The sequence below is a fragment of the Hymenobacter baengnokdamensis genome (assembly GCF_008728635.1).
Classification (GTDB): Bacteria; Bacteroidota; Bacteroidia; order Cytophagales; family Hymenobacteraceae; genus Hymenobacter; species Hymenobacter baengnokdamensis.
In genome coordinates this window covers 3,094,191-3,209,533 of sequence record NZ_CP044285.1, presented here as the reverse complement: position 1 = coordinate 3,209,533, position 115,343 = coordinate 3,094,191, and the positions used below count along the sequence as shown (strand labels likewise).

Here is a 115,343-nt window from a genome sequence, read left to right as displayed (position 1 = left end):
GCCTGGCGGGCTACAACTTCTTTATCAAGCTGGCCGCCGAGCACCTGCCGCCGGCCGTGGGCGCAGTCGTGCTGCAGCTGGTGGCGGCCGGGCTGGGCGCGGCGTGGCTCGTGCGCCTCAAGCTGCAAGGGCAGCCGCTGGCGGTTTCGGGCAAGGGGCTCGGCCTGGCGGCGCTGGCGGGCCTGAGCGTGGGCCTGGCCGAGGTGCTGACCTTCGTGGTATTTAAGCGCGGGGTGCCGGCCTCGGTGGGCACGCCCGTCATTGTGGGCGGCTCGGTGCTGCTGGCAGCCGTGCTGGGACTGGTAGTGCTGCGCGAAACCTTGACGCCGGGGCAGGCCGGGGGCCTGGGGCTGATTGTGGCGGGCATTGCGCTGCTGGCCCGTGGGTAATATAAAATAAATTATATATTATTCAAGAACAAACACCTCCAGAAAGGAATTTTGAAAGGCTGGTGGCCCGGCTACGCGCAGCCTACCCGCATCGGGTGCCGCGCCGGTCTGGCGCACCAGGTAACGGTACCGAACACCCGGGCGCGGGCGGTCGTCAATCTGCCAGGCACGAGCAGGCTGCCCGCTATAGGCATAGAAGCGCACCAGAAACAGGTGGAGCAGTTCGGGAGCCAGCACCGGACCAGGCGGCTGGGTCAGCAGCCAGCTAACGACCGGGGCCGTGCGCTGCCAGCCCAGGCCAGTGCGCAGCACTGCTTCCTGGTGGTAAACCTGCCAGGTCTGGCTCAGGGCAAAGACCAGGGTAAGGACCGCCAATACTACCCGCAGCCGGGCCGCCGGCCAGCGGACGAACTGCGCCGCCCAATCGGCCAGCAGCGCCGCCAGGATAAAGAAATACTGGGCTTTATACAGGAACGTGCGCTCGGGCGGCTGCACCCGCAGGGCCAGGGCCAGCGCATACGGCAGCAGGGCAAACCACAGCGCCGGCAGCCCCAGCCGGTCCACCAGCCAGGCCTGCCGGGCCGGCAACCGGTGCTGCCGCGCCAGGTACCACAACCGGCCAAAGCCCAGCAGCACGGCCAGCACCAGCGGCAGCGCCAGCAGGTGATGGGCCATGTGCAGGCCTTCGAGCAGGTCGCGCCGGTATTCGGGGGCCGAAAGGGCCCTGACAAAGCGGTTGTGCAGCAGCAGTCCGGGGCCCGACACCAGCAGCAGCGGCGCGTAGAGCAGGGCAGCCCCCGCCACCGTGAGGCTGCCCATGGCAGCCAGCCGCCCCAGGCGGGCCCAGGCCCGGCGCCGCAGGGCCTGCAAACCCAGCCAGCCATAGGCCGAGAGCAGGAAAAACGAGTGGACAGGTACCGTGTACAACCCCAGGACGCCGCTTAGCACGAGCCCGGCCCAGGCGGCCTGCCGGCGGCCGGGGGCTGCCCGGCCACCGGCTCCAGCAGCGTGAGCATGGACCCAAAGCCAATTCCCCCCAACCCTATCAGCTGCCAGTAGCCCCGGCCCGTAGCGGCGTAGTAGAGCCCCGTACTCAGCAGCCCAAACCAGCCAACGGCCAGCAGCGCCACGCCAAAGCTGCTGCGCCGCAGCAGGGCCAGAAACCACCCGACCGTAGCGGCCGTGCTCACCAGCAGCACCGGCAGGCGCATCGACCACCAGAACCCCGGCTGCACCTGGTAGAAAACCCAGGAAAGCAGGTTGCTCAGCACGTGGTTGTTCGGGTACGGATACACGCTGCTCACTACCAGCAGGTGCTCGCGCACAAACAGCTCGTAGGAAGTTGCATCATCGAAGGGCTGAATGACGAAGCTGTAGTAGAGCCGCAGGGCCGTGAGGCCGAGCAAAGCCAGGCCCGCCGCGCGGCGCTGGCCGGGCGTCAGGGCCTGCCACCCGGCCCTCAGGCCCCGGCCCGCGCCGGCCACCCCGCGCCGCAGGGCGGCCAGCTGCTGCCGCCCCCGGCCGACCAGGCCAGCGCGATGGCCAGCAGCCCCGCCCCCCGGCCAGGCCGAGCAGGGCCGCGCGCAGGCTTCCGAATTCGGCTTCGGTATAAGCCCGGGGCTGCCACTCATTGGTAGTCGGGGCGCCGGGGTGCCAGTCGTAGCTGTAGAAGCCCCGCAACGCGGCCACCTCGGGCCAGGTGGCCGAATAAAGCACCAGCGCCGCGAAGCCGGCACAGCCCGCCAGCACCACCAGGGTCAGCAAGCAAAAAAAACGCGGAGTAGCAGCCGGCATCATATACAAAAAAGCGGTAGCGCGGCTTACTGAGTGAGCCGACCAACCTGGAAGGCAGCCAGGGCCGGCCACACCCGGTGGGTGGGCAGGCCCATGACAGTAAAATAAGAGCCTTCGAGCCGGTCGATACCCACCAGGCCCAGCCAGTCCTGCGCCCCATACGCCCCGGCTTTGTCGAGCGGCTGGTACGTGGCTACGTAAAAGGCAATTTCGGCCGGACTCAGCGCCCGAAAGTGCACTGTCGTTTCGTCGGAGAAAACCACCGGGGGGCGGCCGTCGCCGGGCAGCAGACACACGCCGGTATACACCTGATGGGTCTGGCCCTGCAAGCGCCCCAGCATGGCGCGGGCCTCGGCCGCATCGGCCGGCTTGTTGAGCACGTCATCGCCCAGGCACACGATGGTATCGGCCGTGAGCAGCAGCTCATCGGAGGCCAGGTCGGCGCGGTAGGCCCCGGCCTTATGGCGGGCCAGGTATTCGGCAATTTCGGCGCGCCGCAGCTGGGGCGGAAAGCTTTCCTCCACCTCGCGCAGGCGCAGCTCATAAGTCAGGCCCAGGTCGGTGAGCAGTTGGCGGCGACGCGGCGAGCCGGAGGCGAGAATAAGGCGCATTTTATATTAATTTTTTACTATATTTAAAATTCATTTTTTAGCCAAAGGAGCCGAGTACGTACACACCAGCACCTGGTCATTGGCATACAGCACGCGGCCGGTGCCGGGCGGGCGCGGGTCGGCCTGGCCCAGCACCACGTAGGTATAGCGCACGCCCGGCCGGCCCACGTTATCAGCCAGCCAGGGCCGGGTGGGATGCGCCACGTGGGCGGCCAGCCGCAGCCAGAACCACAGGGGCTGACTCGGAATCAGCAGCGCCGCGCCGGCCGGCTGCCGGGCCAGCCAGGCATAGAGCGCCCGCTTCTGCGGCTGCTGGTGCCGGCCAAGGTAGCTTAGCTGCACGGCCGTGCCCACCTGGTAGAGCCCGAACAGCCCGACGGCCACCCCGACGGCCCAGCGGTAGCGGGCCCGCGGCCAGCGACTGTTTTCAACTACCAGAGCCAGCAGCAGAAAGAAAAACCAGGCTTTGTAGAGTACCGTGCGCTCGGGGGGCAGCACGCGCTGCCCCCCAAACAAGACGTAGGGCACCACTACAAACCAGAGCGCCGGCAGCCCCAGCTGCCATACCTGCCGGGACCGGGCCGCGGCCAGCTGCCCGGTGGCCGCCCGGTACAGCAGCCGGCCAAACAAGGCCAGGACCACCAGCGTGAGCAAGGCTCCCACGCTGCGCTGCCCGGCCAGAAAGCCTTCGGTGTACCAGGTGTAGGCGGGCAGGGCCCGCCAGAACGCCGGCCCGGACAAGGGCAGCACGTAGGGATTGGCAAACAGCGCGGCCGGCCCCGACACCAGGAGCAGCGGCGCGTACAGCAGGGCCGCGCCCCCGGCCACCAGCGCCCCTACCGCCACGGCCCGGCCCAGCAGGCCGGGTGCCCGCCGCCACACCGCTACCGCGCCCAGCCAGCCAAAGGCCGAAACCAGGACGTAGGCAAAAGTGGGCACCGTGTAGCACCCCAGCACCCCGGCCACCAGCAGCCCCAGCCAGGCCAGCCGGGGCCGGGCGGGCTCGTCGTCGAACAGGTGCAGCAACCCGAAAACTACCACGCCCGCCAGCAGGCTTACCAGCCAGTACCCCCGCCCCGCCCCGGCGTAGTACAGGCTGAGCTGCAGGTAGCTGAACGCCCCGGCCGCCAGCAGGGCCGGGCGAAAGCCGGCCCGCCCCAGCAGCCCGGCAAACAGCAGCCCCGTGCCGACCGTACTGGTGAGCAGCACCGGCAGCCGCACGGCCCACCAGAAGCCTGGCTGCAGCTGGTAAAATGCCCAGCTGATAGTGTTGGCCAGCGGGTGGTTATTCGGCAGCGGGTAGTAGGCACTCACGGCCAGCAGGCGCTGCCGCACAAAAAACTCGTACGAAATCACGTCATCGCCCCAGGGCACAGTAGCCGAGCTGAGGTAGCCGCGCACCAGCGTGAGAGCCAGCAGCAGGCTGGCGGCCAGCCACCGCTGCGGACCGGTGAGCGCCCGCAAGCGCTGCCCCAGCTGCTGCCGGCACCCACGCAGCTCTTTCCCCAGGGCCCGCAGCTGCTGCCGACCGGCCCGCGTGGCAGCGCCCAGCGCGAGCGCCAGGCCGGTGAGCCCCAGCGCCGCCCCGGCCAGGCTTTGCTGGAGCCCGTGCAGGCTGGCCGCCGTGAAAGGCCGGATGTGCCAGCCACTCTCCGGGAAAATACCATCCACGGCCCGCGCCTCGGCCCAGGTGGCAGTGCTGAGCACGAGCGCGGCGTAGCCCGCGCAGCCGGCCAGCACCACCAGGCCCAGCAGCCCGATGAACGGCCAGGGGGCGCCGCGGGCGGCGGGGGCATGGGGGTCTGCGGGCTTCATGGCTTACCCAACGAACGGGCGGCCGCTCGCCGCCGGGGTAGCCGGCTGCTCGTCGGCACCCGCTTGAAAATACGCCTCAAACACCGATTCTGCCCGCTCATGCAGGTCGGTAAAGAGCAGGCCGGCCAGGGTCTTGGGGTAGAAAAAGGTGGATTTGGCCGGCATCACTGCCCCCGAGTGGCACACGGCCGCCACCTGGGCCATCGTCACTTCGCTGGTCAGAAAGGCCGCCCGGGCTTCGCCCCGGTCCACCCGCTGCAGGCACTCGGCCAGGCCGCGCACGTAGGCCACGCCCGGCCAGCTGCGCTGCGCCTCGGAGCCCACAATACCCAGCACCTTTTCGAGCACGAAAAAGTGCAGCACCGTCAGGTCGAGGTCTTTTACTTCGGGCGTGGTCGGCCAGTCGAGCTGGGCGTGCACCTCGGGGCGCAGGCGCAGCTTGTAGGCCCCGCCGGGCAGGTACAGCCCAAACGCCCAGCGCTTGCCGGCAATCAGCTCGGGCAGGTCCTGGGCCTCGGGCTGGGGCAGCACGGTAAAATAAACCGCCAGCCGGGCCAGCAGCTGGTCGTCGGACAGCCCCCCGGGCAGCTCCAGCAGCAGGCGGTGCGTGGGCAGGATGCGCAGGTCGTCGCTGGCCGCGTTGGTGAGGTACATCAGGTGGTAGTTCCAGGGCTCGCGGCCGGTGCTGCCGCCCGGCCCCGCGGCCAGCTCCCGGGCCTGCCGGTAAGCCAGCGAGCCTTCGTAGCGGTGGTGGCCATCGGCCAGAATTACCTGCCGCCCGGCCAGCACCTGCTGAAAGCGCCGGATAACAGCCGCGTCCTGAATCACGGCCAGCACGTCGCGCGCGCCCTGGTAGTCTTCCTCCGTCTGGCAGAGCGGGTCGGCAATGGCCTCATCCAGCCATTTTTCCAGCTCAAAGTCTTCGTCGCGGTACAGCCCGTGGGTGGCGCTGGTCTGAAACTGCAGCTCGGCCAGCAGCTCGGCGCGGTCGTTGACGGCGGCGGGCAGCGTGTTTTCGTGACGCAGCACCACGCCCTCGGCCCAGTCGTAGGCCCGGATGTGGCACATAAAGCCCTTGCGGCAGCGCTCGCGCGCTTCGCCCGGCAGCCGAAAGTACTGGTAGTACACGTAAATGCCGGGCAGCCCGTCCTGGCGCAGCACCCCTTCGGCCTGCCACCGGGCCAGGCGGCGGGCGGCGGCCGCCACAGGGGCCAGCGGGCCCTCGGCGCGGGGCACCGAGAGGTGAATGGAGTTGAGCGGGTGCTGGTACAGGGCCTCGCGCTGGCGCGGGCTCACCACATCAAAGAGCGGCGACACCACCGCGTCAATCTCAGCGCTCAGGGCCGCGTTGTAGCGCCAGCCGCGAACTGGTTGAATTTCAGCCAAAATCAATGAATTACGTTACGCGTGTTTTCCATCTTCCCAAATCAGCCGCTTATCAATATCCGGTATGCCTAATGCTTCTGCCTCATTCAGCACTCTAAGCCGTTGCGCGAACAGCTCAAGCTCCAAGTTAGAGCAAACTTCAGGTTTGTGTACAGGCTATAACGTACATTCCGTTCATGAAAGCTTATTCTACTGACTTGCGCGAACGCGTGGCGGCCGCTTGCCAGCAAGGTAGCCGCACGATTGGCGAAGTGGCCGCGCAGTTCAGCGTGTCGGATTCGTTTGTGCGCAAGTTGCGCCGACGCCAGCGCACGAGCGGTTCCGTGGCTGCTTTGCCGCAACGCAGTGGGCCAGCGCCGTTTCTGAACGCGGCGGCCCAAGCGCAGCTGGCGGCCTGTTTGCGCCAGGAGCCCGATGCCACGTTGGCGGAATTGTGTATTTGGCTGGCCGCCATCGGCGGTCCGGCAGTGAGCCAGACCACACTCTGGCGGGCGGTGCAGGCACTGGATTGGCGGCGAAAAAAAAGAGCGTCCATGCCGCCGAACGCGACACGCAACGGGTGAAGGAGCTGCGCCGAGCTTTTGTAGAGGCGCTGCAAGCCGAGGATTTTACCTGTTTTAAGTTCGTGGACGAGACCAGCACTAACCTGACGTATTGCCGCCGCTACGCCCGGGCCGAAGGCGGGCAGCGCGCCCGCCAGGCCACGCCCCTGCACGGCGGGCCCAACGTGACGCTGGTGGCGGCGCTGACGCCGAACGGGTTGCAAGCGGTCATGACCCTGAGCGGGGCCGTCAACGGGGACGTGTTTGCCGCCTACCTCGACCAGGTGCTCGGCCCCACGTTGCGGCCCGGCGACGTGGTCGTGCTCGACAACCTGCCGGCCCACAAAGTGGCCGGGCTGACCGAGCTCGTCGAAGCCCGCGGGGCCCGCCTGCTGTATTTGCCGCCCTACTCGCCCGATTTCAATCCCATCGAACTCGCCTTCAGCAAGCTCAAAACCTGGCTGCGCACCGCCCAGGCCCGCACCCGCGAGGCCCTGGAAAGCGTCATTCACGACGCCACCAATTGGATAACTGAGCTCGACGCGAAAAACTGGTTTGACCACTGTGGTTATCATGTACACTAACCTGAAATCTGCTCTAGCTTGCTTGATTGCCAGCTGCAAAGCAGGCCGGCTTATTTCTACGCTTAGCCTAGGTGGCGGCGGCTGGAAGGACTCGTCAAACTCACTTTCTAAAAAGTCAAGCTGCACCGTGTCGGCTGTAAAGCTAAGGACCGGCGCCGGGTGTCCTTCATAAGTAGCCGCCACCCCAGCCGCCAGCCTCTGCCAATAAGCTATATCGCTTAGCTGCCCGCAGCACTGCGGAAAAAAGACGTCTTCGTTGTCTATTCGCAGGACGTAGCCCCCAAAGAGCGCGCAGGCTTTCTCCCGGGCGTAGGTACCCGCCCGCAGCTCAGCCGTGTGGTCCTTGGTCAGCTTAGTTAAGTTACGAGCAGTAATAGCCGATAATTGATAAAAGGAAGACCCCGGTAGATAAGGGCAAAACTCGTCCTTAAAGCCTGCTGCCGCATAACATGCGGCGTGGTACGCATCCCAAAGTGCGCTGTTTTCCCAATATGGGTATTCAGTCGGCGCTTTAATACCGTGGTTATTATAGCCTATCTCAATGACCGGCAGCAGTGCTATCACCATCACCCTAAGGAGCCAGCCGGCTGATTCTCCACCCCCCGCTGCTCGCCTCGCGCTCATAAACCAAGCGGTCATGCAGGCGGCTGGGGCGGCCCTGCCAGAACTCCACCCGCTGCGGGCGCAGCACGTAGCCGCCCCAGTGCGGGGGGCGCGGCAAAGGATTTTGGTCGGCAAATTCGGCTTCGATTTCGTGCTCTCGGGCTTCAAGCTCCTGGCGGCTACCGATAACCTGGCTCTGGGGCGAGGCCCAGGCCCCCACCTGGCTGCCGCGCGGGCGGCTCTGAAAGTAGGCGGTCGATGTATCGGCCGGCGCTTTCTCAACCAGGCCCTCAACCCGCACCTGGCGCTCGAGGCCGGGCCAGAAAAAATTGAGGGCCGCCCGGGGCTGGCTGGCCAGCTCGTGGCCCTTGCGGGAGTCGTAGTTGGTATAGAACAAAAAACCTGCGTCGTCGGGCAGTCCCTTTAGCAACACCACGCGCTGGCTGGGCTGGCCGGTAGCGGCATCCACGGTAGCCAGCGTAAGCGCGGCGGGCTCGGGCAGCTGGGCGGCAACCGCCTCGTCGAGCCACTGCCGGAACTGGCGCACGGCATCGGGCAGCACGTCGGTTTCGAGCAGCGTTCGCTGGGCGTAGGTCTGGCGCAGGGCAGCCAGTTCGGCATCGGTCATCATCAGGAAGCTAGCGAATAGATATGTATAAATCTTTAAATAACCCAGGGTCAGAACTTACGCGGTGGCCAGGGTAGCCCGACCACTGGCCCTGGTGGCGCAGGCCCGGCTCCCGGATAAAACCGTGCACAGGGGGAACAGAGTCAGGCATTCGGGCCGGTCTTTAAGCCCGTTACGGGGTTGCCGGTGAGAAGCGGCAGGGAGAGCAGTAGCGGGCATCCGGAGCAGCACAGCGGCGATGGTATAAACTATTGGCCTGGCAGGCACGGGCAAAGGTAGGACCGTGCCGGCGGTTGCCGCCGGGCGGCGCCCCGCGGAACGTTTCGCCGGCTAAACGCTTTACTTTGCTAACGGCCCGCAAGCGGGCCGCCTGCTTTTCCTTTCCTGCTCTGCCTTATGAAGCCCGGCACCCTTCTCCTCTCGCAGCCCTTCCTGGGTGACCCCAATTTTGAGCGCAGCGTTATCCTGCTTTGCCGGCACAGCCCGGCCGAGGGGGCGTTTGGCCTCGTGCTCACGCAACCTACCAGCCTCACGCTGGGCGATGTCATGGACCTGCCGCCGGGTCCGGCCGCCGCCCTGCCGCTCTACACCGGCGGCCCGGTGCAGCCCGATACCCTGCACTTTGTGCACCGGCATGCCGGGCTGCCCGGCGCCACCGACCTGGGCCAGGGAGTGTATTGGGGAGGCGACTTCGACCTGCTGCTGGCGGGGCTGACGAGCGGCGGCTTTGGCCCCGACACCGTGCGGCTTTTTATTGGCTATTCGGGCTGGTCGGCCGGGCAGCTGGAACAGGAAATTGAGCGGGGCTCGTGGATAAAGCAGCCCGCCTCTGCCGGGAAAGTGTTTACTTTGGAGTCTGATGCGTTCTGGCGCACGATTCTGCGCGAAAAAGGCGGTCGCTACCGTGCCCTGTCCAACTATCCGCTCGACCCGCGCCTGAACTGATTTTTTTTCTGACCTCCGTTCCGGCGGCTATTTTCATTACAACCTGCTGGCCCGGCCGCCGGCTTTTTGCATCGCCTTATGTTGCCCGAAGAAACCCCTACCCCCGCCCCCACCACGCCCGCCGACCAGGGTGCTACGCCCGCCGACCGCCTGAGCATCATCGAAGCCCGCCTGGCCGAAATTCGCGCCAAGCAGGCCGCTGCCCCGGCCGAGTCGGCCACGCCGGCCGCTCCCGCCCTAAGCGATACGCCGCCCGCGGCGGCCGTGCCCCCCGGTGGCGGGGCCACCCAAACCGAAGCTGACCCGCTCCTGTCGGAGCCCGGCCTGGCCCAGGAGCTGGGTGCAACGACGGTGCCAACGCCCCTCCCCGCTACGCCCGAGGCTGCCGCCGCTGCCAAGACGGCACACCACGTGCCGGCCGAAGCCGCCGAAGAGCTGTCGGCCCCGCAGGCACGGGCCGTTGCCCACTATGGCGAGGCCATGAGCCCGGCGGCCCTCAGCGAAACCGCGGAGCCGGCCCCCGCTCAGGAAATGGCCCCGACAGCCTCGCTGGCTTCGGCCGAAGCGCTCGACGCGGCCCCCCAGGCGGTGGCCACGCTGCCCACCTCAGCCACCGAAAGCGCGGCCGAAGCCCACCAGGCCGAGGTAGCTCACCTCAGCGCCGAAAGCGAGGCCGACGACTACGTACCCGAAACCCCGGCTCCCGACTTCAGTACCCTCGACCTTGAAAGCCAGGCGGCCCACCTGGTGGGGCTGCTGCGCCGCCCCGACGCCCGCCGCAACCGCCAGCAGATTCTGGAGCTCAACCGGCAGTACGAAACCAACGTGGCCACCGCCCGCGCCGCTTCGCGTCAGAAGCTGGCCGAAGATGCCAACGCCCCGCAGGAGTTCAGCTTTCAGCCCCCGGCCAGCCAGGGCGAGCTAAACCAGGCCCTGCAGGAGTTCCGCGAAGGCCGCGCCCGCGATGCCAAGGCCGAAGACCAGAGCCGCGCCCAGAACCTGGCCCGCAAGCAGGAGCTGCTGGCCCAGCTGCGTCAGCTGGTGGAAAGCGCCGAAACCAAGGACAGCTCACAGAAGCTCAAGCAGCTGCAGGCCGACTGGAAAGCGACCGGCCCCGTGCCCCAGACCGACAGCCAGGAAACCTGGAATACCTACCACGGCCTGCTCGACCGCTACTACGCCAACCAGGGCCGCTTCTATGAGCTGAAGGAGCTGGACCGCCGCCGCAACCAGGAAGCCAAGGAAGCCCTTATCGTGCGCGCCGAAGCCCTCAAGGATGCCCCCGGCATCAACAAGGCCCTCGACGAGCTCAAAAAGCTGCACGACGACTGGAAACACATCGGCCCGGTACCCGGCGAGCAGCGCGAGCCCCTGTGGCAGCGCTTCCTGGCCGCCTCCGAGGCCGTGCACCTGCGCCGCAAGGAATTTGTGGACGTACGCTCGGCCCAGGAAAAGGAAAACCTGGCTGCCAAGCAGGCCCTGCTGGCACGGGTACTTCCTTTTGCCGAGTTTACCACCGAGCGCGTGAACGAGTGGCGCTCGCGCACCGACGAGCTGCAGGAAATCAAGAAGGAGTGGGAAGCTACCGGGCCGGTGCCCCGCGCCCAGGCTGACCAGCTCAACAAGCAGTACTGGAATGCCTACAAGGCCTTCTTCAACCGCAAGAATGAGTTCTTCAAGAGCCTCGACTCGGAGAAAAACACCAACTTGCAAGCCAAGTATGCGCTCATCGAGCAGGCCGAAGCGGCCCAGCAGAACCCCGACTTCGACGAAGCCCGCAACATCATCATTCGGGTGCAGAAAGAATGGAAAGACGTGGGCCGGGTGCCCGAGAAGCAGGCCGATAAAATCTGGAAGCGCTTCCGCGCCGCCTGCGACAGCGTATTTGAGCGGCCCAAGCAGGAAACCCGGCAGCGGGAAGAACGCCAATCGGCCGCCAGCAGCGAGCAGGTTACCCGTTTGGATAAAATTGCGCAGCAAGTGGCGGCGCTGTCGCCCGAGCAGCCCGGTACGCTCGAAGGCTTCCGCGCGCTTATCACGGAGTGGCAGGAGCTCGATGCCGCGGCCGACCAACCCGGCGGGGGCACTACCGACCGGGGCGAAGAGCAGTTTCATACCCTAATGGGTAAGTACCTGGACCAAACCGCCGGCATTACTCCTACTGACAAAGAGGACTTGCTTTTCCAATTGGATATAGCCCGCCTCAAGGCCCGCCCGCAGGCCCAGCAGGCCTTTACCCGCAAGGAAACCGGCCTGCGCCGTGAAATTCAGGAGCTGGAAAACGACGTAGCTACCCTGCAAACCAACCTCGACTTCTTCGCCCGCTCGAAGAACGCCGACCAGCTGCGCCAGGAGTACCAGGGCCGCATGCAGGAAGCCCGCGTGCGCATCGACAAGCTCAAAAAGCAGCTGAAGCAGCTGCGCAGCTAAGGTAGTAGGTGCCAGTTGTAAAAGGGAGAGCCTGGCGGCTCTCCCTTTTTTATTCGGGCCTATTGTTGTCTGGCGGCATTTTCCGCCTTACTTTTGCCCCACCTTTAAGCCTCCTTAGCTCAGTTGGTAGAGCTTCTGACTTGTAATCAGAGGGTCGTTGGTTCGAGTCCGACAGGAGGCTCCCGGCTTCATTTACATCCCAAAGCCCTTCCTAACCGGAGGGCTTTGTTTTTTTAAGGGCTAGGGAAATTCGGGAAGAAGCAGGGTAGCTCTTGCGTACGCTCACCCTTATTTTTGCGGCGCTGGCAGGAGCAACCCACCGTCGGCACGGGGCCGGCCGGGGCCACCCTCCTGCATCGGGTTAGCTGAACACAATGGCACGCGCACTTGACAATCCATTGCTGCACGGGGTAAGCGGGAAAATCGGGAATCTGGTTGTCCGCCAGGTGGCTGGCCAGACGATTGTGTCACTGGCTGAGGCTAAAGGTGCGCGAGCGCCCCGCTCGCCCCGGCAGCAAGCCCAGCTAGACCGTATGTACCGCGCGCAGCAGTATGCCAAGGCGCAGCTGCGTGACCCGGCAGCCAAAGCCCACTACGCTACTGGCATTGACCGGCGACGCACCAGCGCCTATACTGTGGCCATTGCCGATTACCTGAATGCCCCCGTCATTATCAGCCTCACGAGTAGCAAGTACTTTAGCCAAGCTGGTGCCTGGGTACAAGTGGTAGCGACCGATGACTTTGGCGTCGAGGCGGTGCTGGTGCGTCTGCGGGGCGTTGCGGGCACCTTGTTGGAGGAAGGCCCCGCCAGCTGCCAGGCTGACGGCAGCTGGCGGTACGAAGTGCAGGCAACCTACCCTGCCGGCCAGATTATCAGCTTCGAGGCGGAGGCCCACGACCGGCCCGGCAATATAGCGCAGGCGACTAGCCTGCTACCGTAGCCAGCTGGTTTTTATCCTATTGGTGAGGTAGACCGGACGAGAAGCTGACACGAACAAAGTCTAGAGGAAGTATAGAAGCAGTATAGCGGCGGGGTACTTTAGCCTGCCCGGACCTGTCCTATTGCTACGGGCAAGCTGCGGAGCTCTCTGCGGGGCCAGAATATCGGGCGGCATGGCAATAGACAGCTACTCGCATCAGGTGCCGGAGGGCGTACATGGACTGGAGCGCTAGGCTGGCCCCAGCAGCCAGCCCCTTCGTTTTTTCACTACCTACCAAAGGCTAAATGATTGATAACAAGTATATAATAAAAATAAAATGTTATTAGCGCAACTATTAACCGCTACGGCATAGTGCTGACTAGATAATTCTGGCTTACTTGCGCAACTATCGGCCCCAGTGGGGGCCCTACGAATTTCGATAGTATGCGCCTGCACGTTTATCTGGAAACGGACCGCCTGGTTCCTTTTGACTACCTACCTGCGCTGGTGGGGGCTTTCAACCGCTGGGCGGGGCACGATGCAGCCCGCCACGATGGACTTTCGCTCTACTCGCTAAGCTGGCTGCACGGGGGCCGGGCCGGGCAGGGCGGCGTGCGATTTGCTGAGGGAGCACACTGGTTTATATCGGCCCCCGGCCAGGAGCTGGTGCATCGGCTCGTGAGCAGCATCGTGCGGGAGCCGGACCTGGATTTTGCCGGCCTGCGGGTGCGCGACGTGCGGCTTCAGGCTACGCCCGAGTTTGCCGCTGGCGAGCAGCCATTTCGGGTGGGCAGCCCGGTCTTTATCAAGCACCTGCCGCCCGAGGCCAAGCTCGGCGCGCCCGCCGACCATCTCCTCCCCGGCCACCCGCTGGCCGATGAGTTGCTTACGGCCACCCTGCGCCGCAAGCTCCGCCAGGCCGGCCTCGACGACGCGGGAACCGCCGTGCGCTTCGACCCGGCCCTCATTGCCACCGCCAAAACCAAGCTTTTCCGCTATAAGCAGGTGCAGTGCCGCGGCAGCATCTGCCCGGTGCTGGTGAGCGGGTCTGGGGAGCAAATTGCGTTCGCCTGGGAAGTGGGCGTAGGTGATTCTACCGGGATTGGGTGCGGAGCGTTGGTATAAGGGCATTTTGAAAAAGCCGCGCTGGGAGGCTTTTTCAAAATGCTTATTTGCTAGCTTGGCGCCAGGTCTATTCGCGAACCCATCGCATTGCTCGCAACTGACTCTGCCTTGGCTGGTTCGGCTTGCAAACACTGCCAGGCACCTGCTCCTCTGACTCCTGAAAAGATTGAATGCACTAGGTGTGGCAAAAGTAGCAGCATAGTTCGGAAAGGTCGGTAGCAGTTTAATCTCTTGGTGAAGCAGGTTTTTCGGTATTGTCATCATATATCAAAGCTACGCAAGCCCTTTTTCGCTGTATTTCAATTACCTAAAATACGTGTCGTCTCATGCTACAAGAATTGACTTACTACACCAGCATTATTCGCGAATCCATCGCGCTGGAAGACTATGTACTGCCAGTGGAGGGGCTGCACCTGCTGGTAGAGCTACCCGAAAACCAGGCGGTAGTTATCAAAATCGACGTGTTCCGCAGCCCCAAAAAGAAGGGGCAGCTGCCGGACTTGTCACCGCTACTGCAACAGGAGATACTCCCGCGGGCCATGCACATCGAGTACGTGGACTCCAACAAAGCCATTGCCGACAAGAAAATCCATTCGGCTTCGCCTTACGCATTCAAGCTCAAAAAGCAGGTGCTGCTGGACAAGGCCTGGATGGCGGATTTTCCGGCGCACGTGGCCCGCTATTTTCGCGAAGCCCTGAAAAAGTGCCGCGCTGACCACACACCGCAGCAACGGGCGCAGGTGGCCGCCTTCGAGCAGTTTTGCCAGCACCTGCCGGAGTATCTAGCCGAGCTGCCCGACTATGAAAAGCTGAAACCGGCCGATTACGTGGTCGTTTACGCAACAGCGTTTTCGGCGGCGGAATTTCAGGCGCTCAACCAGAATTATCAGGCCGACAGTCTGTTTAATAAGAACGACTATAACGTGAAGGGGGCTGACCAGCAGACATATGGCTTGAGCAATTTTTACAACGGCGACAATAGCAAGAAGCCCTACCTCCAGCACCAGACGGCTTCCTTCAGCATCGGCAGCCGGATTTCGCAGGCCGATGCCCAGGCACTGCACCTCTTCAACCAACTACGGCGCAACGGAGCTTTTAGTACCAACCCGCTGCCGGTTTTTATCGACCAGCAGGAGCTGAACCTGTTGCAGGTCAGCACGGTGCGGCAGGAAGGAGCCCGGCCGGCGGGCTTTCACGAGCTGATGCGGACCCTGTGCGAGCAGCGCCCGCAGGACGTGGGCAACTACTACCTGTTTTACATTCTGGGCGGCGACATTCGGGACGTGGACTACGTGTCGGCGTTTCGCTACGAGCTGGCGGCCACCATTCAGCCGCTCTTCGTGGAGGAGAAGGTGCAGCGGCTAACCAACATCTTTGCCTTGGAAAAGGCACTGCTGCAACCGCTGTTCAGTAACCAGCTAGTCAAAAAAGTAGGTAGCAAAGGAAATGAACAGTATTTCTACCAATACTTTGAAGATTTCAAACAGAAGAAAAAGCCTGGTAAAATTGATATAAAGAAGCAAGATGAGCCCATTAGTCCCGTCTTAATGGATGCCATTATGCGCTACCGGGGTGCCTGGTACGACTACATCTATAAATCGCGGCGGCAGGCCGTGACCTCGGAGATGTTTCACCGGCTGGTGCGCGAGTTGCTGCTTGACGACCTGCGCCATGATGAATGGGACGCCAGCCAGCGCCGCCACACCCAAGAACTCAATATCCGGCAGAAGCTGAACCGATGGTTCAGCCTGTGGGATTTTTTCAGCCCTTCCACCCAAATCCCCACCGATATGCCCAACCAGATTGAGGGGCTGCGTGAGCGAATCCGCACCGTGGCCAATGCCCCCACCGCGCCCTACGTAGCTACCGACCCCGAGTTTGGCTTTGCGGCGGGGCAAGTTATTTATTTTCTGTTTTCCAAGAGCCAGGCCGACAACCCTAGCCACGGCCTGCTGGAGCCGTTTTTGCAAAAAAGCGACGTGAATGAGTTTCGCAAGGCCATTGCCAACGCATTCAACGCCTACAAGCATGAAATCGGCTTTGGGCAGGGACGCTTCGAAAAGCTGTGCGCCGACGTGATGGAGTACGACTACGCCGGTAATATAAAAGATTTGATGCCGCACATTCTGGCAGGCTATTTTTCGAAGTCACTGATTTATGAGAAGAAAGAAAAGGATGCTGCCGCTGACTCTACTATTGAACCAAACGCCTAATTTTCAATCATGTCCGTTTCCTTTACCGCCCGCGTGTATGGCTGCGCCGTTATTAAAGCCATCAACTCCAATTTCAACGCCGACTTTGCGCACCAGCCGCGTACCCTACCCGACGGCCGCGTGTACGCCACCGACAAGGCCCTGAAGCACACCGTGCGGCGCTACCTCAAGAATACCTATCCGCAGGACGGTATTCTGTATTTCAAGCGCATCAACGACAACATGAACCCGCTGACGCTGGCCGACACATACTCGTACCTGACCAAGGCGGAGGGTAAGGGCTTCGAGGCCGACTCGACCGATAAAAAGCTGGTGCTGCGCAATCTGCTGGGGATGCAGGACGTGCGGCTGTTTGGCAGCACGTTTGCCGCCAAGAAGGGGAAGTTTACGGTGAACCTATCGATTCACGGGCCGGTGCAGTTCACCCACGGGCTGAACCAGTTTTTCGTTGGTGAGCAGCCCACCGGCGACATTTATTCCGAGCAAATCAGCGCCCCGTTCAGCACTGATTCGGGCGAGGAAAAAGAGGCCGCGCAAAGCACGCTGGGCCGGCAAAGCAAGCTGCGCGAGGGCCACTATGTGTACCATTTTTCGGTGAACCCGAAAAATCTGGCCGACCTAACCTCCGTGCTGGCCACCGATTCGGCCGAGGCGGCGGGCCTCACGCAGCAGGATGCCGACCGCCTGAAGGAGGCTCTGCGCGTGGGCGTCACATACCTGGATTCGGCCTCGAAGGCTGGCTCGGAAAACGAGTTGCTGCTGTGGGTGCGCCTCAAAGATGAGTCGAAGCTGGTGCTACCCTCCTTCGTGGAGATGGTGCGCGTGAGCCGGCCCATCGGCGGCAAGGCCCGCGTGGATATGGGCCCCATGCGCGACCTGCTGGCCCACGTAGCCAGCGAGGTAGCGGCCATCGAGCTCTACTACCTGCCCGAGCAAACCGAACTCGTGGACGCCCCCGAGGGTGCCCAGCACGGCCACCTGCTCACGGGCAACCAGCTGTAAGCGGATGCAGCGCCTCATTTCCGTGGACTGGCGGGCCACCTTCGGCTTCCTGAAAAAACCGGATGTCAACGAAGGTATCTACCTGACCTACAATATCTTGCACAAGCCCGCTTTGCTAGGTATTTTGGGGGCGGTGGCGGGGCTAGGTGGTTACGGCCGCCCCGACTACATGCGCCCCGAACGCATCCTCGAATACCGGCGTAAGCTCGCCGGGATGCGCGTGGCTATTGCCCCGCTTGAAGCCATCGCGCTGCCTGTGGCCGGCCCGGCCGCCAGCCAGCACGGTAGTGAACGGGGCAGTTTTCGCAAGGCCGTCATCAAGTACACCAACACCGTGGGCTACGCCAATGATGGCTCGACGCTGATTGTGAGCGAGCAAACCCTGCTCGGCCCGGCCTACCGCACCTGGCTGCTGCTCGACGATGCCAACGACACGCAGGCCGACCTACTGCGGCGCCTGCAAACGCAGCAGGCCGAGTTTGTGCCCTACCTCGGCAAAAACGAGTTCCCGCTGTGGTGGGAAAACGTGCGGGAGTGGGACTTTCAGCCATTTGGTGGCGAGCAAAATTTTGTCATGCATTCCATCTTTCGGAAGCCCTCAGACCAGAAGCTTGCCCGTAATGTAACAGCAGGGCCTGCCGCAGCTTTATTTGGATTTTCCAGCGCAGCCGGGTCATTCCTTTATTTCGAGCGGCTGCCCGTAGGCTTTCAGAAAATGGGAAAGGAAGAGCAGTATGAATTAGCTGAATTTGTGCTGACAGACTTCGAGTTACTGCCAACCAACCAATTAGCGAACCTATATAAAGCAAGCTACTTTAATGAGCGCGTCCACCTTCAGTTCGTTTGAATCATTGCTTCCTCAAATTCCGACGCTAACAGGAACAGTGCCCAATCTGGATGCTTATCTTGGACATCTACCGGCACAGGGTTCAGCTCCCAACACGCCAAAAGAACAGCTAGCCGAACACATTACTCGCGTCAACTCTAATGCTACCCGCTTAATCCAAGCGCATGGCCTGGAGCCAGTTATAGAAAATCTAATAACTGACGTTTGTACGCAGACTGGCATTCGAACCTGGCATTTTAGTGGTTGGCTCAAAGAGTTATTCCTGGCGGCTATTGCCTTCCATGATTTTGGCAAGCTCAATGAGAACTTTCAACGTGAGCGAATGCAACAGGCGCAATTTGTAGCCGTCGCTAACGGCATCCAGCATCACCACGCGGGGCTAGGAGCGTACATATTTTTTCACTACTACTTCCTAAAAGCCTTTGCCTTACAGCCATTATCTTCCGAAGTAAACCCAGTAATGGGTTTGCTTCTAGATTTTGCCGACCTTATTGCCTTGCATCACTCTCCCAGGCTGCATGAAAGCCGCTGGAATGAGGATATCGCCTTGTTGCGGCGTTATCTGGTGCTATCAGGTTTGGAACAGGTGCCGGACCTAAACGGTGTATTGGAAGCGAAAAGCAAACAAAACATCCGTGCCCTGGTATTCTCAGCTAATGGCCAAGCAGAGGGCTTTTCTCGCTTCGCCCTGCTCAAGCTCTGCTTTTCGCTGCTGACGGCCAGCGACTACCTGGCCACGCTGGGCTACATGCAAACCGGCGGCGACTACACCCGCCTCGACGCGCTCACGCTGGGCATTTTATCGGCGGCGGACAAGGCGGCGTTCAGCGCCCGCTTTCGCAGCTTCGACTACAACCGAGCTGCCCTATCTACCCCCGACCAGTGCGCCGACATGACCTGGGAACAAGTGCAGGAGCGCAGCAAGGACAACCTGAATGCTCTGCGGCAAAAGCTGCTGGCCGAAGTGGTGCGCGCCGTGCGTCGGCAGCCCGAGAAGCCCCTCTACTACCTGGAAGCCCCGACCGGGGCGGGCAAAACCAACCTCTCGCTGGCCGTGGCGCTGGAACTGCTCAACCACGATGAGCGATTAGGCAAGGTATTCTACGTTTTTCCGTTCACCACGCTCATCACCCAGACCTATGACGACATCAAGTGTAAGCTGGGGCTCACTGATGCGCAACTTGTGCAGCTGCATAGCAAGGCTGAATACGCTACCCGGCCCGTGCCCGGCGGCGAAGGCAGCTATGGCCCGGCTTGGCATAACCACGTCGATAACCTGTTTGTGCAGTACCCCATTACGCTGCTCTCGCACGTTCGCTTTTTCGACTTACTGAAAAGCAACCGCAAGGAAGCCAACTACTTGCTACACCGACTGGCCAATTCAGTCGTTATTTTAGATGAGATTCAAAGTTACAGCCCCACGTGCTGGGACCATGTAAATTACTTTCTGTTGCACTACGCCCGGCAGTTTAATATTCGGGTAGTCGTAATGTCGGCCACGTTGCCCAAGCTCCACGCCCTCACCCGCGAGGCCACCGCGCCGGAGGTAGTGCCGCTAGTGGCCGAGGCGAGCCGCTATTTTCAGAACGCCAATTTTGCCGGGCGCATTCGCTTTAATTTTGAACTACTTGGCAAAGATTGGCGCACCCGCTACGCCGCCAAGCCAGTAGATGAGGCTGAACGCCGGGCCGTCCTGCAAGAGTTGGCCGATACCGTTGCAGCCCGCTGCGAAGAATTTGCTACGGGCAACGAAAACCGGGTAGCCGGCATTATTGAGTTTATCACCAAGAAGTCGGCGGCGGGCTTTGCCGAGGCCGCGCAGGAACACCCGATACTAATGGGCTACCAAGTGCGGATACTCAGCGGCACCATTCTGGAACCCCGGCGGCGGGAGGTGGTGAAGTGGCTAAAAGCCGCCGACACCCGTCTGGCCAACCCCCGCATCCTGCTGATATGCACGCAAGTAGTAGAAGCCGGCGTGGACATTGACATGGACGTGGGCTTCAAAGACCGGTCGCTGCTCGATTCGGATGAGCAGTTGGCTGGCCGCGTCAACCGCAATGCCACTCGCCCACCTGCGCCGGTTTACTTGTTCGATTTAGATTCGGAAGCAGGCATTTACGGGCCCGACCTGCGGCTCAAAGTCGCCCGCAAGCTCGCTGCCATAGACTATGAGCGCATTTTGCGCGAAAAGGACTTTAACTACCTCTACGGTCAGGTAATCGACTTACTCAACAGCAAGGAAGGCAAGCTAACCGACAGCTTCGGCCGCTACCAGGAACTGGTACGGCTGCTGGAATACGAAGCCATTGACCGCCAGTTTCAACTTATTGATAATGACACGGAATCCGCATTTATCCCACTTCGCCTTGATAAGGAATGCTTCACTAATAAAGAGTGTGAACTGCTACAAGCTGCCGGGGTATTCGCTGGACCGGATACAAGTCAAACCATTGACGGCCAGCGCGTTTTTGAATGGTATTTGGCAACGCTCAAAAACAAGTCCGGCGACTTTATCCGCGACCGGGAAGCCCGGCAGCGCTTGCAGTCGATTATGAGCAAGTTTACAATTTCGGTCTATCCACAACTAGCCGCCCAACTGCGAGGTGCCACGCCCGGGCAAGACTGGCACAATTACGGATTCGTATACCTAAACGAGCCGGCCAAATATTACAGCTACGAAGAAGGCCTGTTGCCGACCGCCACTTTCTCCTCCGACATCTGGTAAGGCTCTTGTTTTTATGCGCCCCATCACCGCTACGCTTATCAACCTCTACCACATTTGCCACCGTGAGTTGTGGCTGCATGCCCACGAAGTACGCATGGAGTTTTTCTCCGATGCCGTGCAGGACGGCAAGCAGCTGCACGAAACGGCCTATCCCCAGCGGGCCGACCGCAACCGCGAAATCATGCTGGGCGGCAGTAAAATCGACTTTTATGACCCTAAAACCAAGGTGGTCCACGAAATAAAGAGAGGAAACAAAGCTGAGCAGGCGCACGTGGCCCAGGTAAAGTATTACCTCTGGCTGCTGGAGCAGCATGGCGCGCCTGGCGCCACCGGCCTGCTGGAATACCCGCGCCTGCGTCAGACCCAGAAGGTAGAGCTGCTGCCCGAAGACTACGCAGCCATCGCGGCCTGGGAAGCCGACATCCGTTGCATCGTGGAAAGCGAGCAGTGCCCACCTGTCATCAACAAGCCCTTTTGCAAGCAGTGCAGCTACTACGAGTTGTGCTACGTGGACGAATAACTCTTCTATATTCCCTCATCAACCCTACCCCACCGCTAGCCGATGAAAAAAAGCTTGTATATATTTAATCCCGGCCGCATGAGCCGGCAGGATAATACCCTCAAGTACACGGCCTACGATGAGGAAGGAGCAGAAGGGCAAACTAAGTTTTTACCCATCGAGAATGTTGCTGACCTTTACGTATTTGGGTCGCTTGATGCCAATTCGGCGCTGTATAACTTCTTGGGCAAGAATGGTGTGTCGGTACATTTCTTTGATTATTACGAGCATTATACCGGCTCGTTTATGGCTAAGGAATATCTATTAGCCGGCCGCCTGCAGGTAGCCCAGACCGGCCATTATACCAGCCTAAAAAAGCGCCTCGTTGTGGCTCGCAAGCTGGTAGAGGGCGCGGCCTTCAACCTGCTCAAGAACCTGCGCTACTACCAGGGCCGGGGCCGCCAGGTGGCCGAGGAAATCGCCCAGATTGAGCTTTATGTATCGGGCCTGCCCTACGCCACTACAATTGCTGAGCTTATGGGCTACGAGGGCAATATTCGGCAAACGTATTACCGCTGTTTCGAGCAGCTGGTGAACGTGCCGGGCTTCACCTTTAGCTCGCGCAGCACCCAGCCGCCGCAGAACGAGCTGAATGCCCTGCTCAGCTTCGGTAACATGCTCTGCTACGCGGCCTGCCTCTCGCAGATTTATCATACGCAGCTCAACCCTACTATCTCGTTTTTGCACGAGCCCGGCAGCCGGCGCTTTTCGCTGGCGCTGGACCTGGCCGAAATTTTCAAGCCCTTGCTCGTGGACCGCACCATCTTCCGGCTGCTTAATAAAAAGGAGATTCAACCCCGCGACTTTGTGCGGGAGCTTGATGGCTGCCTGCTCAAGGAAGCCGGCCGGAAGACGTTCGTACGCGTGTTTGAGGAGCGTCTGAAAGAAACTATCCAGCACCGCCGCCTCAACCGCTCGGTGAGCTATCAGCACCTTATCAAGCTGGAATGCTATAAGCTAACCAAACACCTGCTAAACATGGAAGAGTATCAACCCTTTAAAGCCTGGTGGTAAAATCATGTATGTTATTCTAGTATATGATATAAAGCAGCAGCGAGTCAGCCGGATGCTGAAGCTCTGTCGCCGCTACCTACACTGGATTCAGAATTCGGTCTTCGAGGGTGAAATCAGCGAAGTCAAGCTAAACGAGCTGCTATCGAAAGCACGCGCTATCCTGGATGAGGATGAGGACAGCGTTATCCTTTTCAAAAGTCGCACGCAGCAATGGTTGGAGAAGCAGGTAGTCGGGCGCGAACGCAGCTCACTGGATACCATTCTATAGGTCTTGCCCTCGTCGCATACACCCCACGGCTATGTAGATTGAGCGGCATTAAAGCCTTTTACTTATAACTACTTGATTCATAAGGTCGTCTGTCCCCTAGGGAAATCTTATTATTACCTATCGACGACTTTACCGTTTTTTTTAGACCTATTTATGTGCTTTTTTACACACTCAGGGCCTATAATTGCGCCATAATTTGCGGGCTTCAATCGGACTGTGTGGAATTGAAATGAAATTGTTGTAGCTTCACAACGTTAGAGCCGCTGCGCTTCAATCGGACTGTGTGGAATTGAAATTGCGTACCTTCCTGATTCCCACGGGCGAAGACCCCGGCTTCAATCGGACTGTGTGGAATTGAAATATGGTAGCATATTAGATAAAACGTAGCAAATGCGTCGCTTCAATCGGACTGTGTGGAATTGAAATCTAAGAAATAAGTTGTTACTTAGGCCGGGTTACGCTGCTTCAATCGGACTGTGTGGAATTGAAATATTATATTTCCCCCATTGTTTGCAAACGGGCCAGTAGCTTCAATCGGACTGTGTGGAATTGAAATGGCTGATATGGGCTATGATGGCCTGGTCGATTTTGCGCTTCAATCGGACTGTGTGGAATTGAAATAAATGAGCCTGCCCTACTTTACGGCCAGCGGCACTTGCTTCAATCGGACTGTGTGGAATTGAAATACTGTAATTTTTACTAATTCGGCATTTAAGACTTTGCTTCAATCGGACTGTGTGGAATTGAAATCGAGGACGTAAGCCTATTCGGCCAGCTGCTGGAACTGCTTCAATCGGACTGTGTGGAATTGAAATACGTGGTAAATGATGCGGTGCTACGCTGGACTACCGGCTTCAATCGGACTGTGTGGAATTGAAATGGTAATCTGGGGGCAGGATGGCCTGCAGCTATCCGAGCTTCAATCGGACTGTGTGGAATTGAAATCCAGTGGCGAGGTAAGCGCCGCCGCCCAGGGCATTGCTTCAATCGGACTGTGTGGAATTGAAATCGTCCTTAGTTGCGGCAATCGTTACGTATTACGTAAGCTTCAATCGGACTGTGTGGAATTGAAATGGCTAACAACGGCACACCTACCGAAGATAAAACCGGGCTTCAATCGGACTGTGTGGAATTGAAATACTACAATCCAATGGCAGCCAAGAAAAAACAACCCGGCTTCAATCGGACTGTGTGGAATTGAAATACACTCACGCCTACCCACTCGCCCAGCTCATCGCTGGCTTCAATCGGACTGTGTGGAATTGAAATAAGATGGCGAGCTCTCCCAGTTGCCCGAGCTGGCCGGCTTCAATCGGACTGTGTGGAATTGAAATAAATAATAATGCCTGATTACGTTGCCTACTACCGCGGCTTCAATCGGACTGTGTGGAATTGAAATACTTAAGCTGCTATGAGGAAGCCAATTATAGCTGATGCTTCAATCGGACTGTGTGGAATTGAAATTTAGTCGCTTCGAAAGCGCAGCGCTTAGCAGCTTTTGCTTCAATCGGACTGTGTGGAATTGAAATATGAGTACCAGTACGAGGCCTTGGATATGCTTACGGCTTCAATCGGACTGTGTGGAATTGAAATGCTAGTGATGAAGCTGGCAAGTCCTGCTTAACCAGTGCTTCAATCGGACTGTGTGGAATTGAAATCCCTTACCCATAGTGAAGTAATCGGCCAAGCCTACGCTTCAATCGGACTGTGTGGAATTGAAATATTCCCCAAGCCCAGCGCCGCAACCAGAATATAAACGCTTCAATCGGACTGTGTGGAATTGAAATAAAGCTACCGCCTGCTGGCAATGATTTTCTTCGATGGCTTCAATCGGACTGTGTGGAATTGAAATCCGCGAGAGCCAAGCCGACCGGTGGCAAATTGCCAAGCTTCAATCGGACTGTGTGGAATTGAAATGCCGCAACGCCGGTTTCATCTTCGCGCTGCGTGACTGCTTCAATCGGACTGTGTGGAATTGAAATAAGATTATCACCACTAGCATGGGCCTGGCATCTACTGCTTCAATCGGACTGTGTGGAATTGAAATACTTGTACTCGCGGCGCGCATAGTTGGCCACGAGGGCTTCAATCGGACTGTGTGGAATTGAAATTCTTTCACGACATTGTAAGCAATGTCATTGGCGTTGCTTCAATCGGACTGTGTGGAATTGAAATAAACCATTACCTATACCGTAGGCGAGGAAGACCCCGGCTTCAATCGGACTGTGTGGAATTGAAATGCTTATTGACGAAATGGTAAAAGCCGATACTTTGCGCTTCAATCGGACTGTGTGGAATTGAAATAAGGTGACTTTAAAGGGCGCACCGCCCCCAAGCTGGGCTTCAATCGGACTGTGTGGAATTGAAATTTGCTTCGCGCAGTGGGCTGACCTGGATGGGCAGCAGCTTCAATCGGACTGTGTGGAATTGAAATACTGACGTTCCCAGCGAGCTGCGAGGCTTTTTCAAGGCTTCAATCGGACTGTGTGGAATTGAAATTGGAGTGAAACAGGGTGTAGGTGAGCGAAACGGTTGAGCTTCAATCGGACTGTGTGGAATTGAAATAGCAGAAACAGGTAGGGCGCGGGCCGGGGGCCGGTCGCTTCAATCGGACTGTGTGGAATTGAAATTTGCCAAAGCCCCGCACCTGTTTGCCGGCGAGCTGGCTTCAATCGGACTGTGTGGAATTGAAATCCCACCCGGCCCCCACCTGCTGGGCCAAGACGCGCGCTTCAATCGGACTGTGTGGAATTGAAATGAAACTGGCGGCGCAGGCCCGCATCGCGCTCGGCAAGCTTCAATCGGACTGTGTGGAATTGAAATTCAACCGCTATACCCCCAGCGCGGCCGTGTATGAGGGCTTCAATCGGACTGTGTGGAATTGAAATATGTCTTTGACGCTAGGCTTAATGCTGCCAGCTAATGCTTCAATCGGACTGTGTGGAATTGAAATTTTCAAGCTCCACGAACTCCGTGCGACTGAGCTCGTGCTTCAATCGGACTGTGTGGAATTGAAATTTGAAATAGGGCGTGTATTGCGCCCATCCAAACGATGCTTCAATCGGACTGTGTGGAATTGAAATAACTGAGCTCTACATTGGTAAGGGCGCTTACATGACGCTTCAATCGGACTGTGTGGAATTGAAATGGTAATAGTTGACGGACGACGTCGCCGATTCCGTCTGCTTCAATCGGACTGTGTGGAATTGAAATCGTATATTCTCAACGGGGGCCAGTCGGCCCCGTAACGCTTCAATCGGACTGTGTGGAATTGAAATGATATGACGCTCGCAGTCAGGAGATATTCATCCAGGGCTTCAATCGGACTGTGTGGAATTGAAATGAGTTGTAGAAGTCGTTGCCCACCGGAATCAACACCGCTTCAATCGGACTGTGTGGAATTGAAATAGCGAAGTGGCTGAAAATCTTTACCATTCCGGCTGAGCTTCAATCGGACTGTGTGGAATTGAAATACAAGTGGGACACCCACGCCGTTATCGATAAGCAGCGCTTCAATCGGACTGTGTGGAATTGAAATGGAAGTAAAGCAGGACCGTCTGCAGCTGGTGCTGAAGCTTCAATCGGACTGTGTGGAATTGAAATGGAACGCTTGCGAGAAGTGAGGGGCCTGACTACCCAGCTTCAATCGGACTGTGTGGAATTGAAATAGAATGAGTTACAGCCGCAGTTTGCGAGCCAATACCGCTTCAATCGGACTGTGTGGAATTGAAATAAAAGCAGGAACAGATTACTGAATTAGAGGGCAAGAAGCTTCAATCGGACTGTGTGGAATTGAAATCGGTAGACTTTGCCGAGCCAGTGTGCCATATCCTGGCTTCAATCGGACTGTGTGGAATTGAAATTGCTACTTGTTGGCTAGGAAAGGTGAAGTATTGGTCGCTTCAATCGGACTGTGTGGAATTGAAATTTGGAGCAGCCAGTAGGCAGCTCACTAGCCTCGATGGCTTCAATCGGACTGTGTGGAATTGAAATGTGGATTGGCGGGGCCGTGGGCATGGACTCGCGCAAGCTTCAATCGGACTGTGTGGAATTGAAATTGGATTGGAAAAGGCACGCTTAAAGGGATGAGTTTGGCTTCAATCGGACTGTGTGGAATTGAAATACGGCCAATCGACGCTTACGCAGGTGCCGGAAGCCAGCTTCAATCGGACTGTGTGGAATTGAAATAGCCGCCTTAAACCCACTACCCGCGCCACCGCCACCGCTTCAATCGGACTGTGTGGAATTGAAATTTAAGCACAATAGTATGCACAAAATAATGATTAGGTGCTTCAATCGGACTGTGTGGAATTGAAATACGACGTTAACCGACACCGGCAACCCGCACCGGCAAGCTTCAATCGGACTGTGTGGAATTGAAATAAACCTGTACGGGTGAAAGAGGGCAATTGGCTAAGGGCTTCAATCGGACTGTGTGGAATTGAAATATCTTGGGCAATTCCCCATTGAATGCAAAGAGGCCGCTTCAATCGGACTGTGTGGAATTGAAATCTACATAACGGCGTTTCTGGGCTGTTCTGAGTGCTTGCTTCAATCGGACTGTGTGGAATTGAAATCGGTGGACGTAACCCTGGCCGAAGCCAAGCGCAAGGGCTTCAATCGGACTGTGTGGAATTGAAATCGTTCAAGGATAGCCGCAGCACGTTTGCCCAGCGCTGCTTCAATCGGACTGTGTGGAATTGAAATTTGAAGCCCCACAGGTCGCGAGGGTCGGCTGGGAAGCTTCAATCGGACTGTGTGGAATTGAAATGGCAGCAGGTGACAGGCCCTGAGCGCGGGCCACGTCGGTTTGCCGGGCCCCAGCGGCCACTTGACGCACGCACTCGGCTTTGAAAGCCGGCGTATATTTCTTGCGAGTCAGCGGCGAGCCGCTCGGATTACGGTTGTCGGGCACGGACAGTGAAAGGTAAGACTTCTCACTGTCTGTTTTTACTCGACTACCTCAGTTCGTCCCCTTCTTTTTCTTTGCCTTAGCTTTTTTATTCTTTTCCATGAAACATTTTTTCTCTTTATTGCGCCGGCTGCTGCCGCTCACCCTCTTGCTGAGCCTGCGTGCGGGCACTGCCCTGGCCGCCCCTGGCCCGGGTGCCACGACCGGCCAGGCCGCTACGCCACTGGCTGCTGCTCTCACCCCGGATGGTACTCTGCGGCCCGGGGCCTACGGCTCGTTCGATGCGGCGGGCTTCGCCATGACCACGGCCCCCGACGGCCACCCGGTGTTCCGGCCCGCCCAGGTGCAGCGCCCCACCGGCGCTGGCGATGCCAACTGGGCCGATGGCTTTACGCTGCGGGGCACCAACGGCATCGTATATGCGTTGGCAGTAGACGGCAGCGGCAACGTGTACGCTGGGGGGCTGTTCACCACGGCGGGCGGGGTAGCGGCCAACAATATTGCCAAGTGGAATGGCACCAGTTGGACGCCGCTCAGAACGGGCACCAACGGCAGCGTGTATGCGTTGGCGGTGGATGGCAGCGGCAACGTGTACATGGGCGGCCAGTTCACCACGGTGGGCGGGGTAACGGCCAGCAACATTGCCAAGTGGGACGGCAGCGCCTGGACGCCGCTCGGAACGGGCACCAACAGCGCCGTGCGAGCGCTGGCGGTGGATGGCAGCGGCAACGTGTACGCAGGAGGCGACTTCACCACGGCGGGCGGGGTAGCGGCCAGCTACATTGCTAAGTGGAACGGCACCAGCTGGACGGTAATGGGTGCGGGCATGGAAATCTACAGCGGCGGCGTGCGAGCGCTGGCGGTGGATGGCAGCGGCAACGTGTACATGGGCGGCCAGTTCACCACGGTGGGCGGGGTAGCGGCCGTCAACATTGCCAAGTGGAACGGCACTACCTGGACAGCCCTCGGAACGGGCATATCGGGCGTCATCTACAACACCTACGTGTATGCGCTGGCGGTGGACGGCAGCGGCAATGTGTACGCGGGGGGGCTGTTCTCCACGGCAGGCGGGGTAACGGCCAGCAACATTGCCAAGTGGAACGGCACTACCTGGAGTGTGCTCGGCACCGGAACTAACGCTCAAGTGCAGGTGCTGGCAGCGCAGGGAGGGTATCTCTATGCGGGGGGCGACTTTTCGGCCGTGGGCGATGGCAGCAAGGTTATGAACTTCTTTGGGCGCTACACCCTAACCCCTACGCTGACTTTGCTCAGCCCCACGAGCGGCCCGGTGGGCACGAGTCTCACCATCACGGGCACCAACCTGACGGCAGCCACCAGCGTTAGCTTCACCGGCACGACAGTAGCCAGCGCGAGCTTCACCAGCAGTTCGGCCACCAGCATTGTGTTGAACGTGCCCACGGGGGCCACCACAGGCCTAGTCACCGTGACCACGCCCGGCGGCACCAGCAACGGGCTGCTCTTCACCGTGACGACGGTCACGGCTACGCTAGCCGGGGCTGCGCCAGCGGTTCTGCGGCTCTACCCCAACCCAGCCCACGGCACGGCCACCGTGCAGCTACCGGCCGGCACCCCGGCCACTACCCTCGTGCTCTGCGATGCCCTGGGCTGCACACGGCGCCGTTACCCCGTAGCCGCTGGGGCCACCGAAGCCACCCTGGACGTGCGCGGCCTAGCACCGGGCGTGTACGTGCTGCGCGGCGCAGGCAGCACCGGTCAGAAGCTGCTGGTAGAGTAAAAGTGGGGATTAGGCAGCCGCCAACGGCTGGTACAAGGCCGTAACGGAGACGGTCTTCAGGGGATTAGGAGTTGCGAAATCCATAGGTAAGGAGCAGGGGCTCTCGTTACAACGGCACGTTCAAATTTACGATGCTCTGGCAGCAAAAAGGGGGAGTATGGCGTGTTGCACGGGTAGTGAGCTGGACATTAGCTGCCCCGGTACGCCACTCACTTGAATCGGACGGTGCGGGCGAGTTCTGAGCGCTACTATTTACGCCTGGCACAGACAGCAGGAGTCAGCAGGGCCTCGTCGGGGCGGCTTGTAAGGTTGGTGCCGGCGGCCGTGAGCCAGGTCACCAGGCTGAGCTCGTTTGGCTTCGTCGACCTCACTTTTTCAGAATGCCTATTTCCCGTAGCCAGAGCCTTACCTGACGGGGCCAGTCAGCCACGGCGGCTTCATTGGTGCTGCGCAGGCCAAAGCCGTGGCCGACCCCGGCATAAATATGCAGCTCGGCGGGCACCTGCAGCTGCTGGTACTTCAGGTAAAGCTGGGCCATGCCCTGGGCAATGTCGGGGCGGTCGTGAAAGCCCCCCGCAATAAAGACCGGCGGCGAATGGCGGGTAACCTCCAGGCGGCCACTGTTGCCGGGGTAAAGCAGCACCTGAAAAGCGGGCCGGTCGCTTTGCTGGTCCACCGGGTCGGGCGCGTGCGGGTTGGCGGGGGTAAAGCGCATAGCTGCCAGACCCGCCAGCTCGCCGCCCGCTGAAAAACCCAGCACTCCAACCCTGGCCGTGTCGAGCTGCCAGTCGGCGGCGTGGCTTTTTACCAGCCGCAACGCCCGCTGCACGTCGGCCAGCTCATCCTGGTCCACGGTGTAGGGCGAATTAGGCTCACGCGCCAGGCGGTACTTCAACACGAAGGCGGCGATGCCCTGCGAGGCGAACCACGCGGCCGGGTTGTAGCCTTCGTGGCTCATCCAGAGCTCGCTGTGGCCCCCGCCGGGGATGACGACAACAGCAATCCTGGTGTTGTTTGTCCCCGCTGGCAGGAAGGGTGTGATTGACGGCTGTTGAATATGGGTCAGAACCCGGTCGCCCTGGTCAGTCAGGCGCACTACTTCCGGCGTGGCGAGGGGCTTGGGGCCGGGGGCTCCGTGGGGCCAGAGCAGTATTTCCGGCGGGATGGCCACGCGCTTAGCAGCTGGGGTCATGGCCCCGAGTACTCCTACCAGCAACCCGGCGGGCAACCAACGGACTTGTTTCATCAGAGCTTGTGCTTTAATTTGAAATATACTGACATTTAGTTGGAGCCGTTTCGCACTCCGCGTAGCGGCCGGGGCCAGTAGCGCAGACTAAGTAAGCCCGCGAAAGCGGCTCGGCGTTGGATAGGCTAAACGACTAAACGCAGGCGCTCACGCTTCCTCGGCTTGGGTCAATGGACTGAAAGCCTATAAAAATGCCCATTAAACCTGGTTTAATGGGCATTTTTTGCTTTAAAACGGGCGGCTGTTCAGGCAAGCCGCAAGGACTTCCTGAACAGCTTCTGAGAAAACCGGGCTAGATGATTTTCGCTACTAAAGCCTCAGCCTTGGCAATGGCGGTGCCTAAGCCAGCCAGGTTTTTGCCGCCGGCGGTAGCGAAGAAAGGCTGGCCGCCGCCGCCGCCCTGAATTTCCCTGGCCAGCTCGCGCACCAGGGTGGTAGCGTTGAGCCGACCGGCTTTGGCGATGTCGTCGTCGAGCATCACGGCCAGCTGGGGCTTGCCATCGATTTCGGCCCCGAGCACCAGCACCAGGTTGGGGGTAGTCTGGCGCAGGTCGTAGGCCAGCTTCTTGAGGTCGTCGGCGCTGGTAGCCTGCACCTGGGCGGCCAGGAATTTGAGGCCGTTGAGGTCTTTAAGCTGGGCGGCGAGCTGGGTTTTCTGCTGGTTGAGGCTTTGCTGGGCGAAGCCTTCGAGCTGCTTGCGCAGAGCCGCTATTTCCTCGGTTTGCTTGTCGAGGCTGGTGAGCAGGTGCTGGGGGTTGCCCAGCGCTTCGCGTACCTGCTGAAGCAGGTCGAGCTGCTGGTCGACGTAGGCCTCGGCCGCGGCGGCCGTTACGGCCTCAATGCGGCGCACGCCGGCCCCTACCGCGCTCTCGGCGGTGATTTTAAAGTAGCCGATGCTACCCGTATTGGCGACGTGCAGGCCGCCGCAGAGCTCCACCGAGTAGTCTTTATCGAAGGTAATGACGCGCACGAAGTCGCCGTACTTCTCCCCAAACAAGGCCATGGCCCCCAGGTTTTTGGCCTCGGCAATGGGCACGTGGCGGCGCTCGACCAGCGGAATCTGCTGACGGATTCGCTCGTTCACCAGCTGCTCAATTTCGCGCAGCTGGGCATCGGTCACTTTGGTGAAGTGCGAGAAATCGAAGCGCAGCAGCTTGTCATTTACCAACGAGCCTTTCTGCTGCACGTGCGCGCCCAGCACCTGGCGTAGCGCCGCTTGCAGCAGGTGAGTAGCCGTGTGGTTGTTGCGGATGAGCGTGCGCCGCGCCGCGTCGGGCCGGGCGATAAACTCGGCGCTCAGCTCCTGCGGCAGCTCCAGAGTGGTATGGATGAGCAGGTCGTTTTCCTTTTTGGTGTCGATGACGCGCACCTTTTCCAGGTCACTTTCCAGGTAGCCGGTATCGCCAATCTGGCCCCCGCTCTCAGCGTAGAAGGGCGTCTGGTCGAACACCAGCTGGTACTCGGTTTTGCCCTTTTTGTCAATCCTGCGGTAGCGCAGCAGGCGGGCGGTGGCCTCGTCCTGGTCGTAACCCACGAATACGTTGGGCGTGTCGGTGTCGCGTACCGTTACCCAGTCGCTCTGCTCGGTTTCCTGGGCGTTGCGCGAGCCGGCTTTCTGCTTTTCTAGAAAGAAATTAAACTGCTCTTCCCAATTTTCCGCGAGCATAGCCCGATTAGAATCTTCTCTAATTATTAACTGAGTCAAATCTTTGGGGAAGCCATATCTATCGGAGAGAGTAAACACTTTCTCACCATCTATAATAATCCGTACTCCTTCAGGGTCTTGACCATTATTTAGGGCCGTTTTCCTTGCAGGCTCATAATAAGTAGAAATCCAGTGTTCTATGATATTCAGTCCTGATTCCAGCGTTTTCAGAAAGGCAATCTCCTCTTCCTCAATTACCCGCGTCACGAACGCCTGCTGGGCTTTTAGCTCGGGGAAGATGCCGGCCATCTGGTCGGCCAGCACCGGCACGAGCTTGTAGAGGAAGGGCTGCTTCTGATTCAGCGACGAAAACGCGTAGCGCACGGCCCGGCGCAGAATGCGCCGAATCACGTAGCCGGCCTTCACGTTAGAGGGCAATTGGCCATCGGCAATGGTGAAGGCAATGGCCCGGATGTGGTCGGCCAGCACCCGGATGGCGATGTCGGTTTTCTCATTTTCGGTGGCCGGCAGGTCGGTTACCGTGGCCGGCGAGGTGCCGTGGTACTCCACGCCGGCCTCCTGGGCGATGAATCGGATAAGCGGCTGAAAGACATCGGTATCGTAGTTCGATTTCACGCCCGACACGGCCATCATCAGGCGCTCGAAGCCCATACCGGTGTCCACACTCTGGGCGGGCAGCTTGCTGAGCGACTTGTCGGCCAGGCGCTGAAACTCCATGAACACGTTATTCCAGATTTCGACTACCTGCGGGTGGTCGGCGTTGACCAGTTCGCGGCCGGGCTTGGCGGCGCGCTCCTCGTCCGAGCGCAGGTCGATGTGAATTTCAGTGCACGGGCCGCAGGGGCCGGTATCGCCCATCTCCCAGAAATTGTCCTTTTTATTGCCCGGCAGAATGCGGTCGTCGGTGGTGTACTGCCGCCACAGGGTCTGCGTTTCGGTATCCGGGCCGGTATTATCGCCGGCGTCGCCCTCAAAATACGTCACGTAGAGCCGGTCCTTTTCCAGCTTATATACCTCCGTGAGCAGCTCCCAGGCCCAGTTGATGGCGTCCTTCTTGAAGTAGTCGCCAAAGCTCCAGTTGCCCAGCATCTCAAACATGGTGTGGTGGTAGGTATCGTAGCCTACCTCCTCCAAATCGTTGTGCTTGCCGCTCACACGCAGGCACTTCTGGGTATCGGCAATGCGCTTGTAGGGCGCGGGCTTATTACCCAGGAAATAATCCTTGAACGGGGCCATGCCGCTGTTGATAAACAGCAGCGTGGGGTCATCTTTTACCACGAGCGGGGCCGAGGACACGATGTGGTGCCCCTTGCTGGCAAAAAAATCAAGAAACTGCTGACGGACGTGCGAAGCGGTGGGGAGCGACATAACTTTAAAAAAAACGGCCCACATTTGCGGGGCCGGCGGCGCTGCAAAGGTAGCTTTCTAAAACAGTAGCGCGAAACGGCTGGTTCAGGCTGGTTAAGCCGGGGCTTTATATAGGTTTTATTTAATATTTTACTTTCTGCCTTTCGGCCATGCGTATGCTGCCCAATCGCTTCTCTACTTTATGCCTGCTGACTGGCCTGGCAGGCGCGGCGCTGGCGCAGCCAGCGCACGCGCAGGCTGCTAAGCAGTCCCGAGCCAGCACGGCCCGGCCGCACCTGGGGAAAGTGCTGGGGGCCGATATTTCCTTTCTGCCCCAGCTGGAGGCCCGGGGAATGAAGTTTTCGGATAAAGGGGTGGAAAAAGATGCCATCCAGATTCTGAAAGACCACCATATCAACTACATTCGGCTGCGGATTTTCAATAATCCGGCGGCCGACAGCGGCTATTCACCGCACAAGGGCTTTTGCGACCTGCCGCACACCCTGGCCATGGCCAAGCGCGTGAAGCAGGCCGGGCTGAAGCTGCTGCTCGACTTCCACTACAGCTATACCTGGGCCGACCCGCAGAAGCAGTTTAAGCCCCTGGCCTGGCGCGAGCTGCACGGCCCGGCCCTGGCGCAGGCGGTGCACGACTATACCAAAGAAGTGCTGCTGGCCCTGCAAGCCCAGGGCACGCTGCCCGACATGGTGCAGGTGGGCAACGAAATCAACCACGGCATGCTCTGGCCCGATGCCCAGGTGCAGCTTTCCGATAGCCTGGCGCGCTACGACACCCTGGCCCGGCTGGCCCAGGCCGGGGCCAGCGCCGTGCGCGAAGTAAACCCAAAAACGCTGGTGATGCTGCACATCGCGCTCGGCGGCCAGGCGGCCCTTTCCAATGCCTGGCTCGACCGCATGCAGGCGCACAAGGTTGATTTTGACGTCATTGGTGAGTCGTATTACCCCAAATGGCACGGCACCATCCCCGACCTCACCGCCAACCTCAACCAACTGGCCCGGCGCTATCCGCAAGACATAGTGGTAGTTGAATATTCTGAGCGCAAGCGCGAAGTCAACGCCGCCGTATTTTCGGTGCCGGGCGGTCGGGGCAAGGGCAGCTTTATCTGGGAGCCGCTCAACACCTGGGAGGCCGTGTTTGACAAGCAGGGCAAGGCCAACGACTTGCTGCCGCTTTATGACGAGATTAGCCAGCAGTACCAGATACATTAATTTCGCCGGGCGGCCCCTTTAGCTGCCCCTCCCCGACTCCCATGCCCTACAAAGAGCGCGACATTACCAAGCAATATTTCACCATCGGCGAGGTAGCCGAGCAGTTTGGCGTGGCTACCTCGCTCATTCGCTTCTGGGAAACCGAGTTTGAGGAGCTGAACCCGCGCAAAAGCAAGAAGGGCAACCGCCTCTTCACCCAGGCCGACGTGGATACGTTTCGCACTATTTACCATTTGGTAAAGGAGCGCGGCTACACCATTGCCGGCGCCCGCGAGATGCTGAAGCAGAAAGGCGGCCAGCTCAAGGATAAGATTGACGTGATTCAGTCATTGGAAAAAGTGCGCGGCTTTCTGGTGAGCCTCAAAAAGGAGATTGACGCGGCGCAGAAGGCGGAATAGCCTCTATTTAAATCCATTAATTCACTATCGCAAACGTCATACTGAGCTTGTCGAAGCATCTCATCCGTGCCGCTAGGGATATAAACTTCAACGGCGTGGGCAAGATGCTTCGGCAAGCTCAGCCTGAGGTTCGACTATTCTTCGGATAGGTATCCCGATGCTCCACACGACCGACGACCTCTACCACGAGCTGGCCCTGACGCTGCTGCCCGGCATTGGCCCGCAGCTGACGCGGCAGCTGATGAGCTACGGCTCGTCGGCCAAAAACGTGCTGCACCTGCCGCCCGGCAAGCTGCGCCGCATTCCCGGCGTGGGCGACGCCACGGTTAAAATCCTGACCGGGCCCGAGCGCGGCAAAGCGCTCACGCAAGCCGAAAGCAGCCTGCGCAAAGCGGAAAAAGAAGGCGTAGACATCCTGTTTTACACGAGCAGGAAATTCCCGGCCCGCCTCAAGCTTATTCCCGATGCGCCCGTGCTGCTGTACTACCAGGGCACCGCCGACCTGAACGCGCCCAAAACGCTGGCGCTGGTGGGCACCCGCCAGGCTACGGAGTACGGCCGCGAGCAAACCGAGCGCATTATCAAGGGCGTGCTGCCGCACGAGCCGCTGATTGTCAGCGGCCTGGCTTATGGCATCGACATCATGGCGCACCGCGCTGCCTTGCAGGAGGGCCTGGCCACGGTGGGCGTAATGGCGACTGGCCTGGATATTATTTACCCGGCTGCTCACCGCAAAACGGCCGAGAAGATGCGCGAGCAGGGCGGGTTACTCACCGAGTTTGCCTTCGGCACGCAGCCCGACCGCTACAACTTTCCGCAGCGCAACCGCATCATCGCCGGCTTGGCCGATGGCACGGTGGTGGTGGAGGCAGCCGCCAAGGGCGGGGCGCTCATCACCGCCGAGCTGGCCCTGGGCTACGACCGCGACGTGCTGGCCGTGCCCGGCAACCTGGGCTCGGCCGCTTCGGCCGGCTGCAATGCCCTCATTAAAAGCCACAAGGCGGCGCTCTACGCCGAACCGCTCGACCTGGAGCAGCTCCTCAACTGGGACGCCGCCCTGTACCAGACGGGCAAGTTCAAGCCGGCTCCCTCCTACTCAGCCGCTGACTTTACGGACGAGGAATTTGCCCTGATTACGGTGCTGGCTGCCGCGGCCGGCCGCGAAGAGCAGATGGATACCCTGGCCTGGAAAGCCCAGCAGCCCATTCATGCTGTGGCCTCGCGGCTGCTGGCGCTGGAGTTTCGGGGCGTGGTGCGGGCGCTGCCGGGCAAGAAGTTTGCGCTGGCGTAGCGTCTAGCCGAGAAATAACCCGAACCTCATGCTGAGCCCCGCGCAACAAGAAGCCCTTGTTAGGAAGGCAGTATTTTTCGGGCAGCCTCTCAAGAAGGTCAGCCTCTCCCGCGGAATAATAACGTGCGAAAGCCGGCTCTTCCAGTGAGGATGAGCCGGCTTTCGGTTGCTAAAGCTGGGGCACGGGCACCAGTCAGCTAGCTGGGACGACGGCGCTCACGGAGTTTTTTTAGGCCAAAGGCAACCCCGCTTGCCAGCAGCAAGGAGGCTCCTCCATCGAGGGGCACGGCCGTAGGGTCGGGCTGGGGGGCTGGCGGGCCGCCGGTAGAGCCGCCGTTGCCGGGGGCTTGAGCGTAGCTGGCCAGGGCGCTGGCCAGCAGCAGCCCCAGCAGCAGCGCCGGGCGGCGCAACGACATTACTAAAGAGCTATACATTAGTTAACAAAGCATATAAAGTAAGAAATGATTTTTGATGGCAGGGACGGACCCCGGCGGGCCGCTTTCCGCTCCTGCGCGCTGGCCTAGCGCACGCTCAGGCGCTGAGCAGGCAGATTACCTACCAGCTGGCCCTGGGCGTTTTGCGCACGCAGGCGAACCAGATACACGCCGCCAGCGAGCCCCGTAGTGGGCAAGCTGGTGTGCGCCGCGCCCTGAGCTGCGGGCACCGCGTAGTGAGCCAGCTCCTGCCCCACCGCATTGACCAGCGTGGCGTCAACACTGCGCACATCAGCCGGCAGGCCGGTTACGGCCAGCGCTATCTCCCCGGCCTCCGCTGGGTTAGGGTAAAGCGTGGCCAGCGGTTGACTGAGCATGGTGGCGGGGGCAGTAGCCAGAGCCGAGGCCGTGCCAAATACGAGCGAGAAGCGGCCCGTGCCCGGGGCATTGGCTGCTACTTCGAAGCTGTAGCTGGGCGTGGCAGCCAGGTTGGTGAGCGTGCCCGTGAGGGCGTCGCGCAGCTGCACGCTGGTGCCGCCCGCCATGGCAGCAAAGTTGACCAGGGAGGTAGCGGTCAGGGTGTAGCTACCAGCCGGCACGCTCAGCCACACTGGCACCACATCGCTGGCCGAAGCACTGGCCAGGGGCGAGCGGCCGCTAATGCTGAGGCCCAGCCCGGGTGTGCCGGCGGCCACTTGGGCAGCCGTGCCGAGGTAGTAGCCGCTGGGGTTGGCCAGCTTATAGGCATCGAATTTACCATCGTAGCCCGCCGTGGCGCCCTGCTCGTAGTAAACGAAGGCTTCATCCTGGGCCGTGGCAATAGTAGCAGGCTTGCTGCCCAGCCCTAAGCTCAGGCGCAGCAGGGGGCGGGTTTCGGAGGCCGTACGCTGAAACGCAGGGGTGGTAGCGAAGGTGGCAACCCGGTTGGCGTTCGTGAGGGCGATGCTGCCGGTGACGCCGGCCGTGCTGGCGCGGACAAAGAAGCCCTGGCCCGTAGCAATGAGGCCATTACCGGCCCCTACATTATTCGTAAAAGAAGTGTAGCGCCCCTTATAAGCCTCCGTGCTCTGAAACACATACACCGCCGGGTCGACGCCCGTGAGCTGGCTGTTGCTGACGGTGTTCCAGTCGAGTGGCGCAGGGTATGGGTTGCCCAGCAGCTGCCAGCCGGCATCGGCCTGGCTACCGCGCTGCAGTCCGCCAATTGTGAGGTTGCCATTATTGAGCGGGCCGGTAAACTGCACCTTCTCGGTATTGCCAAGCTGCACGGTATAGCCCTGGCCCACAACGAGCGGGTCGGAGAGGTCCGGAGCCGTCGGTGAAACGTAGCCTTTGTCGAAAGCCGACAGGTTAGTGCCTTTCGTCGCGTCGGCCAGGCGGCTTTGGTCGTAGCCATACACCGTGGGGTAAGGCGTCACGCTGGTCGAAGTGACGGCCGTGTTATAGCTCGGATTGACAACCGGGGTGAAGCTGCCGCCAGACGGCCGGGTATTCAGGCTAGCCACCGTGGCGTTGCTTATCGGGGAGCTGTAGTGGCGGTAGCCGCTGGTGCCGATGTTGCCGCTGGCATCAATGTAGCGCTGCACCGTCGCGTTGCCGTTTACCACATTACCAGTGCTCTGCACTACCAGAGCCGTGCCCAGCACATCGGAAAGCAGTGTCAGCGACTGCCCGTTGGTGCTGAGGCTGCCGCTGGTCAGGGCCAGGATGCCGTGCACGCTAATGGCGTTGGTCTGGCTGGCGCCGGCACTGTTGGCTACGGTCAGGCCCCAGAACTGGGTGCTGCCGCTGCCGCCGATGCCCTGCGCCGTGGTGCCGGTCAGCGTCACGGTACCGCCCGTGGCGCTGATGGTACCGCTGTTGTCGATGGTATTCTTCACGTCGAGCGTGCCGCCGGCCTGCGTGAGGCTGGCAGTAAGGCCGATAGTGAGGCTTTTGGCCGCCGCGCTGCCGTTGGCAATAACCGGATAAGGCGTGGTGCCGGTGGGCACAACCGCTGCAAGTGTGCTGGTAGGTACGCCGTTCGACCAGTTGGCGGCCGTGTACCAGTCGGTACTCACGCCACCCTGCGCCGTACCCAGCCACGAGGTGGTGCTAACGACCGGCAGGCTGAAGGTGCTGACAGCGGTCGGCGTTGAAGAAGGCAAAATGGCTCCGGAGCGCGAAAGTCCCCGGCCTATGAGCGTAGTGCCGGCATCCATGCTAATGGCGCCATCCACGAGCAAAGTACCCTGCATCGTCGAGTTTTGCCCGAGGTTGACGGCCCCGCCCGATATCTGCCAGTATACATTGTCGGCGGTGGCGCCCCCGGCCAGCACTACCTGCGAGTTGGCGGCCGTAGTCAGGGCTCCGCCGATTACGCGCAGGTAAAATTTCGCGTTCGAGACGCCGCCCGCGTCCAGAATCAGCGTGCCGGCCAGCGTGGTAGCCCCGCTCACGCAGTACGAGCCCGGCGTCAGCGTTACGGCCGGCGTGCCACCGTAGATGGCCAGCGGCGTAGCGCACGGAATATGGGCCGAAAAGTAGCCGTAGGCAGTTTGCACGTCGGTGGCCGCCTGCGTGGAATAGGTATCGGCTACGTGAATATTGCCGTTGACCGTGCCCGGAGGAAACCCGCTGAAGGCACCCGCATTGGTGCCAATATCCCCATTGATGATGGTAGGGCCAGCGTTTTTGACTTCGCCCACTGCCGTAAACAGCGAGAAGCTGGCGGCCACGCCCAGCGGCGGCGGAGCCTGCGCCCAGCTAGCCTGGGGAACATGCAACAGCACTACTGCCGTTGACATAAAGAGTAAAAAAATTCTCATGAGCTAGGAGTTGTTAGCAGGATAAATACTACGCTGCAAATCTCCTTCCTCCTTTCCCCGACTATTTTACGCTATTGTCAAAAAAATTTGCATTATTCCTACTCACTACAAGTGCCGCCTCTTATGCTTCATCTGTTTGAAAAAAGAGGGCGTCAAACCGGTCGTTTTCTTGAATTGCCCCGATAAATGGGCTACGCTGCAGTAGTTCAGCTTATGAGCAATTTCCGTTAGGTTCAGCTCGTCGTATAGCAGCAGCTCTTTCACACGCTCGATTTTATGGGTGATGATGGACTGCTCAATCGTGACGCCGGTAGCCTCCGAAAACAGGTTGGCCAGGTAGGTATAGTCGCGCTTAAGCTGCTGGCTGATATATTCCGAATTTTTCATATTAGGCAGAGAATCAGCCTGAAGCACCATCTTCATGATAACTGCCTTTACCTGCTCAATTATTTTACCCTGATGGTGGTCCAGTAATTCTACCCCGAGCTGGGTCAACTCTTGCTTCAACTGCTCCTGCTGCTGAGGCGTGATGCTCTCTTTAAATACCACTTCTCCCAAATCGACGGTACCGTAATGCAGCCCAAGCTTATCAAGCTTATCCTGCACAGCCGCTTTGCACCGAACGCTCACCATATATTTTATATACAATTTCATTATTTTTATTGAAAAAGTGCTATTTATTACCAGGTCGCCGGCCACGCTTTTTAGCTAGGGAAGCCAAGTACGCCAACCCTACTGGTGCAGACGCCTGGTTGGCTGCTGCTCCTACCTTCCCCACCGCGCCAGCCTAAGAGCGCGCTAGTATCATGCCACTTAAAACTAAAAGCTTATTTGCTGCTTAACGCCAGAACAGCAAAAATAGCTAGCGCGGCAGCTGAACCGTAGCCGTAAGGCAGCCGCGCCGCACTGCGGCAGGCTCCCTGCCTTGCTGTGCGTGGCCCGCCCGATTGAATTGGCTGTGGTAGTTTAGGCTAATGATGCTTTATAACGGCGAGCTCGTAGACCCCCTGAAATTCCGGCTCTCCCTGCCCAACCGGGGGCTGGCTTTTGGCGATGGCTTTTTTGAAACCCTGGTTTTCGACGGCGGCCTGCGCTACGCCACCGGCCACCTTGCCCGCATGCAGCAGGCAGCAGCCGCTCTGTACCTAACGCTGCCCGCCGCCCTGGCAACACCCCACGCGCTCGAAACTACTTTGGCGCAGCTACTGGTCGCCAACCTGCTGCCTGCCGCGCGTCTGCGCCTTCAGCTGTGGCGGGCGGGCGGCGGCCGCTACACCCCGCCTACCGATTCTGCCGACTGGCTGGCCACCGCCGAGCCCTTTGTCAGCGACAACTCGCCGCTGCAACGGGTCGACTTTGCGCAGCAAACCCATGCGATGCTTTCGCCACTCAGCTTTTGCAAAGGGCCGCAGGCGTGGCTCTACGTGCGGGCCGCTCACGAGCGCCGGCAGCGCGGGCTCGACGAGATTATCCTCTGCCACGCGGCCGGCCACGTGGCCGAAGCTGGGGCGGCGGCCATCTTTTGGGTAAGGGATGAGGTGTTGTTTACGCCTGCTCTGGCCAGCGGCTGCGTAGCCGGGGTGCGCCGGGCGGCCGTGCTGCAAGCAGCGTTAACACTGGGCATACGCTGCCAGCAAGGCTTGTTCGGCCCCGCCGACCTACTCGCCGCCGACGCGGCATTTACGGCTAATGTCGCCGCCGTGCGGGTTATCCATACTATTCAAAACAAACAATATTTAGCCAACAATCGCTTGATAACCAGCCTGTTTACTGCCTTAGCTTAAATACCAGGCAGTAGCCCGGACTTTGTAGTCCGCCCTACACTCATTCGTGAAATACTATATTTTTAACTATCGGCTATACGACCTGTTAGCTAGTGGTTTTTATTCGGGGCGGGGCAGCGGCCGGGCGCGGTCGGCGTGGTGGGCCTGCAGCTCTTCCCAGCCGGCACGATGCAGTTGCAGGTCAGCCTCAGTGAGGCTGTGGGCCGCCAGAATAGCTGGCCGGGAAGCTTGCCCCAGCTGCAGGGCATAGAGCACTATATACGCGCGGTCTTCTACAGATAGGTTCGCGCTGATAAGGGTAGACATACTACTAGCGTAATTGCAGAATAAGAAGGTGCGATAACAGAAAGCTGCTAGCCAAATTTAGCTTATTACCCCGACAATACAACCCCAACTCGCCCAACGGCGGCAGCAGGGCGAACCGCCCGGTGTGCTTACCGAACCGCCGCCCTACACGGCCACCGGCGCTTTTATGGCGGGCCAGGGGTCGTAGCTTTCCAGCTGAAAGTCTTCATAGCGAAAAGAGAATATATCGGTCACGTCCGGATTTATGCGCATCTGAGGCAACGGGCGCGGCTCGCGGGCTAGCTGCTGGCGGGCCTGGTCGAGGTGGTTGCTGTAGAGATGGGTATCGCCGCCGGTCCAGATAAACTCGCCGGGCTGCAGGCCCGTCACCTGCGCCACCATCAGCGTGAGCAGCGCGTAGCTGGCAATATTGAACGGCACGCCCAGAAATACGTCGGCCGAGCGCTGGTAGAGCTGGCACGAGAGCCGGCCCTCCGCTACGTAAAACTGAAACAGGGCGTGGCAGGCCGGCAATTGCATTTTGGGCAGGTCGGCCACGTTCCAGGCGCTCACCACCATGCGCCGCGAGTCGGGCTGGGTTTTCAGCTGCTCAATAAGCTGGCTAATCTGGTCGATGTGGCCGCCGTGGCCGTCGGGCCAGCTGCGCCACTGGTAGCCGTACACGGGCCCGAGGTTACCGCTGGCATCGGCCCACTCGTCCCAGATGGTTACGCCGTGCTCTTTCAGATAGGCAATGTTGGTATCGCCCCGTAAAAACCACAGCAGCTCGTGGATAATGCTCTTCAGATGCACCTTTTTGGTCGTGACCAGCGGAAAGCCCGCGGCCAGGTTAAAGCGCATCTGCGGGCCAAAGATGGAGAGCGTGCCCGTGCCCGTCCGGTCAGTTTTGAGCGTGCCGTGGTCGAGAATCTCGCGGAGAAGAGCGTGGTACTGGCGCATAAAAGTAGTTTTACCAGGCTCTGAGCTTGCTAAAACAATACAAAACTAGGAGTAGCGGGGCAACCATCTCCGGTGGTCGAACTCCTGCGCCTGGTCAAGTGCTGGCTCAGGGCTAAAACGGCCGGCCGGCGGCGTAAAAAAAGCCTCATTCCGGCTGGTGACTTCGAGCTTAAGCCATTCGGTCAAAACAGCGCCTGCCGCCGGGTCCGCGCTGTAAAAGCTACCATTTGTATAGCAGCGGCCGGGCTACCCTCCCGGACCTTTATGCGGCAGCTACGTAAGACGCTAGCTGCGCAGTCGGCGCCACCCTACCCAGTCAGTTTATGAATCTTACCTCCTTTCGCACCCTGGGCCGCTCCGGCCTGGTGGTGAGCCCGCTGGCCCTGGGCACCATGACTTTCGGCACCCCGCGCTGGGGCTCGTCCGACGAGGTGTCCGAGGCCGTTTTCAACGCCTACGTCGATGCAGGGGGCAATTTTATCGATACTGCCGACGTGTATGCCGGGGGCCGCAGCGAGGAGCTGACGGGCAGCTACCTGCATGCCCGGGGCCTGCGCGATAAGCTGGTGCTGGCGACCAAGTTTGGCTTTAATCCTCAGCCCGGCAACCCCAACGCGGGCGGCAACGGGCGCAAGAACATTCACCGGGCCCTCGAAGGCTCGCTGCGCCGGCTGAAAACCGATTATCTTGACCTCTACTGGCTGCACGCCTGGGATGCGGTGACGCCTGCCGAGGAAATGCTCCAGACCCTGGGCGACCTGGTGCGGGCCGGCAAAATTCGCTACTTTGGCCTCTCCAACGTACCGGCCTGGTACGTGGCCAAGGTCGCTACGCTGGCTCAGGCGCACGGCGTACCCGGCCCCGTGGCCTTGCAGCTGGAATATTCGCTGGTAGCCCGCCGCATCGAGAGCGAATACGTGCCCGCCGCCCGCGACCTGGGTCTGGGCCTCACACCGTGGAGCCCGCTGGCGGCCGGCTTTCTGGCGGGCAAGTACGAGCGCGCAGCCACGCCCAATACGGCCAGCGGCGAGGGCCGCCTCAGCGGCCCCAACCCCTTCGGCAACATGAAATTCACGGACCACAACTGGCGCGTGCTCGACGCCCTGCGGCCAGTAGCGGCCGAGCTGGACCGCCCGCTGGCCCAGGTAGCCCTGGCCTGGGCCTCGGCCCAGCCCGGTATCAGCTCGCTTATCCTGGGCGCCAGCCGGGTCGGGCAGCTGCTGGATAACCTGGCCTCGCTGGAAGTACAGCTTAGCCCCGCGCAGCTCCGGACGCTGGACGAGGCCAGCCTCACCGACCCGTTTTACGACCGCATGTGGACCCTGATAAAGCGACCCGTATTTGGCGGCACCGAGGTACAGGGCTGGCACTAGGCCCGGCTTGCCGCGCTTTGATTAGGCTGGCACCGCCTTGCGCATGCACACGCTGTTCTCGACGCCTACGTACTGGCCGTAGTTGGGCGTGAGCGCGTAGCCGCATTTTTGGTAAAGGCGAATAGCTTCAGGTTGCTTTTTACCAGTTTCGAGCACGCAGGCGGCATAGCCCAGCGCCCGGGTCCAGCGCTCCAGCTCGGTTAGTACGGCCCGCGCCACCCCCTGCCCCCGGTGCGCGGGCTGCACAAACATGCGCTTTACCTCCATGGCTTCCTCGTCGAAGACCTTGATGGCCCCGCAGCCCACGGGCTCATTGTCCAGGTACGCCACCACCGCGTGCTTAATCAGGTCAATCTTGTTGAACTGCGCGTAAAACGCGTGGTCGGCCCCGTCGCGCACCCGCAAGTCGTGGTCGAGCAGCCGCACCAGCGCTTGAAAGTCGGGGTCATCGGAAGTAACGCGGGTGAGGCGGAGCATCAGGCAGTCGGACTAAGTCGGGCACAAACATAGCCTGGAGCGGCATTTTCCGACCTGAAAAAGCCGCCCCAGCGAGGCGGCTTTTGAATTTTAAGGCCCGGTTTCCCGGCTGTGGCTACTTCAGCTTTTCCAGCACCGCCACTACTTCGGGGTGGCTGTTCTCTTTGGCCAGGGCCAGGGCATCCTTGCCGTCGTCATCTTTGGCTTTGGCATCAGCCCCGCTGGCCAGCAGCAGCTCCACCATTGCCTTGTTGCCTTTGCCGGCCGCCGCCATCAGGGCCGTAGCCTTGAAGCCATCGGGCTGGTTTACCTGGGCTTTGTACTTGAGCAGCAGCTTTACCAGGTCGAGGCTGCCGCTAGTGGCGGCCGTTACGAGGTAGGTCGTGGGGAAGCCCGGCACTATCTCCACGGCAGCATTGGGGTTGGCGCCGGCTGTGAGCAGAGTTTCGGCGGCCGCCAGGTTGTTTTTCATCACCGCCGTGGTCAGGTCCTTGCTCGGTGCCTGGGCATAAGCGGTCAACGTGCAACAGAAGAGAGTGGCAATGAATAGTATAGTTCTTTTCATTTTATAAGAATAAGTCAATTCGGGGGCTAAGTTAAGGATAAAGGAAAGCTAGGCACACCTGCTTCCGTCTAAACAATGAGTTGAGAAGAATATATCTCCTTACCTTGTCAGCTATCCATAACTCCCAGCCGCAACACTAAAATATGAGCCGCCAAAGCTATACGTATTGCTATTCATAAGCTATGGACTCACGCTTAGTTGCTTACTCGCCCACTATACCAGTGGGCTGCTGTTTTTCGGTGTCTGCGCAGCAACCTGGACGTATTGTCTGTTTAGGCCTACCAGCCGATTGGCCATATTTTATGGAATCCGCTCCGGCCCATCCATAACCCCAAGCTTTGAGCAGGTATTCAATAGTTTAGGTGATTTTACCTATACCGATACCGGTTTTGAGTTACCTACTACTACTGGTCGTCGCTCGGTGAGCTGGACGGATATCCAAGCTATGTTTGGCTACAAGCGCGACCTTTATACCACTGATTTAGTATGCCTGGATATCTTTTGCGACAATGGGCAGGGCATTCGCTTACACGAAGAAATCCCCGGCTGGTTCCAGTTCATACGTAAGCTGCCGGAGCATTTCCCATCCATAAAACCCGGTTGGGAGATTGAGCTTACGTTCCCGGCTTTTGAAACCAACTTCACGCTCCTTTATGAAAGAAATGGACTTAGCCTGCCACAAGCTGCCGCCATTCATTACCAACCTGAATCGACCATTACCAAGTAGCAAAAGCCACTCTTCCAGGTGGCTTTTATCACTTTAACTCGATAAATGCTACAGCGACTTCGTGGCCGTCTTCACCTCGGCCGTAGCGGGCGCGCTGGCTTTAGCGGCGGCCATTTTGGCTTTGCAGCAGGCGGGCATACCGGCCAGGCTGGTGCCAGCCATGCCTTTCTCGCACTTGGTGGCGGCTACGCCGGCGCAGTGGTCGGCCTTTTTGCCTTTGGCGGGCTTATCACCGTCGTGGGCGAAGGCAGTAGCGGTCGAAGTTAACAGGGCGAAAGCGAGCAGGGATTTTTTCATAACTACAAAGAGAAACAATTGAGGAAAATAGGAGGTTGCAGGTAGTCGCGACTCCTAAAAGTACCTGTTTTTTTCGGAAAAGCCGAAGCTGGTGCCGGGTCGTACTTCCACGCGCGAACTCGCCGGGTTCACGCTCCTTTGCTTATGCCTCTTCGCCGAACTGCCTACCTCACGCTGCTGGTGCTGGCCCTGCTCACGGGGCTGGCCGGCTACTTTGCCGCCCAGCTGCGCTTCAATTATAATTTTAATGATTTTTATCCCGCCGGCGACCCCGACCTGGACTACTACCAGGGCTACACCCGGCGCTTCGGCAACGACAACGACTACCTGCTGCTGGGCCTGGAGGCGGGGCCGGGCCAGACGGCTTTTTCGCCCGCCTTTCTCACGCAGGTCGATAGCCTGACGCGGCTGGCCCGGCGGCAACGCAACGTGCTGCACGTCAGCTCCCCCACCACACTCAGCCAAACTATTGTGGAAGGCCTCGGGGCGTATACCCTCCCCTACCTGCACCCGGCCGACTACCGCGCCGACCCCAGCCGCCGCGCCGCCGACTCCACCCTGATTTATCGCACGCCGGGCCTGGTGGGCAACATCTTCAGCACCGACGCGCGGGCCGTGGCGCTGGTGATTCAAACCACGCCCGACCTCAAGAAGCCGCCCGGCGACTCGCTGCTAACCGAGCTGCGCCTCGGGCTGGCGCGGGCCGGCCTGCCCGAGGCGCGGGCGCACTTTGCGGGCCGGGCGGTGGCACAGTCGGTCTTTGTGGACCGGCTGAAGTGGGAGATGGGGGTATTCATGTCGCTGTCTTTTGTGCTGGTAATGGGGCTGTTGTGGCTCACGTTCCGGACCTGGTGGGGCGTACTTTTACCGCTGGTAGTAGTACTGGGCGCGATAGTATGGGGCCTGGGCGTGATGGGGGCCTGCGGCATCAGCATCGACCTGATGACGGCCCTGCTGCCGCTGATGCTGTTTGTGGTGGGCATGTCGGATACCATCCACATTATCAGCCGCTACGTGAGCGAGCTGGGCTACGGCGCGGGCAAAAAGCACGCCCTGCGCACTACCATCAAGGAATCGGGATTCGGCTCGCTGCTGTCGGCGCTCACCACCAGCATCGGCTTTTTTACGCTCATGACGAGCACCATCCGGCCCATCCACAATTTCGGGCTGTTTACGGGCATTGCCGTGCTGCTGGCTTTTATGCTCAGCTTTACGCTGTTGCCGGCCATGCTGGTGTTGCTCAATAAACCCGCCCTGCGCCAGCCCCGCCGGCACGGCCACGACTGGGACGGCGTGCTGGGCCGCCTTTTTGTGGGCGTACTGCGCCGCCGCCGCCTGATTTTCACCTTGAGCGGCCTGATACTGGTGGCGTCGGTGGGGCTGGCCCTGCGAGTGCGCATCAACTCGTCTTTGCTCGATGACTTAGCCAAAAGCGACCCCGTGCGCAAGGATTTCGCGTTTTTCGACCGGCAGTTTGCCGGCGTGCGGCCTTTTGAGCTGGAGCTCAAGCCCGCCGGCGGGCGCAGCATCTACGACCCGGCGGTGCTGGCGCAAACCGAACGGATTGAACATTATTTAAAGACTATATACGGGCTACGCTTTTCGGCCTCGCCAGCCACGCTGGTGCGCACGGTGCATCAGGCCCTGCACGGCGGCGGACTGGCCGAGTACCGCCTGCCTGCCGATTCGGCCGGACTGGCCCAGCTGCGCGGGCCGCTGCGCCAGTTCCGCAAGCGGCCCGAGTTTCGGGCCCTGGTGCTGCCCGATGGCTCAGCCGGCCGCCTCACCGGCCGCATGGTGGATGTGGGCAGCATCCGGGCCGACGCGCTCAACAGCGCGCTTCGCCACTTTTTGCGGACCGCTATCGACACCACCATCCTGCGTACGCGCCTCACGGGGTCGTCTAACCTCATCGACAAAAACAACGAGAGCCTGACCCTGAACATGATACAGGGCATGGCGATTGACGTGGCAATGGTCACGATTATCGTGCTGCTGCTGTTTCGGTCGGTGCGCATGACCATCGTGGTGCTGGTACCCAATTTGCTGCCCATTCTGGTAGTAGCGGGCGTAATGGGCCTGGCGGGCGTCAATATGAAAGTGAGCACGAGCATCATCTTCACCATCGCCTTCGGCATCGCGGTAGATGATACCATTCACTTTATCAGTAAATTGCGCCTTACCATGGGCCACGAGCCCAATTTATTCAAGGCCGTGCGGCGAACCTATATTCTGGCCGGGCAGGCCGTTATTGTTACCTCCCTAATATTGGTGGGCGGCTTCGGCACGCTGCTGTTTTCGTCGTTTGATGGCACGTTTTACGTGGGTCTGCTCATCGGACTGACCTTGCTCTTCGGCGTAATAGCCGAGCTGACCTTGCTGCCGCTGCTCATTTTGGGCGTGTACGGCCGCAAGCGCAAAAGCCCGCCGCCCGTAGCCACACTGGCCGGCCACTAATACCTCCGGCAGCTCCGGTAACTTCCTGGCAGCTATAGAGGCGCATCCTGGCGCCTCTACAGCAACCTGTAACCTGATTTTGAGGACAGTATCGCAGTTTATAGCCAGACCAAACCCGGCCCAGCACAAGGAGCAAAAATGCGGGAAGATAGCGTAACTTTGAATTTCAAAGTTACGCTATCTTCTCCTAGGCTTAGGCGCTGGCACTACGGTGGGGAGGCTTTTGTCTGGTCAGCTTATGGAATACTTCGTGGCTCCCGGCTCCATCGTGCGCCGCATCTGGGGCACTGCCGATACGGTGCTGTTCATCTTTGCCGGGGCGGCGGCCGAGTTTGCGCTTAATAAGGCTGTTGACTGGCTGTACTTCACCGGGCGGCTGCCGGCCGACCCGCTGGGCCGGCTGTTTTCGACGGTAGACTATGCCCGGCGCATTGTATTTGCCGACCGGGCCGGGGCCGAAAAGGCCATTGCTGGCATTGCAGCTATTCATGGCGCAGTTGAGGCCAGCCGGGGGCAGGCCATTCCGGCCTGGGCCTACCGCGATGTGCTGTATATGCTGATTGCTTATTCCATCCGGGCATTTGAGGTGCTGGAGCGCCCCCTTACCCCGGCCGAATGCACAGAAATAACGGAGGTTTTTTGCCGCGTGGGCCAGCGGATGGGTATTGTTGACTTACCTGCCTCCTACCCGGCCTGGCAAGCCGACCGCCAACGCCACCTGGCCGCCGACCTGGCGCCGAGCCGCTTCACCGCCGACCTCTACCGGCAGTATCGGCGGCACCTGGGCGGCCCGCGCTACGCCCTGCTGCGGGCCGTGCAAGGCCTGGTGGTACCGGCTCCCGTGCGCGAGCAGCTGCACCTGGGCCGCAGCGCGTGGCTGCGGCCCGCGCTGGCTTTTTACCGCAGCACCAGGCACCTACCCCTGAGTAAATATCTTAAAAACACTATGTTATCCCACGAGTACCGGGCCCGCATAAAGGCGCTGGATGAAGTACCAACGGCTTATTCACACTTGTAGGTCAGCTTTACTATTGGCAATTTATAATACTGATTATCAGTGCGAAATAAAACAATACGTAAAAAATATACTATTAATTACTATAACCCATTCTGAAGGACGGTGGCCTTATGGCCCGCGTCGTTTTCGGGCGCTAGCCCTCGGCCAGGAAGCGGGCCAGGTAGGGCGCGGTGCGGCTTTGAGCGGCTTGGGCCACCTGGGCCGGCGGGCCCTGCGCCACGACGCGGCCACCCTCTTCCCCGGCGCCGGGGCCAATGTCGAGTACCCAGTCGGAGCCGGCTACTACGCGCATATCGTGCTCCACGACGAGCACAGTATGGCCGGCTTCGACGAGGCCGTTGAGCTGGGTGAGCAGCTTTTCGACATCGGCGGGGTGCAGGCCGGTGGTGGGCTCGTCGAGCACGTAGAGCGTGTGGGCGCGGGCCTGGCGCTGCAGCTCGGTGGCCAGCTTGATGCGCTGGGCTTCGCCCCCGCTCAGCTCGGTAGCCGACTGCCCCAGACGCAGGTAGCCGAGGCCCACTTCGCGCAGCACCGTGAGGGCCCGGCGCACGCTGGGCTCATCGGCAAAGAACGCCCAGGCCTCGTCCACGGTCAGGCCCAGGATTTGGGCTATGTTCTTGCCCTGGTAAGTGACTTCCAGCGTTTTGGCATTGTAGCGCGTGCCGTGGCAGGTAGGACACGGCGAGTACACGCTGGGCAAAAACAGCAGCTCGACCATCACAAAGCCCTCGCCCTGGCAGGTTTCGCAGCGCCCCTTAGCCACGTTGAAGGAAAACCGCCCGGCATCGTAGCGCCGCCTGCGGGCCTCCGGCGTGGCAGCGAAGAGCCGGCGCACGTGGTCGAACAGCCCCGTGTAAGTGGCCATATTGGAGCGCGGCGTGCGGCCGATGGGCTGCTGATCGACCCGCACCAGGCGCTTAATAACATCCAGCCCGGCCGTGACTTTGCCTTGCAGAACTTCGCCCTGGTCGGCCAGCTCCAGGATTTCTTCGGCCGCCTCGCTGCTGACAGCGTCGACAGCGTCGGCTTTCTGGCCCAGGGCCTCACTCACCAGCTCAACCAGCACCTGGCTGACCAGCGTCGATTTGCCGGAGCCCGACACGCCCGTAACGGTTGTGAACACACCCAGCGGAAAGGCGGCAGTAAGGCCGCGCAGGTTGTGGCGCGTGACCCCGGCCAACCGCAGCCAGCCAACTGGCGGCCGCACGCTGCGGGCGGGCGGCGCCGCCTGGCCCAGCAAAAACGGCCGCGTTTGCGAGGCGGCCACTCCGGCCAGGCCGGCGGGTGGGCCGCTGTATAGAATCTGGCCGCCCTTCTCGCCAGCGGCGGGGCCTACGTCCACGAGCCAGTCGGCGCAGCGCACCACGTCGAGGTTGTGCTCCACAACGAAGAGCGAGTTGCCCGCCTTTTTCAGCGTAGCGAGGGCTTTGAGCAGCGCCTGGGTATCGGAAGGGTGCAGGCCGGCCGAGGGCTCATCGAGCACGTACACCACCCCGAACAGATTGGAATAGAGCTGCGTAGCCAGGCGCAGGCGCTGCAGCTCGCCCGGCGAGAGCGTGGGCGTGCTACGCTCCAGGGCCAGGTAGCCCAGGCCCAGGTCGAGCAGTACCGTCAGGCGGGCGCAGAGGTCCTGGGTGATGCGGCGGGTTACTTCGGCCTGGGCTTCGTCGTGGTCGGGCGTGCCGGCCGTGCCCTCGGCGTAGGGCTGCAGCCGGGCCGCCACCTGCTGCAAGGGTAGCCGCGCCAGGTCGGCAATATCGAGTCCGGCGAAGGTGACGCTCAGCGACTCGGGCCGCAGGCGCTTACCGTGGCAGAGCGGGCATTCCTGGCTCAGCATGTACTGCAGCACCCGCTTTTTCATGAGCGCGCTCTGGGTGTTGGCAAACGTGTGCAGCACGTGCCGGCGGGCGCTGCTGAAAGTACCCATGTAGTTGGGCTGCTCGCGGCGCTTGAGGGCGCGCTGCGTCTCGGCGGGCGAGTAACCGGGGTACACCGGCACCACCGGCTGCTCGTCGGTAAACAGAATCCAGTCGCGCTCCTGCTGGGGCAGCTCGCGCCAGGGCCGGTCCACGTCGTAGCCCAGCGTGACGAGGATATCGCGCTGGTTTTGCCCGCCCCAGGCCTGCGGCCAGGCCGCGATGGCCCGCTCGCGGATAGTGAGCGAGGGGTCGGGCACCATCGAGTCTTCGGTTACTTCATACACCCGGCCCAGGCCGTGGCAGCGTGGGCAGGCACCCTCGGGCGTATTGGCCGAGAAGCCTTCGGCGTAGATTATCCCCTGCCCTTGCGGATAGTTGCCGGCCCGCGAATAAAGCATCCGCACCAGGTTGGAGAGCGTGGTGACGCTGCCCACCAATGAGCGCGTGGTGGGCGCGCCACGCTGCTGCTGTAAGGCCACGGCCGGCGGCAGGCCGTCGATGCTATCGACCTCGGGCACTGATAGCTGATGAAACAAGCGCCGGGCGTAGGGCGATACCGATTCGAGGTAGCGTCGCTGGGCCTCGGCGTAGAGCGTGCCGAAGGCCAGGCTCGACTTGCCCGAGCCCGATACGCCGGTGAATACTACCAAGGCATCGCGCGGAATGTCCACGTCGATATTCTGAAGGTTGTGCTCGCGGGCGCCGCGCACGCGTACAAAGCCAGGAGCAGGCTGGGGGGAGAGGTTGTCAGACATAGCAGGAGCTTGGCTACGTCCATACGGAGCATAGGCTTAAGGCGGCTAGCTGCGGTGGATTACTGCTCCGGGTAAAGTAGGACAAACGGCATTTAAAACCGGGCGATGGCCCGCAGATTTACTACGCGCTGCGATAAGTAGCTGGGCACCGCGTAGGTGCGGCCGTTTACATCCTGCAAATAGCTGTAGCCGGCCACGTTATTGGCCCCCAGCAGGTTAAGAATCTCCAGGCTTAGCCACAGGCTTTCGAGCGAGTACAGGTGCGGCTTGGGAGCACTGCGCAGGCTCACGACCTTGGAAAACCCGACATCGACGCGCTGATAGGGCGTAGTAAGTGCGCCCGCGCCCCGAAACTGAGGCAGGCCGGGCGGACTAAACGGCAGGCCGGTACCAAAAACCAGATTCAGGTAGCCGCGCACGGAGGGGTTGTCGGGCAGGTGGTCCTGAAAGAAGATGCTGGCCGTCACCCGCTGGTCTTGCGGGCGGCGGATGTAGCCCAGCGTTTCGAAGCCGGTACGCTTGCCATTCTTATCGTAGGTGGCGGTGGTGTCACCCTTTTCCTGGGTGGTGAGCACGCCCAGGCTCAGCCACGACTCCACGCCCTTTACAAACTCGCCGGTGAGGCGGGTTTCGAAGCCGGCGGCGTAGGCCGTAGCGCTGTTGGTGGCGTAGTAGCGCAGGCGCACATTGTCTACTTCGTAGGGCACCACGTCGGTGAGGCGCTTATAGTACGCCTCCGTGTTGAGGCGGAAGGGGCGGTCCATGAGGTGCACCTCAATCTGGCGGCCCAGCACAAAGTGCAGCGACTTCTGGGCCCGCAGCTCGGTATTGAGCTGGCCCTGCATATCGCGCAACTCGCGGTAGAAGGGCGGCTGGTCGTACACGCCGGCTGCCAGCTTCCAGCTGCGCTCGGGGTGGCGGCGGCTGCGCGCGGCAAACTGAATGCGGGGGCTGATTACCAGCTCTTCATTAACCGACCAGTAGTGCGCCCGCACGCCGTAGGTAAGCGTTTTGAGCGAGTCAATTTGCCAGGTGTGCTGGGCGTAGCCCTGGGTGCGCTGGCTTTCCAGGCTGAGGTTGGTGGCGAGGCGGGTGCGCCGGGCATCGGGCACGTAGTCGGCCGAGTCGGCAAAGCTGTACTCATCAATCTGGTCATGAATGATTTCGTGACCGGTTTTGATGCCCCAGCGAATGGTGTGCGGGCCGGTGGGGTCGCCGCCGGGGTTCCAGCGGCCCCGTAGCTCGGCCGTGTACACCTGCGCCGTGAGGTCGTTGCGGGCGTGGTTGAAGCTGGAGCCGATGTTGCGCTGGCGCACGGGCTGGTTGAAATCGGGGCTGTTGGGGTCGCGGTTTACGTCGGCAAAGGTGTAGGCAGCCTCCACATCGCGAAACTCAAACTCGCGGGTAGTCAGCGCCGACGCCAGCAAGTCGAGCTGCAGGCCGGGGTGAAAGTTATGCCGCAAGTCGAGGCCCGTCTGGTAGGTATCGTACTGCATGCGCTCGCGGCCATCATAGTAGATGTTCACCCGCGCCACCTGGTTCACGTCGGTCGAGAACGTGACCTGCCCGCTCACCGGCACAAAGCGGTAGTCGTTGTGGGCCACCACGCCCAGGATACCCAGACTGGTTTTCTGCAGGTCGCCATCCTTGCGGCCCAGGCCGATATTGACGTACGCCTGGCCGTCGTAAAAGGTCGGGTTGTAGTTGCCCTGCTGCTGATTAAGGGCATTAAATACATACTGCGCATTCTTGTAGCGCACCCCAGCCAGGTAGCTTACCCGGTTGTTGGCCGAGCGGGCCTCGACGTGGGCGGCGCCGCCCACGAGGCTGGCCGTGGCCGAAGCGGCAAATTTTTCGGGCTCTTTGTACTGAATATCCAGCACCGAGGAAAGCTTGTCGCCGTACTTGGGCTGCCAGCCGCCGGTACTGAAATCGACCTTCTGCACCAGGTCGGGGTTGATGAAGCTCAGCCCCTCCTGCTGCGCCTGCGTCACCAGAAAGGGTCGGTACACCTCAAACCCGTTGACATAGAGCAGGTTCTCGTCGTAGTTGCCGCCACGCACGTTGTAGGTGCTGGTCAGCTCGTTGTTGCTGATTACGCCCGGCAGCGTTTTGAGAATAGCGTTAAAGTCGCCAAAGGGCGAGGGCAATACCTTGGCCGTCTGCGGGTCGAGCTGAATGAGGCTGGCCTGCTCACGGGTATCGGCCCCCGCCGAGCGGCCCCGCACGGTTACGCCGCCCAGGGCCTTGGTATCGGCCTGCAAAGCCAGGCGCAGGGGCTGGGCGGCATCGTCGGGCAGGCGCAGGAGCTGGCGTAGGGGAAGGTAGCCCAGGCGGCGCGCTACCAGCACTACCGGGCCGCTCACGGGCCGGGCCAGGCGCAGGGTAAAATTGCCCTGGGCGTCGGTAGTGGCGCCGCCGGCCCGGCCTTCGAGGCCCACCACGACCAGTTCGAGCGACTGGCCCTGGGCATCGCGCACGGTGCCCAGAAGCACGGTAGCGGCCGCTGGCCGGGCCGGCGTGGGCACCTGCTGGGCCAGCGCCGGCCCGGCCAGCGGCAGCGCACTTAATACGAGGAGTAACGGTAGAGGCTTCAAACGCAAAGGCAGCAGAAAATATAGTCCGTAAAGCTACGCCGGTCCCGGTGGCGGCGCTCCCGGCTTTTTAACTTCTCCAACCTCACTTTCAGTATCGGGAATACCCTATTTATTTGCCGCCGGAGCCGGGCCGGCTTCGCGCAGCAGCTGGCGCAGGGCGGCCAGCGTAGCTACCGGCCCGCCCGGCGACTTAAACACGAAGTTGCCGGCTACCAGCACGTCGGCCCCGGCCTGCACCAGGGCGGCAGCGTTGGTCTGGCTTACCCCACCATCAACTTCGATGAGGGCGGCCGAGCCGGTATCGAGCAGCAGTTCTTTCACGGCTGCCACCTTTTGCAGCGTGTGCGGAATAAACGTCTGCCCCCGAAGCCGGGGTTAACCGACATTACTAGCACCAGGTCGAGGTCGGCGGCAATGTCTTGCAGGAAGCTAGCGGGCGTGGCGGGGTTCAGGGCCACCCCCGCCGTGCAGCCCAGGCTCTTGATTTGCTCCACCACGCGGTGCAGATGCGGGCAGGCTTCGTAATGCACGGTGAGGTGCGTAGCGCCCGCGTCGCGGAAAGCCGCCAGGTAGTCCTGCGGCCGCTCTATCATCAGATGCACGTCGATAGGCTGCCGGGCATGGGGCCGCAGCGCCTCCAGAATAGGCAGCCCGAAAGAAATGTTCGGCACAAACCGCCCATCCATCACGTCGAAGTGCAGCCAGTCGGCTTCGGCGGTCGCCAGCAGTTCGGCAGTAGCCTGGATATTGGCCAGGTCGCTGGCCAGCAGCGAGGGGGCCAGCAGCGGCTCGCGGCGCGGGCGCGGCGAAATGGGGTCGGGCAGGGAATAGCTCATCGCAACAAAAGTACGGAGCGTAGTATGAGGCGCAGAAAGGAAAAGTGGGGAAAGAAAAAGGCTGTTGGGCTTGCTCCTACCCGTAGCAAGCCCAACAGCCTTTTTCTTCCTTCGCCCGCACCCCTGGCGGCTTAAGTAACCTAGTCGGCTTTCTTCTCGAAGGGGCGCCAGTCGAGCTCGCCGCTTTCCTTGCGGCGCAGAAAGTACGTCTGGTCATCGTCTTCGCGCTTGCCAAAGGTGAGGTCACCTTTGCAGTCGCGGCATTTCACACTGGTATATTTGAATTTTCCCTGCGCTACGCGCGAGGTCAGGTCCAGGTTATCGGAGCCGCAGAGGCCGCAGGCGGCCACGTCCTGAAAGCTCAGGCGGTCGTACTCGGCCACGGCTTCGTGAAAGTTTTTGCCTTCCACCGTGAAGTGAAACTGGCGGCGCCCAATGCGCTTGGTCGTCATTAGCTGTAACATAGAAAGAGGCGTCTGATTGACGGCTTAAAGTTACGCAGACAAAGTCACAATACCAATATTTTTGGCTCAAACAAGCTATTTTAATTAGCAATTCTACTGCCGCACGAACCGCACCGTTTGCAGGGCTCCGCCGGCCACCGGCTGCACGGTGCAGAGGTAAGCGCCCGGCGCCAGGCGGCGACCAGGCAGGCGCAGCGCCGCCGTTGCGGCCGGGCTGGCGGGCAGCAGCTGCTCGCTGAGCAGGGCCCCTTTGGTATCGAGCACCCGCACCCGCAGCACCTGGCGGCGCAGGCTGGGTGGCACGCTCAGCATCAGCTCCTCGCGCTGGCTGGGGTTGGGAAAGATGGCCAGGGGCGACTCGGCCGCCGGCCCGGCGCTGGCAGCCAGCGGGGCGCTGGGGTGCAGCAGGTTGTAGGCTTTGCCAAAATCAGCAATGCCGTAGCCCAGGGTATTATCGGGGCTTTGCGCCTGGGAGGCGCCGTTTTTGAGCGCCGCAATTACCTGCTGCGCCGTGAGCGTGGGGTTGGCCTGCCAGAAGCCCGCTACCAGGCCGGCCAGCTCGGGACAGGCGTAGGAGGTGCCGCTGCCGCGCATGATGGTGCCGCTGGGCGTCAGCACTGCCGACGACACGCCCATGGAAGAAAGCGTGGGCTTGATGCGGCCATCGGCGGTTGGGCCGTAGGAGCTGAAGCCGGCGTGGTTGCGCAGCGAATCGACGGCCCCGACCGTAATGATGCTGTCCGCATCGGCCGGCACGCTCACGTAATGCCAGCTGTTGCCGCCATCGTTGCCGGCCGAGTTTACGACCACTATCCCCACGCGGGCGGCTCCCAGGGCCGCCCGGCTGCTAATTGCCGTGCGGCCGTTGAGGTCGGCGTAGCTGTGCGATAAGGCCGCATCATCGAAGGTAGTATAGCCCAGCGACGAGCTGATAACATCGACGCCGACCGAGTCGGCATACTCGGCGGCGGCCAGCCAGTTGGCTTCTTCCACCGGCGACTCGCTGTCAATATCCTCCGTAATGCAGAGGTGGAAGGTGGCGTGCGGGGCGGTTCCGATATAGTATCCTGGTAATTCGCCGCCAATCGTAGAGAGGCAGGCCGTGCCGTGGCCGTTGCGCAGGTACACCTGCCGGCCGCCATCCACAAAGTTGCGGGTGCTGGCTACCCGATGCTGCTGCTGCACATTTTGCAGGGCCGTGAGCTGGTCGGCCCCCGGAAAACCGGCGTCAAATAGCGCAATCTGCATATTCTCGCCCCGAAAGCCCGCCTCGTGCATGCCGGGGACGCCCAGCAGCTGGTTCTGGGCATAAGCGGGGCCGTAGGTAGCACGCGGGGTGGCGGGCGCGGGCGGCGTGGCAATGGAGGTAACGGCACCGGCCGGCCGCGGCGACTGTGGGGCGGCCCGGCTTAGCAGCTGCGTGCTTTGCACGGCCGGCAGCCGCTGCACCTGCACCAGGGTGGCCGAATCGCAGGCGACTACGGCGCCGTTGAGCCAGCGCGAGGTGTACAAAACCTGGGGGCTACCCGGCACGGCCCGCAGCTGGGTCAGGTAAGCCGGACTCACGGGCAGGTCGCGGGGACGCACGGCTATGCCCTGGCGACTACGCCGCGCCAGCGCGCGGGCCGACAAAAATGCCTGAGGCTGAGCCACCGAGTACGGGGTGCCGGCCTTGTCTTTGAAATACACAAAGTAGCGGTACCCGGTCGTCTGGGCCCGGGCACCGGGAGCGGCGGCCACGAGCAGCAGCAAGGCAGCGACTGCACCTAATAAATTTTTCATATTTATAGCACTACAGGTAATATCAGCGTGGTTACCGGAGCGGCTGGCCGGCGCAATACCCACTATATCGTTCCCTTGTCAATCAGCACTTCGAAGCGCGAGTACCCATCCTGCACCACGCCGGGCGTGAGCTTGGTGGAGTTGTCGGGCAGCAGGTAGTAGGTATTGTGGCTAAAGCGCCGCCGCTGCACCAGGCCGGTACCACTGGCATACACCTGCTGCAACCCCCTCTGGTACAAGGCATTCACGTCGTCGATACCCCCATCGAGGGTCGTTTTGGTGGTAACGGTGACAGGGTACGTAACCGCAGGCTGGCCCTGAGCCGCCGGCACGGTATACGGCGCGGCCACGTTGGGGCCATAAAAACGGGTAAGGCTGGTGATAGTGTCGGGCGAGGCGGAAAAGGCCATGTCGTTCCACCCTTTATTCGCCTGCACCGGATATATCAGCGCTACTGTGCGGATGTTGTTGCGGGTTACCACCACGGCCCGCGCCATGGGCTGCACCACAAAGGCACTGTCATCGACCCAGCCGGCAGCGCTGTTGGGGCGCTTGGAGCGCACCAGGCGGTAGGCCGGCTGCCCCGCCGCATCGGCAAACTGCTCGGTTACGCGCTCCCGAAACTGGTAGTTGCTGACCGTCAGCGCGCCTTTCAGCCAGCTGGAATCGGCCACGGCATACGTGCGATAAGTGCCTACCTCAACGGGAAAGTAATTGTCGTAGGCGGGCACCACTACCACATCGTGCCGGCAGCCGGCCAGTAGCACCGGCAAGGCCAGCAGACCAAGTGCCCAGGGGCGATAAGCGGCAAGCAAGCGGAGAAATGAGCTCATAAATATAAAAAAGGCGGGAGCCTCGCGGCTACCCGCCCAGTTGGCCTTCCAAGATACTACTAGCTGACGATTTACTTACTTACTATATAAAATAACATATTTTTATACTTCAACGTCATCCGTTACAGCCGCCACCGGCACCTCGCCAATCACGTGGCGCTCAATCCAGCCGCCGCCCAGCACATCATCGCCATCGTAGAAAACGGCGGCCTGGCCGGGCGTAATGGCGTGCACCGGCTCGGTGAAGTAGATGTTAATCTTGTCGCCGTGCTGCTCCAGGAAAGCCGGTGAGCCGGCGTGGTGGTAGCGCACTTTTACCACGGCCGGCACCAGGCCCTGCCCTTCCAGGTTGCCGACCTTGCCCATGTTGAGCATGTGTACGGTGGTAGCGGTGCTGGCCAGCTCGTCGTAGTTGCCCAGCACTACCTCGTTGGTTTCGGGCCGAATAGCCGTCACGTAGGCCGGGAAACCCAGGGCAATACCCAGCCCTTTGCGCTGCCCGATGGTGTAAAACGGGTAGCCCTCGTGGCGGCCCAGCTCGGTGCCGTCGGCCAGCACAAAGCGGCCCCCGGCCACGCGGGCTTCCAGCCCCGGCACGCGGCGACGCAAAAAGCCGCGGTAGTCATTGTCGGGAATAAAGCAGATTTCGTAGCTCTCGGGCTTGTTGACCAGCGCCGTGAAGCCCCGGCGGCGCGCCTCGTCGTAAATCTCAGTTTTGCGCATGGCCCCCAGCGGAAACAGCGTGCGGCTCAGGCTCTGCTGCGTCACGCCCCATAGGGCGTAGCTCTGGTCTTTGTTTTCGTCCAGCCCTTTGCTCACCACAAAGCGACCAGTATCAGCATCCTGGCGAATCTGGGCGTAGTGGCCGGTGGCAATAAACTCGCAGCCAAGCTGGTCGGCGCGGCGCAGCAGGGCATCCCACTTAATGTGGGTATTGCAGAGCACGCAGGGGTTAGGCGTGCGGCCGGCCAGGTATTCGCTGGTAAAGTTGTCGATAACAAAATCGCCAAACTCGTCGCGGATATCAATGATGTAGTGCGGAAAGCCCAGGCGCACGGCAATATCGCGGGCATCGTTGATGCTGTCGAGCGAGCAGCAGCCGGTTTCTTTTTTCGAGCCGCCGGCCGTGGCGTAGTCCCAGGTTTTCATCGTCATGCCCACTACTTCGTAGCCGGCTTCGTGCAGCAGCACGGCGGCTACCGACGAGTCGATGCCGCCACTCATGGCCACGAGAACGCGGCCTTTGGTTGGGGTTGGGTTCATGAAAGCGGCAAGCCACTCAGGGAGGTGAATGTTCCGACTGGCGCCACTACAAAGGTAGTGAGCAGTGAGTAGTGAGCAGTGAGTAGTTATCGGAACGACCTTTGCGGCTCACTACTAATCGCTCACTGTTCACTACTCACTGAAGAAATGTCCTTAGCTCTTCCCGTGCTCGTGCGCGGCATCAACAATCTTTCGGACGCCCGCTACTGCGCGGGCATGGGGGCCCAGGGCCTCATTTTTACGCTCGACCCCAGCTTGCCGGGGGCCGTGGACTCGGCCACGGCCCGTGAGCTGGCGGGCTGGGTGGCCGGCGTCGATATCATCGGCGAGTTTGGCTACGTGGCCGGGCCCGAAATCAACCGCCTGGTCGAAGAATGCGGCCTGACGGGTGTGCTGCTGCGCCTCGACCGCGCCCGCCAGGCCTGGCCCGAAGGGCTGGCGGTGCCCGTCCTGATTGAAGTACCCGCCAATCTTATCACCAATCAGGCCCATTACGCGACGGCCCTTCATGATGTCAGCGCCGCTTTTCCGCAGGGCTTTGCCTTGTTTACCACCGCCCCTCGCCCCTACCCGGCCGACTACACTTACTGGCACCAGCTGGCCCGCCAGGCGCCGCTGTGGCTGGCCAGCCCCACCGACCCCACCGAAGCCGCCGACCTGGCCCAGCAGGTGCATCCGGCGGGCCTTGTCCTGGCCGGGGGCGAGGAGCTAAAGCCCGGCCTGCGCGATTTTACCGAGCTGGAAGCCGTATTTGAGGCCCTGGAAGAAGCGTAGTAGCGTGAGCGCGGCGAGTTCGCGCGTGGTAATATGCAGCACCCTGTTCCCACGCGCGGACTCGCCGAGCCCATGCTATAGCGTAAACCGCACGTACTTGATGGGCACGCCCACCGCGCGGTACTTGCCCTCAAAGTGCGTCTGGATAGCCTGAGCCGCCGCGAAAGCCGGGTCAGTTTCGGCGTAGAGGTCGCGGGTCGCAACCTCGATGCGGGCTTCGGGTCGCCCGGCCAGGACTTCTAAAGTGTACTCAAATAAGCCTTCGCTGTCGGTTTTGAGCTGGGCTACCCCACCGGCGGCCAATAGCGTTTGGTACATATTCAGAAAGCGCGGCGACGTGAGCCGGCGCTTAATGTCGCGGTCGCGGGGACGCGGGTCAGGGAAGGTTATCCAGATTTCGCTCAGCTCGCCGGGGGCAAAGTGCTCGGTGAGCTGGTGCGCCAGCAAGCGCACGAAACCCACGTTTTGCAGGCCCAGCGCCTCGGCGCGGGTGCTGCCGCGCCAGATGCGCTCGCCCTTGATGTCGAGGCCCAGGAAATTCTGCTCGGGATGAAGCTGGGCCAGGCCCACGGTATACTCGCCTTTGCCGCAGCCTACTTCGAGCACCAGCGGATGGTGGTTGTGGAAAAAATCAGCGCCCCAACGGCCGGAAAGCTGGCCAAAAGCTGGCTTGCCCGGCTCTACGATATCGGGTCGGGTGGCATTTTCGGCGAAGCGCTGGAGTTTAATGCGGGGCACGGTAACTTATTTTTTAGGCTAAAAGGGTCACAAAACTACGCGCTAATCCCACGCTGTTTCCCCTTCGGCCGCGCCAGCGGCCGTGCTACTGATACAACTCCGCTACCTCAGCCACCACAAAGGTGCTGCCGCCGATGAAGACAACGTCTTCGGGGCCGGCGGCGGCGCGGGCAGCAGCCACGGCAGTAGCTACGGGGCCGTAGGCCTCGCCCCGAAGGCCTACGGCCGCCGCCTGGGCCGCCAGCTCGGCAGCCGGCAGCGCCCGTGGAATAGCCGCCTGGCAGAAATAATACGTGGCCGTGCGGGGCAGCAGCCCCAGCACCTTCGCTATATCCTTGTCGTTGACCACGCCGATAACCAGGTGCAGATGCTGGTGCGGCACCCGGGCCAGCTGCGCCAGCACAAGCTGCAGGCCGGCTTCGTTGTGGCCCGTGTCGGCCACCACCAGCGGGTGCTGACCGATGATGCTCCAGCGGCCGCGCAGGCCGGTCAGGCGCGTTACCTCGCGCAGCCCCTGGCGCAGGGCACTTTCCGGGATAGTGAAGCCTTGCGCGCGCAGCTCATCCAGCGCCGCCAGCACGCCGGGCAGGTTCAGGCGCTGGTAGTCGCCGAGCAGGCCCAGCTCCACGTGTGCGAGCCACGGCTGGCCAGCACGCCAAATATCTAGTATTTGCCATATTCCAGCCTCGACAGCGGCCGGGCGCGCTTCGTAGCGCGTGTCGGCAAACAGCAGCGGGCTGCCCTCCTGCCGGGCTTTGGCCTCAAATACGGCGGCTACCTCGGGCTGCGTCTGGCTGACCACTACGGGCCGGCCGGGCTTGATAATACCGGCCTTTTCGCCCGCAATCTCGGGCAGCGTATTGCCCAGCATGGCCTGGTGGTCGTAGCTGATGTTCGTAATTAACGATAGTAGCGGCGTAATGATATTGGTGGAGTCGAGCCGGCCGCCCAGGCCCACTTCCACTACCGCCACATCGACCTGCTCGGCGGCGAAATAGTCGAAGGCCAGCGCCACGCACATCTCAAAAAACGACGGCTGAATATCGGCAAACAGGGGCTGGTGCTCCGCCACCCAGCGCACCAGATATGCAGGAGCCAGCTCCTGCCCGTTCACCCGAATGCGCTCGGTAAACTCGCGCAGGTGCGGCGAAGTATAGAGCCCCACCTTGTAGCCGGCGCTTTGCAGCACCGCCGCCAGCAGGTGCGACGACGAGCCCTTGCCGTTAGTTCCCGCCACGTGTACGCTGCGAAACTTCGTTTCGGGATGTCCCAGGGCCGCCGCCAGCGCCTCCGTATTACCCAGGCCTTTCTTGAAGCCGGCCGCCCCTACCCGCTGGTACATGGGCAGTTGTGCGTAAAGCCAGGCCAGGGTTTCGGGGTAAGTCATGGGAATTAAAAATGAAGAATGAAGAATTAAAAGTAAAGCGACCGCCACAAGGCCACCCGGTTTTTAGTCTTCCTTTTTAATTCAAATCTATTTCACGGTGAAGCGGAACGTATAAAAGCCCGTAGCCCCGCCCGCCCCGGCGTTGGTTTTCACAAAGTTGGCGTCGAGCAGCTTGTCGCGGCAGAGCTTCTCCTGGGCCGGCGATACATTGCCCGATACTTTGGTGACGGACTCCACTTCGCCGTCGTCGGTGATTTTAATTTTAAAGCGCACCACGCCGGGGTTGTCGTCCACGGCCTCCACCACGGGTGTATTCTCAAAGCGCCAGCCGCTCATTTCGAGGCCGCTGCCGCCCCCGCTGCCGGGGCGCGAGCCGCTGCCGCCGCTGCCCGGCTGGCCATACAGGGCCTTGGCATCGAGCGAGCCGTTGGGGCTGCCCTGGTCGCCCACCGTGCCGGGATGGTCGCCGTTGCTGTTGCCGGTAGGCGCGCTGCTGCTGCCGTTTACGCCGTTGCCGCCGGCCACGCCGCTAGCGCTGCCTTTGGGCGTGTATAAGGTGCGGGGCTGCTCGCGGGGCTTGGGCGTTTCGCGCACGGCCTCGGCTGCCTTGGGGGCGGGCTTCTCAACGGGCGGAGTAGTCACGCCGGCGTCTTCCGCGTCGCTGGTGAGTACTTTTTCCTGGGCGGCGGGCTGGGCCGGCGCCGTACGCTCTACCTGCGGCTGGGCCGGCTGCGGCGTGGGGTTGGGCCGGGCCGCCGCCGGGCGCGAGTCTTCGCGGTTTTGCGAGGCATTGGCAGTGGCTTTGGTCTGAATATCGCCCGAGCCGGCCTCATCAAGGCCGTAGTTCAGCTCTACGCCGTCGCCCCCCAGGGCAGTCAGCGGCGGGTCGGGGCCTCTGAATACCACAAAATAAAAGAGCAGCGCCAGCAGCAGATGCACGACCACCGTGCCAATCAGAGCCTCGCGGCGGTGCTGTTCGGGATAGTCGAGGGCCATTTTTTGGAGTTATGAGTTTTGAGTTAAAAGGCAGGAGTTAAAGTAATAAGCCAAAAGCTGCCAGCTCATAACTTTTAACGCCTGACTTACAACTATTTTCCAGCCGCCTGTTGCGACTGAGTCGCCATCACCATTTTCATCTTCAGGCGGTTGCCGATTTCCAGTACGTCGACCAGCTTCTGCACGTTCAGGCCGGCATCGACGCGCAGCACTACCGTGGGCTGGGCTTCGGCGGGCTGCCCGGCCGGAATGAGCGCCTTCAGCTCGGGTTCAAGCGAAGCGGCCGTCACGGGCTTCTTATTGACGAAATACTCCCCGGCCGCGTTGATAGATACCGTAATGGGCTGCTTCATCACCTGCTTGCTACTCTTGGCATTGGGCAGCAACAGCTTGATAACGTTGGGATTCACCATCGTGGACACAATCAGGAAGAACAGCATCAGGAAGAACATGATGTCGTTCATCGAGCTGGTCTCGACGTGCGAAGACAGGCGGTGGCGGCGGGAAAGATTCACGTTGTTAAATGTGGAAATTTGAAAATGTGGGAGATGTGAGAATTGCTACTCAGCACCTGGCGCGACTAGCTAGTCATTTTCTCGTTTCCCACATTTCCACATCAAATAATTAATTATCCTGCAGGATGTCCATAAACTCGACGGCCGAGTTTTCCATGCGAAATACCATGCGCTCGACCAGAATGCTGAGCCAGTGGTAGCCGATGTGGGCAATCATGCCCACGATGAGGCCGGCCGCCGAGGTTACCATCTTGGTGTAGAGGCCGCCGGCAATCTGCGTAATGCCAAACTCGCCGCTTGACGAGATGGCGAAGAATATCTTGATAACGCCGATAATGGTACCCACGAAGCCCAGCATGGGCGCAATGCCGGCAATGATGCCCAGGATACTGATGTTCTTTTCGAGGCGGGCAATTTCAATCTTGCCCACATTTTCGACGCTGGCCTCAATCTCGGTGATGGGCAGGCCGATGCGCCGCAGGCCTTTCTCCACCATGCGCGCCAGCGGCGAGGGGTTCTGGGCGCAGTAGAGCTTGGCGCCCTGCAAGTCGCCCTTCAGCATAAGCGCCCGGATACCAGCCATAAACGAGTCGGGATTACCGGCTGCGTTGCGGATGGTAATATACCTTTCAATCATAATATAGATTGAAATGATTGAAAGCAATAAGATGGGAAGCATTATCCAGCCCCCTTTCAGTATCAGGTCGATGAGGGAGAGGCCGGGCGCGGCGGCAGCCATGGCGTTGGCATGGGCCGCAGCCGTATCGGTGGCAATAGTGGTAACGGCGGGGGCAGCTTGCAGCAGGAAGACGGACATTCAGCGAAAGAGAGGATAAACGAAAGAGCAGGCCGGCGCGGCGCCAGCCCGAACAGGCAATGCGTTCGCGTTCAGATTAATAGGGCAGGATAGTCAGCCCTTTATCGAAGTGCCGGTTCTGGCGCAGGCGGCCGGCCGCGGCCACTGCCGAGGCGCGGTCGGGGAAGTCGACGGCCGACAGGCGATAAAGGCGGCTACCGGGGGGCGGCAGCAGTATTTTGGCCGGCCGGCCGGCATGGGCCAGGTTGCGGCGCCCTTCCTCGGCATGAGCCAGCGAACCGTAAGCAGCTACGATAAGGTAGTAACGGCCAGTGCGGCTTTTAATTGTAGTGGCGGCCTGCGAAGCTGAAGAAGCCGGGGCAAAAGCAGGCTTGGCAAGCGGCTTGAAAACCGCTTTGGTGGGCCTTGCCGCCGAAGACTTGCCCGTAGGCACCGCCATAGCCGGATGAGCCACCGGGGCGGCTACAGCCGCCGGAGTTACCGAAGCCGGCACCGGCTTCGGAGCCGCCGTAGCTACCGCGTAGGAGGTAGTCATGTTGCCCGCCCCGGCATGGCGCTGAGCCAGTGGTACGGGCCGGGCAATATTGCTTTCATTGGCAACGGCGATGGCTGCCGCGGCCGGCACCTTGCGGGCTTTGCCCCTGGGGCGCACGGGTACCGGACTGGGTACCGACTGCCGCCGCGAGAGCAGGGCATCAACGGGGTCGGTTTGCCTGGGGGCTGCCTGGGCCGGAGCGGCGACGAAGGCCGCTTCGGGCTTCTCTGTCACCATGGCCGGAGCAGGGGCTGCCTCCGATACCGGCCCGGCCACCGGCACCGAGAAGCCGGGCTGCGCCAGCGCCGCCTGCTGCGGCACGGCCTGGTGCGGAGCCTGCTCCCAGCGGGGCAGACGGCCCTGCCAGGCGGTGGGCAATACGGCGGGGTGTAGATTCAGCAGGTAGAGGCCGGCCACGGCCAGGCCGGCCAGCAGGCCGATAGCCGCCCCTGGCACGGCCCGGCGCAGCCGAAGCCCCCGGCTGGCGGAGCGCAGGCGGGGCACCAGCTGCGCCTGCTGCTCACGGGCCAGGCGGGCGTCAATGACCGATACCGGGTGAGCTGTCAGCTCGGGCAGGCCGAAAGAGGCAGTCAGCAGGTTATCGGTGCCGGTATACTCAAATTGCAGCCCCCGGCCCGCCAACTGCCGAAATACGCCGATGCCCGGCAGCTCGGTGCGCTGCTGGGTCTGGAGGTCGCGGTGCAGGGCGGCCACGGCCTGGCGCAAGGCCTCGCGGGCTTCGGCGGCCGGCAGGCCCAGGTGCTGGCGCAGGGCATCGACGAGCAGGCCATCATTACGGGTAAGGGCCTGATTAAAAGCTACCTGGCGGGTAGGCGGACTGAGCAGGTGCCGGCCGCCAGGCTGCACCCGCGCCGGGGTATACTCGGCCACCAGGCCCCCAAAATCCGGAATAATCACGCAGTCGTGGTCGCGGAGCAAAGGGCGTAGGTGGTCGGAAAGGTTCATTGAGTGAGAGGCTTAGCGGGCGGGCAGGTAAAAGTTATGAGGCTAAAGTTAAGGGCAGAAAAAGGCAATTTCCCGGCTATCGTGCTCCGCTTTCTCGCACCGGAAAGGCCCGGCGGCTTAAAATGAGTACGTTAGCCCGGCTATTGCATTGATTCCCTGGCTTTGATAATTCAGGTAGCGCTGGTAGTGGCGGTTGGCTAGGTTATTTCCCATGGCAAAGATGCTGAACTTTGGGGTAATCCGATAATCGGCCCGCAGGCTCAGGTCGATAACCGAATTGGTCTGGCGGTCGACGACGGTGCGGGGGGGGGTGGCACGGGCAGTGTAACGCCAGGCGCATAGCCTACCCCGTAGTTTGACGAATAGTAGTAGAACGTAGCCCCGAGCAACAGCTTATCAAACACGTTATAGGTGCCGTAGAGCGTGCCCAGGAAAGCCGGCTGGCCGTAGGCCTGCGCCAACGACTTAACGCCGTAGTGGTTATAATCAGCCTTGAAGCCCACCCGTACCTTCTCGCTGGCGCTGTAGAGCGCCTCGGCATGTACGTTCACGACGTTGATGGTCGTGCTGTCGTACACAAGGTCGAACTTGCTGGTATCGGCCAGCGAGTTGCGGTAGAAATACAGGTTGCGCGAGCGGCCGAACGTGGCGCGGGCGGCCAGCTCCAGGCCGCTGACCGGCGTTGAGGTGAAGCCCCCGTACACAGTGGGGCCGGCGTGGGTGTCGGCCAGGGTCTGACCCGGAGCCAGCCAGGGGTTTTCCTGGCTCAGGTCGTAGCGCGTGACGCGCTGAATGGCCCCGCCCAGGCCGCCGTACACCACGAATTTTTCGGGTACCAGGGCATAGCCAAGGCGCACGGCCGGGTTAATCATGCCCTTGCTGGAGCTGCCAATTGCATCGCTGGAGTAGCCGAGGGTGGCCCCGAGCGTGAGGGTAAGGCCGGTTTTGCCGGTCAGCTCATAGGCGGGCGTGGCCTGCACGAAGTTGCGGGTGCGCACCAGGTCGCTGACAAGCCCCCGAACACGGCCGGCTGCTTGTCGGAAATAAGCGAGCCCTGCGCATCCAGCGTGAGGCGACTGGTTTCGCTCAGCGCGTAGCCGGCTTTGCCATCAAGCAGGAAGTTGCTCTCCGTTACGTTGTACGAGTCGCTGAAATGCTTAAAGCCCAGCCCCACTTCGTACTGCAGCTGCGCGTCGGGGGCGCGGTTGCGGGCGTAGGCGCGCACACCGAAGCGGGTAAAGGTCTGCTTAATAGCATCGGCATCGGGAGCATCGGGCAGCCGGGTGCGGTCGTAGCCGTAGAAATGATAGGTATCGCGGGCAATATCCAGGGCGGCTCCCAGGGCCGTGGTTCCCTTATAATACTCGCCGGTGGCGGTGGCGCTGGTCTGGCTCACGCCCGAGTTCTTGCCATCGACGGGGCCGGTGGCCGAGCTTTGGTGGCGCACGTCGAGGCCGTAGCTGTACTGGTCGTTGCGGGTCGAGTGCAGGTGCGCCCGGCCGTACACCGTGCCATAGTTGCCCAGGCCCAGCTTGAGGTAGTTGCCGGTCAGCGGCTCCAGCTCTTCCTGGGCCACCGTGAGCACCTGCACCGAGGGATTGAGGCGGGTAGCGGGCAGCCGGAAATCGGGGTAGGTATACGTAACCTGCCGGGTAGGCCTGGGCGGCGGGTCGAGCCGGATTTTCTCGAAATTCCGGCTGGCCTCGGGCAGGGTATTTACCCGGTCTTTCACAATCTCAATCTCGGCATCCTGGATGGTGCCGCGGGGCTTGCCTTTGCCCGGCTGGCCCTGCGCCTGCGCGCCAAAGGCCACGGCTCCGCTCAGGCCAGCGGCCAGCAGCGACCGGCCACCTATGGAAGTAAAGCTTGATTTTATCACCTCTAAACGTTTCATTAAAGCGATTTTATGCGAGCGAGCTACTAAGAAAATGAGTTAAGCAATCCGCTGAACAGGCAGCGGGCTACTCATTTGCCGGCGGGCTTGGCGGGCGCTGCCTGTTGACTGCGGACAGGCGTTTTAGGAGTGGTCGGGCTGGCCGACGCCGATTTGGCCGGGGTAGCTTTTGGGGGCGTGGCAGCCTTGGAGGCCGGAGCTTTGGCCGGGGCCTCGGCGGAAGGAGCCGGCTCATCATCGCTGGCGGGCAAGCCTTTGAGCCGCTGGCGGGCGCCTTCCACGACTTCGGCTACCGGAAATTTATTGTCGATAATGGAGTTGAGCGTAGCCCGTGCCTGAAAGATGTCGCGCTGGGCGGTGTACACATCGGCCAGCAGCAGGAAGGCCCGGCCCTGCCACAGCTCATAGGCGCTGTAGTTGGAATTGACCTTAAAGGCCTGCGTGATGGCCTCGTCGTATTTCTTCTGTTTAAAAAGCACTTCGGCCAGCGTGTACTGCGCCTCGGCCCCGGTGGCATCACTGGGAGCCGCGGCCACGGCAGCGGCCAGCTCGGTAGCGGCCTGGTCGAGGTTGCCAAGCTTAAAATCGGCCTTGCCCTGGTAGAGCAGCGCCGTGTTGGTAGCGTTGGCTGTGGCCCCGGCCAGGGTGCTCAGGTCGGTGGCAATGCTGCGGGCCTTGGTATAGTCGCCGCTGTCGTACGTGGCCTTGAGCAGGCCCAGCGTGGCGGTGGCCACCTCCCGGCGGTTGGCTGAGGCCGTGCGCAGGCGGTCGTAGTACCGGATGGCCTCGGGATAATTCTTATTTTCCAGCTCAAGGTCGGCCACGCGGCCCACGGCCCGGTTCACAAACTCACTCTTATTGTCGGCTACCACCGCTTTGAGCAGCGGCAGCGCCGTGGCCTTCTCCCCCGTTTTCAGGTACGAGTCGGCCAGAATAAAGCGCGCGTCGGGGGCCAGCGCATTGTCGGGGTACTGCTTGAGGTAAGCCTGCACGCGGGGCAGGGCCTGCGCGTATTTCTCAGCCAGGTAGAGCGACTTAGCCGCTTCAAACTCGACGCTCTCGGTAGCCTTGCTGGTGGGGTTTTGCGCCTTAAAGCTGGCCACGGCCTGGTCGAGCTCCTCGGTGCGGCCCAGGGCCGTGAGGCTTTCCTGCAGGCTGTAAAGCGCCTGCTGGGCGGCCGGACTGCGCGGGTAGTCGCTGAGCACTTTCTGAAAATCAGCCACCGCCTTATCCTGCTGCTCCAGGTTGGCATAGGCCACGCCGCGGCGCTGATACGCATCGGGCAGCAGGCTTGAGGTGGGCCGGTTTTCGATGAGGCGGGTAAAGCCCTCGGCGGCCGGGCCGTAGTCGCCGGCCTGGAAAGCCAGCTGGGCCTGCTGAAATACTGCCTGCTCGGCGTAGCGTGAGTCGGGGTTGCTCTTGAGCAGGGCTGCCAGCGTCTGGCTGGCCTCGTCCTTGCGGCCCAGCAGGCCCAGCGTCACGCCCTTCTGGTAGTAGGCGTAGTCCTTATCCACAGCGTTGGCCTGAATAACCTTGTCGTACAAGTCCAGCGCCTGCTGATAGTTTTTTGCTATATAGTACGTATCCGCTAAGCGCAGCGTGGTATCGTAGTAGTTGGGGTCGGCGGGCTTGGCGGCGGGGTCGGCGAGGTAGGCCTGAAACTGCGGCCGGGCCTTGTCGTACTGCTTGGTGTTGTAATAAGCGTAGCCCAGGCCGTAGCGAGCCAGCTGCACGTACTGGGTTTCCTCGTCGCTCACGCCGCCCTGCCGGGCCGAGCGGGCGGCCTGGGCATACGCCGTAATGGCCTCGGGGTACTGCTGCCCTACGGAGTAGATTTCGCCGCGCAGCACCTGGGCGGCAGCCCGCAGGGCGTCATCCTGCGGGTATTTCAGCGACTTATCCAGCAGCGGCAGGGCCTGGGCGTAGTTGCCATCGTTGTAGAGCGTGGCAGCCTGCGAGTAGGCAATGCGCTGGTAGGTACCATTGAGCTTGTCGCCCCGGTCGTCGCCCAGGCCTTCGAGGTAAGTCAGGGCCTCGGCATAGTTGGTGCTCGACAGGAAGCCGTCGCTGAGCAGCTGGTCTACCACGGCCTGGTTTTTCGAGCGCGGGTACTTTTTGCGGAAGTCGCGCAGGGCGGCAATCACCTCGGGCAGGTTGCCCAGCTCGTACTGCACCTGAGCGTACTTGAGGGTAGCATTTTCCGACAGGTTTTTTTGCAGCGTGCTTTGGCGGGCGGCATCAAACGCGGCCAGGGCGGCGGTTTTCTGGCCAGCCTGCAAGTAGCTCAGGCCCAGGTGATAAGCCGCATTCTGCCCCAGCGAGTCGCGGCGGGTCGCCACGTTTTTGAGGCTGGCGATGGCGTGCGGGTAGTCGCCTTCCTTATAGTTAGCAAAACCAATTTTGTATTGCAGGCTGGGGTCAATCTTGCCCTTATGCACGGCGGCATACTGGTCGAAGTAGCTGCCGGCCTGCTTGTAGTCCTGCTTTTGGTAGTACGCATCGCCCACCAGCAGCTGAATCTCGTCGGCGCTTTGGGGCGGTGGCGTTTGCTGCAGGGCCTTGGTGGCGTAGGCTACCAGGCCGTCGTAGTTGCCTTCCTTGTAATAAATCTGAGTCATGATGGCCGGCACCACGCTGCGGTAGGCGTCGTTTTCGGCAGCCACGAGCAGGTCTTTACGGGCCCCGGCGTAGTCGCCGGCGCGGTAGGCCAGGTAGCCGGCGTAGTACGAGCTGGCGTAGCGGTACTGGCTGTCTTGCTTCTTGTTGCGGTCGAACAGGATGCGGGCCTGGTCATACTCCTTCAGCTGGAAGTGGCTGTAGCCCAGCTTGAAATCGGACTCAGCGCGCTGGCTGGCGCTGAGGTTGGCGGGGGCCACTTTCTGAAAGTAGGTACTGGCCTGCGCGTAGTTCTGCTGGTCGAAATAAAACTTGGCCAGCTCGAAATACGCCACGGCCGCGCGCGGGTGGGCCGGATGCTGGCGGGCAAAATCCAGGATAAGGCCCTCGGCGTCGGGGTGCAGCAGGTAGAGGCCGCTCACGGCGTAGTAGTATTCCGCATCGGCCAGGCGCTCCTGCCGGCCCGAGCCGGCGGCCGGGCCGCTTTGCTCGCCGGCGCGGCGGGCGCCCAGCTGCATGTACTGCTGAAAGGCCTGCTGGGCGGCGCCGTACTGCTTTCTATCGAAGAGGTCGAGGCCTTCCTGAAAGTAGCGCTCGGCGCTGGCGAAGGTCTGGGTTTGCTGGGCGTGGGCAAGCTGAGGCTCGGCGGCGGCGGCACCCAGCAGGGCGGCGGCCAGCGTCAGCCGGGGGGGTAGCTTCATGGAAGGCAGCGGTTCGGTGGGCGGGCGCGCCGGCTGAGGCACGCCCGGATTCGGTCAAAAGTAGCTAGAAAACGCCGGTCGGATAGTCGGGAAGCCGGGCCAATGGCATGGAACGCGGGGAAAACCGAATTTGGTATGCGCCGCCGACCTCCCGGCGCGCCGCTGCTTCAGGCCAGGCTAAATATCACATTTTTCATATATTAATCATTTAAAACAACCCGCCTGATTTTAACTTATTCGTCTTTACTTTTTAATTCCTCACCCCCGTATCCTACCTTGGCCACCCAGCTGGCCTGCCACACTCCGCGCCTTGTCTACGCCTTCGCCCGCTGCTCCGCCCGTCATCCGCGTCTCGCACCTTACCAAGCGCTACGGGGCGCAGGTTGTCGTCGATGACCTCAGCTTTGACGTGGCCGCCGGCGAAACGCTGGTGCTGCTGGGCCCCAGCGGCTGCGGCAAAACCACGCTGCTCAAAACCCTAAACCGCCTTATTGAGCCCGACGGCGGCACGGTTGAAATAAACGGCCGCGAGGTGCGTCAGCAGCGCCCCGAGGAGCTGCGGCGCGGCATCGGCTACGTGATTCAGCAGGTAGGGCTGCTGCCGCACTACACCGTGGCCCAGAACATTGGCGTGGTGCCCGGCCTGCTGGGCCGCCCCGCCGCCGAAACTGCCGCCCGCACCACCGCGCTGCTCGAACGCCTGCACCTGCCGGCCGCCCGCTTTGCCGCCCTGCTGCCGGCGCAGCTTTCGGGCGGGCAGGCGCAGCGCGTGGGCCTGGCCCGCGCCCTGGCCGCCGACCCACCCGTTATTTTACTTGACGAGCCCTTTGGCGCGCTCGACCCGCTTACCCGCGCCGCGGTGCGCCGCGACTTTCGGGAGCTCGACGAGCTACGCCGCAAAACCGTGGTGCTCGTAACCCACGACGTGCAGGAAGCCTTCGAGCTGGCCGACCGCATTCTGCTGCTGCACACTGGTCGGCTGCAGCAGCTGGGTTCGCCGCGCGAGCTGCTGCTACGCCCCGCCAACGACTTTGTGCGCCGCTTCTTCGGGCCCGAGCGCCTGGCCTTGCAGCTGCGCGTAACCGCGCTGGCTGAGGTGCAGCCGTTTTTAGCATCCTCCACTCCTGCTGCTTTGGCGGGCCTGCCCACCATCCCGGCATCGGCCAGCGTGCACGAGGCCCTCGCCCGGCTGGCCGATGCCGGCGCAGCCGGCCTGCGCCTCGCCGATACGCCGCACCAGCTCACGCAGGGAGCACTGCTGGCCGCTTTTAGCCGGGCCCTGGCCGATGAGGCGGCGTTGAGCTGAGTATTTGCCAACACGCCTGCCAGGCACTGCTTCTTTTTCGCATTCCACGCGTTTTTCTACTCCTTGAAGACCCTTTCTGAGCTGCTTACCTTCTGGCACGAGCAGGCTGGCAAGCTGGGCCAGCAAACCCTCCAGCACATTGCCCTTACGGCCGCGGCCCTGCTGCTGGGCGTGGCAGTAGGCGTGCCCCTGGGCCTGTGGCTAACGCGCCGGCCGCGCTGGGCACCGGCCGTGCTGGGCGCAGCCGGCGCGCTCCAGACCGTGCCCAGCATTGCGCTGCTCGGGTTTCTGATTCCCTGGCTGGGCATTGGCGCTACCCCAGCCATTCTGGCGCTGCTTCTGTATTCCCTGCTGCCGATTATTCGCAATACGGTGGCCGGCATTCAAGCCGTGCCGCCGGCGGTGGTGGAGGCAGCGCGTGGGCTGGGCTTTACGGATGGGCAGCTGCTGCGGCGCGTGGAGCTGCCGCTGGCCCTGCCCGTTATAATGGCCGGCATTCGCACGGCTACGGTTATCAATGTGGGCGTGGCTACCCTGGCGGCCTACGTGGCGGCGGGGGGCCTCGGCGAGTTTATCTTCGGCGGCATCGCGCTTAATAATCCAGTGATGATACTGGCCGGGGCCATCCCGGCCGCCGGGCTGGCGCTGGCTTTTGATGCCGGATTGGGCGCTCTGGCAAAGCTATCGGCCCGGCGGGTACGCCTGGTGGGTGGCGGCCTGCTGCTGGCGCTGCCGCTGCTGGCGGGCGGCTACTGGCTGCCCCAGGCCAGCGCCCGGCTGCGGGCGGGCTTCAGCCCCGAGTTTATCGGCCGGGCCGATTGCCTGCCCGGCCTCACCAACGCGTATGGCCTTACGCATCTGCCCAACGTGGTGCTGGCCCCGGCGCTGGTGTACGAGGCAGCCCGCACGGCCCACGTCGATGTTATTGATGGCTACTCGACTGATGGGCGCATCCGGGCCTATGACTTGCAGGTGCTGCGCGACGACCGCCACGCCCTGCCACCCTACTTTGCCGCGCCGCTGCTGCGCCCCGCCGTGCTGCGCGCCCATCCCGAGCTTGGCCCGGTGCTCGACCAGCTCAGCGGCCAGCTTTCCGACTCGGCCATGACGAATTTAAACTATCAGGTAGACTACCTGCACCGCGCGCCGCGCGCCGTGGCCCTGGCCTGGCTGCGCCGCAAGGGCCTCTGGAAAGCGCCGCATACGCTGCCGCCCACGGCTCCCGTAGTACGCCTGGGCTCCAAGATTTTTGCTGAACAGTATATACTAATTGAAATGTACGCAGCCCTGATTCGGGGTAATACCGACCTGGCAGTGGCCACTAAAACCGGCCTGGGCGGCACCACTATCTGCTTTGAGGCCCTGCGGGGCGGGCAAATTGACCTATATCCCGAGTACACCGGCACGGGCCTGCAAGTGCTGCTGCAACCATCGCGGGCCGTGCTCGACTCCCTGGGCGGCCGGCCGGGAGCGGTATTCAGCTACGTGCAGGCCGAGTTTGCGCGGCGCTACGGCCTGGCCTGGCGCGCCCCGCTGGGCTTCAATAACGCGTATTGCCTGCTCATGCGCCGGCAGCAGGCCCAGCAGCTGGGCATTGCCAGCATTTCGTCGCTCAGCCGCTATTTACGCAACTAGTATTTTAATCTGAAGTATTGGTTTATTATCGAATTTTTCATTTACTTGCAATCTTACCAGGCTCGCTCTTTTGCCGCGGGTGGCTACTGGCTGGTTTCACAACGCGTGTCATGCGCCTGCCGGTAGCGTAGCACGCGCCGAGGGACAGCCAGCCGCCTATACATTTTAGGGCCTGCCACCGCGCATCGGATAGGTGGCTTTACCGGCTGGCGCGTAATTTCGCCGGGCTACCGGACTGCTTCACCTTGCCAGCCTTTTGCTTTTTCCGGGCAGTGGTTTCTATATATGACAGTAAATGAGTTCTTCGAGCTGTTTTTAGATGAGTTGCGTGCCAATCCGGCGCTGACCAGCTATTACAAGTTCCTGGCCAGCCCGGCCAGCTTCGAGTTTCGCAAAGCCTACGTAGTACAGCGCCTGCACTATATTCTGGAACACCTGCCCAACCAGGAGGCCGCCATCTGGGACTGCGGCTGCGGCTACGGCACCACGGCTATCTTTCTGGCGCTGAACGGCTATAAAGTTCACGGTACAACGCTTGAATTCTATTTTGCCCAGATTCCGGAGCGCCTGCGCTACTGGGCGCAGTTTGGCGATGTGTCGGGCTTCACCTACAGCTACGAAAACCTGTTTGACTCGCCCCCGCCCGCCGCGTCCTACGACCACATCATTATTCAGGACACCCTGCACCACCTGGAGCCGTTGCAGGAAGCGCTGCGCATTTTCCGCGAAACCCTGCGCCCCGGCGGTAACCTGATTATCGTGGAGGAAAACGGCGGCAACGTAGTGCAGACCCTGAAGCTTTATCTGCGCCGGGGCAACAAGCGCATTATCGAAATATACGATGACACGCTGAAAAAGAACATCTTAATCGGCAACGAGAACATACGTAACCTGGCTACCTGGCGCCGCGAGCTGGCCCGGCAGGGCCTGCGGATTCCGACCAGCGGCGTGCAGTACATCCGGCTCTTTCCGCCCTTCATGTTTAAGGCCGACAACGTGCCCCACCTGCTGAAGCGCGAGAACAACCTATGGCGCCGCAACGCGCTGCTAAAGGAAAACCTGTTTTTCGGCCTCAATTTTATTGCTGATAAGTCGGCCTAGCGCCGTTTCGTAGTCCCGGTATCGTAGCGCGGACTTTCAGTCCGCGCTACTTGCGCAGCTGCCCACTGATTCCGAAACCGCGCTAGTAGCTAACCGGCCAGGCACTTAGTACCGGACGGAATTGGGGTCGGCGTTGATAACCTGGTGCGTAGACTAGCACTATACGCCGGGTTTTTAGCCGGCAGCCGGCGCGAGGCGCTTGCCCAGCGAGGCCGTACAGAGAGCTGACCCCGTTGCTTCAGCTTACTTTACCGGCATGAAGCACTTTCTGCCAGCCGCTGCCCTGCTCCTGCCTGTGGCGCTCCACGCCCAGGAAAACCTGGTGCAGTACGCCCACCCGCTGGTGGGCACGGCCCGTATGGGCCACACCTACCCCGGCGCCACGGTGCCCTTTGGCGCGGTGCAGCTCTCGCCCGATACCGATACCATCAGCTACGAGCAGAACGGGAAGTACAACCCCGAGGTATACGCCTACTGCGCGGGGTATCAGTACAAAGACCCTACCATCGTGGGCTTCAGCCACACGCACTTCAGCGGCACGGGCCATTCCGACCTCGGCGATTTTCTGGTAATGCCGACCACCGGGCCGCTCCAGCTTAACCCCGGCACCGCCGATAAGCCGCTGAGCGGCTACCGCTCGGCCTACTCGCACCAGACCGAGGTGGCCGAGCCGGCTTACTATAAAGTGCGGCTGGCGGACAATGATATTCTGGCTGAGCTGACGGCCACGACCCGCGTCGGCATTCACCAGTACACGTTTCCGCAGGCGGCTGAGTCGCACGTTATTCTCGACTTAATGGCCGGGATTTATAACTATCCCGGCAAGAATACCTGGACGTTCGTACGGGTCGAAAACGACTCGCTCGTGACCGGCTACCGCCAAACCAACGGCTGGGGCCGCACCCGCACGGTGTACTTCGCGCTGAGCTTTTCGCGGCCTTTCAAAACCTACGGCAGCCGCAGCTACGACCCCAGGCAAGCCTACCGGGGCTTCTGGGGCCGCTTCGACCAGGCCCACAACTGGCCCGACCTGGCCGGGCGCCAGCTGCGCATGCACTTCGATTTCGGGCCTACCCAGGCCGGTCAGCAAATCAAGCTGAAAATGGCCCTCTCGCCCGTGAGCACGGCCGGCGCGCTGGCTAACCTGCGCGCTGAGGCGCCCGGCTGGAATTTTGCCGACTACAAGCAAAAAGGCCAGGCCCAGTGGCAGCAGGAACTGAGCAAAATTACTATCAGCTCGCCGCGACGGGTCGATAAGGAGAACTTCTACACGGCCATGTACCACGCCTTTACCGGCACCACCATCTACCAGGACGTGGATGGCCAGTACCGCGGCCTCGACCAGAACAACCACACGGCCAGGGGCTTCACCAACTACACCACCTTCTCGCTCTGGGATACCTACCGGGCCCTGCACCCGCTCTACAACCTCGTGCAGCCCCGGCGCAACGCCGACATGGTGCAGAGTATGCTCGCTCACTTCGACCAGAGCGCCGAGCACATGCTGCCCGTGTGGAGCCACTACGCCAACGAAAACTGGTGCATGATTGGGTACCACGCGGTGCCGGTACTCTGCGATGCCATCGTGCTCGGCAATGCCCCCTTCGACCAGAACCACGCCCTCGACGCCTGCATCACCACCGCCCGCCAGCGCTGGTACGATGGCCTGGGCGACTATATGGATAAAGGCTACGTACCCGAGGATAAAAGTGGCGCGTCAGTGTCCAAAACCCTGGAATATGCCTTTGATGACTACTGCATTGCGCAGGCGGCCAGTAAGTTGGGCCGCGCCGATATCGAGCAGGAATTCCGCCAGCGGGCCGCCAACTGGCAGAACGTGTACGATGTCCGCATCGGCTTCATGCGCCCGCGCTCAGCCGATGGCTCGTTCCGGGTCAGGTTCGACGTGCTTACCACCAGCGACCCCGCCTATATCGAGGGCAATGCCTGGAACTACAGCCTCTACGTGCCCCACGACCCGGCTGCGCTCATCGCCAAAATGGGCGGCAGCGCCCGCTTCGTACCCCACCTCGACTCGCTCTTCACCATGAGCCTGCCTGATAAGTTCTTCGCCGAAACCGAGGACATTACCCGTGACGGCATCATCGGCAACTACGTGCACGGCAACGAGCCCGCCCACCACGCCGCCTACCTCTACAACTGGACCAGCCAGCCCTGGAAAACGCAGCCCCGCATCCGCATGATTCTGAACAAGATGTACCACCAGGGCCCCGACGGCCTCGGCGGCAACGACGACTGCGGCCAGATGTCGGCCTGGTATATCTTCTCGGCCCTAGGTTTCTACCCCGTCGCCCCCGCCTCGGGCGAGTACGCGCTGGGCAGCCCGGCGGTGCACGGTGCCGTGCTGCAAGTCGGCGAGGGCAAAACCTTCACCGTAACGGTTAAAAACCAGAGCGATAAGAACGTCTACGTGCAATCGGCCCGACTCAATGGCAAGCTACTGGCTAGGCCATTTCTGCCAGTGAGCGAGGTGCGGCAGGGCGGCACGCTGGAATTTGTGATGGGGAATAAGCCGGCAAAGTAATAGCTGCTTGCGAACAGGTGTCGTTATATGGAAACTATTCGTAAATTTGCCTTGCCTTCTAGCTAACTCCTGAATGCCCAAGCCAATTATTGCCGTCCTCACGCCAGAAGCTAAAGACTTTTTGAAATCTCTGGATAAAGAAATTCGTCAAGACTTTGGGGTAAGTATTCGGAGGCTACAAGAAGGCGAAACCGTCAGCAACTTCAAGAAGCTGGTCAACACCGATGGCATCTATGAATTCAGCGTCAACGCGCCCAATCACACCTACCGGCTCTTTGCTTTTTGGGATACGCGGGGTACCACCCAAACGCTAATTGTGTGTACCCACGGACTGGACAAGAAAACGCAAAAAACGCCCCCACAGGAAATCAAGAAGGCCGAACAGCTCAAACGGCGGCATTTTGACAGCTGACTCCTGGCTAACCTTTCACCTCTACTTACTCTTACCCATTATGCCAGCCAATAAATTAGTTCCGCGCGCGCAATCGGCTTCCTATCACGACTCGCCCTTGTCACTTACCGCCTTCAACGACCTCGAAGACGAGCTATTCGGCACCCCCGGCACTCCCGAACGCACCGAGTATGAAGACCGGATAACGCTGGAGCTACTGCCCAAATCCATCCGCGAGTACCGCCTACGCCACCACCTTACCCAGGATGAGCTAGGCCAGCGCCTTGGGGTGCAAAAATCCCAAATCAGCAAACTGGAGCGCAATCCGTCCAACGTAACGCTCGCCACCCTGCGCCGCGTGTTCGAGGCCCTCAATATGAGCGTGCAACTCGTTCTGAAGCCCGCGCCTTCCCAAGCGTAGCTCCGCCCTACCTGCCAAAACAGAAGCCTCGACCAGTCGCCGGGGCTTCTTTCGTTATACTTGCAGCCATGAACCCCGTCCTCACGCCCACCGCCCACCTGCCCGCGCCGCTGCCCGGCCCGGCCGCCCTGACCTGCTCCAACGAACGCAAGCGGCGCGGGGGCTGCTACGGAAAATTACCAAAGATTAAAGTTCCAAACTTACGCTTGGGACTTCTGTGCTCTAACTGCCAAAATGCTTAAAAAACGCTTCTTCAACTTCACTGTAGATGTCGATAGGCACCCTTAGATTATAGTATAGCTTAGCATCTTTTCCGTTATAAAAAAGAGGCGCAATCGCTCCTGCCGGATTAGCGAACAGCGTATTTAACCTATCTGAGTGCTTGTCAGCAATGCGGCGTACTTCATGTTTGAATTTTTCTGTCTTGGTTATAAACTGCTCAGGTGTAAGCATACTGAAAAGGTTTATGTAGCGGATTGACCCGCTTACAGGTAGGAACACCACCAAATTACATAGGTTAATCTATATATAATCTGAACCTTATGAGCGAGCATACAACACAACCTGATAGAAACCCTAGAGCATCTAACCTACCCGCTACAGTAAGCATCACAGCTACTGTACTTCGGCGAACTCAAACGCAGTTAGACTTATTACAAGAGGTGGTGCAGGAAAGCTCAGCAGAGTATTGGTATAATAAAGGAGAGAATTTATTTAAGTCTCAAAAATTCAGCGAGTCAATCTACTGCTTTGAGCGCAGCTACTCGCTCGGAGACCTTTTTGCTTTAGAGTGGCTAGGGAAACTTTACGATGCTCGACTCGCCGAAGATGAAGATGGATGGATAGAATGGTGTGACGAAATATCTCAGTATAGCGACTAATTAATTGTTAAACAAATGCAAACCGAAGCCTTTTTCACCGACATCCGCGCTGTCCTGCTCCGTGAAATTGGCCTCGCCAAGCATTCCATTCACGTGGCCGTGGCGTGGTTTACCGACCACACGTTATTTGCGGCGCTGCTGGCGCGGCAGCGGGCCGGGGTGCCCGTGGTCCTGTGCCTGACGCGCGACGAGAAAGCCATCAATTTCCAGCCGGGCGGGCTGCCTTTTGCCGAGCTGGAAGCGTCCGGCGGGCGCGTGTTCGTGGTCGAAGACCGGCTGATGCACCACAAATTCTGCATCCTCGACGGGCGCGACGTGCTCACCGGCTCCTACAACTGGACTAACAAAGCCGCCCACCGCAACGAGGAGAACCTGGTGTTCACCACCGGCGACCCCGAGCTGGCCCGGCACTTTCTGCGCGAGTTTGCCCGCCTCACCGGCCAGCCCGATGCGCCGGCCGCCGACCCGGCCGTGCAGCGCGTGCTCAAGCGCCTGGCCGTCATTCAGTCGCTACTGACGCTGCACGAAACCGAAGACCTGCCCAAGCACCTCGACCGCCTCGAAGCCGAGCCCCTGGCCGACCCGCGCCTGACCGCCGTGCTCGCCGCCCTGCGCACCCACCGCTACGCCGAAGCGACCGACTTACTGCAAGCCTTCGTGGCCGCCCACGCCCAGGTGCGCGTGTGGGAAGACCCCCACCTGGCCGCCTTGCACCTCGAAATCCGGCTGCTCGAAGCCGAGCTGCTGGCCCTCGAGGCCGAGCGCGCCGAAGCTACCCGCCTGCTCACGGCCTTCGAGCTGTGGCACCAGCGCGAGCTGGGCGAGCTGCTGCAAGAGGTACTGGCCCTGCGCCGCGATGTGGCTAGCCACCAGCGCCACACCTCGGCCTATGCTGAAAGCGAGTACCAGCGCGCCGACCAGCGCTACCAGCAGCAAGCCCACGACCGCGAGCAGGCCCAGGCCGTGGCCGCCCACACCTTCGCCCTCGACGCCGACGGCCGCGCCCTGCTCAAAAAGCTCTACCGCGAAGCCGCCCAGCTCTGCCACCCCGACCGCGTAGCAGACACCCAAAAAGCCGCCGCCACCGAAGCGTTTCAACAGGTGCTTAGTGCTTATCAGCGCCAGGACGTGGCCGGGCTACAGGCGCAGCTACTCTACCTGCGGCGCGGCCTTTTCACGACTGCGACCACCACCTTAAGCTCAGTTGAGGTATTGCGTGCCCGCCGCGATACATTGGCCAGCAAGCACGCGGCACTCCTGCACGAGCTTACCAGCCTACGGGCCAGCGAGGCATTTGCCCTGGCCCAAGCCGACGAAGCCGACCAGCAAACCTACCTCCTAGCCAATCGCAACGCCTTGCTGGCTGAGCGTGACCGCCTGCGGGTGCAGTTGGAGCAATTAACCAGCGTCGTGACGCGTTAATCACCTATTATCCCTCGCCTATTCAGTATCCCCCATCCCAGCCGAAACCTTCGGTGCTGAACCCATATCCCGCGTATTCTTCTGCACGGCAATGGCTCCAAACAGGCTGAGCAAAAAGGCCATCGCATAAAAGCCTTTTTCGCTGAGCGTAAGCGTGGCGTTCCAGAGGCCGACCACTAGCAGCAGAATAGCCAGCAGCGTGGCAAACCAGGCCAGGCCGTAGTAGAGGCCCGTAACGGGGATTTTTTCCAGCTGGTCGCGCACCGTTTTTTGCAGGGAGATAACGGCAAACAGCCCGAACATGAGCACGGTGAAGTAGTAGCCTTTTTCGTTGAGCGCCATTGCGGCGTTCCAGAGGCCAATCAGGAAGCCGCCCATGCCTGCGAGCAGGGCAAACCACGAGGCGGCAATAAAGGCGGCGGAAGGACGGGAGGTGGTAACGGGAGCAGGTGACATAGACGATTAGGAGTGAAGTAGGCCCCGAAAGTAGCAGGCATAGTTAGTGGGCAGCAACTCCATCTTTGCCTTAATCAGCTATTAGCCAAGCTGGTTTAATTACCAAAATCTTTACTCATCACAATTACTATCAGCAATTTAACCACCTATACTATCTGACTTTAGGAGAAAACAACTCAGCAGGCCCGGGTGTGACGCGGGCACTGTTTGGCTGGGTTGCGAGCCGCTGCTCAGCGCCTGCTAAGCGCCACGCTTAAAAAGTGACCCGAGAGCTAGCGTCAACGTGCTGGCCCGCCCTACCTTCGCAACCGCTGCTGATGGCAGCGGGTAGCCAGCCGCCTACTGCGGCAGGGGCTTGCTGCCAACATTTTTAACCACACTTTCTTCAATGCCCCTTCCTACCCTTCGCCCCTGGCTGCTTCCCGTCGCGGCCGGCCTCCTGCTGGCCAGCTGCCAAAGCAACTCTACTACCTCCACCGAAACCGCTGTCAACGGCAAGCCCACCGAGGCGGCCCCCACCGACACGGCCAGCGTGGCCACGCCCAACGACGGCATCACGCCTGCTCTCATTGCCCAGCACATCAAGGTGTTGGCTTCGGATGAGTACCAGGGCCGGCGGCCATTTACGGCGGGCGAGGAAAAAGCCACGAGCTACCTGGCCGGCGAGTTTAAGAAGCTGGGGCTGAAACCCGGCAACAACGGCAGCTACTTTCAGCCGGTGCCGCTGGTCGAGATTGCTGGCAAGCCCGACTCGACGGCGACCATTGCGAGGAAAGGCAAAAGCCTGACGCTTAAATATCGTAAAGACTATATGTTTCTGACCGAGCGCGAGAAGCCTACGGTCGAAATCAAAAGCTCGCCGCTGGTATTTGCCGGCTACGGCGTGACGGCCCCCGAGTACAAGTGGGACGACTACGCCGGCCTCGACGTGAAGGGCAAAACCGTAGTGGTGCTCATCAACGACCCCGGCAACGCGGGCACCGATACTACTATGTTCAAGGGCAAGGAAATGACCTACTACGGCCGCTGGATGTACAAGTACGAGGAGGCGGCCCGCCACGGCGCAACCGGCCTGGTCATCATCCACGACACCAAGCCCGCTTCCTACCCCTGGACGGTGGTGCAAAGCAGCAACGGCGGGGCCAAGCTGCACCCCCAGACGCCCGACCACGGCGCCAGCAAAGTGGCCCTCGAAGGCTGGATGACCCTTGACGCGGCCAAGCAGCTGTTCACCGCCGCCGGCCTGAAGTATGACGACCTGTACGCCGCCGCTAATAAACCCGGCTTTAAGGGCAAAGACCTGGGCCTGAGCCTGACCACTACGCTGCACAATAAAATCACGTATAAAACCTCCAAAAACGTGGTGGCTATGCTGCCCGGCACCAGCCGGCCCAACGAGTACATCATCTATTCGGCGCACTGGGACCACCTCGGCATCGGGCCGGCCGTAGCCGGCGACTCGATTTACAACGGGGCGCTCGACAACGCCAGCGGCTGCGCGGGTTTGCTGGCCATTGCCAACGGCTTCGTGCAGGCCAAGCAGAAACCCGGCCGTAGCATCGTGTTTCTGGCCGTGACGGGCGAAGAGCAGGGGCTGCTCGGCTCCGACTACTACGCCCAGCATCCCATCTTCCCGCTCAAAAACACGGTAGCCGACATCAATATGGATGAGCTGCTGGCCTTTGGGCCGATGCGCGACGTGACCATCACCGGCTACGGACAGTCGGACCTGGACGACTACGCCCGCACCGCCGCCAAGGAGCAGAACCGCTACGTCATCCCCTATCAGCACCCCGAAACCGGCAGCTTCTACCGCTCCGACCACTTCAGCTTTGCCAAGGTGGGCGTGCCGGCGCTCTACGCCAGCGGCTCGTTTGACAGCCGCCTGCACGGCAAGGCTTTCGCCGAGAAAGAGCGCAAAGAGTTCGAGGCTAATAACTATCACCAGCCTTCCGACCAGTTTAACCCCAAGTGGGACCTGCGCGGCGCGGCGCAGGATGCGCGCCTGCTCTTCCGCATCGGCCAGCAGCTGGCCAGCGAAACTACCTTCCCGCAGTGGAAAGCCGGCTCCGAGTTCCGGGCCGTGCGCCTGAAAAGCCGGCCACAATAGGCTTTTTCCCGATAAACACAAACCCCCCGGCAATGCGATTGCCGGGGGTTTTTTGTGTTTATTGTGGTGTTTACGGAGGCTACTTGCTCACCCCCGGCACGTTGAGGCTGCCCGCTTTGGCGCGCTTGTAGAGGTAGGCTGCGCCGGCGGCCAGAATGGCGCCGCCTAGTACTTTATGCGTAGAGGTGAGGCCGCCAGTAGTAGCGTCGTCATTATTTCTCCGGCCAAACAGGCTGGCAATCATGCCGCCCAGGGTGCCGCTCGGTTGGTTATCGCTCATGGGTAAAATCAGATTTAAGTGGGAGAGCCTTCTTACGATTAAGAAACGACCTGCGTTGCCCACTACTGCCAGGGATTGCGGCTACCCCTGCTTGGCCTTCAACTTTTTCAGCCGGTCATACGTGTGTTGCGACAGCGCATACTGGCGCTCCACGGCCTGGCGCAGGGGCCCGGTAAGCGTGCGGTCGGCCAGGGCTTCCTGGTAGGCTTTCAGGGCCCATTCCTCGCCGTAGATATTAGAGCCGAGGATGCTCTTTTCATCGCGGGCCGTGACGATGGCCTTGGTATCCATCCAGGCGCGGTAGAGCTTGCCCTTGAGGGTCGTGCTGGTTTCGCGCTTGCCGCCTTCGCGGGTCAGGTAGGTGTTCAGGTCGGTCGCAAACTGCTGGCTCTGGCTGGCCAGCTGCTTGTAGTAGCCCCGCAGCTCGGCGTCGTGGCTTTCTGCCACGGCCCGCTGGTAGCCCTCGATACGGTCGTTGACGAAGTACAGCAGCTCGTCGAGCGTAGCGCCCTGGTCAGTGGCCGGCGCGCTTTTCCTGCGGCGGGCCACCAAAGCTACGCCTACTGCCAGCAACGCCCCACCCACTATTTTCCCGACAGTGCTGGTTTTCTTTACGGTAGCCGGCCGCTGGCCGCGCATTTCGCCCGCAGAGTTCTGGGCCACCGAGTGTTTGGGCCGCGGCGTGGCAGCGGTATTGGCTGAAGGCTGGTTCTTTTTCATGCTGCTGAACTAATGGACAAACCAGCCCTTACGACATTTACCACCAAGGCGTTAAGGCAGAGCTTATTTACCCGGCCCACCTTAATCCACGGCCGCCGCCGGCACCGGGTGCAGTATCAGCCACACCAGCTCGCGTAGAATTTCGCCCTCATCCATGCTGCCGCTCTCAATACCCTTGCTCTGCGCGTCGGCCCTTCGAATAAGGTGAATCAGGTCGATGGTGCGCTCGGGGCTGAACTGGCGCTGGGCCAGCTGGTATTCCTTCTGGGCAAACTTGTTGATGCCCATTTTCTGCAAGTCGGCGTCCGACGGGTTCGGGCCGGCCTGGTGCAGCATGAGCAGGCGCGTGAAGAAGTTGAAGAGCAGCGTAAGGTTGGGAATGAGCGGGTTGGCCTTGGGGTTGGCGGCAAAGTGCGTAAGAATGCGGTTGGCCTTGAGCACGTCGCGCTGCACCAAGGCCCGCTGCAACTCAAATATATTATACTCCTTGCTTATCCCTACCATGCGCTGCACCAGGTCTTCGTCGATGGCCTGGCCGGCTTTCACGTTGAGCAGCAGCTTGTTTACCTCGTTGGCCAGCCGGCCCAGGTCGGCGCCGATGTACTCGGCCAGCAGCGCGGTGGCGCCGCCCGAAATCTGCTGCTTGCGCGAGCGTACGTAGCCGGTCAGCCACTGCGGCACCTGGCTGTCGTAGAGCTTCTTGCTGGTCATCAGCACCGCGCCGGGCGCGTCTTTGCCGGCCAGCAGCTTGCCGAGCTTCTTGCGCGAGTCGAGGGTTTTGTGCTTGTAGCAGAGCACGAGCACGGTGCTGGCCAGCGGGTTTTTGAGGTAGGCTTCGAGAAAAGGCCAGGCTTTTTCGCTTTCCAAATCGGCCACGGCCTGCGCCTCCTTCACAATCACGACCGAGTAGTCGCTCATCATCGGGAAGCGCCTGGCCTGGCCCAGAATACCCGCCGTATCGGTATCCTTGCCGTAGAGCACCGTCTGGTTGAAGCTGCGCTCGCTCTCGGGCAGCACCGAGCTTTCGAGTGCATCAGCCACGGTATCAATGAAATAGGGCTCGTCGCCCTGCAAAAAATACACCGGCTGAAACTGCCGCTGCTGCACGGCTTTAAGAATGGCGTCGGCGTCCTGTATCAAGTAACATTTAACAGTTAACAGTTAACAATAAGCGGGCGCGAGCCAGCCTAATCAGGCGAAGTTACTCGTTGGCTAACTTTGCTGCGATTTTACCGCTCCACGAAGGGCAAGCAGGCAACTGTTAACTGTTAATTGATAAATGTTACTTGAAGAATTGAAGTGGCGCGGCATGTACCATGATGCCATGCCCGGCACCGCCGAGCACCTGGCCAGCGCCGCGCCCGTGTCGGGCTACATCGGCTTCGACCCCACGGCGGCCTCGCTGCACATCGGCAACCTGGCCACTATTATGCTGCTGGTGCACTTGCAGCGCGCCGGCCACCGCCCGGTGGCGCTGGTGGGGGGCGCCACCGGCATGATTGGCGACCCCAGCGGCAAAAGCGCCGAACGCAACCTGCTCGACGAAACCACCCTGCGCGCCAACCAGGCGGGTATTCGGGCGCAGCTCGAAAAATTCCTGGAGTTCAACGACTCGCCCACCGGCGCGGTGCTCGTCAACAACTACGACTGGTTCAAGGACTTCAGCTTTTTGCAGTTTCTGCGCGATGTAGGCAAGCACCTCACCGTAAACTACATGATGGCCAAAGACTCGGTGAAGCGTCGCATCGGCGGCGGCGAAGAAGGCCCGTCGGCCGGGGGCTCCGAGGGCATCAGCTACACCGAGTTCAGCTACCAGCTGCTGCAAGGCTACGACTTTTTCCACCTCTACCAGCACCTGGGCTGCACGCTGCAAATGGGCGCCAGCGACCAGTGGGGCAACATTACCACCGGCACCGAGCTCATTCGCCGCCTCACCGACGGCCAGGGCAAGGCCTACGCCCTCACCGGCCAGCTCATCACCAAGGCCGACGGCACCAAGTACGGCAAGAGTGAAACCGGCACCGTGTGGCTCGACCCGGCCCTGACCTCGCCCTACCAGTTCTACCAGTTTTTTCTCAACAGCAAAGACGAAGACGCCCCGCGCCTCATCCGTGTGTTTACGCTACTCGGACAGGCCGAAATCGAAGCCCTGGAAGCCGAGCACGCCCAGGCGCCGCACCTGCGCCTGCTGCAAAAGGCGTTGGCCCGGGAGGTAACCATCCGGGTGCACTCCGAGGCGGCTTACGAAGCGGCCGTGGCTGCTTCGCAGGTGCTATTCGGGGGCGGCGACCTGGCCGCGCTCGACGAGGCGACCCTGCTCGACGTGTTTGCCGGCGAGCCGCAGCTACCCATCACGCCCGCGCAGCTGGCCGAAACCGACGTGGCCACCCTACTCAGCGACACCACCGGCGGGCAGGTATTTCCGTCCAAAGGTGAAGCCCGCAAGATGATGCAGAACGGTGGCCTTAGCCTCAACGGCCAAAAAATCAGCAACCCCCAGCAGCCCGCCGCCGAGCTGCCCCTGCTGCTGGGCAAGTACCTGGTAGTCAAGAAAGGCAAAAAGCACTATCTTCTAAAAGCAGGAAATTGATTATTTTATATATAATAAATAATCAATATAAGGTGTCGACAAAAAAGCCCCGCTGACCAGCGAGGCTTTTTTGTTGGAAAGCTCGTCTGAATAATCCGACAAATCCGGATAAATCCGTGGGCCGGACTTACTTCTTTTTCGCAGCGGGAGCTGCCTTTTTAGCAGCAGCCGGAGCAGCTTTCTTAGCGGCCGGAGCAGCCTTGGCAGCCGGAGCGGCCGCGCCGTCTTTCGACGAGTTCTTCATGTTCTGCACTTCCAGGCGGATGGCCTGGGCGTGGTTCTTAAGGTCCTGCATGCCTTTGCGCACGCGGGTACCAGCCGCCGCGTTATTCTTGTCATACGACTTTTCGAAGTCGTCTTCCAGCGAGTGAATCAGGTCTTTGATTTTATTGAAAGGGTTAGCCATGAAAGTTGGTTGGTAATGGGTGAGAAAGGAAATTGTGCTTACGCGGCCCTAATATACAGGGACTTTCTACGCAAGCAACTTTTCCGGGTTTTTTTCAAAACCGCATTTCCGGCTTCGTAGAGGCCTTTTTTGCTTCAGAACGGCCTAAAAACTCACCAGCGACCCACCAAGCCACTTGGAATTGTACAAAAATCAACGCCCCGGCCGCCCATAAGGGCAGCCGGGGCGCAGCAGTTTGGCGAGCTAGTTACCACTGTTTTAGGCAGTAGCGGGCTGTTTGCTGTAGAGCCCTTTGTCGAGCTTAGTGGCAATGGCTTCGAAGGCCGCAATGGTCTGGCGCACATCTTCGAGCGTGTGCACCGCCGTGGGGATGAGGCGCAGCATAATAACGCCCTTGGGCACTACCGGATACACTACAATAGAGCAGAAAACTCCGTGATTCTCACGCAAATCGAAGGTTAGGGCCGTGGCGTCGGGGATTTGGCCGTTGAGAAAAACCGGCGTCACCGGCGACTCGGTGGTACCGATGTTGAAGCCTTTCTCGCGCAGGCCGCTTTGCAGGGCGCGCACGATGGTCCAGAGGTTTTCGCGGTACTCCGGGTGGTTGCGAATCAGCTCCAGGCGCTTCAGGGCCCCAATGACGAGGGCCATCGGCAGGGATTTGGCAAAAATCTGGCTGCGCATGTTGTAGCGCAAATATTCAATAACTGCCTCCTGGCCCGCTACGAAGGCGCCAATGCTGGCCATGCTCTTGGCGAAGGTGTAAAAAATCAGGTCTACGCCCTCCGTAATGCCCAAATGCTCGGCTGTGCCGGCCCCGGTGGCCCCCAGCGTGCCGAAGCCGTGGGCATCGTCGACAAACAGCCGGAAGCTGTATTTCTCCTTTAGCTTCACGATTTCGCGCAGCTTGCCGAGGTTGCCCGACATGCCAAACATGCCTTCGGTAATGACGAGGATGCCGCCGCCGGTTTCGTCGGTGAGGCGCTTGGCGCGCTCGAGCTGCTTTTCGAGGCTCTCAATATCGTTGTGCGGAAACACGAAGCGCTTGCCCTGGTGCAGGCGTACGCCGTCGATAATGCAGGCGTGCGACTCGGCATCGTACACGATGGCGTCGTGGCGGCTTACCAGCGCGTCGATAATGCTTACCACGCCCTGGTAGCCGAAGTTGAGCAGCAGCGCGGCGGGCTTGTGCACGAAATCGGCCAGCTCATTTTCCAGCTGCTCGTGCAGGGTCGAGTTGCCGCTCATAATCCGCGCCCCCATGGGGTAAGCCATGCCGTAGTGCGCGGCCCCGTCGGCATCGGCCTGCCGCACTTCCGGATGGTTGGCCAGGCCGAGGTAGTTGTTCAGGCTCCAGGTCAATACTTCCTTCCCCCGAAACAGCATCCGGGGGTTAATCTCGCCTTCGAGCTTGGGAAACGTGAAGTAGCCGTGGGCATAATGGGAGTGCGAACCCAGCGGGCCCCGGTTGGCCGAAACGCGGTCGAAAATATCCACTGAAAAACTTGGGGAATAAGTTATGAGAGCGAAGTAAGCGAACCCAAATGGCCCGCGCTGCAAGAACTGTTAAACGACAAAGATAGGCCGCGCTCAGCTTTTGTACATAATTTGGGCGTAACGACGGGCAGCGGGCAGCCTCTTTAGTACCGGGCCGGCGGTTTAAGGTTTTCTTTGTGGCGCAGTAGCGCGGACTTTCAGTCCGCGAGTGCTTGCGCTGACCTTTGCTGTCGCGGACTAAAAGTCCGCGCTACTCTCCCACCCCGCATGAAAAAAATAGCTAAGCTCCTGGTTGCCAATCGCGGCGAGATTGCCCTGCGCGTGCTGCGCTCGGCCAAAGAAATGGGTATCGCCACGGTGGCCATCTATTCGGAGGCCGACCGCCTCTCGCCCCACGTACGCTACGCCGACGAGGCTGTGTGCGTCGGCCCGCCGGCTTCGGCCCAGAGCTACTTGCGGGGCGATAAAATAATTGAGATTTGCCACCAGCTGGGTGTCGATGCCATTCACCCCGGCTACGGCTTCCTGTCGGAAAATGCCGGCTTTGCGCGGGCTGTGCGCGAGGCGGGGCTGATTTTTGTGGGCCCCTCGCCCGAAGCGATGGAGCTGATGGGCGACAAGCTCTCGGCCAAGCAGACGGTCAAAACCTACAATATTCCGCTGGTGCCGGGCACCGACGAGGCTATTTCCGACGTGGAGGCAGCCAAGCAGATTGCCCGGGAAGTCGGCTTTCCGATTCTGATTAAGGCCTCGGCCGGCGGCGGCGGCAAGGGCATGCGCCTGGTGCACAACGTGGAGGAGTTTGAGGAGCAGATGCAGCTGGCCGTGAGCGAGGCCACCTCGGCGTTTGGCGACGGGGCGGTGTTCATCGAGAAGTTCGTGACCGGCCCCCGACATATAGAAATTCAGATATTAGGCGACGAGCACGGCAATATCGTGCACCTGTTTGAGCGCGAGTGCTCGATTCAGCGCCGCCACCAGAAGGTGATTGAGGAAGCGCCGTCGTCGGTGCTCACGCCCGCGCTACGTGCCGAGATGGGCCGCTGCGCCGTAGACGTGGCCCGCGCCTGCCAGTACGCGGGGGCCGGCACCGTGGAGTTTCTGCTCGACGACCAGCACCGCTTCTACTTCCTCGAAATGAACACCCGCCTGCAAGTCGAGCACCCGGTTACGGAGATGATTACCGGCCTCGATTTGGTGAAGGAGCAGATTCGGGTAGCGGAGGGCCAGCCCCTGCCCTTCCGCCAGGAAGACCTGACCATCAACGGCCACGCCCTGGAGCTGCGCGTGTACGCCGAAGACCCGCAAAACAACTTTCTGCCCGACATCGGCCGGCTAGCCACCTACGTGCGCCCCCAGGGCCCCGGCGTACGCGTCGATGATGGCTTCGAGCAGGGCATGGATATCCCGATTTACTACGACCCCATGATTGCCAAGCTGGTAGCCTACGGTGCCACCCGCGAGGACGCCATTGCCCGGATGCTGCGGGCCATTGCCGAGTACCAGATTACGGGCATCGAAACCACGCTGCCCTTCGGCACTTTTGTGCTCAAGCACCCGGCCTTCGTGAGCGGCAACTTCGACACGAATTTTGTGCGCGACCACTTCAGCCCCGCCGTGCTGGCCCCCACCACGCCCGATGAAGGCACTGCGCAGGTAGCCGCCGCGCTGGTAGCCATGCTCATAAGCGAGAAGCAGCCGGCCAGCCCGATGGCCACGGGAGAAGCGGCCGGCGCGCCGGCTTCGGCGTGGCGGCGGAATAGAATGGGGGTTGGGTAACACTTGCTAACGCAAAGCACTAGCCTTAGCTATGGTCTTCTTCTTATCACCACTGGATAGTAAGAGTGTCGCTGTTGCATGTCCTCCTGTCGACACACCAGCTTCCTATAAACTTATAGACCAACTAGATGGCTTAACCACTCTTCCCTTCGACCTAGTCCTCCAGGATATTCTTTTTGAAAAGAACCGCTCACGAAGGTCGAGTGAACTAGGTAAATTAAAGCATTTATGGCTCGATTACCAACCAAATAGTTTAGTCTGGCCTATTTTCTCTGAGCGACTCAAAAACCTGCTTGATAACCAAATTATTAGTGAAAAGCCATTCGATTGGCTTTCTGTTACCATTAGGCAAAACAGCAAGGTTTCCAGGCAGTATTATTTGCTAAGATTTATCAAGCAGCAAGATGTACTCAATATGGAGCAATCTGTTTTTGCTGGCAGAAACGCTGATTTTTTAGTAAAGCCTGTTTTCGATGTCAAAAAGATAGAAAACCTTACTATTTTTGGCGCGCGAAAAGACTTCTGGCAAATAACCTCTGGCATTTATGTAAGCCAGAAGGTTAAGGATGCAGCTAAGGCTCAGGGTTTAGTCGGTTTGAATTTTGAAAGTGTGGGGACAGTATAACTTATGCTCTACTTCCCAATCTGGCGCGAGTTTAGGCGAAGACCTGCCACGCTAGCCCCGTAGCAGTTGGCGAAGCGGCCGGCGTGCCGGCCCCTAACTGGCGCGAGTTTAGGCGAAGCCGTAACTCGTGCCTGGCTTTGCGTGGTGGTTGTACCTCCACTGCCGCGCGAGCGGCAAGGCGGGGCTGCACCGCCGGAGTTGCTCCACAGGATACATAGATTATTTCGAATATTTACCAGAGTTACCCTACGCTAAACTCGCGGCGCAACAAACCCGCCGTCTTATATCGAAGCAAGCCGGGCCGGGCCTTCAGCGTCTTGCCCCCGCTGCGACGACTCCCGCACAAACAGCTCGGGCTCCAGCACCACCTGGCGCGGGGCAAGCGGAGCATGGGGCGCAGCGGCCAGCTCTAGAAACAACCGCACGGCCGCTGCGCCCATCGCCTCACAGCGCTGGTCGACGGACGTAAGCTGTGGCTCGGTAATAGTAGTAAACAGCTCGTTGCTGAAGCCGGCCAGGGCAACAGCCTGCGGCACGCGGATGCGCTGCGCCTTTAAAACCTGGAGCGCCCCCAGAATAGCCGAGTCGCCGGCCGCGAATACGGCGTCGATGGGAGTGGCCAGGGTCAGCAGCTGGCGCGTGGCCTGGGCCCCGGCCTCAGTGCTCATATCGGAGGTGAGTAGCAGGGCCTCGTCGGGGGCGATACCGTAGGCCGCCAGCGCGTCGAGGTAGCCCTGGCGGCGGTGCTGGTAAATGGTGAGGTGCGGCGGGCCCGTCAGGTGCGCAATGCGGCGGCAGCCCTGGGCCAGCAAGTGGCTGGTAGCCTGAAAAGCCCCCGCGTGGTCGTTGAGCACCACTGCATTAACGGGGCCGGCAGCGGGCGTGCGGTCAAAAAATACCAGCGGAATACCCCGGCTGCGCACTTTATCGAAGTGCTGATAGTCGAGGGTGTTGCGGGCCAGCGACACGAGCACGCCGGCCACCTGGGCGCTGAGCAGGGTCTCGACGTTACGGCGCTCCAGCAGCACCTCTTCGTGCGACTGGCACACGATAACGCTAAAGCCGGCCTTGCTGGCCGCCTGCTCGATACCCTGAATAACCGACGGAAAGAACTTGCCTTCGATGTAGGGCACCACTACACCCAGCAGGCGGCTCTGGCCTTTGCGCAGGGCAGCGGCCAGGTGGTTGGGCTGATAGTTGAGCTTCTGGGCCAGCTGCCGCACGCGCTCCTTGGTGGCGGCCCCGATGCTGTGGTGGTCGCTCAGCGCCCGCGATACGGTGGTCATCGACACGCCCAGCTCGCGGGCCAGGTCGGCCATCGACACGGCGGGCGGTATGGGGTGAATAGATTTCTTTTTAGCAGAACTCATAGAGGCGCTGGCGGGCCGGCCCTGACAACCAGCCGCCGGGCAACCGCGCAAAACTAAGCCGGTTTGGCGGCTGCTTCCCGAAGAAATAACCTGCGTGGCGGTACTGTATGCGTCGGTTGCCCGTTTCTTTGCGTACTAACCCCCGGCCGGCCCACCCCTGGCCGCCATTGTCTTCCTACTATCCTCCTTCTGCCATGAACCCACTTGTTGATATCCGCCGCCTCGACCAAAGCCTCTGGCTCGACTTTATTAGCCGTAAAGTTCTGACAAACGGCGAGTTGAAAAAGCGTATCGACGAAGATGCCCTGCGCGGCGTGACGTCGAACCCCGCCATCTTTGAAAAAGCCATCGGCGGCTCGGCCGATTACGACGACACCATCGCGGCGCAGGCCCGGCAGGGTAAGTCGGCCGAAGAAATCTACGTGGGCCTGGCCGTGGCCGACGTGCAGGCGGCCTGCGACCTGTTTCGGCCGCTCTACGACAGCCACGACAACTCCAGCGATGGCTACGTGAGCCTGGAAGTATCGCCCAAGCTGGCCCACGACACCGCCGGCACTATTGCCGAAGGCCGCCAGCTATGGAAAGATGTGAGCCGGCCCAACGTGATGATAAAAGTGCCCGCTACGCTGGAAGGCCTGCCGGCTATTCGCCAGCTTATTTCGGAGGGCATTAACGTAAACGTGACGCTGATTTTTGGGCTGGACCGCTACAAGGCCGTAGCCGAGGCGTTTATCTCGGGCCTGGAAGACCGCGTTAAAGCCGGGCAGTCACTGGCCAGTATCGATTCGGTAGCCAGCTTCTTCCTGAGCCGCATTGATGTGCTGATTGACCCGCAGCTGGAAAAAATGGCGGCCGAGGGCGGCGAAAAAGGACAGCTGGCGCAGTCGCTGGTAGGCGAAGTGGCCCTGGCCAGCGCCAAGGAAGCTTACCAGCTGTACAAAGGGATTTTTGCCGGGGCGCGCTGGGAAGCGCTGGCCAGCAAAGGTGCTCACACGCAGCGCCTGCTGTGGGCCAGCACCGGCAACAAAAACCCCAAGTACGACGACCTGAAATACGTCGAGAATCTCATCGGGCCAAAAACTGTGAACACGATTCCGGTGGAGACAATGGATATTTTCAAGCAGAAAGGCCACCCCGCCGACCGCCTCGAACAAGGCCTCGCTAAAGCGCAGCAGGTGCTGCGCGACCTGCCCAAAGTCGGCCTTGACCTCGACGCCCAAACCGCTCAGCTGGAGAAGGAAGGCGTGCAGAAGTTCATCGAGCCCTTCGGCAAGCTGATTGACTCGGTGGAGAAAAAACGCCAGGCGGCGGTAGCTGCTGCCAAGCAGTCGGCGTAGTCAGCCTGCTTATCATAGTAAACAACTTCGTGTACCGGGCGGGCCGCCGGCTTTGGGCCGGCTGTTCGCCCGAAGTTCGCGCCGCTCGCTCTTTCGACGAGCGCACAATCGGCTCAACCCCGGCAGCCCCAGCCAAGCTGCATCCGGACCGGAAATCTGCGCCAGCCTGACGTTCGGCTGCGCTGTAGGGCCGGCTTGCGCGAATAGCTCGGGACTTTAGCATTGAGTAGCAGTAGGTTTATGACGGCAACTACCAAGAGCCGGTTGGCGGTGAGCGCCTTCTTTTTCTTGCCCGGCCTGTGTTTTGCAAGCTGGGCCTCGCGCATTCCCGATATCAGCGCCAAGCTGGGATTGAACTCCGGGCAGCTGGGCCAGCTGCTGCTGGCGATTCCGGCCGGGTCGCTGGCTTCGCTGCCGCTGGCGGGCTGGCTGGTGCACACCTGGGGCAGCCGACGCACGGTGCTGCTTGCTTCGGTGCTCTACGCGGGCTTTCTGCCGCTGCTGGGCTGGGCGGGCAGCTTCTGGACGCTGGCCCCGGCGCTGGCTTTGTTTGGCCTGGCCGGCAACCTGCTCAATATTGCGGTGAATACCCAGGCCATTGGTATGCAGCAGTTTTACGGCAAGCCCATCATGGGTTCGTTTCACGGGCTCTGGAGCCTGGCGGGGTTTCTGGGTGGGGCACTGGGCACGGTGCTTATCGGCTGGCACCAGTCGCCGCTGCACCACTTTTTGCTGGTACTGGGGCTGTGCCTGCTGCTGGCCGCGTCAGCCTTCGGCTATACCCTGCGCGCCGACGTGGGCGGCGAAGCAACGAGCGGCCTCTCGCTGCGCCGGCCCGACCCCTACCTGCTGCGCATCGGCCTGATTGCCTTCTGCGGCATGATGAGCGAGGGCGCCATGTTTGACTGGGCCGGCGTATACTTTCAGAAAGTAGTGCGCCCCGACCCTACGCTGGTAACGGCCGGCTACGTGGCCTGCATGAGCACGATGGCGCTGGGCCGCTTTCTCTCCGATTATTTTACCCACCGCTTCGGCACGGTGCGGATGCTGCAAATCAGCAGCGGACTCATTGTTAGCGGCTTAACGCTGGCCGTAGCCCTGCCCTACCTGGTACCCGCCGTATGCGGCTTTCTGCTGATTGGCTTCGGTATTGCCTCGGTGGTACCGCTTTCGTACAGCGCCGCCGGGCGGGCCACCAGCGTATCGCCGGGCGTGGCGCTGGCCCTGGTTTCCACTATCGGCTTCCTGGGCTTTCTGCTCGGGCCGCCGCTGATTGGCTTTCTGGCCCAGCTGTTTACGCTGCGCGTGGCCCTGGGCTGCGTGGCAGTTGTGGCCCTGGGTATCGGCGTGCTGGCGGCGCTGCTCAAAGCTGAGCCCGCAGCAGCAACCCCGCTCGCAACTGAGGTTGCGCTTTAGCGCCACCTCAATCGTCCGGCACTACAGTATAATAAAAATTAAATATTAAATCATATAATTCACCTCTGTTGATAAAGCTGAATCTTACCATCCCACCATTTCACTAAAGCGATTTCGGAATCGGGGTAAGGCTGGTGAAGCGGGGTCGGGCTAGCTTCTAAAAGCTACCTCATTATAGCGCAGCTCGTTCTTGAACGTCCGCAACCTGGTATCCGCGTCGATAATGACGAACTCGATGCCGGCCATCTCGGCAAAGTCTTCGAGATATTCGGCGGTCAGGTTCTGGCTATAGCCGGTGTGATGGGCGCCGCCCGCCAGTATCCAGGCCGCCGCGCCGGTAGCCAGGTCGGGCTTTACCTTCCAGAGTACGCGGGCTACGGGCAGCCTGGGTAAGTCATGTTCCGGCTGCACAGCCTCTACTTCATTCACAATCAAGCGAAAGCGGTTGCCCAGGTCGATAATCGTCGCGTTCAGGGCCGGGCCGGCCGGGCAGTTGAACACCAGGCGCACGGGGTCGTGCTTGCCGCCGATGCCCAGCGGATGCACCTCGGCGCGCACCGGGCCGGCGGCAATGCTGGGGCAGATTTCGAGCATATGCGAGCCAAGTACCTGCTCGTTGCCGGGCTCCAGATGATAGATATAATCCTCCATAAACGAGTTGCCGCCGGGCAAACCGGCCCCCATTACCTTCATGGCCCGCACCAGCGCTGCCGTTTTCCAGTCGCCCTCGGCGCCGAAGCCGTAGCCCTCGGCCATCAGGCGCTGGGTGGCAATGCCGGGCAGCTGCTTCAGGCCGTGCAAGTCCTCGAACGTATCGGTAAAGCCCTTGGCCTGGCGGTCGGCCAGGAACTTGCGCAGGCCCAGCTCGATGCGAGCGGCGTCGCGCAGACTCGCGCGCTGCGCCCCGCCGGCTCTTAGCGCTTCGGCCAGCTCATATTCTTTTTCATATACTTCGAGCAGCTCGTCCACCTGCGCGTCGGTCACGGCGTTTACCTCGGCCACCAGGTCGCCGATGCCGTAAGTATTCACCTCGTAGCCAAACTTGATTTCGGCCTCGACTTTGTCGCCTTCCGTTACGGCTACGTAGCGCATGTTGTCGCCGAAGCGCACGAACTTCGCGCCCTGCCAGTCGGCCCAGGCGCAGGCCACCCGGCTCCAGATGCTGAGGCGCTCGTGCACGTCGGCACTCTGCCAGTGGCCTACTATTACCTTGCGGCTCAGGCGCATACGCGTGCCGATGAACCCAAACTCGCGGTCGCCGTGCGCCGACTGGTTGGTATTCATAAAGTCCATGTCGATAGCAGCCCACGGAATATCGCGGTTGAACTGCGTATGCAGGTGGGCCAGCGGCTTTTGCAGGATTTTCAGGCCGTTAATCCACATCTTGGCCGGCGAGAAGGTGTGCATCCAGGCAATAAGGCCTACGCACTTTTCCGTGGTGTTAGCCTCCTGCATGAGGTTATAAATCTCCTGCGGACCGGTGAGTACCGGCTTGTACACGATGTTGATGGGCAGTTTGGTGCCCAATTCGGCGGCAATTTCCTGGGAATGCTGAGCTACTTGCGCCAGCGTTTCGGGACCGTACAGGTGCTGGCTCCCGGTGATGAACCAGGCTTCGTAGTGCGAAATGTCAATCATGGGATGGGATAGTGTAGCGTAAACTCTGTGAGCCCGCGCGTAGGGGGTAAATAGGCAAACGGCACAACGCGCGGACTCACAGAGTCCACGCTACGGCCCTACTGCCCGTAGTAAGAATTAGCGCCGTGCTTGCGCTCGTAGTGCTTGTTAATCAGCGCGTCTTTCAGGCGCGCCACGCCGGGCCGCAGCGTGCAGCTGAGGTAGGCCAGCCGGGCCACTTCTTCCAGCACCGCGCTATTGTAAACGGCTTTCTCCACGGTGTCGCCCCAGGTAAAAGGCGCGTGGTTGCCCACGAGTATCATCTCCACTTCGCGGGGCGAGAGGCCGCGCTTCTCGAACTCCTGAATAATTTGCCAGCCGGTCTGGTGCTCGTAGTCGCCCAGTATCAGCTCATCGCGCATGGGTGGGGCACAGGGCACATCCACCGTAAGGTGGTCGGCGTGAGTCGTGCCGAGAATGGGAATATCGAGCTGCGCCTGGGCCCAGGCCGTGGCGTAGGTGCTGTGCGTGTGCACGATACCCCCGATGTGGGGCCACTGCTGGAAGAGCAGCGCGTGGGTCTTGGTGTCGCTGCTGGGCCGCTTGCTGCCCTCCACTACCTTGCCCTCCAAATCGACAATCACGATGTCCTCGGGCCTGAGCGTGGCGTAGGGCACGCCGCTGGGCTTTATAGCAAAAACACTATGTTCTCGGTCAACCACGCTGGCGTTGCCGAAGGTAAAGAGCACCAGCCCGAGGGCCGGCAGCTGCATATTGGCCTCGTAGCAGGTTTCTTTCAGGGCTTGGTATTGACTCATTTTCAACCGATTAATTACGTCAGGCTGGGGCAGCTTCACCTGCAGCGCATTCCACAAACCTGCCCAGAGCCTGGTACTGGGCGTAGCGGGCGGCGTAGTCGGCCACGCGGGCGGGGTTGGGACCGTAGGTTTCGGCAAAGCCGCTGCCCAGGGCTTGCTGCGCGCTCAGCACATCGGGGTAGAGGCCGGCTGCCACAGCCGCGTACATGGCCGCGCCCAGCGCCGGAGCCTGCTCCGACACGGCAATCCGGATGGGCCGGTCAAGCACATCGGTCAGCGTCTGCATCACGAAGGCCGATTTTTTGGCCACGCCCCCAATGCCAATCACCTGTTTAATCGGGATGCCTTCGCTTTCGAAGCGCTCCACAATCTGCTTCGAGCCGTAGCAGATGGCCTCGACCAGCGCCCGAAAAATCTGCGGGGCCGCGGTGCCCATTGTCAGGTTCATAATGGCCCCTTTCAAGGCCTGGTTGGCATCGGGCGTGCGGCGGCCGTTCACCCAGTCAAGGGCCAGCACGTGGCTGTCGGCCGGGTCTACTTCAGCCGCTGCTTCGGTGAGCTGGCGCAGCAGGTTGTCGCTCAGCTCCTGGCGAAAATCGGCCAGCTGCCCGGCGCTCAGCACCTTCGACTGCCTCAGCCCGGCCTGCAAGGGCCATTCGAGTAGCTGCCGAAACCAGGCCAGCAGGTCGCCAAAGGCCGACTGCCCGGCTTCCAGCCCCAGCATACCGGGAATAACCGAGCCATCGACTTGCCCGCAAATGCCGGCCACCAGGTGGGCGCCCACTTCGGCAATCGGCGCTACCACGATGTCGCAGGTGCTGGTGCCCATCACCTTCACCATAGAGTAAGGCGTTATCTCCCCCGCCACGGCCCCGGCGTGGGCATCAAACGTGCCCACGGCAACGACCGTGTCGGTCGTCAGGCCCAGTCGCTGGGCCCAGTCGGCCGAAAGCTGGCCGGCTACCTTATCGGCGGTGTACGTTTCCGTAAATAACCGCCCGCGTAAGCCGGCCAGCCGGGGGTCGAGGTAAGTCAGAAACTCTTCCGACGGCAGACCGCCCCAGCTCGCGTGCCACATAGCCTTGTGGCCCGCGGCGCAGCGGCTGCGCCGGAAACCGGCCAGCGGCTGGCCGGTGAGCGTCAGCGTCAGCCAGTCGCAGTGCTCCATCCAGGAATGGGCAGCCTGGGCCACGGCGGCGTCTTCGCGCACCACGTGCATAATTTTCGCCCAAAACCACTCCGAGGAATAGATGCCGCCTTCATATTTAGTATAGTCCTCGCCGCCCCAGGTGCGGGCTTTGTGGTTGATTTCGGCGGCTTCGGCCAGGGCCGTATGGTCTTTCCAGAGGTTAAAAAGCGCGTTGGGATTGTCGGCGAACTCGGGCAACATACCCAGCAGCTGGCCCTGCGCGTTTACGGGGCCGGGCGTCGAGCCGGTGGTGTCGATGGCGAGCCCTAGTATCTGCTCGGCGGGCACCTGGGCGGCTACTTCGCGCACGGTGGCTTCGAGGCCTTCGAGGTGGTCGAGCGGGTGCTGGCGAAACTGGTTTTTGGCCGGGTTGCAGTACTGGCCCTGCTTCCAACGCGGGTAGTAGTAAACTGCTTGCGCCATTTCGGCCCCCGTACGGGCATCAACCAGCAGCGCCCGCACCGAGTCGGTGCCGTAATCGAGGCCAATGACGTAGGCCGGCAAGGCAGTTGGTACTGGCACGTTTTAAACTGTGAAGATGTGAAAATGAGTAAAATGTGAGAAATGAGAAGCTTGTAGCAAAGCTGGTAACTGCGTTGGTTACCAGCAGCACATTTTCACCTTTTTCCCCTCAAAAAATTACTTCCGCACTCCAAATGTGTAGGTGGTGGCAGTATGGTACGTTTCGCCAGGCTTCAGCACGGTGTTCGGAAAATTCGGCTGGTTGGGCGAATCGGGGAAATGCTGGGTTTCGAGGCAAAAGCCGGCGTGCTTGCCGTACACTATCCCCCCCTTGCCCGTCAGGGAGCCATCGAGAAAATTGCCGGTGTAAAACTGCACACCGGGCTCGTCGGTAGTTACCTCCAGGGTGCGGCCGGTGGTGGGCTCGTACACCGTGGCGGCACTATGGCGGCCGCTAGCCTTGTTCAGCACCCAGTTGTGGTCGTAGCCGCCGGGCACCTGCGCCAGGCGCTCGCCAATGGCGTGGGGCGTCGTAAAATCGAAGGGCGTGCCTTTTACCGGGCGCAGCTCGCCGGTGGGTATCAGCGTGGCATCCACCACCGTGTAGCGGTCGGCCGGAATAATCATTTGGTGCGCCAGCACGTCCTTGCTTTGGCCCAGGGCCAGGTTAAAATACGTATGGTTGGTGAGGTTGACGGGCGTTGCCTTATCGGTAGTGGCGGTGTAGGCAATGCGCAGGGCGTTGTCGGCAGTGAGGGTGTACACTACCGACACCCGCAGGTTGCCGGGGTAGCCTTCCTCACCATCCTGGCTCAGGTAATGGAGCGTAACGGTCTGGCCATCGGCCGAGGTGCCGGCCTCGCCCTGCCATATTTTTTGGTTGAAGCCGACCTTGCCGCCGTGCAGCGAGTTGGGGCCGTCGTTTACGCTCACCTGGTACGCGTGGCCGTCAATCGTGAATCTTCCCTGGGCAATGCGGTTGCCGTAGCGCCCGATGAGCGCCCCAAAATAAGGATTCGCCTTGCGAAACGCGGGACTCTGGTAGCCGCTTATATCGTCAAAACCCAATATAACATCACTCAGCTTACCGGCTTTGTCGGGCACGAGCAGGCTGGTGAGCGTGCCGCCGAAAGTGCTGATGCTGGCCTGCATTCCGTGGGCATTGGTGAGGGTAAAGAGCTGGGTTTCGGTGCCATCGTTGGCTTTGCCGAAGGAAGTGGTAGTGGGCATAGACGTAGAAGAAGGCTGAGTGGCTACCGAGTCGGCGGCAGCGGGAGTACTAATGGGCTGGCGGGCCGTGGGCTGCGAGCTGCACGACGCCAGCAGCAACGCTCCACCCAGCCCCGTGGCGAGCAGGCCAAATTGGAAAGAACTTGACATAAGCCGAAAGGAAATCAGTAGCAAGATAGCTGCATGCGTAATAACTTAAGACTAAAAAGCCGCTACCAGGCTGGTAGTAGGCTGGCAACACACAATCGATTGTGTAGTCTTTCTTAAAAAATGCCAGCGGACTGGCCTGGCTTTGAAAGGCAAGTATAAGCGCTTTTTTTCAAAACCACCAGCTTGTTTTATAGTATACTATTATTATAATATTTATAAATTTAGATAAAAACAGTCAGTGTGGCGGCGCTGTCCTTTCCGCTCAGGAGCTCGGAAAAGACAGCGCCGCCACACTGACCGGAAAAGCTAGCGCCGGCTCAACGCCGGCAGCTCGCCCCAGCCAAGCTGTACCCGGACCGGAAATCTGCGCTAATTGGCGACAGGGGCAGGCTTGCTTTCGGCCGGCAGGCCGCGCACCAGGCGCGAATACAGCGACAGTTCCTGGTCGAACAGGAAGCGCAGCAGCACTTTTGTATAGCTGGTATGGTGCAGCAGCGGCTCGTAAAACTCGGGGGCCAGCTGGCGCAGCTTGGGCAGGTTGTTCCACGGCACGCCGGGCAGGTCGTGGTGCTCGTTGTGGTAGCCAATATTGAGGTGCACCGAGTTGAGGCGACCGTAGTACGAGGTGGTTTCCTGCTCGGGGCTCAGCACGAGGTAGTGCTCCTGAATCCAGCGGGCGCCTACCGGATGCAGACTCACCGAAAACCAGAAGCTGAAAAACAGGTATAGAAACGCCGCCGGGCCCAGCCACAGGTACATGCCCACGTTGAACAGAATCTGTGCTATCCAATTGGCCGCGATGTACTTATCGAACGGCACCACGCTGCGGCAGCGGAACGTCCGCACCACCTGAAATACCGGAAAAAAGAACAGCCAGATGGCTTTACCAATGGCATAGTGCTGAATAAGCCGGGCCTCGTAGTGGTCGGGCAGGTCGGCATCGTGGTCGAAATGGCCAAGGGCCGAGTGGTGCTTGAGGTGGTACTTGCGAAAGCTCATGGCCGTCGGAATCACCATCGGCAGGTTGGCCGCAATACCGACAGCGGCATTGGCCCACTGACTTTTAAAAACCAGGTTGTGCGTGGCCTCGTGCACAATCACGAAGAGCGTATGGCACACAAAAGCCCCCAGCAGGTACGACGCAGCCAGCGACCAGTACCAGGCGTGGCCGTGCAGCAGGTAGGTCATGGCCACCTGCACCGCCACGCAGCCGGCCGTGATGAGGGCCGTGGTCGTGTTACGGGTCATCAGGCGCTTCACCTCGGGGTGCGCCTTAAGCAGCTGGCGGGCGCGCACATGGTGCGAAACCGGCTCGGCGGTTGGAGTATAAGCGGTGGGGGCGGTGGGCATGTGAAAGAACAGATATCGAGCTACAAAGAGGCTACTAAGGTACTCTTGATTTGCCCGGAAGACGTAACGCTACCTCAACTCCTATTCCGGCTCCGGGGTTTTAATGCGCGGGTCAAAAGCGAAGTCTTCCCAGCCCACGATGCGTACTTTCCCAAAATCGGGGTGGCGGGTGTTGAGCACGTAGTTGTGCTCGTGGGCGATGATAGACGAAGGCACCCGCAACACGGCCGCCGCCTGGCGGCGATACCAGTCGGCTCCCAGCGGCTGGCAGCGGGCGTAGGCGCTCGTGGGCTGCCAGTCGGGCGGCAGCTGGGCCAGCGGCAGGTCTTCAACTAATAGGTTATCGGGCACTTCTATCCGAATGACCTTGAACCGGTTATTCAGGCCCTCGCCGCTGCGGTGCACCACGTTTTCGAGGCAGGCCAGCGCCCGGCTGCCCGCCGCGTAGAGTACGAACTGCCCGCGTAAATTCCACCGGCCGGGGTTGCCGGAGGCGACCAGCTCGCCGGCGTACTTGGCCAGGCAGATGCGATAGATTTCCACTCAGCAGCCAAGCTAGGCGAAATCGCCGTAGGCAATGCGGCTCACTTCCTCGGCCACCAGGTCGATGCCGCCGCTGGTTTGCAGCAGGGCCAGCGGGGGCTGGTTAGCGAGGCCGTAGGCCGGCTTGCCCAGCCAGCGCCGAAACGCCGTGGGCTCACCAAATACCTCACTGCCCTGGCGGGCCAGCGCCAGCAGCTTCAGCACCTGCTCGCTGGCGGCGGGGGCCAGGCGCTTGTTGGCCTCGCGGTACGTACGCAGGGTTTTGGTGGTGGTGTGCAGCAGGTCGGCCAGCTCATCGGTGCTGAGCTGCAAAAGGTTAGCCACGGCAAAAGCCGTTTTGGCCGGCACGCCGCTACGCGCCTGCATCACGAGCGCAAAGGCATCGGTCAGCACTTCTTCGAGGCTGGCGAGGGCGGCGGGCAAACCCGTATGCGCGTGAATAGGAGCAAGCATTGCGGTAAAGGAGCTGGTGGCTACTGCCAAAAGTAGGAACTATTTCCTTAAAAAACGGAAATAGTTCCTTTTCGTTCCAGCGGGTGCCGTCGCAAGCCGCTGGCTGGTCTGCAACCGGCGGCAACACTTGGGCCGGTGGGCCCGTTTGCAGGAACCTGACTTTCTGAATTACTTATGCCTGCTCCTGCCCTGCCCCAGCGCATCGTTACGCTCGAAGAGCACATTTCCTTTCCCGATATGGTTGAGCGGGTGCCGCTGGCAGCCCGCCAGCAAGCCGGCTGGCCATCCAGCAACAATCCCCATTCGCCGGTGCGCGAGCAGCAGCGCAAGCTGGCCGAAATCGGCCCCGAGCGCCTGCGCTTAATGGACGAGGCGGGTATTACCGTGCAGGTATTGTCGGTATCGGGGCCGGGGGCCGAGCTGCTGCCGCCCGCCGAAAGCCCGGCCTTTGCCCGCGAGTACAACGACCGGCTGGCTACCGCCATTGCCCGGCATCCCGACCGTTTCTTTGGCTTTGCCCACCTGCCCATGACCAACCCACCGGCGGCGGCCGATGAGCTGGCGCGCACGGTAGAAACGCACCAGTTTCGCGGCGCCATGCTAAATGGCACCACCCAGGGCCAGTTTCTCGACGCGCCGCAGTTTGCGCCGCTGCTGGCACGGGCCGAAGCGCTCGGCGTGCCGCTCTATCTGCATCCCGGCGTGCCGCCGGCCCCCGTACGGGCCGCGTATTACAGCAACCTGCCCCACGAGCTGGGCGAGCGCCTGAGTATGGCCGGCTTCGGCTGGCACGCCGAAACGGCCATTCACATACTGCGCCTCATTCTGAGCGGCACGCTGGAAAAGTATCCGCGTCTTAAGCTTCTCATCGGCCACATGGGCGAGATGCTGCCCGTAATGATGGCCCGCGCCGATATGACCATGCCCGCCGACCAAACCCAGCTGCCGCGCAGCATCAGCCAAACGCTGCGCGACCAGGTGTACCTTACCACCAGCGGCATCTTTACGCGTCCGCCACTGGAGGCAGCTCTGGCAACGTTTGGGCTGGATAATATCCTGTTTTCGATAGATTATCCCTACGCCCCCAACCAGCCCGGCCACGAGTTTCTGGCCGGACTACAAATGGCGCCCGCCGATATTGCCAGGCTCGCTTATAAAAACGCCGACCAGCTGCTGCGGCTGTAAGCACCCGGGAAGCTGGCGGCTCACTATCAGTTCAACCAGAGCCGCTTCCAAAGCCGGGTACCAGGCGGGCTGCCGGCTTTGGGCCGGCGGTCCACTCTTCGTGCGCGCCGCTTGTTCTGCTAAAGAGCGAACCGCCGGCGAAAAGCCGGCAGCCCGCACCAGCTAAATTGTACCCAGACCGGAAATTTGCGTTAGCATTGTTCGCCATACTGGCTGCCAAGCTTGCGCTACTGACCTTTGCTGCATGGCCCAACCTACCCTGCTGCTCATCGACGACGAAAACCGCCTGCGCCAGGTGCTGGCGCGGGTGCTGGAGCTGGAAGGCTATACCGTACTGCAAGCCCCGGATGCCCGGCGCGGCCTGCAATTACTAGCCGAGCACGCCGGGGAAATCGCCGTTATTCTTTCTGATGTAAAGCTGCCCGATGGCCACGGCGTGGCCCTGCTGCCCCGCTACCAGGCCGCCGCGCCATTGGCCGAAATTATCCTGCTTACGGCCTACGGCACCGTGCCCGACAGCGTGCAGGCCATGAAGCAGGGCGCCTTTGACTACCTCACCAAAGGCGACTCTGACGACCAGCTTATTGTGGTGGTGGCCCGCGCCGTGGAAAAAGCCCAGCTGCGCCGCCGCGTGGCCGAGCTGGAAAAGCAGGTCGGCCAGCAATATACTTTTTCCTCTATGATTGGCGGCTCGGCCGCCCTGGCGAAAGCCCGGGCACTGGCCGAGCGCGTGGCGCCCACCGACTCCACGGTGCTGCTCGAAGGCCCCACCGGCGCGGGTAAGGAGCTGTTTGCCCAGGCCATTCACCAGGCCAGCGGGCGGCGTGGCAAGGCGTTTGTGGCGGTCAATTGCAGCGCCTTTCCCAAAGATTTGCTCGAATCGGAGCTGTTTGGCTACAAGAAAGGGGCCTTCACCGGGGCGCTGGCCGATAAGAAGGGCTTGCTGGAAGAAGCCAACGGCGGCACTTTATTTCTGGACGAAATCGGTGAGCTGGAGCTGGCCGTCCAGGCGAAGTTTTTGCGGGTGCTCGAAACCCAGGAGTTTACCAAGCTCGGCGACACGAAGCCCACGAAGGTAAACGTGCGGCTGGTGGCGGCTACCAACCGCAACCTGCGCCAGGAAGCCGCCGAAGGGCATTTCCGGGCCGATTTATACTATCGCTTATCCGTGTTTGAGCTGGCCGTGCCACCGCTCAGCGCCCGGCCCGACGATGTGGCCCCACTGGCCCGGCACTTTCTGCGCCTCTTCGCCGCTAAGCTGCGCAAGCGCCTGCCGGGTTTCGAGGCCGATGCGCTCACTCGCCTGAGCCGCTACCCGTGGCCGGGCAATGTGCGCGAGCTGAAAAACGTGCTGGAGCGCGCCGCCATCCTGGCCACTGACAATCAGCCGCTGACCCTCGACGACCTGCCGCCCGAGCTCCAGCACCTCCCCGCGCCCGCCCTGGCCGACCCCGCCGACCGCAGCCTGCGCGCCGTGGAAGCCCGCCACATTGGCCAGGTGCTGCGCGAAACCGGCGGCAATAAGATGGAAGCCGCCCGCCAGCTCGGTATTGGGGTGAAGACGCTTTACCGCAAGATTGAGGAATATGGCCTGAAAACCGGCGAGTAGCCGCCCACTTATGGTAGCTCATTCTGACGTGGCCACCGGGTCAAAATGACTCACTCGGAAATTGCTGATGCCCCGCCCACTGGTCCTCTTCTTAAATTATCATCTTGATTATCAGGCAGCATCATTATTTATCAAGAATACTGACTACTAAGGCCCACCTTTCGCAGACATGGGTTGTCCGGCACCGAAATATCAGTGTTTGCCGGCGGCCATTATGCGTCTTCAAGCTAAAATAACCCTGGGATTTCTGGCCATGCTGGGGTTGCTGCTGGGCATTGCTTTTTACGCATTTGCCACCCTGGGCCGGCTCGACCGGTCCAATCGGGCCGTCTTGCAGGACAACTTTTACTCGGTGCAGCTGGGCCAGGGCATGCTGGAGGCGATAGATGCGCTGGAAGCCGGCCCGACTTCATCGGCGCTGGGCCGCCTGCGCTCGCTGCTGGGCCGCGAGGCCGGCAACATCACCGAGCCCGGCGAGCGCCGCCTGGTCGATAGCCTTACCCAAACGCTGGGCCGCTACCCCGGCCCGGCTCCCGCCGCCAGCCAGCTGCAGCTGCGGCAGCTCACCCACCGCATGGTGGCGCTCAACATGGCGGCTCTGACGCGCAAAAATGCGCAGGCCATGCACACGGCGGCCCAGGCCAAAGACTACCTGCTGCTGTTCAGCGTGCTGAGCACGCTCGTGGGCCTGATGCTGGTGGGCAGCGTGCCGCAGGCGGCCGTTGGGGGGCTGCGCAAGCTGGCCGCCAGCCTCGACTATGCCACCCGCACCAACTTCGCGGCCACCGTACCCATCGAGAGTACCGACGAAGTGGGGCAGCTTACGGCCGCCTTCAACCGCCTGCTGGTGCACGTGCAGGATACGCGCACCCACAGCTTGGCCGACCTCGTAACCGAGCGCAACCGCACCAGCGGGCTCGTGCAAACGCTCAGCGAGCCGCTGTTTCTGCTCGACCCGAGCCGGCGCGTGCTCGTGGCCAACCCGGCGGCCTGCACCCTGCTTGGCTTGCCCGAAAGCCAGGTTCTGGGCCGCCCGGCTACTGAGCTGGCGGCCACTAACTCGCTGTTTAACGAGTTGTTGGCACCCGTGCTGTTGCCGGTAGCCCAGCGGCCGGCCAGCCCCGTTGCCCTTGCCCTCCCCGCCCCCGATGGCACCCCGGCCTATTACCAGCTCTCGGTGCACGAGGCCGTGGCCTTCAACGAGGCCCGCGACCAGATGGAAGCCATTGGCACGGTGCTGGCCCTGCGCAACGTGTCGGCCTTCCGGCAGCTCGACCAGACCAAGTCTAACTTTCTGGCCACCGTATCGCACGAGCTGAAAACGCCGCTTTCCAGCATCAACTTCAATCTCAAGCTTTTGCACGACCCGCGCGTGGGTAGCCTCAACGCCGAGCAGCAGGAGCTGGTGAGTACGATAAAAGAAGAAAACCAGCGCCTGCTGCACATCGTGGGCGAACTGCTGACGGTGGCCCGCCTGGGCGTAGGCGAAAGCATTGCCCTCGACCGGCGCCCTACGGCCATCGCTGCCCTGGTGGCGGCGGCCACCACGCCGCTCCAGCTTCAGCTGCGGGCCCGCCACCTTACCCTACAAACCCAGCTGCCCGCCGACCTGCCACCCGTGCAGGCCGACCTCGAAAAGACGGCCTGGGTCCTGCTCAACCTGCTGGTGAATGCCGTGCGCTATTCGCCCGAGCAGGGTCAGATTTGCCTCAGCGCCGCGCCCACCCCCGACCACCGCGCCGTGCGTATTCAGGTGCAGGACCACGGCCCTGGCATTGCCAGCGAAGACCAGCAGCGCATTTTCGAGCGCTTCACCCAAGGGCCCTCGGCTCCGACCGGCAGCCCCGGCACCGGCCTGGGCCTGAGCATCTCCCGCGAATTTATTACCAGCCAGGGCGGCGAGCTGGGCGTCGAAAGCAGTCTGGGGCAAGGCAGCACCTTCTTCTTCACGCTGCCCGTGGCGGAGTAGCTGGACACCCACACGTCAGTCATCAAATTAGTGCTAATCAACCAGTAAACTTTTCTCATGTCGGCTTTACCTACCGAAGACAACATTCACCTGCGCCGCGTGTCGGCGGCCGGTCTGCTGGTCACGCTGGGCATCATCTTCGGTGATATCGGCACCTCGCCGCTCTACGTGTTCCAAACCATCATCGGCGAGCGGCCGGTAAGCGAGCTGCTGGTGTACGGCGGCGTGTCGGCCGTTTTCTGGACGCTCACGCTTCAGACAACCATTAAATATATTCTATTAACATTAGAAGCCGATAACCACGGCGAGGGCGGCATTTTTTCGCTCTTTTCGCTGGTAAAAAAGCGCGGGCACTGGCTGCTGTTTCCGGCCATTATCGGGGCGGGCACGCTGCTGGCCGATGGCATTATTACGCCGCCCATCTCGGTTACGTCGGCCATCGAAGGGCTCAAAATCCTCTACCCGGCCCTTAATACGGAGACGATTGTGCTCATTGTCATCGTTATTATTACGCTGCTCTTTGCCTTTCAGCAGTTTGGCACCAAGATAGTTGGCGCGGCTTTCGGGCCGATTATGCTGCTCTGGTTTTCAGTTATCGGCGCGCTGGGCCTCAGCCAGATTGTGCATCATCCGGGCGTGCTGGCGGCCCTCAACCCGGTGTATGCCATTCGCCTGCTCACCGAATATCCGAAGGGCTTCTGGCTGCTGGGCGCGGTATTTCTGTGCACCACCGGCGCCGAGGCACTGTATTCTGACCTGGGCCACTGCGGCCGCAAGAACATCCGGGCTTCCTGGGTTTTTGTAAAGACTGCGCTGGTGCTCAACTACTTGGGCCAGGCGGCCTGGACGATGGGTCAGCTGGGCCACTCGCTGGCCAGCAACCAGAACCCGTTTTTTATGATTGCGCCGCAGTGGGCCATTGTGCCGCTTATCATCCTGGCCACGATGGCGACTATTATCGCCTCGCAGGCGCTTATTTCGGGCTCTTACACGCTTATCTCCGAAGCCGTTAGCCTGCGTTTCTGGCCCAAGGTGCGGGTGTTGTTCCCGACCGACCAGCGCGGGCAGATTTACGTGCCCAGCATCAACTGGCTGCTGTGGTTTGGCTGCGTGTGCGTGCAGCTGTGGTTTAAAACCTCGGAGGCCATGACGGCCGCCTATGGCTTCAGCATTACGGTAGCCATGCTGATGACAAGTATATTGCTTTCGCAATATTTGCGCGGCGTCAAGCACTGGGCCATCCCGGTAGTGACGCTGATTATGCTGGTATTTTTCACCGTCGAAACTTCATTCCTGATTGCCAACATTACCAAGCTGCTCAACCGGCTCGGCATCCTGGTATTTGAGTGGGGCCTGATTTTTATGATGTACGTGGGCTACCGGGGCCGCGAAATCAAGAACAATCTGCTGAGCCTGGTGTCGGTGGCCGGCACCCGGCCCACCCTGCTGGAGCTGAGCCAGGATGCGTCGGTGACCAAGTACGCCTCCAACCTGGTGTACCTCACCCACAGCAAAAAGCCCGGCGAGCTGGAGAATGAAATCATGTACTCCATTCTGCGCAAGCAGCCCAAACGGGCTGACCGCTACTGGTTTATCAACATGAGCATTCTTACCGAGCCCTACGCCACCCGCTACTCGGTGGAGGAGCTGGTGCCGGGCGTGGCGTACAAAATCAACTTCCGGCTGGGCTTCCGGGTGCAGCCGCGCCTGAACCTGCTGTTTCGCCGCGTGCTGGAACAGATGAGCGCCCAGGGCGAGCTTGATATTACCTCGCGCTACGACTCGCTGGCCCGCTACCAGCTGCCCGGCGATTTCCGCTTCGTGGTGCTCGAAAAAGTGCTGAGCTACGATAACCAGCTCAGCTTCCGCGAGCGCTTTATCCTGAACGGCTACTTCTTCATCAACCGCTTCGCCATCTCCGACCAGCAGCTTTTCGGCCTCGATACCAGCGACGTAGCCCTGGAGAAAGTACCGCTTACCATCAAGCCCGCCACCGCCACCCACGACCTGCTGCGCGACCCGCCCGAGCAAGCCCAGGACCCCGTACCAGCCGCCGCCACCCGCGCCGAGCGGGCCCCGGTAAAGGTGTAAGGTCCGGCAGTAGTAAGCCAGGCTAAAAAGAACGTCATGCTTTCCTCCGGTTGGCATGACGTTCTTTTTAGCTTGCTTTCTTAAATCAGGTCCCCCAGCTCCTGCACGCCCAGCGTGCGCTCCACGGTATAGCCTTCGCCAAACTCCACGCCTATCAAGTGCCCGAACTCCCGGGCGCGGGCCTCCATAAAGTGCGCAAACGTCTGACCCGACAGGTAAGTCTGCGGCGCGGTCGGGTCGGCATTAGGATTGAAAAACTGCGTGCCATAGGCGTTGATTGCCGCCCATTTACCAGCCCAGTGGGGCGTAATATCCACCACGAAATCGGCCGGAATCTGGCGGTCCTGAATGTAGTGGTACACGTGCCTGGGCCGCCAGGCCGCCTGGGGCTGTCCGTCTTCGCCCAGTGTCTCAATCATGCGCAGGCCGCTCAGAAAGCAGGCTTCCGTAGCCAGCTGCGCGCCGCGCCCGTGGTCGGGGTGCCGGTCCGATACAGCGTTGCACAACACGATATCGGGCTGATAGCGCCGAATAGCCGCAATAAGCGGCAGCTGATGCTCGCGGTCATTCCTGAAAAACCCGTCGGGCAAGCCCAGGTTTTCGCGTACGCTGAGCTGCAAAATCTGGCTGGCCGCCGCCGATTCGGCGGCCCGAATCTCGGGCGTGCCCCGCGTGCCCAGCTCGCCCCGCGTGAAGTCAACGATGCCCACTTTTTTACCCGCCGCCACGGCGGCCAGCAGCGTGCCCGAGCACGACATCTCCACATCGTCGGGGTGAGCGCCCAGGGCCAGAATAGCTAGTTTCATAGAAAGTAAGAAGTGAATAAAAAACTACCATTCACCTCGCACAAAGATACCAGCAGCGGGAACGCCCTTGCCCTAAGTCAGTAGACTAAGGCTGCCTACTACTCATCGCTTTTTACCAGGCGGCTTTAAACTTCCCCGTTTTTTCTGCATCAAATTACCATCACGCACCCCACTCACCTTTTTCCTTTTTCCTTCTTATGAAAAAGTCTTTGTTGCTGCTTACCTGCGGCTTAGCCCTGGCCGCAACCAGCGCCAGCCACGCTCAGAACATCAACCAGCGCGTTGATAATCAGCGCGAGCGCATCGCCGCCGGCCGGGCCGACGGGCAGCTTAACCGCCGTGAGGCGCGCCAGCTGCGCGGGGAAGAAAAAGGCCTGAAAGCGCAGGAGCATGCCGAGCGCCGGGCTAACGGGGGCCGTCTCACCACCGGTGAGCGCCGCCAGCTGCAAGGCGAGCTTAACCACGACAGCCGCCAGATTCGCCGTGAGCGGGTGAATGGCCGCTAGGCCTTGGCCTGCTACCGCCTGTTAGGCAAATGCCCGGTTATCCAGTACGGTTAACCGGGCATTTGCGTGCTGATGATACATTTTCAACTACTTTATCCGTAGCTTTTTGCCCGGCTGCAAGGTGCTACGCAGACCGGGGTTCAACCGTTTGAGCGTGCTTACGCGCACCCCGTAGCGGTCGGCAATCTCCGACAGGGTATCACCCTGCCGCACCTTATGCGTAGCGACGCGCCGCGCGGCCGTGGGCTCGCCGTGGCTTCGGTGCCCCCGGCGCAGGGCCTGGCTGTAATAGTTGAACAGCGCCGAGGTAATCGTAAATGTTTCGCCCCGCAGCTTATAGTCTGGGAAGTCGTACATGTACGTTGGGTTGATAGGATTACCCTCGTAGCGCACCTCAAAGTGCAGGTGCGAGCCGGTGCTGCGCCCCGTGCTGCCGCCCAGCCCTATTACCTGGCCGGCCTTCACAAAAGTACCTACCGGTAGCAATGGCTTACTCAGGTGGCCATACAACGTTTCCAGACCATTGTAGTGGCGCACCAGCAGGTAGTTGCCGTAGCCGCCGCCATCCCACTTACTGATGCGAATAACCCCGTCGAAGGCAGCCCGCACCGAATCACCGGTTTCCAGGTCGAGGTCGACGCCAAAGTGCCAGCGCCCCCACCGAAACGTGAAGCCCGAGGTAATGGGCGTTTTCAGCAGCGGCATCTTGGCATAATGCTGCCGGGCCGGGTCCACGAGCTTTAGCGTCAGGGTATCGCGGATGCGCCGGCCATCTACCCGGTAGGGGTTGATGTTGTGCGTATCCCAGATGGCATAATAGCCGGCCACCTTCACCCACGACGAGTCGATAAGCACTTCGTCCGACATCTCCACAATCTCCTGCCCGCCCTCGTTGAGCGTGGTCGTATCCTCGCTCACAATGCTGAGCTTGCGGGCCGGGTTGAATATCGACTTAGCGGCGTCCGACTTGTCGTCGGGCATTTCCTCCGTCTCAATAATCGTGGTAGTGTCGGGCTTTACGTAGCGCATGGTGGGCGTACGAAGCCGGAAGAAGTCGCGACTGCGGGGCGTGCCGGCGCGTGCCTTGGGCGGCGGCACCTTGCGGTGGCGCTGCGCCTGCACGGGCGTGCCGGCCCCCAACCAGCAGGCCAGGAGCAGCAAAAGCGCGGGCAGACGCACAAAGAGCTTGGGGAATATCAAACGAAAGCCAAAATGGCGGCCGTAGCCCGCTGAACAGACCACAACCGAACGTTAGCAAAAAAGAAGCGGGCGCACTGGCCCGGCCAGCTACCTCCGCACCAGCTTAGCCGACCAGGCCGGCCAGGTAGCGCTCGGCATCGAGCGCAGCCATGCAGCCCGAGCCGGCGGCCGTTACGGCCTGCCGGTAGGTAAAGTCCTGCACGTCGCCGCAGGCAAACACCCCATCGACGTTGGTTTTAGCGGTGCCAGGTATTGTTTTGAGATAGCCCTGCTCGTCGTGGTGCAGGTAGTCCTGAAAAATCATGGAATTCGGCTCGTGGCCGATTGCCACGAAAAAGCCATGAACGGGAATTTCCCGCGTTTCGTGCGTCACCAGGTTTTTAACCCGTACTGCCTCTACGGCGTGCTCGCCCAGTATCTCCTCGGTGGCCGTGTCAAAAAGCACTTCAATCTTGGGATTGTTCAATACCCGCTGCTGCATGATTTTAGAAGCCCGCATGGCATCCTTGCGCACCAGCATATATACTTTTGTGCATAGATTGGCCAGGTAGTTGGCTTCCTCGGCGGCCGTGTCGCCGGCTCCCACAATCGCCACTTCCTTGCCCCGGTAAAAAAAGCCGTCGCAGACGGCGCAGGCCGATACGCCCGCGCCATTCAGCCGGGCTTCCGAGGGCAGGCCCAGCCACTTGGCCGAAGCGCCGGTGGCAATAATAACCGAGTCGGCCGTCAGCTGCGTCACCTCATCAATCGTGATTTTGTGCGGATGACCCGAGAAATCCACTTTCGTAGCAATACCATAGCGGATATCCGTGCCGAAGCGCGCCGCCTGCTTCTTGAGGTCTTCCATCATTTCTGGTCCCATCACGCCATCCGGGTAACCCGGAAAATTCTCCACGTCGTTGGTGATAGTGAGCTGGCCACCGGGCTGCAAGCCCTGGTACATCACCGGCTTCAACCCGGCGCGGGCTGCATAGATGGCGGCCGTGTACCCCGCCGGACCCGAACCAATAATCAGGCAATGAATATGTTCCATGAGTAAGGCAGGCTTCAGCGTGCCGTTTTTTAGTAAATCCCGGTATTCTGCTACGGCAAGCTAAAGCTTACCCTACAAAAAACCCCAACCTCACGGCCGGGGTTTTAACGTCTCAAATTTACGTAGAAATTAGCCCAGATAAGGCTTCAGGGCCTTCGAGCGCGAGGTATGGCGCAGGCGGCGAATGGCTTTTTCCTTTATCTGACGCACCCGCTCACGGGTCAGATTAAACTTCTCGCCGATTTCTTCCAGGGTCAGGGCCGCTTCGCCGTTCAACCCGAAATAGAGGGTAATCACGTCGGCTTCGCGCTTGGTGAGCGTCGAGAGCGCGCGTTGCACTTCCTTGCGCAGCGAGTCGTTCATCAGGCCCGAGTCGGGCGTCTCTTCGTCCTCATTTTCGAGCACGTCGAGCAAACGGTTTTCTTCGCCCTGCACAAACGGCGCATCGACCGATACGTGACGGCCCGAGATTTTCAGGGTGTCCACCACCTCGGAGGTCGTAAGCTCCAGGACTTCAGCGATTTCCTCAGGAGAAGGCTCCCGCTCAAACTTTTGCTCCAGCTCGGAGAACGACTTGCTGATTTTATTCAGCGAGCCTACCCGATTCAGCGGCAGGCGCACAATGCGGCTCTGCTCGGCCAGGGCCTGCAGAATGCTCTGGCGAATCCACCAAACGGCGTACGAAATGAATTTAAAGCCCCGGGTCTCGTCAAAGCGCTTGGCTGCTTTAATAAGGCCGAGGTTGCCCTCATTGATGAGGTCACCGAGGCTAAGACCCTGGTTCTGATATTGTTTGGCTACCGACACTACAAAGCGCAGGTTAGCCTTGGTCAACTTCTCAAGTGCTTTCTGGTCTCCGTCGCGGATGCGCTGCGCCAGCGTCACCTCCTCGTCGGGTGTCAGCAGGTCCACTTTACCAATCTCCTGGAGGTATTTATCCAGCGACTGGCTTTCGCGGTTGGTAATCTGCTTGCTGATTTTTAGCTGTCTCATCGGTAACGGCGCTAACTAGGTAATTATAAGG

Annotated in this window: 92 protein-coding genes, 1 tRNA gene, 2 pseudogenes and 1 CRISPR repeat array (1 of these 96 only partly in view); of the genes and pseudogenes, 44 read left to right on the top strand and 51 right to left on the bottom strand. The window is 60.8% G+C overall.

The window, feature by feature from the left end; genetic code table 11:
• On the top strand, positions 1–389 hold the 3' portion of the coding sequence (locus F6X24_RS13725; protein ID WP_151088537.1) for an EamA family transporter. 40 nt of this gene lie to the left of the window's left edge; the window shows 389 of its 429 coding nt (coding positions 41–429); the start codon falls outside the window, past its left edge; it ends in the stop codon at positions 387–389.
• An 18-nt stretch (positions 390–407) separates the two neighbouring features.
• Here F6X24_RS13725 and F6X24_RS13720 read toward each other — a convergent pair whose 3' ends face one another.
• From F6X24_RS13720 to F6X24_RS13700, 5 genes are all read right to left on the bottom strand, one after another.
• The gene (locus tag F6X24_RS13720) at positions 408–1,337 is read right to left on the bottom strand and encodes a hypothetical protein (protein ID WP_151088536.1); all 930 of its coding nucleotides are present in this window, start codon (positions 1,335–1,337) and stop codon (positions 408–410) included.
• Positions 1,331–2,020 carry a hypothetical protein gene (locus F6X24_RS13715; protein ID WP_151088535.1) on the bottom strand — a complete coding sequence of 230 codons (690 nt, stop codon included), beginning with the start codon at positions 2,018–2,020 and terminating at the stop codon, positions 1,331–1,333. The genes F6X24_RS13720 and F6X24_RS13715 overlap by 7 nt, the downstream gene beginning before the upstream one ends.
• A gap of 189 nt (positions 2,021–2,209) precedes the next feature.
• The gene (locus F6X24_RS13710; RefSeq protein ID WP_151088534.1) at positions 2,210–2,794 is read right to left on the bottom strand and encodes a Maf family nucleotide pyrophosphatase; all 585 of its coding nucleotides are present in this window, start codon (positions 2,792–2,794) and stop codon (positions 2,210–2,212) included.
• Positions 2,795–2,824: 30 nt separating this feature from the next.
• Positions 2,825–4,609, bottom strand: coding sequence for a hypothetical protein (locus F6X24_RS13705; RefSeq protein ID WP_151088533.1), 1,785 nt, complete (start codon positions 4,607–4,609; stop codon positions 2,825–2,827).
• A 3-nt stretch (positions 4,610–4,612) separates the two neighbouring features.
• A complete protein-coding gene (locus F6X24_RS13700; RefSeq protein ID WP_151088532.1) occupies positions 4,613–5,995 on the bottom strand; it encodes a DUF1015 domain-containing protein in 1,383 nt (460 codons plus the stop codon).
• Between the two features lie 176 nt (positions 5,996–6,171).
• On the opposite strand from F6X24_RS13700, the gene F6X24_RS13695 reads away from it, so the two are divergent.
• Together F6X24_RS13695 and F6X24_RS13690 are read left to right on the top strand one after the other, a co-directional pair.
• Positions 6,172–6,558, top strand: coding sequence for a transposase (locus F6X24_RS13695; protein WP_191906309.1), 387 nt, complete (start codon positions 6,172–6,174; stop codon positions 6,556–6,558).
• Positions 6,504–7,121 carry an IS630 family transposase gene (locus F6X24_RS13690; RefSeq protein WP_191906310.1) on the top strand — a complete coding sequence of 206 codons (618 nt, stop codon included), beginning with the start codon at positions 6,504–6,506 and terminating at the stop codon, positions 7,119–7,121. The genes F6X24_RS13695 and F6X24_RS13690 overlap by 55 nt, the downstream gene beginning before the upstream one ends.
• A gap of 571 nt (positions 7,122–7,692) precedes the next feature.
• Here the strand turns inward: F6X24_RS13690 and pdxH are convergent.
• Positions 7,693–8,352 (bottom strand): pyridoxamine 5'-phosphate oxidase, encoded by a 660-nt coding sequence (gene pdxH / locus F6X24_RS13685; RefSeq protein ID WP_151088531.1) that lies wholly within the window; start codon positions 8,350–8,352, stop codon positions 7,693–7,695.
• A 396-nt stretch (positions 8,353–8,748) separates the two neighbouring features.
• Between pdxH and F6X24_RS13680 the strand changes: the two genes are divergently transcribed.
• The 13 genes from F6X24_RS13680 (at position 8,749) to F6X24_RS13615 (ending at position 29,071) form a co-directional block, all read left to right on the top strand.
• Positions 8,749–9,297 (top strand): YqgE/AlgH family protein, encoded by a 549-nt coding sequence (locus tag F6X24_RS13680; protein WP_151088530.1) that lies wholly within the window; start codon positions 8,749–8,751, stop codon positions 9,295–9,297.
• A gap of 78 nt (positions 9,298–9,375) precedes the next feature.
• Entirely contained in the window at positions 9,376–11,727 is a 2,352-nt protein-coding gene (locus F6X24_RS13675; protein ID WP_151088529.1) for a DUF349 domain-containing protein, read from the top strand.
• A 108-nt stretch (positions 11,728–11,835) separates the two neighbouring features.
• A tRNA-Thr gene (locus tag F6X24_RS13670) sits at positions 11,836–11,908 on the top strand.
• A 193-nt stretch (positions 11,909–12,101) separates the two neighbouring features.
• On the top strand, positions 12,102–12,668 hold the full coding sequence (locus tag F6X24_RS13665; protein WP_151088528.1) for a hypothetical protein: 567 nt from the start codon (positions 12,102–12,104) through the stop codon (positions 12,666–12,668).
• Positions 12,669–13,091: 423 nt separating this feature from the next.
• A complete protein-coding gene (locus tag F6X24_RS13660; protein WP_151088527.1) occupies positions 13,092–13,772 on the top strand; it encodes a CRISPR-associated endoribonuclease Cas6 in 681 nt (226 codons plus the stop codon).
• 326 nt (positions 13,773–14,098) lie between these two features.
• On the top strand, positions 14,099–15,985 hold the full coding sequence (locus tag F6X24_RS13655; protein WP_151088526.1) for a hypothetical protein: 1,887 nt from the start codon (positions 14,099–14,101) through the stop codon (positions 15,983–15,985).
• Between the two features lie 9 nt (positions 15,986–15,994).
• On the top strand, positions 15,995–16,987 hold the full coding sequence (locus F6X24_RS13650; RefSeq protein WP_151088525.1) for a type I CRISPR-associated protein Cas7: 993 nt from the start codon (positions 15,995–15,997) through the stop codon (positions 16,985–16,987).
• Between the two features lie 4 nt (positions 16,988–16,991).
• Positions 16,992–17,834 (top strand): type I-B CRISPR-associated protein Cas5, encoded by an 843-nt coding sequence (locus F6X24_RS13645; protein ID WP_151088524.1) that lies wholly within the window; start codon positions 16,992–16,994, stop codon positions 17,832–17,834.
• Complete coding sequence (locus F6X24_RS13640; RefSeq protein WP_151088523.1) at positions 17,806–20,562, top strand: CRISPR-associated endonuclease Cas3''; 2,757 nt, start codon at positions 17,806–17,808, stop codon at positions 20,560–20,562. Before F6X24_RS13645 ends, F6X24_RS13640 begins: the two co-directional genes overlap by 29 nt.
• Positions 20,563–20,575: 13 nt before the next feature.
• Positions 20,576–21,082: a CRISPR-associated protein Cas4 gene (gene cas4 / locus F6X24_RS13635; RefSeq protein ID WP_151088522.1), complete on the top strand. Its 507-nt coding sequence runs from the start codon at positions 20,576–20,578 to the stop codon at positions 21,080–21,082.
• 42 nt (positions 21,083–21,124) lie between these two features.
• Positions 21,125–22,135, top strand: a complete 1,011-nt coding sequence (gene cas1b / locus F6X24_RS13630; protein ID WP_151088521.1) for a type I-B CRISPR-associated endonuclease Cas1b — start codon at positions 21,125–21,127, stop codon at positions 22,133–22,135.
• Between the two features lie 4 nt (positions 22,136–22,139).
• Positions 22,140–22,403, top strand: a complete 264-nt coding sequence (gene cas2, locus F6X24_RS13625) for a CRISPR-associated endonuclease Cas2 (RefSeq protein WP_151088520.1) — start codon at positions 22,140–22,142, stop codon at positions 22,401–22,403.
• A 202-nt stretch (positions 22,404–22,605) separates the two neighbouring features.
• Positions 22,606–27,174: direct repeats of the CRISPR family, unit length 29 nt; unit sequence GCTTCAATCGGACTGTGTGGAATTGAAAT.
• A gap of 241 nt (positions 27,175–27,415) precedes the next feature.
• The gene (locus tag F6X24_RS13615; protein WP_151088519.1) at positions 27,416–29,071 is read left to right on the top strand and encodes an IPT/TIG domain-containing protein; all 1,656 of its coding nucleotides are present in this window, start codon (positions 27,416–27,418) and stop codon (positions 29,069–29,071) included.
• Between the two features lie 367 nt (positions 29,072–29,438).
• Here F6X24_RS13615 and F6X24_RS13610 read toward each other — a convergent pair whose 3' ends face one another.
• Together F6X24_RS13610 and alaS are read right to left on the bottom strand one after the other, a co-directional pair.
• Positions 29,439–30,317: an alpha/beta hydrolase gene (locus F6X24_RS13610; RefSeq protein ID WP_151088518.1), complete on the bottom strand. Its 879-nt coding sequence runs from the start codon at positions 30,315–30,317 to the stop codon at positions 29,439–29,441.
• A 292-nt stretch (positions 30,318–30,609) separates the two neighbouring features.
• Positions 30,610–33,351 carry an alanine--tRNA ligase gene (gene alaS, locus F6X24_RS13605; RefSeq protein WP_151088517.1) on the bottom strand — a complete coding sequence of 914 codons (2,742 nt, stop codon included), beginning with the start codon at positions 33,349–33,351 and terminating at the stop codon, positions 30,610–30,612.
• A 149-nt stretch (positions 33,352–33,500) separates the two neighbouring features.
• Between alaS and F6X24_RS13600 the strand changes: the two genes are divergently transcribed.
• From F6X24_RS13600 to dprA, 3 genes are all read left to right on the top strand, one after another.
• On the top strand, positions 33,501–34,559 hold the full coding sequence (locus F6X24_RS13600) for a glycoside hydrolase family 53 protein (RefSeq protein ID WP_151088516.1): 1,059 nt from the start codon (positions 33,501–33,503) through the stop codon (positions 34,557–34,559).
• Between the two features lie 41 nt (positions 34,560–34,600).
• Entirely contained in the window at positions 34,601–34,957 is a 357-nt protein-coding gene (locus F6X24_RS13595; RefSeq protein WP_151088515.1) for a MerR family transcriptional regulator, read from the top strand.
• Positions 34,958–35,114: 157 nt separating this feature from the next.
• The gene (dprA, locus tag F6X24_RS13590; protein ID WP_151088514.1) at positions 35,115–36,248 is read left to right on the top strand and encodes a DNA-processing protein DprA; all 1,134 of its coding nucleotides are present in this window, start codon (positions 35,115–35,117) and stop codon (positions 36,246–36,248) included.
• A 197-nt stretch (positions 36,249–36,445) separates the two neighbouring features.
• On the opposite strand, the gene F6X24_RS13585 is transcribed toward dprA, so the two are convergent.
• The 3 genes from F6X24_RS13585 to F6X24_RS13575 all read right to left on the bottom strand — a co-directional run bounded on the left by F6X24_RS13585 (position 36,446) and on the right by F6X24_RS13575 (position 40,143).
• Positions 36,446–36,682, bottom strand: a complete 237-nt coding sequence (locus F6X24_RS13585) for a PID-CTERM protein-sorting domain-containing protein (protein WP_229725100.1) — start codon at positions 36,680–36,682, stop codon at positions 36,446–36,448.
• A gap of 86 nt (positions 36,683–36,768) precedes the next feature.
• Entirely contained in the window at positions 36,769–39,468 is a 2,700-nt protein-coding gene (locus tag F6X24_RS13580) for an ice-binding family protein (protein ID WP_191906327.1), read from the bottom strand.
• Positions 39,469–39,594: 126 nt separating this feature from the next.
• Entirely contained in the window at positions 39,595–40,143 is a 549-nt protein-coding gene (locus tag F6X24_RS13575; RefSeq protein ID WP_151088512.1) for a helix-turn-helix domain-containing protein, read from the bottom strand.
• 320 nt (positions 40,144–40,463) lie between these two features.
• On the opposite strand from F6X24_RS13575, the gene F6X24_RS13570 reads away from it, so the two are divergent.
• Complete coding sequence (locus tag F6X24_RS13570; RefSeq protein ID WP_151088511.1) at positions 40,464–41,273, top strand: aminotransferase class IV; 810 nt, start codon at positions 40,464–40,466, stop codon at positions 41,271–41,273.
• A 99-nt stretch (positions 41,274–41,372) separates the two neighbouring features.
• On the opposite strand, the gene F6X24_RS13565 is transcribed toward F6X24_RS13570, so the two are convergent.
• A complete protein-coding gene (locus F6X24_RS13565; protein WP_151088510.1) occupies positions 41,373–41,579 on the bottom strand; it encodes a hypothetical protein in 207 nt (68 codons plus the stop codon).
• 144 nt (positions 41,580–41,723) lie between these two features.
• Positions 41,724–42,518: a thymidylate synthase gene (locus F6X24_RS13560; protein ID WP_151088509.1), complete on the bottom strand. Its 795-nt coding sequence runs from the start codon at positions 42,516–42,518 to the stop codon at positions 41,724–41,726.
• A 323-nt stretch (positions 42,519–42,841) separates the two neighbouring features.
• Here F6X24_RS13560 and F6X24_RS13555 point away from each other — a divergent pair, with 323 nt between their 5' ends.
• Positions 42,842–43,891 (top strand): aldo/keto reductase, encoded by a 1,050-nt coding sequence (locus F6X24_RS13555; RefSeq protein ID WP_151088508.1) that lies wholly within the window; start codon positions 42,842–42,844, stop codon positions 43,889–43,891.
• 21 nt (positions 43,892–43,912) lie between these two features.
• On the opposite strand, the gene F6X24_RS13550 is transcribed toward F6X24_RS13555, so the two are convergent.
• Positions 43,913–44,368 carry a GNAT family N-acetyltransferase gene (locus tag F6X24_RS13550; protein ID WP_151088507.1) on the bottom strand — a complete coding sequence of 152 codons (456 nt, stop codon included), beginning with the start codon at positions 44,366–44,368 and terminating at the stop codon, positions 43,913–43,915.
• 115 nt (positions 44,369–44,483) lie between these two features.
• Positions 44,484–44,888, bottom strand: a complete 405-nt coding sequence (locus F6X24_RS13545; RefSeq protein WP_191906326.1) for an ankyrin repeat domain-containing protein — start codon at positions 44,886–44,888, stop codon at positions 44,484–44,486.
• A gap of 334 nt (positions 44,889–45,222) precedes the next feature.
• Between F6X24_RS13545 and F6X24_RS13540 the strand changes: the two genes are divergently transcribed.
• Entirely contained in the window at positions 45,223–45,660 is a 438-nt protein-coding gene (locus F6X24_RS13540; protein WP_151088505.1) for a hypothetical protein, read from the top strand.
• 48 nt (positions 45,661–45,708) lie between these two features.
• Here F6X24_RS13540 and F6X24_RS13535 read toward each other — a convergent pair whose 3' ends face one another.
• Positions 45,709–45,957, bottom strand: a complete 249-nt coding sequence (locus F6X24_RS13535; RefSeq protein WP_151088504.1) for a hypothetical protein — start codon at positions 45,955–45,957, stop codon at positions 45,709–45,711.
• 144 nt (positions 45,958–46,101) lie between these two features.
• On the opposite strand from F6X24_RS13535, the gene F6X24_RS13530 reads away from it, so the two are divergent.
• Together F6X24_RS13530 and F6X24_RS13525 are read left to right on the top strand one after the other, a co-directional pair.
• On the top strand, positions 46,102–48,414 hold the full coding sequence (locus F6X24_RS13530) for an efflux RND transporter permease subunit (protein ID WP_151088503.1): 2,313 nt from the start codon (positions 46,102–46,104) through the stop codon (positions 48,412–48,414).
• 238 nt (positions 48,415–48,652) lie between these two features.
• Entirely contained in the window at positions 48,653–49,432 is a 780-nt protein-coding gene (locus F6X24_RS13525; protein ID WP_151088502.1) for an oxygenase MpaB family protein, read from the top strand.
• A gap of 133 nt (positions 49,433–49,565) precedes the next feature.
• On the opposite strand, the gene F6X24_RS13520 is transcribed toward F6X24_RS13525, so the two are convergent.
• From F6X24_RS13520 to mnmA, 7 genes and pseudogenes are all read right to left on the bottom strand, one after another.
• A complete protein-coding gene (locus tag F6X24_RS13520) occupies positions 49,566–52,106 on the bottom strand; it encodes an excinuclease ABC subunit UvrA (protein WP_151088501.1) in 2,541 nt (846 codons plus the stop codon).
• A 92-nt stretch (positions 52,107–52,198) separates the two neighbouring features.
• The gene (locus F6X24_RS13515; RefSeq protein ID WP_229725098.1) at positions 52,199–54,703 is read right to left on the bottom strand and encodes a TonB-dependent receptor; all 2,505 of its coding nucleotides are present in this window, start codon (positions 54,701–54,703) and stop codon (positions 52,199–52,201) included.
• Between the two features lie 105 nt (positions 54,704–54,808).
• A pseudogene (gene rpe, locus F6X24_RS13510) lies at positions 54,809–55,539 on the bottom strand (ribulose-phosphate 3-epimerase).
• A 140-nt stretch (positions 55,540–55,679) separates the two neighbouring features.
• Positions 55,680–56,003: a hypothetical protein gene (locus tag F6X24_RS13505; protein WP_151088499.1), complete on the bottom strand. Its 324-nt coding sequence runs from the start codon at positions 56,001–56,003 to the stop codon at positions 55,680–55,682.
• Between the two features lie 93 nt (positions 56,004–56,096).
• On the bottom strand, positions 56,097–57,785 hold the full coding sequence (locus tag F6X24_RS13500) for a S8 family serine peptidase (RefSeq protein ID WP_151088498.1): 1,689 nt from the start codon (positions 57,783–57,785) through the stop codon (positions 56,097–56,099).
• A gap of 62 nt (positions 57,786–57,847) precedes the next feature.
• A complete protein-coding gene (locus F6X24_RS13495) occupies positions 57,848–58,618 on the bottom strand; it encodes a hypothetical protein (RefSeq protein WP_151088497.1) in 771 nt (256 codons plus the stop codon).
• A 102-nt stretch (positions 58,619–58,720) separates the two neighbouring features.
• Positions 58,721–59,881, bottom strand: coding sequence for a tRNA 2-thiouridine(34) synthase MnmA (gene mnmA, locus F6X24_RS13490; RefSeq protein WP_151088496.1), 1,161 nt, complete (start codon positions 59,879–59,881; stop codon positions 58,721–58,723).
• 147 nt (positions 59,882–60,028) lie between these two features.
• Here mnmA and F6X24_RS13485 point away from each other — a divergent pair, with 147 nt between their 5' ends.
• Entirely contained in the window at positions 60,029–60,655 is a 627-nt protein-coding gene (locus F6X24_RS13485) for a beta/alpha barrel domain-containing protein (protein WP_151088495.1), read from the top strand.
• Positions 60,656–60,730: 75 nt separating this feature from the next.
• Here F6X24_RS13485 and trmB read toward each other — a convergent pair whose 3' ends face one another.
• From trmB to F6X24_RS13440, 9 genes are all read right to left on the bottom strand, one after another.
• On the bottom strand, positions 60,731–61,393 hold the full coding sequence (gene trmB, locus F6X24_RS13480; protein WP_151088494.1) for a tRNA (guanosine(46)-N7)-methyltransferase TrmB: 663 nt from the start codon (positions 61,391–61,393) through the stop codon (positions 60,731–60,733).
• Between the two features lie 85 nt (positions 61,394–61,478).
• Complete coding sequence (locus F6X24_RS13475) at positions 61,479–62,780, bottom strand: bifunctional folylpolyglutamate synthase/dihydrofolate synthase (protein WP_151088493.1); 1,302 nt, start codon at positions 62,778–62,780, stop codon at positions 61,479–61,481.
• 87 nt (positions 62,781–62,867) lie between these two features.
• The gene (locus F6X24_RS13470; RefSeq protein ID WP_151088492.1) at positions 62,868–63,776 is read right to left on the bottom strand and encodes a hypothetical protein; all 909 of its coding nucleotides are present in this window, start codon (positions 63,774–63,776) and stop codon (positions 62,868–62,870) included.
• A gap of 92 nt (positions 63,777–63,868) precedes the next feature.
• On the bottom strand, positions 63,869–64,291 hold the full coding sequence (locus F6X24_RS13465) for an ExbD/TolR family protein (RefSeq protein ID WP_151088491.1): 423 nt from the start codon (positions 64,289–64,291) through the stop codon (positions 63,869–63,871).
• Positions 64,292–64,400: 109 nt separating this feature from the next.
• Positions 64,401–65,108 (bottom strand): MotA/TolQ/ExbB proton channel family protein, encoded by a 708-nt coding sequence (locus tag F6X24_RS13460; RefSeq protein WP_151088490.1) that lies wholly within the window; start codon positions 65,106–65,108, stop codon positions 64,401–64,403.
• Between the two features lie 76 nt (positions 65,109–65,184).
• Positions 65,185–66,609: an HU domain-containing protein gene (locus F6X24_RS13455; protein ID WP_151088489.1), complete on the bottom strand. Its 1,425-nt coding sequence runs from the start codon at positions 66,607–66,609 to the stop codon at positions 65,185–65,187.
• A 260-nt stretch (positions 66,610–66,869) separates the two neighbouring features.
• On the bottom strand, positions 66,870–67,607 hold the full coding sequence (locus tag F6X24_RS13450) for a hypothetical protein (protein ID WP_151088488.1): 738 nt from the start codon (positions 67,605–67,607) through the stop codon (positions 66,870–66,872).
• Complete coding sequence (locus F6X24_RS13445) at positions 67,562–68,503, bottom strand: hypothetical protein (RefSeq protein ID WP_151088487.1); 942 nt, start codon at positions 68,501–68,503, stop codon at positions 67,562–67,564. The genes F6X24_RS13450 and F6X24_RS13445 overlap by 46 nt, the downstream gene beginning before the upstream one ends.
• Positions 68,504–68,574: 71 nt before the next feature.
• On the bottom strand, positions 68,575–71,820 hold the full coding sequence (locus tag F6X24_RS13440) for a tetratricopeptide repeat protein (RefSeq protein WP_151088486.1): 3,246 nt from the start codon (positions 71,818–71,820) through the stop codon (positions 68,575–68,577).
• A gap of 310 nt (positions 71,821–72,130) precedes the next feature.
• Here F6X24_RS13440 and F6X24_RS13435 point away from each other — a divergent pair, with 310 nt between their 5' ends.
• The 6 genes from F6X24_RS13435 (at position 72,131) to F6X24_RS13410 (ending at position 79,219) form a co-directional block, all read left to right on the top strand.
• Complete coding sequence (locus F6X24_RS13435) at positions 72,131–73,126, top strand: ABC transporter ATP-binding protein (RefSeq protein ID WP_151088485.1); 996 nt, start codon at positions 72,131–72,133, stop codon at positions 73,124–73,126.
• A gap of 63 nt (positions 73,127–73,189) precedes the next feature.
• Positions 73,190–74,761 (top strand): ABC transporter permease/substrate-binding protein, encoded by a 1,572-nt coding sequence (locus F6X24_RS13430; RefSeq protein WP_151088484.1) that lies wholly within the window; start codon positions 73,190–73,192, stop codon positions 74,759–74,761.
• A 285-nt stretch (positions 74,762–75,046) separates the two neighbouring features.
• A complete protein-coding gene (locus F6X24_RS13425; protein ID WP_151088483.1) occupies positions 75,047–75,862 on the top strand; it encodes a class I SAM-dependent methyltransferase in 816 nt (271 codons plus the stop codon).
• A 256-nt stretch (positions 75,863–76,118) separates the two neighbouring features.
• A complete protein-coding gene (locus F6X24_RS13420; RefSeq protein WP_151088482.1) occupies positions 76,119–78,407 on the top strand; it encodes a GH92 family glycosyl hydrolase in 2,289 nt (762 codons plus the stop codon).
• Between the two features lie 73 nt (positions 78,408–78,480).
• Positions 78,481–78,819: a type II toxin-antitoxin system RelE/ParE family toxin gene (locus F6X24_RS13415; RefSeq protein ID WP_151088481.1), complete on the top strand. Its 339-nt coding sequence runs from the start codon at positions 78,481–78,483 to the stop codon at positions 78,817–78,819.
• A 97-nt stretch (positions 78,820–78,916) separates the two neighbouring features.
• Positions 78,917–79,219 (top strand): helix-turn-helix domain-containing protein, encoded by a 303-nt coding sequence (locus tag F6X24_RS13410; protein WP_229725096.1) that lies wholly within the window; start codon positions 78,917–78,919, stop codon positions 79,217–79,219.
• A 222-nt stretch (positions 79,220–79,441) separates the two neighbouring features.
• On the opposite strand, the gene F6X24_RS13405 is transcribed toward F6X24_RS13410, so the two are convergent.
• Positions 79,442–79,672: a hypothetical protein gene (locus F6X24_RS13405; protein WP_151088479.1), complete on the bottom strand. Its 231-nt coding sequence runs from the start codon at positions 79,670–79,672 to the stop codon at positions 79,442–79,444.
• Positions 79,673–79,761: 89 nt separating this feature from the next.
• Here F6X24_RS13405 and F6X24_RS13400 point away from each other — a divergent pair, with 89 nt between their 5' ends.
• Together F6X24_RS13400 and F6X24_RS13395 are read left to right on the top strand one after the other, a co-directional pair.
• Complete coding sequence (locus F6X24_RS13400) at positions 79,762–80,100, top strand: tetratricopeptide repeat protein (protein ID WP_151088478.1); 339 nt, start codon at positions 79,762–79,764, stop codon at positions 80,098–80,100.
• Between the two features lie 15 nt (positions 80,101–80,115).
• Positions 80,116–81,522 (top strand): phospholipase D-like domain-containing protein, encoded by a 1,407-nt coding sequence (locus F6X24_RS13395; RefSeq protein ID WP_151088477.1) that lies wholly within the window; start codon positions 80,116–80,118, stop codon positions 81,520–81,522.
• An 18-nt stretch (positions 81,523–81,540) separates the two neighbouring features.
• Here the strand turns inward: F6X24_RS13395 and yiaA are convergent, their stop codons facing one another.
• Positions 81,541–81,978 (bottom strand): inner membrane protein YiaA, encoded by a 438-nt coding sequence (gene yiaA, locus F6X24_RS13390; protein WP_151088476.1) that lies wholly within the window; start codon positions 81,976–81,978, stop codon positions 81,541–81,543.
• A 388-nt stretch (positions 81,979–82,366) separates the two neighbouring features.
• On the opposite strand from yiaA, the gene F6X24_RS13385 reads away from it, so the two are divergent.
• Positions 82,367–84,088 (top strand): M28 family metallopeptidase, encoded by a 1,722-nt coding sequence (locus F6X24_RS13385; RefSeq protein ID WP_151088475.1) that lies wholly within the window; start codon positions 82,367–82,369, stop codon positions 84,086–84,088.
• Positions 84,089–84,167: 79 nt separating this feature from the next.
• Here the strand turns inward: F6X24_RS13385 and F6X24_RS13380 are convergent, their stop codons facing one another.
• From F6X24_RS13380 to holA, 3 genes are all read right to left on the bottom strand, one after another.
• Positions 84,168–84,368, bottom strand: a complete 201-nt coding sequence (locus F6X24_RS13380; protein WP_151088474.1) for a hypothetical protein — start codon at positions 84,366–84,368, stop codon at positions 84,168–84,170.
• 81 nt (positions 84,369–84,449) lie between these two features.
• The gene (locus F6X24_RS13375; RefSeq protein ID WP_151088473.1) at positions 84,450–85,088 is read right to left on the bottom strand and encodes a ferritin-like domain-containing protein; all 639 of its coding nucleotides are present in this window, start codon (positions 85,086–85,088) and stop codon (positions 84,450–84,452) included.
• An 81-nt stretch (positions 85,089–85,169) separates the two neighbouring features.
• Positions 85,170–86,228: a DNA polymerase III subunit delta gene (gene holA / locus F6X24_RS13370; RefSeq protein ID WP_151088472.1), complete on the bottom strand. Its 1,059-nt coding sequence runs from the start codon at positions 86,226–86,228 to the stop codon at positions 85,170–85,172.
• 139 nt (positions 86,229–86,367) lie between these two features.
• On the opposite strand from holA, the gene tyrS reads away from it, so the two are divergent.
• The gene (tyrS, locus tag F6X24_RS13365; protein ID WP_151088471.1) at positions 86,368–87,678 is read left to right on the top strand and encodes a tyrosine--tRNA ligase; all 1,311 of its coding nucleotides are present in this window, start codon (positions 86,368–86,370) and stop codon (positions 87,676–87,678) included.
• A gap of 229 nt (positions 87,679–87,907) precedes the next feature.
• Here the strand turns inward: tyrS and F6X24_RS19345 are convergent.
• Both F6X24_RS19345 and F6X24_RS13355 read right to left on the bottom strand, forming a co-directional pair.
• A pseudogene (locus F6X24_RS19345) lies at positions 87,908–88,084 on the bottom strand (histone H1); the annotation flags it as partial.
• Between the two features lie 258 nt (positions 88,085–88,342).
• Positions 88,343–89,581 (bottom strand): aminotransferase class I/II-fold pyridoxal phosphate-dependent enzyme, encoded by a 1,239-nt coding sequence (locus F6X24_RS13355; RefSeq protein WP_151088469.1) that lies wholly within the window; start codon positions 89,579–89,581, stop codon positions 88,343–88,345.
• 267 nt (positions 89,582–89,848) lie between these two features.
• On the opposite strand from F6X24_RS13355, the gene accC reads away from it, so the two are divergent.
• Both accC and F6X24_RS13345 read left to right on the top strand, forming a co-directional pair.
• Complete coding sequence (gene accC, locus F6X24_RS13350; RefSeq protein ID WP_151088468.1) at positions 89,849–91,360, top strand: acetyl-CoA carboxylase biotin carboxylase subunit; 1,512 nt, start codon at positions 89,849–89,851, stop codon at positions 91,358–91,360.
• 31 nt (positions 91,361–91,391) lie between these two features.
• On the top strand, positions 91,392–91,985 hold the full coding sequence (locus F6X24_RS13345) for an imm11 family protein (protein WP_151088467.1): 594 nt from the start codon (positions 91,392–91,394) through the stop codon (positions 91,983–91,985).
• Between the two features lie 281 nt (positions 91,986–92,266).
• Here the strand turns inward: F6X24_RS13345 and F6X24_RS13340 are convergent, their stop codons facing one another.
• A complete protein-coding gene (locus F6X24_RS13340) occupies positions 92,267–93,355 on the bottom strand; it encodes a LacI family DNA-binding transcriptional regulator (protein WP_151088466.1) in 1,089 nt (362 codons plus the stop codon).
• Between the two features lie 194 nt (positions 93,356–93,549).
• Here F6X24_RS13340 and tal point away from each other — a divergent pair, with 194 nt between their 5' ends.
• Positions 93,550–94,692: a transaldolase gene (gene tal / locus F6X24_RS13335; RefSeq protein WP_151088465.1), complete on the top strand. Its 1,143-nt coding sequence runs from the start codon at positions 93,550–93,552 to the stop codon at positions 94,690–94,692.
• A gap of 240 nt (positions 94,693–94,932) precedes the next feature.
• Positions 94,933–96,108, top strand: a complete 1,176-nt coding sequence (locus tag F6X24_RS13330) for an MFS transporter (protein ID WP_151088464.1) — start codon at positions 94,933–94,935, stop codon at positions 96,106–96,108.
• A gap of 150 nt (positions 96,109–96,258) precedes the next feature.
• Here the strand turns inward: F6X24_RS13330 and araA are convergent, their stop codons facing one another.
• The 7 genes from araA to parS all read right to left on the bottom strand — a co-directional run bounded on the left by araA (position 96,259) and on the right by parS (position 103,920).
• Positions 96,259–97,746 carry an L-arabinose isomerase gene (araA, locus tag F6X24_RS13325; protein ID WP_151088463.1) on the bottom strand — a complete coding sequence of 496 codons (1,488 nt, stop codon included), beginning with the start codon at positions 97,744–97,746 and terminating at the stop codon, positions 96,259–96,261.
• A gap of 98 nt (positions 97,747–97,844) precedes the next feature.
• Positions 97,845–98,543: an L-ribulose-5-phosphate 4-epimerase gene (locus F6X24_RS13320; RefSeq protein WP_151088462.1), complete on the bottom strand. Its 699-nt coding sequence runs from the start codon at positions 98,541–98,543 to the stop codon at positions 97,845–97,847.
• 19 nt (positions 98,544–98,562) lie between these two features.
• A complete protein-coding gene (locus F6X24_RS13315; protein WP_229725094.1) occupies positions 98,563–100,254 on the bottom strand; it encodes a ribulokinase in 1,692 nt (563 codons plus the stop codon).
• Between the two features lie 117 nt (positions 100,255–100,371).
• Entirely contained in the window at positions 100,372–101,574 is a 1,203-nt protein-coding gene (locus F6X24_RS13310; RefSeq protein ID WP_151088461.1) for an aldose epimerase family protein, read from the bottom strand.
• 369 nt (positions 101,575–101,943) lie between these two features.
• Positions 101,944–102,924, bottom strand: a complete 981-nt coding sequence (locus F6X24_RS13305; RefSeq protein ID WP_151088460.1) for a fatty acid desaturase — start codon at positions 102,922–102,924, stop codon at positions 101,944–101,946.
• Positions 102,925–103,005: 81 nt separating this feature from the next.
• On the bottom strand, positions 103,006–103,467 hold the full coding sequence (locus F6X24_RS13300) for an RES family NAD+ phosphorylase (RefSeq protein ID WP_151088459.1): 462 nt from the start codon (positions 103,465–103,467) through the stop codon (positions 103,006–103,008).
• A gap of 12 nt (positions 103,468–103,479) precedes the next feature.
• Entirely contained in the window at positions 103,480–103,920 is a 441-nt protein-coding gene (parS, locus tag F6X24_RS13295) for a type II RES/Xre toxin-antitoxin system antitoxin (protein WP_151088458.1), read from the bottom strand.
• A 174-nt stretch (positions 103,921–104,094) separates the two neighbouring features.
• Between parS and F6X24_RS13290 the strand changes: the two genes are divergently transcribed.
• From F6X24_RS13290 to F6X24_RS13275, 4 genes are all read left to right on the top strand, one after another.
• Positions 104,095–105,105, top strand: a complete 1,011-nt coding sequence (locus F6X24_RS13290; RefSeq protein ID WP_151088457.1) for an amidohydrolase family protein — start codon at positions 104,095–104,097, stop codon at positions 105,103–105,105.
• A 244-nt stretch (positions 105,106–105,349) separates the two neighbouring features.
• A complete protein-coding gene (locus tag F6X24_RS13285; protein WP_151088456.1) occupies positions 105,350–106,714 on the top strand; it encodes a sigma-54-dependent transcriptional regulator in 1,365 nt (454 codons plus the stop codon).
• Between the two features lie 214 nt (positions 106,715–106,928).
• Positions 106,929–108,683, top strand: a complete 1,755-nt coding sequence (locus F6X24_RS13280) for a sensor histidine kinase (RefSeq protein WP_191906325.1) — start codon at positions 106,929–106,931, stop codon at positions 108,681–108,683.
• A 57-nt stretch (positions 108,684–108,740) separates the two neighbouring features.
• Positions 108,741–110,774, top strand: coding sequence for a KUP/HAK/KT family potassium transporter (locus F6X24_RS13275; protein ID WP_151088454.1), 2,034 nt, complete (start codon positions 108,741–108,743; stop codon positions 110,772–110,774).
• An 80-nt stretch (positions 110,775–110,854) separates the two neighbouring features.
• On the opposite strand, the gene bshB1 is transcribed toward F6X24_RS13275, so the two are convergent.
• Positions 110,855–111,580 carry a bacillithiol biosynthesis deacetylase BshB1 gene (gene bshB1 / locus F6X24_RS13270; RefSeq protein WP_151088453.1) on the bottom strand — a complete coding sequence of 242 codons (726 nt, stop codon included), beginning with the start codon at positions 111,578–111,580 and terminating at the stop codon, positions 110,855–110,857.
• Between the two features lie 197 nt (positions 111,581–111,777).
• Here bshB1 and F6X24_RS13265 point away from each other — a divergent pair, with 197 nt between their 5' ends.
• Positions 111,778–112,086: a hypothetical protein gene (locus F6X24_RS13265; RefSeq protein WP_151088452.1), complete on the top strand. Its 309-nt coding sequence runs from the start codon at positions 111,778–111,780 to the stop codon at positions 112,084–112,086.
• Positions 112,087–112,173: 87 nt separating this feature from the next.
• Here F6X24_RS13265 and F6X24_RS19340 read toward each other — a convergent pair whose 3' ends face one another.
• From F6X24_RS19340 to F6X24_RS13250, 3 genes are all read right to left on the bottom strand, one after another.
• Positions 112,174–113,286, bottom strand: a complete 1,113-nt coding sequence (locus F6X24_RS19340) for a peptidoglycan DD-metalloendopeptidase family protein (RefSeq protein WP_317132485.1) — start codon at positions 113,284–113,286, stop codon at positions 112,174–112,176.
• Positions 113,287–113,389: 103 nt separating this feature from the next.
• Positions 113,390–114,319 (bottom strand): thioredoxin-disulfide reductase, encoded by a 930-nt coding sequence (trxB, locus tag F6X24_RS13255; protein WP_151088451.1) that lies wholly within the window; start codon positions 114,317–114,319, stop codon positions 113,390–113,392.
• Between the two features lie 129 nt (positions 114,320–114,448).
• Positions 114,449–115,312, bottom strand: a complete 864-nt coding sequence (locus F6X24_RS13250; RefSeq protein WP_144842942.1) for a sigma-70 family RNA polymerase sigma factor — start codon at positions 115,310–115,312, stop codon at positions 114,449–114,451.
• Positions 115,313–115,343: the final 31 nt, after the last annotated feature.

What these genes read in the sequence shown, in the direction of transcription:
- F6X24_RS13715 (WP_151088535.1), bottom strand. Translation starts at nt 2,020, where the DNA reads ATGAGTGGCAGCCCCGGGCTTATACCGAAGCCGAATTCGGAAGCCTGC.
- F6X24_RS13710 (WP_151088534.1), bottom strand. Translation starts at nt 2,794, where the DNA reads ATGCGCCTTATTCTCGCCTCCGGCTCGCCGCGTCGCCGCCAACTGCTC.
- F6X24_RS13705 (WP_151088533.1), bottom strand. Translation starts at nt 4,609, where the DNA reads ATGAAGCCCGCAGACCCCCATGCCCCCGCCGCCCGCGGCGCCCCCTGG.
- F6X24_RS13695 (WP_191906309.1), top strand. Translation starts at nt 6,172, where the DNA reads ATGAAAGCTTATTCTACTGACTTGCGCGAACGCGTGGCGGCCGCTTGC.
- pdxH (WP_151088531.1), bottom strand. Translation starts at nt 8,352, where the DNA reads ATGACCGATGCCGAACTGGCTGCCCTGCGCCAGACCTACGCCCAGCGA.
- F6X24_RS13680 (WP_151088530.1), top strand. Translation starts at nt 8,749, where the DNA reads ATGAAGCCCGGCACCCTTCTCCTCTCGCAGCCCTTCCTGGGTGACCCC.
- F6X24_RS13675 (WP_151088529.1), top strand. Translation starts at nt 9,376, where the DNA reads ATGTTGCCCGAAGAAACCCCTACCCCCGCCCCCACCACGCCCGCCGAC.
- F6X24_RS13665 (WP_151088528.1), top strand. Translation starts at nt 12,102, where the DNA reads ATGGCACGCGCACTTGACAATCCATTGCTGCACGGGGTAAGCGGGAAA.
- F6X24_RS13660 (WP_151088527.1), top strand. Translation starts at nt 13,092, where the DNA reads ATGCGCCTGCACGTTTATCTGGAAACGGACCGCCTGGTTCCTTTTGAC.
- F6X24_RS13655 (WP_151088526.1), top strand. Translation starts at nt 14,099, where the DNA reads ATGCTACAAGAATTGACTTACTACACCAGCATTATTCGCGAATCCATC.
- F6X24_RS13650 (WP_151088525.1), top strand. Translation starts at nt 15,995, where the DNA reads ATGTCCGTTTCCTTTACCGCCCGCGTGTATGGCTGCGCCGTTATTAAA.
- F6X24_RS13645 (WP_151088524.1), top strand. Translation starts at nt 16,992, where the DNA reads ATGCAGCGCCTCATTTCCGTGGACTGGCGGGCCACCTTCGGCTTCCTG.
- F6X24_RS13640 (WP_151088523.1), top strand. Translation starts at nt 17,806, where the DNA reads ATGAGCGCGTCCACCTTCAGTTCGTTTGAATCATTGCTTCCTCAAATT.
- cas4 (WP_151088522.1), top strand. Translation starts at nt 20,576, where the DNA reads ATGCGCCCCATCACCGCTACGCTTATCAACCTCTACCACATTTGCCAC.
- cas1b (WP_151088521.1), top strand. Translation starts at nt 21,125, where the DNA reads ATGAAAAAAAGCTTGTATATATTTAATCCCGGCCGCATGAGCCGGCAG.
- cas2 (WP_151088520.1), top strand. Translation starts at nt 22,140, where the DNA reads ATGTATGTTATTCTAGTATATGATATAAAGCAGCAGCGAGTCAGCCGG.
- F6X24_RS13615 (WP_151088519.1), top strand. Translation starts at nt 27,416, where the DNA reads ATGAAACATTTTTTCTCTTTATTGCGCCGGCTGCTGCCGCTCACCCTC.
- F6X24_RS13610 (WP_151088518.1), bottom strand. Translation starts at nt 30,317, where the DNA reads ATGAAACAAGTCCGTTGGTTGCCCGCCGGGTTGCTGGTAGGAGTACTC.
- alaS (WP_151088517.1), bottom strand. Translation starts at nt 33,351, where the DNA reads ATGTCGCTCCCCACCGCTTCGCACGTCCGTCAGCAGTTTCTTGATTTT.
- F6X24_RS13600 (WP_151088516.1), top strand. Translation starts at nt 33,501, where the DNA reads ATGCGTATGCTGCCCAATCGCTTCTCTACTTTATGCCTGCTGACTGGC.
- F6X24_RS13595 (WP_151088515.1), top strand. Translation starts at nt 34,601, where the DNA reads ATGCCCTACAAAGAGCGCGACATTACCAAGCAATATTTCACCATCGGC.
- dprA (WP_151088514.1), top strand. Translation starts at nt 35,115, where the DNA reads ATGCTCCACACGACCGACGACCTCTACCACGAGCTGGCCCTGACGCTG.
- F6X24_RS13585 (WP_229725100.1), bottom strand. Translation starts at nt 36,682, where the DNA reads ATGTATAGCTCTTTAGTAATGTCGTTGCGCCGCCCGGCGCTGCTGCTG.
- F6X24_RS13580 (WP_191906327.1), bottom strand. Translation starts at nt 39,468, where the DNA reads ATGTCAACGGCAGTAGTGCTGTTGCATGTTCCCCAGGCTAGCTGGGCG.
- F6X24_RS13575 (WP_151088512.1), bottom strand. Translation starts at nt 40,143, where the DNA reads ATGAAATTGTATATAAAATATATGGTGAGCGTTCGGTGCAAAGCGGCT.
- F6X24_RS13570 (WP_151088511.1), top strand. Translation starts at nt 40,464, where the DNA reads ATGATGCTTTATAACGGCGAGCTCGTAGACCCCCTGAAATTCCGGCTC.
- F6X24_RS13565 (WP_151088510.1), bottom strand. Translation starts at nt 41,579, where the DNA reads ATGTCTACCCTTATCAGCGCGAACCTATCTGTAGAAGACCGCGCGTAT.
- F6X24_RS13560 (WP_151088509.1), bottom strand. Translation starts at nt 42,518, where the DNA reads ATGCGCCAGTACCACGCTCTTCTCCGCGAGATTCTCGACCACGGCACG.
- F6X24_RS13555 (WP_151088508.1), top strand. Translation starts at nt 42,842, where the DNA reads ATGAATCTTACCTCCTTTCGCACCCTGGGCCGCTCCGGCCTGGTGGTG.
- F6X24_RS13550 (WP_151088507.1), bottom strand. Translation starts at nt 44,368, where the DNA reads ATGCTCCGCCTCACCCGCGTTACTTCCGATGACCCCGACTTTCAAGCG.
- F6X24_RS13535 (WP_151088504.1), bottom strand. Translation starts at nt 45,957, where the DNA reads ATGAAAAAATCCCTGCTCGCTTTCGCCCTGTTAACTTCGACCGCTACT.
- F6X24_RS13530 (WP_151088503.1), top strand. Translation starts at nt 46,102, where the DNA reads ATGCCTCTTCGCCGAACTGCCTACCTCACGCTGCTGGTGCTGGCCCTG.
- F6X24_RS13525 (WP_151088502.1), top strand. Translation starts at nt 48,653, where the DNA reads ATGGAATACTTCGTGGCTCCCGGCTCCATCGTGCGCCGCATCTGGGGC.
- F6X24_RS13520 (WP_151088501.1), bottom strand. Translation starts at nt 52,106, where the DNA reads ATGTCTGACAACCTCTCCCCCCAGCCTGCTCCTGGCTTTGTACGCGTG.
- F6X24_RS13505 (WP_151088499.1), bottom strand. Translation starts at nt 56,003, where the DNA reads ATGTTACAGCTAATGACGACCAAGCGCATTGGGCGCCGCCAGTTTCAC.
- F6X24_RS13500 (WP_151088498.1), bottom strand. Translation starts at nt 57,785, where the DNA reads ATGAAAAATTTATTAGGTGCAGTCGCTGCCTTGCTGCTGCTCGTGGCC.
- F6X24_RS13495 (WP_151088497.1), bottom strand. Translation starts at nt 58,618, where the DNA reads ATGAGCTCATTTCTCCGCTTGCTTGCCGCTTATCGCCCCTGGGCACTT.
- mnmA (WP_151088496.1), bottom strand. Translation starts at nt 59,881, where the DNA reads ATGAACCCAACCCCAACCAAAGGCCGCGTTCTCGTGGCCATGAGTGGC.
- F6X24_RS13485 (WP_151088495.1), top strand. Translation starts at nt 60,029, where the DNA reads ATGTCCTTAGCTCTTCCCGTGCTCGTGCGCGGCATCAACAATCTTTCG.
- F6X24_RS13475 (WP_151088493.1), bottom strand. Translation starts at nt 62,780, where the DNA reads ATGACTTACCCCGAAACCCTGGCCTGGCTTTACGCACAACTGCCCATG.
- F6X24_RS13470 (WP_151088492.1), bottom strand. Translation starts at nt 63,776, where the DNA reads ATGGCCCTCGACTATCCCGAACAGCACCGCCGCGAGGCTCTGATTGGC.
- F6X24_RS13460 (WP_151088490.1), bottom strand. Translation starts at nt 65,108, where the DNA reads ATGTCCGTCTTCCTGCTGCAAGCTGCCCCCGCCGTTACCACTATTGCC.
- F6X24_RS13455 (WP_151088489.1), bottom strand. Translation starts at nt 66,609, where the DNA reads ATGAACCTTTCCGACCACCTACGCCCTTTGCTCCGCGACCACGACTGC.
- F6X24_RS13445 (WP_151088487.1), bottom strand. Translation starts at nt 68,503, where the DNA reads ATGAAACGTTTAGAGGTGATAAAATCAAGCTTTACTTCCATAGGTGGC.
- F6X24_RS13440 (WP_151088486.1), bottom strand. Translation starts at nt 71,820, where the DNA reads ATGAAGCTACCCCCCCGGCTGACGCTGGCCGCCGCCCTGCTGGGTGCC.
- F6X24_RS13425 (WP_151088483.1), top strand. Translation starts at nt 75,047, where the DNA reads ATGACAGTAAATGAGTTCTTCGAGCTGTTTTTAGATGAGTTGCGTGCC.
- F6X24_RS13420 (WP_151088482.1), top strand. Translation starts at nt 76,119, where the DNA reads ATGAAGCACTTTCTGCCAGCCGCTGCCCTGCTCCTGCCTGTGGCGCTC.
- F6X24_RS13415 (WP_151088481.1), top strand. Translation starts at nt 78,481, where the DNA reads ATGCCCAAGCCAATTATTGCCGTCCTCACGCCAGAAGCTAAAGACTTT.
- F6X24_RS13405 (WP_151088479.1), bottom strand. Translation starts at nt 79,672, where the DNA reads ATGCTTACACCTGAGCAGTTTATAACCAAGACAGAAAAATTCAAACAT.
- F6X24_RS13400 (WP_151088478.1), top strand. Translation starts at nt 79,762, where the DNA reads ATGAGCGAGCATACAACACAACCTGATAGAAACCCTAGAGCATCTAAC.
- F6X24_RS13395 (WP_151088477.1), top strand. Translation starts at nt 80,116, where the DNA reads ATGCAAACCGAAGCCTTTTTCACCGACATCCGCGCTGTCCTGCTCCGT.
- yiaA (WP_151088476.1), bottom strand. Translation starts at nt 81,978, where the DNA reads ATGTCACCTGCTCCCGTTACCACCTCCCGTCCTTCCGCCGCCTTTATT.
- F6X24_RS13385 (WP_151088475.1), top strand. Translation starts at nt 82,367, where the DNA reads ATGCCCCTTCCTACCCTTCGCCCCTGGCTGCTTCCCGTCGCGGCCGGC.
- F6X24_RS13380 (WP_151088474.1), bottom strand. Translation starts at nt 84,368, where the DNA reads ATGAGCGATAACCAACCGAGCGGCACCCTGGGCGGCATGATTGCCAGC.
- F6X24_RS13375 (WP_151088473.1), bottom strand. Translation starts at nt 85,088, where the DNA reads ATGAAAAAGAACCAGCCTTCAGCCAATACCGCTGCCACGCCGCGGCCC.
- tyrS (WP_151088471.1), top strand. Translation starts at nt 86,368, where the DNA reads ATGTTACTTGAAGAATTGAAGTGGCGCGGCATGTACCATGATGCCATG.
- accC (WP_151088468.1), top strand. Translation starts at nt 89,849, where the DNA reads ATGAAAAAAATAGCTAAGCTCCTGGTTGCCAATCGCGGCGAGATTGCC.
- F6X24_RS13345 (WP_151088467.1), top strand. Translation starts at nt 91,392, where the DNA reads ATGGTCTTCTTCTTATCACCACTGGATAGTAAGAGTGTCGCTGTTGCA.
- F6X24_RS13340 (WP_151088466.1), bottom strand. Translation starts at nt 93,355, where the DNA reads ATGAGTTCTGCTAAAAAGAAATCTATTCACCCCATACCGCCCGCCGTG.
- tal (WP_151088465.1), top strand. Translation starts at nt 93,550, where the DNA reads ATGAACCCACTTGTTGATATCCGCCGCCTCGACCAAAGCCTCTGGCTC.
- F6X24_RS13330 (WP_151088464.1), top strand. Translation starts at nt 94,933, where the DNA reads ATGACGGCAACTACCAAGAGCCGGTTGGCGGTGAGCGCCTTCTTTTTC.
- araA (WP_151088463.1), bottom strand. Translation starts at nt 97,746, where the DNA reads ATGATTGACATTTCGCACTACGAAGCCTGGTTCATCACCGGGAGCCAG.
- F6X24_RS13320 (WP_151088462.1), bottom strand. Translation starts at nt 98,543, where the DNA reads ATGAGTCAATACCAAGCCCTGAAAGAAACCTGCTACGAGGCCAATATG.
- F6X24_RS13310 (WP_151088461.1), bottom strand. Translation starts at nt 101,574, where the DNA reads ATGTCAAGTTCTTTCCAATTTGGCCTGCTCGCCACGGGGCTGGGTGGA.
- F6X24_RS13305 (WP_151088460.1), bottom strand. Translation starts at nt 102,924, where the DNA reads ATGCCCACCGCCCCCACCGCTTATACTCCAACCGCCGAGCCGGTTTCG.
- parS (WP_151088458.1), bottom strand. Translation starts at nt 103,920, where the DNA reads ATGCTTGCTCCTATTCACGCGCATACGGGTTTGCCCGCCGCCCTCGCC.
- F6X24_RS13290 (WP_151088457.1), top strand. Translation starts at nt 104,095, where the DNA reads ATGCCTGCTCCTGCCCTGCCCCAGCGCATCGTTACGCTCGAAGAGCAC.
- F6X24_RS13285 (WP_151088456.1), top strand. Translation starts at nt 105,350, where the DNA reads ATGGCCCAACCTACCCTGCTGCTCATCGACGACGAAAACCGCCTGCGC.
- F6X24_RS13280 (WP_191906325.1), top strand. Translation starts at nt 106,929, where the DNA reads ATGCGTCTTCAAGCTAAAATAACCCTGGGATTTCTGGCCATGCTGGGG.
- F6X24_RS13275 (WP_151088454.1), top strand. Translation starts at nt 108,741, where the DNA reads ATGTCGGCTTTACCTACCGAAGACAACATTCACCTGCGCCGCGTGTCG.
- bshB1 (WP_151088453.1), bottom strand. Translation starts at nt 111,580, where the DNA reads ATGAAACTAGCTATTCTGGCCCTGGGCGCTCACCCCGACGATGTGGAG.
- F6X24_RS13265 (WP_151088452.1), top strand. Translation starts at nt 111,778, where the DNA reads ATGAAAAAGTCTTTGTTGCTGCTTACCTGCGGCTTAGCCCTGGCCGCA.
- trxB (WP_151088451.1), bottom strand. Translation starts at nt 114,319, where the DNA reads ATGGAACATATTCATTGCCTGATTATTGGTTCGGGTCCGGCGGGGTAC.
- F6X24_RS13250 (WP_144842942.1), bottom strand. Translation starts at nt 115,312, where the DNA reads ATGAGACAGCTAAAAATCAGCAAGCAGATTACCAACCGCGAAAGCCAG.